This window comes from Clostridia bacterium (genome assembly GCA_035561135.1).
Lineage (GTDB): Bacteria > Acidobacteriota > Terriglobia > Terriglobales > Acidobacteriaceae > DATMYA01.
On record DATMYA010000079.1, the window covers coordinates 1 to 115,343 of the forward strand.

96 protein-coding genes and 1 CRISPR repeat array (1 of these 97 running past the window's edge) are annotated in these 115,343 nt (G+C 57.0%); of the genes, 27 read left to right on the forward strand and 69 right to left on the reverse strand.

The window, feature by feature from the left end:
* Nucleotides 1-278: DciA family protein (locus VN622_15845; protein ID HWR37333.1), on the reverse strand; the 278-nt coding region annotated here is incomplete at its 3' end.
* A gap of 399 nt (nucleotides 279-677) precedes the next feature.
* Nucleotides 678-2,039 (reverse strand): CCA tRNA nucleotidyltransferase, encoded by a 1,362-nt coding sequence (locus tag VN622_15850; GenBank protein HWR37334.1) that lies wholly within the window; start codon nucleotides 2,037-2,039, stop codon nucleotides 678-680.
* Nucleotides 2,040-2,149: 110 nt separating this feature from the next.
* On the opposite strand from VN622_15850, the gene tsaD reads away from it, so the two are divergent.
* A complete protein-coding gene (tsaD, locus tag VN622_15855) occupies nucleotides 2,150-3,301 on the forward strand; it encodes a tRNA (adenosine(37)-N6)-threonylcarbamoyltransferase complex transferase subunit TsaD (GenBank protein HWR37335.1) in 1,152 nt (383 codons plus the stop codon).
* Between the two features lie 138 nt (nucleotides 3,302-3,439).
* Here the strand turns inward: tsaD and VN622_15860 are convergent, their stop codons facing one another.
* The 4 genes from VN622_15860 to VN622_15875 all read right to left on the reverse strand — a co-directional run bounded on the left by VN622_15860 (nucleotide 3,440) and on the right by VN622_15875 (nucleotide 6,059).
* Nucleotides 3,440-3,817 carry a response regulator gene (locus VN622_15860; protein HWR37336.1) on the reverse strand — a complete coding sequence of 126 codons (378 nt, stop codon included), beginning with the start codon at nucleotides 3,815-3,817 and terminating at the stop codon, nucleotides 3,440-3,442.
* A 314-nt stretch (nucleotides 3,818-4,131) separates the two neighbouring features.
* Nucleotides 4,132-4,287 carry a hypothetical protein gene (locus VN622_15865; protein ID HWR37337.1) on the reverse strand — a complete coding sequence of 52 codons (156 nt, stop codon included), beginning with the start codon at nucleotides 4,285-4,287 and terminating at the stop codon, nucleotides 4,132-4,134.
* Between the two features lie 179 nt (nucleotides 4,288-4,466).
* Nucleotides 4,467-5,675 carry a hypothetical protein gene (locus VN622_15870; GenBank protein ID HWR37338.1) on the reverse strand — a complete coding sequence of 403 codons (1,209 nt, stop codon included), beginning with the start codon at nucleotides 5,673-5,675 and terminating at the stop codon, nucleotides 4,467-4,469.
* A gap of 69 nt (nucleotides 5,676-5,744) precedes the next feature.
* A complete protein-coding gene (locus VN622_15875; protein ID HWR37339.1) occupies nucleotides 5,745-6,059 on the reverse strand; it encodes a hypothetical protein in 315 nt (104 codons plus the stop codon).
* 264 nt (nucleotides 6,060-6,323) lie between these two features.
* Between VN622_15875 and VN622_15880 the strand changes: the two genes are divergently transcribed.
* The 8 genes from VN622_15880 to iscX all read left to right on the forward strand — a co-directional run bounded on the left by VN622_15880 (nucleotide 6,324) and on the right by iscX (nucleotide 12,574).
* Complete coding sequence (locus VN622_15880; protein HWR37340.1) at nucleotides 6,324-6,764, forward strand: Rrf2 family transcriptional regulator; 441 nt, start codon at nucleotides 6,324-6,326, stop codon at nucleotides 6,762-6,764.
* Nucleotides 6,765-6,819: 55 nt separating this feature from the next.
* Nucleotides 6,820-8,073: an IscS subfamily cysteine desulfurase gene (locus tag VN622_15885; protein ID HWR37341.1), complete on the forward strand. Its 1,254-nt coding sequence runs from the start codon at nucleotides 6,820-6,822 to the stop codon at nucleotides 8,071-8,073.
* A 72-nt stretch (nucleotides 8,074-8,145) separates the two neighbouring features.
* On the forward strand, nucleotides 8,146-8,547 hold the full coding sequence (gene iscU / locus VN622_15890; GenBank protein ID HWR37342.1) for a Fe-S cluster assembly scaffold IscU: 402 nt from the start codon (nucleotides 8,146-8,148) through the stop codon (nucleotides 8,545-8,547).
* Between the two features lie 74 nt (nucleotides 8,548-8,621).
* Nucleotides 8,622-8,996 carry an iron-sulfur cluster assembly accessory protein gene (locus tag VN622_15895; protein HWR37343.1) on the forward strand — a complete coding sequence of 125 codons (375 nt, stop codon included), beginning with the start codon at nucleotides 8,622-8,624 and terminating at the stop codon, nucleotides 8,994-8,996.
* Nucleotides 8,997-9,032: 36 nt separating this feature from the next.
* Nucleotides 9,033-9,791 carry a Fe-S protein assembly co-chaperone HscB gene (gene hscB / locus VN622_15900; GenBank protein HWR37344.1) on the forward strand — a complete coding sequence of 253 codons (759 nt, stop codon included), beginning with the start codon at nucleotides 9,033-9,035 and terminating at the stop codon, nucleotides 9,789-9,791.
* Nucleotides 9,792-9,880: 89 nt separating this feature from the next.
* Nucleotides 9,881-11,836 carry a Fe-S protein assembly chaperone HscA gene (gene hscA, locus VN622_15905; protein HWR37345.1) on the forward strand — a complete coding sequence of 652 codons (1,956 nt, stop codon included), beginning with the start codon at nucleotides 9,881-9,883 and terminating at the stop codon, nucleotides 11,834-11,836.
* 24 nt (nucleotides 11,837-11,860) lie between these two features.
* Complete coding sequence (locus tag VN622_15910) at nucleotides 11,861-12,277, forward strand: 2Fe-2S iron-sulfur cluster-binding protein (GenBank protein HWR37346.1); 417 nt, start codon at nucleotides 11,861-11,863, stop codon at nucleotides 12,275-12,277.
* Between the two features lie 78 nt (nucleotides 12,278-12,355).
* Nucleotides 12,356-12,574, forward strand: coding sequence for a Fe-S cluster assembly protein IscX (gene iscX / locus VN622_15915; GenBank protein ID HWR37347.1), 219 nt, complete (start codon nucleotides 12,356-12,358; stop codon nucleotides 12,572-12,574).
* Nucleotides 12,575-12,909: 335 nt separating this feature from the next.
* Nucleotides 12,910-16,042: direct repeats of the CRISPR family, unit length 32 nt; unit sequence GTTTCAATCCACGCACCCGCGTGGGGTGCGAC.
* Between the two features lie 176 nt (nucleotides 16,043-16,218).
* Here iscX and cas2 read toward each other — a convergent pair.
* The 7 genes from cas2 to VN622_15950 form a co-directional block, all read right to left on the reverse strand.
* Nucleotides 16,219-16,509, reverse strand: coding sequence for a CRISPR-associated endonuclease Cas2 (cas2, locus tag VN622_15920; GenBank protein HWR37348.1), 291 nt, complete (start codon nucleotides 16,507-16,509; stop codon nucleotides 16,219-16,221).
* A 3-nt stretch (nucleotides 16,510-16,512) separates the two neighbouring features.
* The gene (gene cas1c, locus VN622_15925; protein HWR37349.1) at nucleotides 16,513-17,547 is read right to left on the reverse strand and encodes a type I-C CRISPR-associated endonuclease Cas1c; all 1,035 of its coding nucleotides are present in this window, start codon (nucleotides 17,545-17,547) and stop codon (nucleotides 16,513-16,515) included.
* Nucleotides 17,548-17,553: 6 nt separating this feature from the next.
* Nucleotides 17,554-18,174: a CRISPR-associated protein Cas4 gene (gene cas4, locus VN622_15930; protein HWR37350.1), complete on the reverse strand. Its 621-nt coding sequence runs from the start codon at nucleotides 18,172-18,174 to the stop codon at nucleotides 17,554-17,556.
* Nucleotides 18,175-18,288: 114 nt separating this feature from the next.
* Nucleotides 18,289-19,191 carry a type I-C CRISPR-associated protein Cas7/Csd2 gene (gene cas7c, locus VN622_15935; protein HWR37351.1) on the reverse strand — a complete coding sequence of 301 codons (903 nt, stop codon included), beginning with the start codon at nucleotides 19,189-19,191 and terminating at the stop codon, nucleotides 18,289-18,291.
* A complete protein-coding gene (gene cas8c, locus VN622_15940) occupies nucleotides 19,188-20,984 on the reverse strand; it encodes a type I-C CRISPR-associated protein Cas8c/Csd1 (protein ID HWR37352.1) in 1,797 nt (598 codons plus the stop codon). The genes cas7c and cas8c overlap by 4 nt, the downstream gene beginning before the upstream one ends.
* On the reverse strand, nucleotides 20,981-21,643 hold the full coding sequence (gene cas5c, locus VN622_15945; GenBank protein ID HWR37353.1) for a type I-C CRISPR-associated protein Cas5c: 663 nt from the start codon (nucleotides 21,641-21,643) through the stop codon (nucleotides 20,981-20,983). Before cas5c ends, cas8c begins: the two co-directional genes overlap by 4 nt.
* Nucleotides 21,644-21,650: 7 nt before the next feature.
* On the reverse strand, nucleotides 21,651-23,954 hold the full coding sequence (locus VN622_15950) for a CRISPR-associated endonuclease Cas3'' (GenBank protein HWR37354.1): 2,304 nt from the start codon (nucleotides 23,952-23,954) through the stop codon (nucleotides 21,651-21,653).
* 189 nt (nucleotides 23,955-24,143) lie between these two features.
* Here VN622_15950 and VN622_15955 point away from each other — a divergent pair, with 189 nt between their 5' ends.
* Together VN622_15955 and VN622_15960 are read left to right on the forward strand one after the other, a co-directional pair.
* Nucleotides 24,144-26,444, forward strand: coding sequence for a cbb3-type cytochrome c oxidase subunit I (locus tag VN622_15955; protein HWR37355.1), 2,301 nt, complete (start codon nucleotides 24,144-24,146; stop codon nucleotides 26,442-26,444).
* Entirely contained in the window at nucleotides 26,441-26,956 is a 516-nt protein-coding gene (locus VN622_15960) for a hypothetical protein (protein HWR37356.1), read from the forward strand. Before VN622_15955 ends, VN622_15960 begins: the two co-directional genes overlap by 4 nt.
* Before the next feature lie 228 nt (nucleotides 26,957-27,184).
* On the opposite strand, the gene galT is transcribed toward VN622_15960, so the two are convergent.
* The 3 genes from galT to VN622_15975 all read right to left on the reverse strand — a co-directional run bounded on the left by galT (nucleotide 27,185) and on the right by VN622_15975 (nucleotide 30,514).
* Entirely contained in the window at nucleotides 27,185-28,234 is a 1,050-nt protein-coding gene (gene galT / locus VN622_15965; protein HWR37357.1) for a galactose-1-phosphate uridylyltransferase, read from the reverse strand.
* 273 nt (nucleotides 28,235-28,507) lie between these two features.
* Nucleotides 28,508-28,963: a YraN family protein gene (locus VN622_15970; GenBank protein ID HWR37358.1), complete on the reverse strand. Its 456-nt coding sequence runs from the start codon at nucleotides 28,961-28,963 to the stop codon at nucleotides 28,508-28,510.
* A 162-nt stretch (nucleotides 28,964-29,125) separates the two neighbouring features.
* Nucleotides 29,126-30,514: an acetyl ornithine aminotransferase family protein gene (locus tag VN622_15975; protein ID HWR37359.1), complete on the reverse strand. Its 1,389-nt coding sequence runs from the start codon at nucleotides 30,512-30,514 to the stop codon at nucleotides 29,126-29,128.
* 606 nt (nucleotides 30,515-31,120) lie between these two features.
* Between VN622_15975 and cysS the strand changes: the two genes are divergently transcribed.
* Nucleotides 31,121-32,608, forward strand: coding sequence for a cysteine--tRNA ligase (cysS, locus tag VN622_15980; GenBank protein HWR37360.1), 1,488 nt, complete (start codon nucleotides 31,121-31,123; stop codon nucleotides 32,606-32,608).
* Nucleotides 32,609-32,779: 171 nt separating this feature from the next.
* Here cysS and VN622_15985 read toward each other — a convergent pair whose 3' ends face one another.
* The 7 genes from VN622_15985 to VN622_16015 form a co-directional block, all read right to left on the reverse strand.
* Entirely contained in the window at nucleotides 32,780-33,175 is a 396-nt protein-coding gene (locus tag VN622_15985) for a GNAT family N-acetyltransferase (protein HWR37361.1), read from the reverse strand.
* Between the two features lie 105 nt (nucleotides 33,176-33,280).
* A complete protein-coding gene (gene arsM, locus VN622_15990) occupies nucleotides 33,281-34,099 on the reverse strand; it encodes an arsenite methyltransferase (GenBank protein ID HWR37362.1) in 819 nt (272 codons plus the stop codon).
* A gap of 12 nt (nucleotides 34,100-34,111) precedes the next feature.
* Nucleotides 34,112-34,657 (reverse strand): MarR family transcriptional regulator, encoded by a 546-nt coding sequence (locus tag VN622_15995; GenBank protein ID HWR37363.1) that lies wholly within the window; start codon nucleotides 34,655-34,657, stop codon nucleotides 34,112-34,114.
* A 153-nt stretch (nucleotides 34,658-34,810) separates the two neighbouring features.
* On the reverse strand, nucleotides 34,811-35,773 hold the full coding sequence (locus VN622_16000) for an EamA family transporter (GenBank protein ID HWR37364.1): 963 nt from the start codon (nucleotides 35,771-35,773) through the stop codon (nucleotides 34,811-34,813).
* Nucleotides 35,774-35,885: 112 nt separating this feature from the next.
* Entirely contained in the window at nucleotides 35,886-36,452 is a 567-nt protein-coding gene (locus VN622_16005) for a CDP-alcohol phosphatidyltransferase family protein (GenBank protein ID HWR37365.1), read from the reverse strand.
* On the reverse strand, nucleotides 36,449-36,838 hold the full coding sequence (locus VN622_16010; GenBank protein HWR37366.1) for a hypothetical protein: 390 nt from the start codon (nucleotides 36,836-36,838) through the stop codon (nucleotides 36,449-36,451). Before VN622_16010 ends, VN622_16005 begins: the two co-directional genes overlap by 4 nt.
* Before the next feature lie 50 nt (nucleotides 36,839-36,888).
* Nucleotides 36,889-39,366 carry a site-specific DNA-methyltransferase gene (locus VN622_16015; protein HWR37367.1) on the reverse strand — a complete coding sequence of 826 codons (2,478 nt, stop codon included), beginning with the start codon at nucleotides 39,364-39,366 and terminating at the stop codon, nucleotides 36,889-36,891.
* Nucleotides 39,367-39,518: 152 nt separating this feature from the next.
* Between VN622_16015 and VN622_16020 the strand changes: the two genes are divergently transcribed.
* Complete coding sequence (locus tag VN622_16020; GenBank protein HWR37368.1) at nucleotides 39,519-40,034, forward strand: hypothetical protein; 516 nt, start codon at nucleotides 39,519-39,521, stop codon at nucleotides 40,032-40,034.
* 69 nt (nucleotides 40,035-40,103) lie between these two features.
* Here the strand turns inward: VN622_16020 and VN622_16025 are convergent, their stop codons facing one another.
* The 13 genes from VN622_16025 to VN622_16085 all read right to left on the reverse strand — a co-directional run bounded on the left by VN622_16025 (nucleotide 40,104) and on the right by VN622_16085 (nucleotide 54,955).
* On the reverse strand, nucleotides 40,104-41,882 hold the full coding sequence (locus VN622_16025) for a family 43 glycosylhydrolase (GenBank protein HWR37369.1): 1,779 nt from the start codon (nucleotides 41,880-41,882) through the stop codon (nucleotides 40,104-40,106).
* Between the two features lie 435 nt (nucleotides 41,883-42,317).
* Nucleotides 42,318-42,911, reverse strand: coding sequence for an energy transducer TonB (locus VN622_16030; protein HWR37370.1), 594 nt, complete (start codon nucleotides 42,909-42,911; stop codon nucleotides 42,318-42,320).
* Between the two features lie 130 nt (nucleotides 42,912-43,041).
* Nucleotides 43,042-43,302: a hypothetical protein gene (locus VN622_16035; protein HWR37371.1), complete on the reverse strand. Its 261-nt coding sequence runs from the start codon at nucleotides 43,300-43,302 to the stop codon at nucleotides 43,042-43,044.
* Between the two features lie 9 nt (nucleotides 43,303-43,311).
* A complete protein-coding gene (locus VN622_16040; GenBank protein ID HWR37372.1) occupies nucleotides 43,312-45,111 on the reverse strand; it encodes a sodium:solute symporter family protein in 1,800 nt (599 codons plus the stop codon).
* A 284-nt stretch (nucleotides 45,112-45,395) separates the two neighbouring features.
* Nucleotides 45,396-46,106 carry a zinc ribbon domain-containing protein gene (locus tag VN622_16045; GenBank protein ID HWR37373.1) on the reverse strand — a complete coding sequence of 237 codons (711 nt, stop codon included), beginning with the start codon at nucleotides 46,104-46,106 and terminating at the stop codon, nucleotides 45,396-45,398.
* A 45-nt stretch (nucleotides 46,107-46,151) separates the two neighbouring features.
* On the reverse strand, nucleotides 46,152-46,754 hold the full coding sequence (locus tag VN622_16050; protein ID HWR37374.1) for a zinc ribbon domain-containing protein: 603 nt from the start codon (nucleotides 46,752-46,754) through the stop codon (nucleotides 46,152-46,154).
* A gap of 95 nt (nucleotides 46,755-46,849) precedes the next feature.
* Nucleotides 46,850-47,227, reverse strand: a complete 378-nt coding sequence (locus VN622_16055) for a DUF4870 domain-containing protein (GenBank protein ID HWR37375.1) — start codon at nucleotides 47,225-47,227, stop codon at nucleotides 46,850-46,852.
* Between the two features lie 252 nt (nucleotides 47,228-47,479).
* Nucleotides 47,480-48,175 (reverse strand): zinc ribbon domain-containing protein, encoded by a 696-nt coding sequence (locus tag VN622_16060; GenBank protein ID HWR37376.1) that lies wholly within the window; start codon nucleotides 48,173-48,175, stop codon nucleotides 47,480-47,482.
* Nucleotides 48,176-48,375: 200 nt separating this feature from the next.
* Nucleotides 48,376-49,083 (reverse strand): CsgG/HfaB family protein, encoded by a 708-nt coding sequence (locus VN622_16065; protein HWR37377.1) that lies wholly within the window; start codon nucleotides 49,081-49,083, stop codon nucleotides 48,376-48,378.
* A 27-nt stretch (nucleotides 49,084-49,110) separates the two neighbouring features.
* A complete protein-coding gene (locus tag VN622_16070) occupies nucleotides 49,111-51,198 on the reverse strand; it encodes a hypothetical protein (GenBank protein ID HWR37378.1) in 2,088 nt (695 codons plus the stop codon).
* 219 nt (nucleotides 51,199-51,417) lie between these two features.
* Nucleotides 51,418-52,497: a hypothetical protein gene (locus VN622_16075; protein ID HWR37379.1), complete on the reverse strand. Its 1,080-nt coding sequence runs from the start codon at nucleotides 52,495-52,497 to the stop codon at nucleotides 51,418-51,420.
* Nucleotides 52,498-52,653: 156 nt separating this feature from the next.
* Complete coding sequence (locus VN622_16080) at nucleotides 52,654-54,351, reverse strand: 30S ribosomal protein S1 (GenBank protein ID HWR37380.1); 1,698 nt, start codon at nucleotides 54,349-54,351, stop codon at nucleotides 52,654-52,656.
* A gap of 157 nt (nucleotides 54,352-54,508) precedes the next feature.
* A complete protein-coding gene (locus VN622_16085) occupies nucleotides 54,509-54,955 on the reverse strand; it encodes a hypothetical protein (protein HWR37381.1) in 447 nt (148 codons plus the stop codon).
* A gap of 381 nt (nucleotides 54,956-55,336) precedes the next feature.
* Between VN622_16085 and nikR the strand changes: the two genes are divergently transcribed.
* From nikR to VN622_16105, 4 genes are all read left to right on the forward strand, one after another.
* On the forward strand, nucleotides 55,337-55,750 hold the full coding sequence (nikR, locus tag VN622_16090) for a nickel-responsive transcriptional regulator NikR (GenBank protein ID HWR37382.1): 414 nt from the start codon (nucleotides 55,337-55,339) through the stop codon (nucleotides 55,748-55,750).
* A 61-nt stretch (nucleotides 55,751-55,811) separates the two neighbouring features.
* Nucleotides 55,812-56,852, forward strand: coding sequence for a cobalt transporter CbiM (gene cbiM, locus VN622_16095; GenBank protein ID HWR37383.1), 1,041 nt, complete (start codon nucleotides 55,812-55,814; stop codon nucleotides 56,850-56,852).
* A gap of 14 nt (nucleotides 56,853-56,866) precedes the next feature.
* Nucleotides 56,867-57,661 (forward strand): cobalt ECF transporter T component CbiQ, encoded by a 795-nt coding sequence (gene cbiQ, locus VN622_16100; GenBank protein ID HWR37384.1) that lies wholly within the window; start codon nucleotides 56,867-56,869, stop codon nucleotides 57,659-57,661.
* A gap of 3 nt (nucleotides 57,662-57,664) precedes the next feature.
* A complete protein-coding gene (locus tag VN622_16105; GenBank protein ID HWR37385.1) occupies nucleotides 57,665-58,471 on the forward strand; it encodes an ABC transporter ATP-binding protein in 807 nt (268 codons plus the stop codon).
* Between the two features lie 123 nt (nucleotides 58,472-58,594).
* Here VN622_16105 and VN622_16110 read toward each other — a convergent pair whose 3' ends face one another.
* From VN622_16110 to VN622_16175, 14 genes are all read right to left on the reverse strand, one after another.
* Nucleotides 58,595-59,314 (reverse strand): hypothetical protein, encoded by a 720-nt coding sequence (locus VN622_16110; protein HWR37386.1) that lies wholly within the window; start codon nucleotides 59,312-59,314, stop codon nucleotides 58,595-58,597.
* 203 nt (nucleotides 59,315-59,517) lie between these two features.
* Nucleotides 59,518-61,677 carry a S46 family peptidase gene (locus VN622_16115; GenBank protein ID HWR37387.1) on the reverse strand — a complete coding sequence of 720 codons (2,160 nt, stop codon included), beginning with the start codon at nucleotides 61,675-61,677 and terminating at the stop codon, nucleotides 59,518-59,520.
* Between the two features lie 70 nt (nucleotides 61,678-61,747).
* Nucleotides 61,748-65,011, reverse strand: a complete 3,264-nt coding sequence (locus VN622_16120) for a carboxypeptidase regulatory-like domain-containing protein (GenBank protein HWR37388.1) — start codon at nucleotides 65,009-65,011, stop codon at nucleotides 61,748-61,750.
* Between the two features lie 59 nt (nucleotides 65,012-65,070).
* Entirely contained in the window at nucleotides 65,071-66,516 is a 1,446-nt protein-coding gene (locus VN622_16125) for a hypothetical protein (GenBank protein HWR37389.1), read from the reverse strand.
* Nucleotides 66,517-66,961: 445 nt separating this feature from the next.
* On the reverse strand, nucleotides 66,962-67,450 hold the full coding sequence (locus tag VN622_16130; GenBank protein HWR37390.1) for an RNA polymerase sigma factor: 489 nt from the start codon (nucleotides 67,448-67,450) through the stop codon (nucleotides 66,962-66,964).
* A gap of 415 nt (nucleotides 67,451-67,865) precedes the next feature.
* Nucleotides 67,866-68,873: a YncE family protein gene (locus tag VN622_16135; GenBank protein ID HWR37391.1), complete on the reverse strand. Its 1,008-nt coding sequence runs from the start codon at nucleotides 68,871-68,873 to the stop codon at nucleotides 67,866-67,868.
* A 2-nt stretch (nucleotides 68,874-68,875) separates the two neighbouring features.
* On the reverse strand, nucleotides 68,876-72,019 hold the full coding sequence (locus VN622_16140; protein HWR37392.1) for an efflux RND transporter permease subunit: 3,144 nt from the start codon (nucleotides 72,017-72,019) through the stop codon (nucleotides 68,876-68,878).
* A gap of 3 nt (nucleotides 72,020-72,022) precedes the next feature.
* Nucleotides 72,023-73,297: an efflux RND transporter periplasmic adaptor subunit gene (locus VN622_16145; protein ID HWR37393.1), complete on the reverse strand. Its 1,275-nt coding sequence runs from the start codon at nucleotides 73,295-73,297 to the stop codon at nucleotides 72,023-72,025.
* Between the two features lie 2 nt (nucleotides 73,298-73,299).
* Nucleotides 73,300-74,625, reverse strand: a complete 1,326-nt coding sequence (locus VN622_16150) for a TolC family protein (GenBank protein HWR37394.1) — start codon at nucleotides 74,623-74,625, stop codon at nucleotides 73,300-73,302.
* Nucleotides 74,626-74,683: 58 nt separating this feature from the next.
* Nucleotides 74,684-76,102: an ATP-binding protein gene (locus tag VN622_16155; protein ID HWR37395.1), complete on the reverse strand. Its 1,419-nt coding sequence runs from the start codon at nucleotides 76,100-76,102 to the stop codon at nucleotides 74,684-74,686.
* Nucleotide 76,103: 1 nt separating this feature from the next.
* On the reverse strand, nucleotides 76,104-76,772 hold the full coding sequence (locus VN622_16160) for a response regulator transcription factor (GenBank protein ID HWR37396.1): 669 nt from the start codon (nucleotides 76,770-76,772) through the stop codon (nucleotides 76,104-76,106).
* A gap of 185 nt (nucleotides 76,773-76,957) precedes the next feature.
* Complete coding sequence (locus VN622_16165) at nucleotides 76,958-78,535, reverse strand: hypothetical protein (GenBank protein ID HWR37397.1); 1,578 nt, start codon at nucleotides 78,533-78,535, stop codon at nucleotides 76,958-76,960.
* An 89-nt stretch (nucleotides 78,536-78,624) separates the two neighbouring features.
* Complete coding sequence (locus VN622_16170) at nucleotides 78,625-80,280, reverse strand: glycosyl hydrolase family 28 protein (GenBank protein HWR37398.1); 1,656 nt, start codon at nucleotides 80,278-80,280, stop codon at nucleotides 78,625-78,627.
* A 247-nt stretch (nucleotides 80,281-80,527) separates the two neighbouring features.
* The gene (locus tag VN622_16175; protein HWR37399.1) at nucleotides 80,528-82,030 is read right to left on the reverse strand and encodes a glycoside hydrolase family 27 protein; all 1,503 of its coding nucleotides are present in this window, start codon (nucleotides 82,028-82,030) and stop codon (nucleotides 80,528-80,530) included.
* A 159-nt stretch (nucleotides 82,031-82,189) separates the two neighbouring features.
* Between VN622_16175 and VN622_16180 the strand changes: the two genes are divergently transcribed.
* Nucleotides 82,190-83,596, forward strand: coding sequence for a hypothetical protein (locus VN622_16180; GenBank protein HWR37400.1), 1,407 nt, complete (start codon nucleotides 82,190-82,192; stop codon nucleotides 83,594-83,596).
* A gap of 116 nt (nucleotides 83,597-83,712) precedes the next feature.
* Here VN622_16180 and VN622_16185 read toward each other — a convergent pair whose 3' ends face one another.
* From VN622_16185 to VN622_16235, 11 genes are all read right to left on the reverse strand, one after another.
* Nucleotides 83,713-86,862, reverse strand: a complete 3,150-nt coding sequence (locus VN622_16185) for a DUF4982 domain-containing protein (GenBank protein ID HWR37401.1) — start codon at nucleotides 86,860-86,862, stop codon at nucleotides 83,713-83,715.
* Between the two features lie 354 nt (nucleotides 86,863-87,216).
* Nucleotides 87,217-88,299 (reverse strand): class II aldolase/adducin family protein, encoded by a 1,083-nt coding sequence (locus VN622_16190; GenBank protein ID HWR37402.1) that lies wholly within the window; start codon nucleotides 88,297-88,299, stop codon nucleotides 87,217-87,219.
* Nucleotides 88,296-88,619, reverse strand: a complete 324-nt coding sequence (locus tag VN622_16195; protein ID HWR37403.1) for a EutN/CcmL family microcompartment protein — start codon at nucleotides 88,617-88,619, stop codon at nucleotides 88,296-88,298. The genes VN622_16190 and VN622_16195 overlap by 4 nt, the downstream gene beginning before the upstream one ends.
* On the reverse strand, nucleotides 88,616-88,906 hold the full coding sequence (locus VN622_16200) for a EutN/CcmL family microcompartment protein (GenBank protein ID HWR37404.1): 291 nt from the start codon (nucleotides 88,904-88,906) through the stop codon (nucleotides 88,616-88,618). The genes VN622_16195 and VN622_16200 overlap by 4 nt, the downstream gene beginning before the upstream one ends.
* Before the next feature lie 2 nt (nucleotides 88,907-88,908).
* The gene (locus VN622_16205; protein ID HWR37405.1) at nucleotides 88,909-90,342 is read right to left on the reverse strand and encodes an aldehyde dehydrogenase family protein; all 1,434 of its coding nucleotides are present in this window, start codon (nucleotides 90,340-90,342) and stop codon (nucleotides 88,909-88,911) included.
* Nucleotides 90,343-90,639 carry a EutN/CcmL family microcompartment protein gene (locus tag VN622_16210; protein ID HWR37406.1) on the reverse strand — a complete coding sequence of 99 codons (297 nt, stop codon included), beginning with the start codon at nucleotides 90,637-90,639 and terminating at the stop codon, nucleotides 90,343-90,345. It abuts the gene before it with no gap.
* Nucleotides 90,640-90,686: 47 nt separating this feature from the next.
* The gene (locus VN622_16215; protein ID HWR37407.1) at nucleotides 90,687-90,959 is read right to left on the reverse strand and encodes a BMC domain-containing protein; all 273 of its coding nucleotides are present in this window, start codon (nucleotides 90,957-90,959) and stop codon (nucleotides 90,687-90,689) included.
* A 21-nt stretch (nucleotides 90,960-90,980) separates the two neighbouring features.
* A complete protein-coding gene (locus VN622_16220; GenBank protein HWR37408.1) occupies nucleotides 90,981-91,250 on the reverse strand; it encodes a BMC domain-containing protein in 270 nt (89 codons plus the stop codon).
* Nucleotides 91,251-91,267: 17 nt separating this feature from the next.
* Complete coding sequence (locus VN622_16225) at nucleotides 91,268-91,573, reverse strand: BMC domain-containing protein (GenBank protein HWR37409.1); 306 nt, start codon at nucleotides 91,571-91,573, stop codon at nucleotides 91,268-91,270.
* 12 nt (nucleotides 91,574-91,585) lie between these two features.
* Nucleotides 91,586-92,290, reverse strand: a complete 705-nt coding sequence (gene pduL, locus VN622_16230) for a phosphate propanoyltransferase (GenBank protein HWR37410.1) — start codon at nucleotides 92,288-92,290, stop codon at nucleotides 91,586-91,588.
* The gene (locus VN622_16235) at nucleotides 92,287-93,471 is read right to left on the reverse strand and encodes an acetate/propionate family kinase (GenBank protein HWR37411.1); all 1,185 of its coding nucleotides are present in this window, start codon (nucleotides 93,469-93,471) and stop codon (nucleotides 92,287-92,289) included. Before VN622_16235 ends, pduL begins: the two co-directional genes overlap by 4 nt.
* A gap of 108 nt (nucleotides 93,472-93,579) precedes the next feature.
* On the opposite strand from VN622_16235, the gene VN622_16240 reads away from it, so the two are divergent.
* Both VN622_16240 and VN622_16245 read left to right on the forward strand, forming a co-directional pair.
* Complete coding sequence (locus VN622_16240; GenBank protein HWR37412.1) at nucleotides 93,580-94,953, forward strand: 4Fe-4S dicluster domain-containing protein; 1,374 nt, start codon at nucleotides 93,580-93,582, stop codon at nucleotides 94,951-94,953.
* 15 nt (nucleotides 94,954-94,968) lie between these two features.
* The gene (locus VN622_16245; protein HWR37413.1) at nucleotides 94,969-95,529 is read left to right on the forward strand and encodes a BMC domain-containing protein; all 561 of its coding nucleotides are present in this window, start codon (nucleotides 94,969-94,971) and stop codon (nucleotides 95,527-95,529) included.
* Nucleotides 95,530-95,587: 58 nt separating this feature from the next.
* Here the strand turns inward: VN622_16245 and VN622_16250 are convergent, their stop codons facing one another.
* Nucleotides 95,588-96,604: a LacI family DNA-binding transcriptional regulator gene (locus VN622_16250; protein ID HWR37414.1), complete on the reverse strand. Its 1,017-nt coding sequence runs from the start codon at nucleotides 96,602-96,604 to the stop codon at nucleotides 95,588-95,590.
* Nucleotides 96,605-96,879: 275 nt separating this feature from the next.
* Here VN622_16250 and VN622_16255 point away from each other — a divergent pair, with 275 nt between their 5' ends.
* From VN622_16255 to VN622_16270, 4 genes are all read left to right on the forward strand, one after another.
* Nucleotides 96,880-98,376 (forward strand): rhamnulokinase family protein, encoded by a 1,497-nt coding sequence (locus VN622_16255; GenBank protein ID HWR37415.1) that lies wholly within the window; start codon nucleotides 96,880-96,882, stop codon nucleotides 98,374-98,376.
* A gap of 66 nt (nucleotides 98,377-98,442) precedes the next feature.
* Nucleotides 98,443-100,086, forward strand: coding sequence for a fucose isomerase (locus tag VN622_16260; GenBank protein ID HWR37416.1), 1,644 nt, complete (start codon nucleotides 98,443-98,445; stop codon nucleotides 100,084-100,086).
* Between the two features lie 108 nt (nucleotides 100,087-100,194).
* Nucleotides 100,195-101,532: an L-fucose:H+ symporter permease gene (gene fucP, locus VN622_16265; GenBank protein HWR37417.1), complete on the forward strand. Its 1,338-nt coding sequence runs from the start codon at nucleotides 100,195-100,197 to the stop codon at nucleotides 101,530-101,532.
* 51 nt (nucleotides 101,533-101,583) lie between these two features.
* Nucleotides 101,584-102,087, forward strand: a complete 504-nt coding sequence (locus VN622_16270; GenBank protein ID HWR37418.1) for an RbsD/FucU domain-containing protein — start codon at nucleotides 101,584-101,586, stop codon at nucleotides 102,085-102,087.
* A gap of 114 nt (nucleotides 102,088-102,201) precedes the next feature.
* On the opposite strand, the gene VN622_16275 is transcribed toward VN622_16270, so the two are convergent.
* Complete coding sequence (locus VN622_16275; protein ID HWR37419.1) at nucleotides 102,202-103,431, reverse strand: alginate lyase family protein; 1,230 nt, start codon at nucleotides 103,429-103,431, stop codon at nucleotides 102,202-102,204.
* 457 nt (nucleotides 103,432-103,888) lie between these two features.
* On the opposite strand from VN622_16275, the gene VN622_16280 reads away from it, so the two are divergent.
* From VN622_16280 to VN622_16290, 3 genes are all read left to right on the forward strand, one after another.
* Nucleotides 103,889-105,709, forward strand: coding sequence for a glycoside hydrolase family 97 N-terminal domain-containing protein (locus tag VN622_16280; protein HWR37420.1), 1,821 nt, complete (start codon nucleotides 103,889-103,891; stop codon nucleotides 105,707-105,709).
* Nucleotides 105,710-105,780: 71 nt separating this feature from the next.
* On the forward strand, nucleotides 105,781-108,330 hold the full coding sequence (locus VN622_16285) for a DUF4861 family protein (GenBank protein HWR37421.1): 2,550 nt from the start codon (nucleotides 105,781-105,783) through the stop codon (nucleotides 108,328-108,330).
* Between the two features lie 10 nt (nucleotides 108,331-108,340).
* Nucleotides 108,341-109,579: an alginate lyase family protein gene (locus tag VN622_16290; protein HWR37422.1), complete on the forward strand. Its 1,239-nt coding sequence runs from the start codon at nucleotides 108,341-108,343 to the stop codon at nucleotides 109,577-109,579.
* 89 nt (nucleotides 109,580-109,668) lie between these two features.
* Here the strand turns inward: VN622_16290 and VN622_16295 are convergent, their stop codons facing one another.
* From VN622_16295 to VN622_16320, 6 genes are all read right to left on the reverse strand, one after another.
* Entirely contained in the window at nucleotides 109,669-110,751 is a 1,083-nt protein-coding gene (locus VN622_16295; GenBank protein ID HWR37423.1) for a sugar kinase, read from the reverse strand.
* A 111-nt stretch (nucleotides 110,752-110,862) separates the two neighbouring features.
* The gene (locus VN622_16300) at nucleotides 110,863-111,561 is read right to left on the reverse strand and encodes a bifunctional 4-hydroxy-2-oxoglutarate aldolase/2-dehydro-3-deoxy-phosphogluconate aldolase (GenBank protein HWR37424.1); all 699 of its coding nucleotides are present in this window, start codon (nucleotides 111,559-111,561) and stop codon (nucleotides 110,863-110,865) included.
* A 53-nt stretch (nucleotides 111,562-111,614) separates the two neighbouring features.
* A complete protein-coding gene (gene kduD, locus VN622_16305; protein ID HWR37425.1) occupies nucleotides 111,615-112,373 on the reverse strand; it encodes a 2-dehydro-3-deoxy-D-gluconate 5-dehydrogenase KduD in 759 nt (252 codons plus the stop codon).
* A gap of 127 nt (nucleotides 112,374-112,500) precedes the next feature.
* Nucleotides 112,501-113,331 carry a 5-deoxy-glucuronate isomerase gene (locus tag VN622_16310; protein HWR37426.1) on the reverse strand — a complete coding sequence of 277 codons (831 nt, stop codon included), beginning with the start codon at nucleotides 113,329-113,331 and terminating at the stop codon, nucleotides 112,501-112,503.
* 145 nt (nucleotides 113,332-113,476) lie between these two features.
* Nucleotides 113,477-114,580, reverse strand: a complete 1,104-nt coding sequence (locus VN622_16315) for a sugar kinase (GenBank protein HWR37427.1) — start codon at nucleotides 114,578-114,580, stop codon at nucleotides 113,477-113,479.
* A gap of 54 nt (nucleotides 114,581-114,634) precedes the next feature.
* A protein-coding gene (locus VN622_16320) for an MFS transporter (protein ID HWR37428.1) crosses the window boundary here: on the reverse strand, nucleotides 114,635-115,343 show its 3' portion. 599 nt of this gene lie beyond the right edge of the window; the window shows 709 of its 1,308 coding nt (coding positions 600-1,308); its start codon lies beyond the right edge, outside the window; the stop codon is at nucleotides 114,635-114,637.

A 115,343-nucleotide genomic window follows, 5' to 3' on the forward strand; every position in this document is an offset into this window, starting at 1 on the left:
GGGTTGTCCCTGCGTGCGGCCCATCGAATTGCTTCCTCGGGCAGAAGAAACTCGATCCGCTGCACCGTCTGTCCGCTGTACTCAGTGAGCGCTGCGCGGTAATGTCCGGCCATGCCGAGCAACTGCGCACGCCACGCGGCATCTGGCACTTCGATTCTCAGGATGCCTTCGCGGAATTCCAGAACTTTCGTGCGGTCGGAGACCGCCTGGCCGCAGACGAATGTCCAAGCCGTCCCTGCCGCTTCTTCCGCAGGAAGACGTCTGATCGCGTCAGCCATGATTTTTTTGAGTGTGCCGCGAACTTGATCCATCCGATTCCGCCCGGCGTGATTCTAGCACCGCTGATTGGGGGCCTCGCCGCCAGGCAGCGATGTTCCCTTCGGCGGCTGAGCGCATAGGTGCGAATGCGATTACCAAAGGCATTTGACGCGGCATCGGCCCTCGCCTAAAACTCAAATTGCAAGTACTGGCGGATCAGGCGCAGATCGTTCGCTCTCCCCAATTCCTACCGCCAGGCGTGAGGCGAACGTGAACGATTCAAAGAACGACGAGGGCCCCGCACCTCCTGTAACCCGGAATGCAAAGTATCTCGACGTCTTGATTGTGTGTGTCGTGTTATTGATGGGGCTCGTTGCTTTTCTGCTCTTTTTGCCCGAAACAAAATAGGTGGTTCCAGTTTATGACGCAAGCGGATACTCGCTGCGGATGAACTGCATAGCTGTTTCCTTGTCGCGGAGGCGTCCCTCGAGTTGTCCGTCTTCCACGGCAGACAGGATTTCGCGAAAGCGCGGTCCTGGTTTATAACCTGCATGGATGAGGTCGTGCCCCGTGATGAGCGGCGCCGGCCTCATTTCTTCTTCCGGCATCGTCTCCACTTTCTCGCGGCAAAACTCGTACAGATCGAGCATACCGTGACTGCCGAGGCAATCGATGCGGTGCAACTCCAGATGTTCGGTGAACCTCGGCAGGCGGAGAAAACGCTTGAGCGTCGATTTCTTCATCTTCAAGACGTCAGCGAAGCGCAGATGATTGGCAACGAGAGCAGCGATCTGCTCGGTATCTTCGTTCGAAAAGCGCAGGCTTCGGCAGATCTCTTCTGCCATGCGCGTTCCGACCTCGACATGGCCATCAAAGCGGATGCGGTCAGGAGCGACGCGAAATGTTGGCGGCTTGCCAACATCGTGCAGCAGAGCACCCCAGGCGAGGGTGCGCGAGCACTCCGGATGCAGCATGCCGAGCAGCAGCAGCGTGTGTACCCAGACGTCGCCCTCGGGATGATACTGCGGCGGCTGCGCGACGCCTTTCATTCTTTCAACTTCCGGGAGCACCTCGCGCAGAAGGCCACTCTGGTCGAGAAATTCGAAGGCGAGCCTGGCACTGCCTTCCGTGAGCATTTTGGTGAGTTCATCGCGCACTCGCTCGCGGCTCACCTGTGCGATCTGCGGAGCGAACTCCTTGATGGCGGCGAAGGTTTCGGGATCGATGCTGTAGCTGAATCGCGCAGCAAAACGAACCGCTCGCAACATGCGTAACTTGTCTTCTGCGAAGCGGCGCTCGGGACTTCCGATCGTCCGCACGATTCCCGCTGCCAGGTCGTCGCGTCCCCCGACCCAGTCCAGTACCTTGTCTCCATTGAGCGGATCGAGCATCAATCCGTTGATTGTGAAATCGCGACGCTGCACGTCTTCCCGCGGATCTGACGTGTAGCGCACTTCGTCGGGGTGGCGCCCATCGCTATAAACGCCGTCGCTGCGGAAAGTAGCCACTTCGACACACTTGCCGGCAGCTTCGGCGGAGTCACAGTCCGCCTCACCCAGCGACTTAGGAGGAACGAGCACCACGCCAAACTGCGCGCCGACCGCGTAGGTCTCGGGAAAGATTCGCAACACCCGGTCAGGCGTAGCATCGGTTGAGACATCGTAATCGGCAGGCTCCCGGCCGAGCAGGAGGTCGCGGACGCATCCGCCTACAAGGTAGGCCTGGTGCCCGCGCTCGCGCAAGACCCGTACGATCTCGATTGCAGCCTCTTTCAATCTCATCGCAAAAGAGTGTAACGCCTTCCAAGCTTGTGGTTGCACCCTTGGATGCCGAGCCGGGGCCGCCGAACTTCGTCAGCCACTACTTCGACGCGGCGGTTTAACATGGATACATGCAACAGTCGTACATACTGGGTATCGAGAGCTCCTGTGACGAGACCTCGGCGGCCGTCGTACGCGGCGGAGAAGAACTGATTTCCAACGTCGTCGCCTCGCAGATCGCGACACATCAGCTTTATGGCGGCGTGGTGCCGGAACTGGCCTCACGCGAGCACCTGCGCAACATCGTACCTGTAGTTCGCGGCGCACTGAAACAAGCAGGCAGGGACTACGAGTCCATTGACGCCCTGGCAGTGACGCAAGGCCCTGGACTGGCCGGAGCATTGCTCGTCGGCGTCAGCTACGCCAAGGCGCTTGCCTTCGCCCTGGAAAAGCCGCTGATCGCCGTCAACCATCTGGAAGGCCACATCCACGCCGTGCTGCTGGAGCAGCGCCAGAATGGCAATCGTAATCTCGAGTTTCCCGTCCTGGCGCTGGTGGTAAGCGGCGGACATACGCATCTGTACATGGCCGAACAGCACGAACAGCTTTGGTCGTATCAGAACATAGGTCACACGCGCGATGACGCTGCGGGCGAGGCGTTCGACAAGGTCGCGAAGCTACTCGGACTCGGCTATCCCGGCGGCCCGCTAATCGATCGCCTGTCGCGCCACGGAGACCCGAAGGCAATCAAGTTTCCACCATCCCAGATGAAGCACCGCGACCGCAACGATCGAGCGCGGGGCATTGCCGAACCTGAGCGCCCGCAGTTCGACTTCTCATTCAGCGGGATAAAGACCGCAGTTTTGAGGTATGTAGAGACACACGACATGGAGCGGCTCATCACCGCACGACGGCACTTCCTGACGGCGACTCCGAAGGCGAAGCCCGAAGAACTATTGAACGTATGCGACAAGCAGACGCTAGACCTTATCGCATCATTCCAACGCGCTGTCGTCGACGACCTTGTTACAAAGACGCTGGCGGCGGTACGCGAATATGAGGTGCGCACGCTACTGGTGACGGGAGGCGTGGCAGCCAATAGCGAGCTTCGACAAACGTTTGAAACGCGCGGCATGAAGGAGGGTTTGGCCGTTTACTTTCCTTCGCGACCGCTCTCAACCGACAACGCTGCAATGATCGCCGCCGCCGCTTATCCGAAGTGGCTTGCGCACGACTTCGCCAGCCCGGAGATGTCGGCGGAAGCTTCCCTGCCCCTGCGGTAGGAGCACTCGGCCTGAAAAGCAAATGCGCTCCCAACCGGGAGCGCATTTGAGGAACTCTAAACACCATAATGAATGTGCTGCCTGAAAACTGAGCAGACCCTTCGGCGCGCGAAAGCGCGCGTTCACCTATCGGGGTGATCAGGCCGTGAGTGTGGTGGTGAACATACCCGCTATGGCGGCGTGCAACTGCTCCTGTATGTCGATGTCCTTGTAGATGACCAGATCGGCCCGCGATTCCGGTACTCCGTGGGAAGTGGTCTGCCGGGCGGCGAGAACAACAATTGGCGTGGCGTGCGTCTCCGGGCGGCTCTTCAATGCCGTGATCAGCTCACTGCCGCTCATCCTGGGCATGGAAAGATCCGTGATGATGATATCCGGACGGAGCTTTTCCAGAAGTTCCAGGGCTTCCACTCCATTGGTCGCCGATTCCACGGCGAAGCCACGTTCCTCGAGAAAACGGCACACTGCGTGGCGAATCAGCATCGAGTCATCAACGACCAGCGCCACACGTGACATTTGAACTCCTCAAGGTACGCTTCGGTTAACCAGCAGCTCAGCCCCCAGTAAGCGAACTACTTTGGATAGTTCCTCACGATAGCAAACAGATGTTTGGGCGACAACACGGTATTGACGCTTTGGTCATTACTCTGGTCACCATGCGAGCTGAAGCTGGACTCACCGCGCAAGATTCCGCGTAGACGCGTCACTCCGCTAGTCACGGCGGCAATACCACGCGGCAGGGTTGCAATCACAAAGTTCTGAAGACGCACGAACGCCCTGGCAGGGACAGAACGGCTCGCCCGCCATTCGCCGGACAATAGCCTGGCGGGTTAGGCCTCTTCAGCTGCTGAGGCGCTTTGCTCTATTGCCATGTCTTTGAATTCGCTGGATTCGAAGACCTCACGACATTCGACACATTCGACGAATTCGGAGTCTTCTTCTCGCGCCACGATCTGCACACGCGGATGCTGACACTTCTTTTCCATTGGTTTGCTCGGGAGTGAAGCGTTGGAGGATGCCGGCTGGATTGAACTCATAGACTTCGCCCCGTTCACTGGGGCTGAAATGTTTGGGTATTTTAAAACGTCGTCAAAACTTGTCAAGCGCCAACAAGCGCTGCTGATTGATTAATGGATATCCAAGCAGCGTGTCGCCAGCACCGGAATTATGGACGTGCTTTCTTCGATCCGAGTTGCACCGGGACGGCCTCGGGCGAGTCCATCGTGTGCGCGGGCGAAGGCATGGGATAAATGCCGTCCAGTCGGGCTTCAGATATGCCGATGCGAATGATGTCAGCAGGGGCAACACGAGCCAGTCCGAGAGTGGCGGATTTGACAGCCTGCTCAAATGTCGCACGGCCGGTCAACGAGGTCTCCAGAAACAGATACTTGTCAGCGCGCTTGGCCACGCGCACTCCGACGTAGGCGTGTCCCGGCACAAGCACCACGACGGGATCCATGCCAAGATTCTCGAAGAGAGACGCGTACATCACCGCGCCGTCAATGCAATTGGCGGAGACCTGGTGAAGCGACTCTCCGGGCATGCGCACGCGCTCGCTCACGTCCTGATGGCCACCGAAGGTCAGCGAACTCTTCACGTACGAAATGCCCTTCTGCTGTAACGCACGGTAGATCGCCCGTGCCTGCGTATAAGTGGAACGCTCCTGCGCTGCCACGCTCCGTGAAGCCTCGTATCCGGGAAGACGGCGCTTCGGCGTCATCTCCTTAGCAGCGCTGAGCACCTGCTCCACCTTTGGGTCGTGCGGCGTGACCCAGGAAGCTATGAAAGACGCGTACTTGAAGTCGCGTCCCCAATACATGTCCCCCGCAGAACGCAGGCGCACGGGTACCGTCTCAGAAGAGAGCGGTTTTCCAGCCATGTCCGTCACAGACACCAGCGCGGTGGCCGCAACGATTTCCTTGTTGCGGTAGAGTCGCGGCAGAAAGCTGGGAGCGAAGAGATATGCGCGCGAGACGCCGGCGGCGAGTTCAACCAGTTGAATCTCCTGATCGCTCCAACCCGGTACCTGCACAGTAATGCGGGCCTTCAATAGTTTGTCGGTGGAATTTGTGACCCGAACCGAGACCGTGCCCCACTGCCGGTCGCGCGGCTTGCGCAACGAAGCATAGTTGGCGAAGACCGGAAATATCTCGCCATCGAGCCCTGCCGTGATTGTGAAAGTCGGCTCAGTCGAACGTTCTTTGATCGGAGCCGACGGTTCTGCTTTTCCGGTGCCAAGCTCCGGAGAGGCAAAGGCACCGCCAACGAGCAGCGTGGAGATGACCACAGCCGTTGCAACGAGCCTTTTACCGGCCCGGGCGAGATTCGCGCCATTCCTGTGTTCGGAAACCCCAGATGCACATAGCTTCAGCACAGGCTCAGGGTAATCGTGTGACAGCCAGGAAGGAATCCAGCAATGGCCTTAATTCCTGCAGCCTGGGTATTAGCCGCGCTTGCGCTGGTCCTGATCGTCGTCCATCAGATGCAGGCGGATCTCGCCCTTGTCTTCGGGTTCGACAGGCCGGTGCTCATTCCACCAATGGATGATGCCGGCCATCAACAAACCTATAACAACACTGATGCCCAGAAACCAGCGGATCGCCGCAACCCAGATCAGCAGCGCGAGAAGAATGACCCCACCGACAACGACTCCAGCGGTTCCCTTGTTCCACAAGCTGCCTTCCAGCCGTGTTTGTCGTCTCTCCACCATAGCCGGAATTGTAGGACGTTTTGCAGCACCAGACAGCGCTGTCGCCACAAACTTCCGGAGAAGGACAGCAGCTCGGGATAATCAACTCTCGTTAGTGAAGGGCAAATTCAACGATCTTTCCAATTCCAGAAACTCTAAATTTGCGACCAAAATAGCCGCATATTATAAATACCTTGTTTTCATATATTTGCTCCAATATACGACATCGGACTTAGAGGTTCCTGCGGTTGCTTTCTTTCTATGCTGCATCTATTATGAATGTGCGACCAAATAAGTCGTACATGTTTCGCTGTTCCGAACTCTGAATAGCCGATGTTAAAGCTCACAAAAAAAGCCGACTACGGACTAATCGCCATGAGGCACTTGGCGCAACATTCCGAACTCGGCGCGTGCAGCGCGAAAGACCTGGCGGAGATGTACGGCGTCCCGCAGGAGGCGCTCGCAAAGATTCTGCAAAAGCTTGTGAAGTCCGAGCTACTGGTCTCCCAGCACGGTACGAACGGCGGATACCTGCTGGCGCGCAATCCGCGCAGCATCAGCGCCTTCGAAGTTATCAAGGCCATTGAAGGGCCGCTCTTCATCACATCGTGCAATAGCGATCAAGGCGATTGCGAACACACCCAGCGCTGCACGATTCGGGAGCCGCTGCGCAAAGTGAGCCGAAGCATTGAAGAGGTTCTTACAAAGCTAACAGTCTGGGACATGACTGAGGGTTCGGAGCAGACGACCATTGAATTGGTCACGCTGCGGTAAGCAGGGATTGGTTTGAACGACGGTGCCTGCGGGCACGTCAGGAGAAAGCACCGATATGGCGAATGGCACCGACAACGGCAAGCACGATTTCAAGCTGCCGATCTACATGGATAACCACGCGACCACGCCGATGGACCCCCGCGTCCTCGAAGAGATGATGCCGTTCTTTACGGATAAGTTCGGCAACGCGGCGAGCCGCAACCATGAATACGGCTGGGTGGCCGAGCAGGCCGTGGAGCAAGGGCGCGAGCGCATTGCGAAGCTGATCGGCGCGACCTCGAAGGAGATCATCTTCACCTCGGGCGCGACCGAGAGCAACAACCTTGCCATCAAGGGCGTCGCCGAGATGTACAGGGACAAGGGCAACCACATAATCACCGAGGTAACCGAGCACAAGGCCGTGCTGGATACCTGCAAGCGGCTTGAGAAGAACGGCTATCGCGTGACGTATCTGCCTGTGCAGAAGGATGGCCGCATCGACCTGGAAGACCTGAAGCGTGCCTTGGATGACAAGACCATCCTTGTCACGATCATGACCGCCAATAACGAGATCGGCATCCTGCAGCCCATTGAAGAGATCGGCAAGATATGCAAAGAGCGCGGCGTGCTGTTCCACACCGACGCTGTGCAGGCAGTGGGCAAAGTGCCCTTCAACGTCATCCAGCAGAACGTCGACCTGGCTTCGATCAGCGGACACAAGATCTATGGACCGAAGGGCGTGGGCGCGCTTTACGTGCGCCGCAAGAACCCCCGCGTGCAACTGGTCGCACAGATTGATGGCGGCGGACATGAGCGCGGTATGCGTAGCGGCACGCTGAACGTTCCCGGCATCGCGGGGCTGGGCAAGGCTTGCGAGCTCGCGATGAACGAAATGCCTGAGGAAAGCGCTCGCATGATCAAGATGCGCGACAGCCTGAAGTACCAGATTTTTGCAGAACTCGATCAGGTCTACGTCAACGGCACGATGGAGCATCACCTACCCGGTAATTTGAACATCAGCTTTGCGTACGTCGAAGGCGAGTCGCTGCTGATGGGCATCAACGATATTGCGGTCTCCAGTGGATCAGCATGCACGTCGGCCACGCTGGAACCATCGTACGTGCTGAAGGCGCTCGGCACCGGCGACGACCTGGCACACAGCTCAATTCGCTTCGGCATGGGGCGCTTCAATACGCAAGCGGAAGTTGACTATGTGGCGCGCCGCGTCATCGATACCGTGAAACGCCTGCGCGAACTCTCGCCGCTCTACGAGATGGCGAAGGAAGGCGTTGACCTGGCGAAGGTTCAGTGGGCTGCGGAGAATCACTAACGCACAGAGTTGTGTTCTTGTTGGCAGTGGCGGCTTGAGCCGGACAGAGTTCAGATTTCAGGAGATGCGCGAATGGCATACAGCGATAAGGTTTTGGACCACTACACGAATCCTCGCAACGTGGGCTCGATGGATAAGGCGAGCGCCGAAGTTGGCACGGGACTGGTTGGCGCGCCCGAATGCGGCGATGTCATGAAGCTACAGATCAAGGTTAACCCTGTAACGAGCGTCATAGAAGACGCCAAGTTCAAGACCTTTGGCTGCGGCTCCGCAATCGCTTCCTCTTCGCTCGCGACCGAGTGGGTGAAAGGCAAGACCGTGGACGAAGCGCTGCAGATCAAGAACACGGACATCGTCCGTGAGCTGTCGCTTCCTCCTGTAAAGATCCACTGCTCCGTGCTTGCGGAAGATGCGATTCGTGCGGCGATCGGAGACTGGAAGAAGAAGCAGGGCTCGGAAGGCGCGGGCGCGTAATCGTTAGAGTTCGTAGTCCCATAACCCAGTTGTCGCTGTAAACAAGCGCGTAGCGCAGGGAATAGAATCGAACCATGGCAGAACTTCTACAACCCGGAATGCCGGCAGCACCTCCGGCGAAGGGCATTCTCATCACGGACAGGGCTCTGGAGCACATCCGCGCCGCAATGGCCAAGGAAGGCATCGCCCTCGACCAGGGCGGACTTCGTCTCGGCGTGCAGGGCGGAGGATGCTCGGGCCTGTCGTACAACATTCGCTTTGATACCCAACCCCGCGAACGTGATCGCATTTTCCAGTTTGGCGATTTGCGCGTCTTTGTCGATCCCAAGTCATTCATCTATCTGCACGGAATGACGCTGGACTGGCAGGAGACGCTGATGCAGCAGGGCTTCGCCTTCGTAAATCCGAACGCGCAGAAGTCGTGCGGTTGCGGCAGTTCGTTCTCCTAAACGAACAGACTGTAAACAGGTAAATAGAAGGAGATTATGAGCGACAGGATCGCCATCTCGGTCGAGGGAAACGGAGCGGATGCCACTGCGCAGTGCTGGTCCTGCGGAGCTATGCGCGCCGCCCATTTCTGCGATTCGTGCGGGCACGTACAGCCGCCGATACCGACTGACTTCTTCTCCTTCTTCGGCCTTCCTCGCAAGCTGAATATCGACTTGAACCAGCTTGAGCGTTCGTTTTATGCGCTGAGCCGCAAGCTGCATCCCGACATTTACGCCCGCTCGGCGGAAGATGAGCAGCACTGGAGTATGGAGAAGACTTCGCAACTCAACGATGCGTATCGCACGCTGCGCGATCCGATCTCGCGAACCGAGTACCTGTTGAAGCTCGAAGGCGTACGGATGGAAGAGCAGTCGAAGACTGCGACGGAGCTCGCCCGTATCGAAGGCGGCACAAAGAAACAGGTGCTTCCACCTGATCTTCTGGAAGAAGTATTTGAGCTGAACATGCAACTGGAAGAGGCGCGTACAAACAAAAAGATGGGCGAGGCCGACCCACAACTTGCAGTCGACTTGCAGCGAACGAAGAAGCATCTTGAAGAGAAATACAGTGCCCTGGATGTTGAACTTCACGGATACTGGAACCAGTGGGATGCGCTGGTCGCGGGGCAGGAGGCGGGGAAAAGCGTTTCCGCCGAAGAGCGCAAGCAGATACGTGACCGCATGGTCGATCTACTGAATCGGCGCAGCTACATACGCAACCTTGTTCGCGACGTCAGCGAAGTTCTCGAAAGTTGAATCTCATAATCGGGTGTTCGCCAAGCTGGACTGCTCGTAATTAAAGCTCCGCTACGTCTCAACCCGATTCGCAATCACGAAACTACCCGATGCCTACAGAACGCGTAATCGGAATCGATCTTGGTACGACCAACAGCCTGGTCGCCTATATGCAGGGTGAGCAGCACCCGTCCTTGTCTGAGCCGAACGCGCCTAGTGCCAACGGTTCCCTGTTCATTATTCCCGGTGAAGACGGCTCGAATCTCGTCCCGTCCATCGTTGCGCTTGATGCTGCCGCGCAGGTCACCGTCGGCAACGCGGCTCGCAAACATCTTATCGAGACTCCTGAACGGGCTGTGTATTCGGTGAAACGCCTGATGGGGCGCGGTCTTGAAGATGTGCACGAGGAGTTGAAACTCTTCCCTTTTCGTCTTGCTGAAGATATGGCTGCTGGAGAAGTGCTACGCATCCAGTTAGGCGACAGGGCGTATACGCCTCCGGAAATCTCAGCGTTCATCCTTCGCCAGCTCAAGCGCAATGCTGAGCGTTTCTTTGGCGCCCCGGTGAAGCAGGCGGTGATCACGGTGCCTGCCTATTTCAACGACGCGCAACGGCAGGCTACGAAGGATGCAGGACGCATCGCCGGCTTGGACGTGCTGCGTCTGGTGAATGAACCGACTGCTGCCGCGCTCGCCTACGGTCTCGACAAGAAGAAGGCGGGCCTGGTCGCCGTGTACGACTTCGGCGGCGGCACATTTGATATTTCAATTCTGAAGCTGCACGAAGGGATCTTCGAAGTTGTCGCGACGAACGGCGACACACACCTGGGCGGCGACGACATCGATAACCTGCTGATCGCGATTGCGCTCGACGACATCCACGGCGACATGGGGCTTGACCTGCGCCGGAATGGTGAGGCCGTGCAGCGCATCCGCAAGGCCGTAATCGAAGCGAAGATTGCTCTCTCTTCGAAAGAGCGAGCCACAATCGAAGCGGAGTTGCCAGGCGGGAAAATTTACCAGCGCGAGATTACGCGCGAGCAGTTTAATCAGCTTGCGCGTGCAATTGTGGAGCGCACAATCGGCCCCTGTCGGCAGGCGATGAAGGATGCAGGGCTTACGCCCGGACAAATCGACGAAGTGGTGCTGGTCGGCGGATCGACTCGCATTCTCCTGGTGCGTCAGTTAGTCCAGGATCTCTTCAATCGCGAGCCGCACAGCGACCTGAATCCCGATGAAGTGGTGGCGCTCGGCGCGGCGGTTCAGGCAAACATTCTCGCCGGCGGGTCGCAAGCAACGGAGGACATGCTGCTGCTGGACGTGACGCCGCTCTCGCTCGGCATCGAAGCGCTTGGCGGGGTTGTGGCGAAGATCATTCAACGCAATTCGACGATTCCGGCATCGGCGACAGAGCACTTCACCACCGGCGTTGAAGGACAGACCAGCGTTGCAATTCACGTCGTACAGGGCGAACGCGAGATGGCGAAGGATTGCCGTTCGCTGGCGCGCTTCGACCTGAAGGGCATTCCGCCGATGCCGGCCGGATTGCCACGAATTGAAGTACGGTTCCTGATCGACGCTAACGGCATTCTGCACGTCTCCGCGCGTGAACAGCGCAGCGGCAAGGAAGCCGAGATCCAGGTGCAGCCGAGCTACGGTCTCACCGACGAACAGGTCGAGAACATGATTCTTGAGTCGTTCGACTACGCCGAGCAGGACTTCGCACAACGACAGGTGATCGAAGCACGCAACGAAGCGGAAACGATACTTGCAGCGCTGGAGAAAGGCCGCGACAGTTCCGCTTGGCATGAGCTGACGGCTGAAGAGCGCACGAACATCGGCAGGTTCGAGGGCGGTCTTCGCGAGGTGATGAAGGGCGACGACTACCAGGCGATACGGAGCGCGATCGACGTGCTGAACCAGGGCACAATGCGATTGGCGGAGCTGATGATGGACAGCGCGGTTACGTCAGCACTGAAGGGCAAGACGATGGAGGCCGCGGATATGGGCGAAGGTCCGAGCGTCCCGCATCCGTTCGCGAAGGCAGAGATTGAGAACACGAAATAGCGGCACGAATCATTGTGAGGAATGATGCCTGACGAAAAAATACAGGGCGGCGGAACTACGGCGACAGCCGACGACGCAGGCGCGAACACGGTTCGCGTAACATTTTTGCCCGACAACAAGACGGCGGAATTCGAATACGGCAAACTCGACTACAAGGAACATGGCAAGCCGCAATCCATTCTCGATATCGCTTTGAACTGTGGGGTAAAACTCGACCACGCCTGCGGTGGAAACTGCGCATGCACGACTTGCCACGTGGTGGTGCGAAAAGGCAAAGAGCTGCTGAGCGACCTGGAGGATGACGAGGCTGACCGCCTCGACATGGCCGCCGACCTGCAGCTCGACTCGCGCCTCGGGTGCCAGGCGCAAATCATCAAGCCTGGCGAAGTCGTCGTCGAGATTCCCGCGTGGAATCGCAACTACGTTTCCGAAGAACACTGAGGTGCTGATTGCCGAAAAAGTGTTGTCTATTCATTTGAGATTTGCACCACTACGTACTGCTGCGGGGAGAAAGACTTAATGGCTGCCGAGTTACGCTGGGACGATACGGAAGATCTCGCGCTGATGCTGACCGACAAGTTCCCGGAACAGAATCCTCTCGAGGTGCGCTTCACGGACCTGCACCGCATGGTTACAGAGTTGCCCACATTCGTCGATGACCCAAAGGCCTCGAACGAGGGCAAACTCGAAGCCATCCAGATGGCGTGGTACGAAGAGTGGCAGGACAGGCAGGAATAGGTCTCCCTTTATTGCAGCTACTTAAATTTTCCCGAATCGCTTGCGAAACGGGTTCACGCCCGCTTGAGGAGCGTGAACCGTGATGCGAGACGACCCGGATGAAGCTGACTCATCTGACCTCAGGGATTCCACAGCAAACAATACTCACTCCGGTAGAGAGCCCAATCTACTTGTGTGTCCGTAATGCGGCGGATGTGGCTGGTTTAGGCAAGCGTTTCGCCAAATTGCAATGACGATCAGAATCCGATCGTTTCAATCCACGCACCCGCGCGCGAGGCGACACCCACGTGGGGTGCGACGCTGTTCCCCTGAATGTCCCCTTCAATGGCGAACTTGTTTCAATCCACGCACATGGGGTGCGACTATGCTTCTCAGCCTAATTTCCTCTCCCTAAGAGGGTTCAATCCACGCACCCGCGTGGGGTGCGACTGGGGATGTCGTAAGGGTCCGGCGCGGCCATCACGTTTCAATCCACGCACCCGCGTGGGATGCGACGGGAGTGATACCGCACAGCTGCGAGGCGAGGGAGTTTCAATCCACGCACCCGCGTGGGGTGCGACGCGCCACGGATGCTTCGTTCGCTGATAGACCTTGTTTCAATCCACGCACCCGCGTGGGGTGCGACTTTAACGCCGTATCCGTTCACTGGTGCCATTTTTGTTTCAATCCACGCACCCGCGTGGGGTGCGACTGCACGCATTGCGGACGCGTCGTCACGTTGACCGTTTCAATCCACGCACCCGCGTGGGGTGCGACAACCAACACGCAACGATTTACCGTCTGGAATGCGTTTCAATCCACGCACCCGCGTGGGGTGCGACGTTCCACGAGCCTACCGTGCTGGGGCCGAGGTAGAGTTTCAATCCACGCACCCGCGTGGGGTGCGACATGCGCCTGTCTGTGCGCAGCTTGTAATTGGAAATGTTTCAATCCACGCACCCGCGTGGGGTGCGACATCCCTAGCGTCCCCTTCGATGTCGAGCTTGTAGTTTCAATCCACGCACCCGCGTGGGGTGCGACAGCCGTTCAACGTCGGGCATCGTCAGTTCGTTGCGTTTCAATCCACGCACCCGCGTGGGGTGCGACCGCTGGTTGCGCTGTCTGCTCTACCTGGACAGGGGTTTCAATCCACGCACCCGCGTGGGGTGCGACGAGATGGAAGCCTATGTCGGCGTCCGTGGATCGGTTTCAATCCACGCACCCGCGTGGGGTGCGACATCCATGCCTGCTTGCAGTGTGGGGTACTTGATGTTTCAATCCACGCACCCGCGTGGGGTGCGACGCTTGCGCTTGTACCAGGAATCAGCCCCGCGCCGTTTCAATCCACGCACCCGCGTGGGGTGCGACGAGATGGCCCAGGCACCCACCGCGAGAACCGAGAAGTTTCAATCCACGCACCCGCGTGGGGTGCGACGCGCGTCCGCATTTTGTAATGATTGACGGATGGAGGTTTCAATCCACGCACCCGCGTGGGGTGCGACGACAGGCGCGGTTGCAGCAGGTGGCGCGCTGTCAGTTTCAATCCACGCACCCGCGTGGGGTGCGACCGGCCGACACGCCCGGTTCAGCGTTAGCCGGAATGTTTCAATCCACGCACCCGCGTGGGGTGCGACTCTTCCCCTGGCCCACCATTACCGGGAACCGTTGTTTCAATCCACGCACCCGCGTGGGGTGCGACGGCCTTCTTCATTTCCCGTAGTTCGCTTTCCGTGTTTCAATCCACGCACCCGCGTGGGGTGCGACGCGTCCAGGAGCAGAGCAGACCACATCGGAACCTGTTTCAATCCACGCACCCGCGTGGGGTGCGACCAGAATCACCGATGGGCAGGGTAATAAGCTGTGCGTTTCAATCCACGCACCCGCGTGGGGTGCGACAAGCCTGCTGCCACCACGACGCAGACGGGCGGGTTGTTTCAATCCACGCACCCGCGTGGGGTGCGACGCGCAGCCGGAGGATTAACCGTTGGTTCCGTGTAGTTTCAATCCACGCACCCGCGTGGGGTGCGACAACTAAAAACGGGACTTGTATGGGGTGTAGGTGGGTTTCAATCCACGCACCCGCGTGGGGTGCGACGGTCGTGGGAGATTCTAATTCCCACCATCCGCAAGGTTTCAATCCACGCACCCGCGTGGGGTGCGACCGTCGCCGTTGCCGTAGTCGCACGTTTGGTTGATGTTTCAATCCACGCACCCGCGTGGGGTGCGACGCCGCGAGATGGCGAAAGACAAGGGCGTGTTACAGTTTCAATCCACGCACCCGCGTGGGGTGCGACGCTTCAGTCGTCCGTACGACGCTTTGGTCTCGGGGTGTTTCAATCCACGCACCCGCGTGGGGTGCGACCGTCTCTGTACCCTTCAGCTTCTCAACGCCGTTCAGTTTCAATCCACGCACCCGCGTGGGGTGCGACCGCGCTCCAGGCGGAGAAGTCGCGCATCGCGCGGGGTTTCAATCCACGCACCCGCGTGGGGTGCGACCAGACAGCGCACATCAGACGCTTCCATCTATAGAGTTTCAATCCACGCACCCGCGTGGGGTGCGACGAGGAGATCTCCGGACGGCTCTCAAGGTTGGCCCATGTTTCAATCCACGCACCCGCGTGGGGTGCGACTCTGACTTGGATTGCGCATTGACGCTGTAAACAGGTTTCAATCCACGCACCCGCGTGGGGTGCGACGCCACGAAGCTGCCCAGCTTGCGCTCACCGCAACGTTTCAATCCACGCACCCGCGTGGGGTGCGACGACACGAGTGGCGACGCTCCACGCGCTCAGCTCGCGTTTCAATCCACGCACCCGCGTGGGGTGCGACCTTTTGTATGGGCCCATAGACCTCTCGGAATGTGTTTCAATCCACGCACCCGCGTGGGGTGCGACGGGTAGGGTGGATTCGCGCCTTCGCCTCCACAGGCGTTTCAATCCACGCACCCGCGTGGGGTGCGACGCAGACGAAGCCGCCCACGCGCACGGCGTAAGTTGTTTCAATCCACGCACCCGCGTGGGGTGCGACATGGTCGCGCCGGAATACGCGCTCCAGGCGGAGTTTCAATCCACGCACCCGCGTGGGGTGCGACCTCGCCAGCGGGCGCGCCGGAGCGTGGCGCTACGTTTCAATCCACGCACCCGCGTGGGGTGCGACGATTTTCCCGCGCTGGCCACAGTGGCAACTTCGGGTTTCAATCCACGCACCCGCGTGGGGTGCGACTTCCTGCGCATCGTAGAGCTGTTGCAGGCGCGACTGTTTCAATCCACGCACCCGCGTGGGGTGCGACGGGCTAGTACCATCGCTCGGCCGCGGGCTCGAGGCGTTTCAATCCACGCACCCGCGTGGGGTGCGACGTTGCACCTTGAGCGAGTAGGGCGTGAGCTTGCTCGGTTTCAATCCACGCACCCGCGTGGGGTGCGACCAGCTATCAACGCCACCTGGCGTCGAAGTACGCGTTTCAATCCACGCACCCGCGTGGGGTGCGACGGCGTAGCCAGTAAGGCTACGCTGTTCAATCATATCGCGGAATAATTGCGCGAACCCGCTCATTTTCGTCCTTGTGGGGGGACAAATGACTTGCCTGAGAGGAGTACGCTGTGTGTTTTCAGAGATATAGCACTTCGCGCACCTACCCGGGAAACATTGTGCGCTTGGGGTTCGCGTCAGATGAGGAGGGGGCCTTCGGGATCGTAGGAGGGTTTGATCCCAATGTGTTCGACGCGCCGCTGCCAATTGGCACCCAGGAAGTAAAACCGCAGGCTGTCTCGTTCGAGATCTGCTATTTCCAGCAACTCGGCATGGAATTTCGCCCATTGTGCAGGGTCAAGCAGGCACTCGAAAACGGAGTTTTGAACTCTTTGACCATGATTTTCGCAGTGTCGGGCCACGCGTCGCAGCCGACGTACTCCGTCTTTGGAGTCGGTTCGCACATCGTAGCTGACCAACACCAGCATTCGTTAGCCTCTCCACAAGAATGGCGGATACCCGTCGAGCCCGCCTCGAATGTGCCGTGCCAACAAGAGCGCCTGCGCATGCGGAACCAGTCCGAGCGGAATCCTCTCATCCAAAAATGGGTGCTCGATGTCTTCTTGCTTGCGCTTTTGCCATGCCATAATAACCTCTTTGCGGGTCGCCTCCGTCATCTGCACGCCCCCGGCCTGCTGCTGCTCGAAGCCCGATGCATTCAGTTGCCGGCGGTTTATGAGCGTAAGGACCAGCCGGTCCGCCAGTTGTGGACGCAACTCCTCCATCAAATCCAATGCCAGGCTAGGACGCCCCGGCCGGTCGGTATGCAGGAATCCTACGGCCGGATCTAGCCCCACCGCCTCAAGCGCCGACCGCACATCATGAGTCAGCAGCGCATACACAAAAGACAGGAGAGCGTTGACGTTGTCGAGCGGCGGGCGCCTACTTCGCCCTTTGAACTCGAACGCCCCAGGTTCGCCGCCGATCAATTCGTGGAAAACGCCGAAGTAGATTTGCGCCGCTTCGCCTTCACAACCGCGCGCCTGATCGATGTTTTTGGCACGGCACGCGCGCTCACCGGCGCGCCCGACTTGTTCTGCAGCCTCGCGCAGAATGCTCTGGCAAGATTCTCCTTTCGCCTCGCGCGCTCCGCGCAGCAACACATTGCGGCTGTTTGCGATTTTTGCGGCCACTATGGCGACTACAATCGGAAGCGAGGCCGCCTCGTCGTCTGCCACGCGGTATTGCTGCCGTCTCAGCAGCACGTTCCCCGACACGGGTCCCTGCACTCGCGCCAAGAATCTCCCGTGCTCGCTCATGAATGAGACACCTACCTGGTGCTCGGCGCACATCCCAAGCAATGGCGGGCTGCAGGACACCTGCCCGAAACAAACCAGGCCCTCCAAGGTGTGCACAGGAACCCGAAGACGCACCTCATTGTCGATCTTTACCGACACCGTCTCGCCGTCGCGATGCAGGTACGCTCCCTGGGTGTTCACGTACAAAGTGTTCAGCAGCTTTCGCATCTGTTTTCACTCCTCGCGCCATCGCCGTGCGGCAACATTCTCGAACCATCTCAGCGCACTGCGCTCTCCCGAGGTCGCATTCGGCAGGCACAAGGCAACCAGGGAACAGTTCCGGCAGTGGCGACCGGGCGTCGCTGCCGGAGTTACTCCCGCCGCATGCAGGGTGTGCATTTGTTCCGTCAGCATAGTCGTCCGTTCTCGCAGTGCATCGCTGAAGGCGACTTCCGTTCTGCGTCGCGGCTCGCCATAGAAGATTGCACCGGCGGGAACAGAAGTGCCCAGCATCTCTTCCAGGCATAGCGCTTGCGCGCACAACTGGACAATGTCGCAGTCGGTCGGCTTGGCCTTGCCTCGCTTGTACTCGACGGGAAATGGCGCGGGACGAAACTCGACCACATCCGCACGCCCCGTCAGCGCCAATATGCGTGATTCCAGCAGCAGCCCTCTTACGATGCGCACCCCTCCGCGGAGTTCCTCAGTTCCCGAATCTGCCTTCTCATGCATCAGTCGTCCCTCGGCCGTCAACCGGTTCTCCACCCACGCCTGCTCCACATGGATGAGTCCCCATTGACGAGGACAGAACGCCAGATGCTGAAGCGCCGAGATAGGCAACGGTTCGCGGGACATCCGAAAGACTCCGATTCAAATTAGCCGCCCGGCTCCGTCAGGATGGATGGGGGTGGAAGACCGCTACCCCCATCCTGGGTTCCTGTCTGGATGGAACCGGCAACGATTGCTGCCCTAAACTCCTGCAGTAAGACTGCGGCGATTCACCCACTCTTCCACAGTCACACCGGCCGGCAGATCACCTGTGATCTCGATAATGTAGTCTTCCGCAGAGCGAGGCGGACGGTTCTCGGCTTTCAATTCGGGCCGCAGCCGCGCCGTAACGCGGGAGAACAGTTCGTCGGCACGGGCGTTGCCGAGCTTGCTTTCGTGTTTGAACGCGATGCAGCGCACCGGCGACATCAGTCCGCGCGCGGCAGAACGATCAGTTTCAAACATGTTGCCGAGAGCGTCTTTGAGCAGTTGCAGATCGTCGTCAGTGAACTGTGTCTTTTCGGCTAGCGTTGCGTTGATGAACCCATGGCAGCGATAAAGCCCATAAGGCACGGTGAACTTGCGGCCCATCGTGCGCTCTTTTTCCAGATCCTTCTCGTTGGTAACCGCGCAGCGCGTAATCGAGAACTCCGCCGAAACGATTGGATCGATGCTGCGCGCGAATGTCAGTTGCAAGGGGCCTCGCACTTGCCCGCAGTTTATTTCGGTGGTCATGACGGCGCCGAAGGTGCGGATGTCGAAGAAGTTTTGACACATCCAATCCGTAAGTTCTTTTGCCTTTAGCACGTTTTTGGGAAGCTTCTTAGGTTCGGGCTTCAGGTTCGCATCCTTGTAGGCTTCCTCGTGCGTCGTGTTCAGCACGGATCGTTCTCGCACATAAATGCGGTGCCCCTTGTTCTCGCCATGTGTCACGGTAACGTAATTGCGAATCTTGCGCTTGAGACACACATCCGTCACGAGCCCCTGGTTCGTCTCCGGATCGATGCGTGGCAGGTTGCCGGCATCGGGGTCTCCATTTGGGTTTCCGTCGGTCACATCAAAGAAGTACACGAAGTCATAGCGATTCTGGATAGCTGTGCTCATGCGGAGGCTCCTTGTGTCTTATCTTTCTTGCTCGTATATAGGTCTTGACGCTGGTGAAAGTAGCCAATGACGAATTTGGCCTGCTCTTCGAGAGCCAGTTGCCGCGGGAAATTGCTGATCTTCCCGACCACTTCGCCCAACATGCGCTCGTAGTAAATCTTGTTGCCGGTTTCCAACTTAGCCATGTGATGCTGGCTAAGGCGGAACAGCCGTGGAAACACAACTGCTGGAGTGGTGCTTGCTGAGGAGAAGTAGCGGTCTTTGATCGTGGTGTTGAGTTCGCCGTCGGCACTGTCGGTTTGTATCTTTTCGAGCAGAGCGAAAAGCCTGCCGCAGCAATAGGCTGTATCGGAGTTATTCATGTCAAGTTTCATGGAAGCCTCTATCGGATTGCCCCGCAAGCGGGAATTCCTAACCAGACAAGCTTTAATTGAGGCAACACGCGCATAATGCACCGCGCCGTCGCTGCGGATGCGCCGCAACATGGTGGACAGGAGCGATTGAGGATACGCCGCGCCAGTTAGAACCGAACGCGCCAGATCGCCGGCAAGTTGCGGGGAGACGGAGTCGGTATCGAACTTTTTCAGCTTGCCCTTTGAATCGAACTCCGCGCGACCTGTGGCGGCAACAATGCGCCACAACGTCAATGGGCGATCGTCCTCGCGCCCGTCCTGCAACTGGATGTCTTGCAAATGCTTCCCCAATCGCTTTTCCAACTCGGCGACATCGGCCTCAACCCACAGACGTACGGACAGGCGCGAGGCGTTTGGTGAGAGTCCCAGGATAAAGAAATTGGTTCGGCTCTCCCGCTCGATGGCGAAATGCTCTGCCGCTCCGTCGCGCAGTTGTGTTAGGAAGTGTCGCGTTTGGCGCACTCGCTCCTGATTTTCGCTGGCTTCTCCTTCGGCGCTTGCAGGGGCGTCTGCAAATAACTCGCTCAAACAGTCCTCAACTATGGTCTGGTGGTCGGCCCAGAAGACCACGGTTGCATCTCCAAGCGAGATGCGGCGGTCCTTGCGTTCGAGAAGACGATTTAAAGCGGTGGCATATCTGAATACGGCATCTTTGCCGACCGGCGCGTTGTAGCTTTGCTGCTTACGGTAGGACCAATAAGCCGCCTTGTTAAAAGAAACAAGAGGGGCTCCTCCCTTTTCGCCTCCAATGATGTTCTTGATAGCTGGCTTATGCAGCCGAGCCAAGGGCACCTGCTTGCCAGTCACCAAACAAGTACCAATGGATTCTTCCGTCGCCCGATCGCCTTCATCATCTTCCATTTTGCGGGGTGGCATGATGAGCTCATGAACATACGCCATAGGCTCTACAATTCGAAATACCCCAAAGTTCTGGGCGACCTTCACGAGTAAACTTGAGTGCTCTTCCGCCATTTCAGGCATCCATCGTGACAAGAAAGCGCAAACTGAGTCGAACGCGGGGTGATCGATTTCCTGCCGTAACGACAAATGATGATCTCGAAATTCCAGAAAGGCCTTTCTCGCCCGCTCCTTCTTACTCTGCTCCGCAGCAAAGCCGAGCATGTAGTCCGCTCTGTCCCAGAGAAAACAGGGATTCAGGCCCTTTCCTGAAGGCTTGGCCTGGCCCGGCACGATCATCATGCGCGGCCGCAAAACCTTGCCCACCTGCTCCTGTAATGACTGAAACGAGTTCAGACGGCCGTCGGACTCCAGCACCACACAGAAGCTGATTTTTTGAGGGGAGAAACCGGGCGGCGGAAGCTGTTTGTCACCGGAAGCTGCGATCCGGTCATAGTGTTCCGACAATCTTTGCAAAATCATCGGCTCGCTCCTGCGAAGCTCGGCACCTCGATCACGCCGTCGCGCATGACAGCACGGAAGAAACGTGGCTGCTTGCCGTCTGCAAAATCGATGTCATGCAGCATCCAGCCAAGTTCGCGCTCTCCATGGAGGCTGGGGTGAATAGTTGGTGCAGCACTATCTTCCTCAATCAGCGCAAAATCCGCAGCAAATTCGCGGCAGCCAAAGTAAGGCCGCGTATAGCATCGCCCCTCTCGCGCACGACGGCGGAACTGGTCAATGTGCTTTGCGTCGTTGTCCGGCCCACTGCGAATTTCAAAATGAGCCTCAATGACATAACCCACGTCGCATAACAGTAACGAGGCGCGTTGCTGGCGTGTATCCCCGTCATCCACATACAAACCAAGTCGGCCCGAGCCCGCCTTCATTGCCTTCGCAACTGATGCTTCGCTGATTATTTGGCTCACTTCATTGCGGCGAACCGACGAGAAACGAATGGGTTTAAGCACGGTGATGCGATCTACCATCCAGCGAATCTCCGGCTTCCAGTAGATGGCTTCGACCACGCCGCGTGCGGCAGAGGGCGTCATGACGTCGTAGCTGACGCGCTCAACCTTCATTTCCGGCCGCGTGAACAGGGCCCAATCGCCCCAACAGTGCAGCTTGATTCCGTATGCCATAGCCCTCCTAAACGCTCCAGAGCGAGGGGTCAAGCCCGCACGCCTCCGGCGCCAATCCCTTTTCATCGGTGTATTCGGTGCAATTTAGCAGCAACCATACGCCGGACTCGTGTTCCTTAACTAACGAATTCTCTTGCATTACACGCAGCATCCGGCTGTGTACAGAAACAAGGTAGGGCTGCAGTTCGCGATGCGGCACATAGGGCACGTGACCGCAGGCCAGCTTGTCCCATAGTCGCCGTCCTTTACTGCGATAGGGCACGAGGATTGGCGTTTGGTTGTCGGGAATCATCTTGAACTGCTTCTCAATTTGGCGGAACTGAAATGCAAGGCGGTTGTTCACTTGATCAACCTTCATCTGCTGCATGACTTCATGCTTGTCCCACCGATCCTTTTGGGCCCAATAGAAGAGTCGGAAGTAGGCCTCGATGGCTTCCGGCGTAAGCGGGTCAGGATATTGCTGAATCAATTCCTTTCCCGCCTGTGCGGCGTCGAGTTGTAAGCCCGGCGGAGGCAGTTCTTCGGAATCGAATACATACGTGTGCCCCGTGGAAAGTAATCCCTCGCGATTGCAGCGGCCGGCAGCTTGTGCGATGGAGTCGAATCCGGCTGCGGCGCGATATACGGCAGGAAAATCCACGTCCACACCTGCCTCGATCAGTTGCGTGCTGACGACACGGCAGTGCTGTTTTTGCTTCAGCCGCAGACGAATCTGCCTGAGCACCGCTCGCCGGTGCCGTCCGCACATCCAGGTGCTCAGGTGAAAACAGGTCCCGGGCTCCGTCAGGGCGGCCACGCGGTCGTATAACCGGGCAGCATGGCGGCGCGTATTCACAATGCAAAGGGCCGAGTCTTCCTTTGCCAATCGCTCCGAAAGTTCTGAGTCCGGCAGGAATTTCTCATGATGCACCTCGACGCGCTTCAGTGCTGTGAACAGTAATCGGGCGTCGGGAATAATTGGCCGCACCCCCTTGATGCCTAAGTCGAAATCCTCGCGATGTTCAAGGGCGGGTTGGGTCGCCGTACAAAGAACGATCGAACACCCGTAATTTGATACCAGTTCTTTAAGCGCGGCTAATGCGGGCCGGAGCAGTTCAACTGGAAGGGTCTGCGCTTCGTCCAGGATGATCACGCTGTTTGCTAGCCGGTGTAGCTTACGGCATGGTGTCGTCGCAGCGGCGAAGAGGCTCTCCAATAACTGCACGTTGGTAGTGACAATAAGCGGCGCGTCCCAATTTTCTGTGCCGAATTGATTGGCGCGTGTATCGAGCGCCGGCTTGAGATTCGTGTGGTGCTCGACTAAGCCAGTTTCTGCTAATTCGCCCAGTGCCACCCGATAGTTATCAGCTGTTTGCTCGATGATGCTGGTGAATGGTATGGCAACCAACACTCGTCGCAAATTGTGACGATCAGCATGATGCAGCGCAAAGGCGAGCGATGAAAGTGTTTTTCCACCACCGGTTGGCACATTTAGCGAAAAGAAACCGGGTGGATGTTCGGAGGCAGTGCGGCACTGTTCCAAGACCTTGGCACGCTGTTGATTGACTTCGGTCGCTTCTGCTTGCTCCTGTTTCTGCTTGAGACTGGCATCGAGCTTTTCCTTCATTGCAAGCAGCGGAGGGCGGCTAATCTTCCGCGCCCCAGCCTTGTCGGGATCGCAAAAACTCTCAGTCGCTGTTCGGTCAGCATCGATCAAGCAAGAGAAGATCATCCGTGTAAAGAACGCAACCTGAAACGCACGATCCCCACTATTACTAGCAACCGACTTCAATGGAAGTAGAAGGTTTGATGGTAACTCTGGCTCTGATTCCAGCGTGCTGATTGCAGGAATGGTGTAGCGAGTCTGATCCATCCTGAATCTGAGGGTACCGCGCTGGTTCAGTTCTTCCGAGGAAGACTCGTCCGGCAGTCCTGCATGATGCCCGGCGATGCAGAAGGCGAGAATCTGCCCCCTAATGTTTCCGACAACCTGGCTTACATATCGCGCACCATAGGTGGAATGGTCCACGCGCCCGGGATGCATATCCACGGCTCCCGCATCCTCAGCTTTGGAGTCTGCTGCCGCGATATACCGTTGGAATGCATCGGATGACTTGCCAAGATCGTGGCAGCGTCCCAACAGATCGCCCCATGCACGGGCACCAAAGGCCTCCGCGAATATCGCCGCGCATGCAGCTGCTTTGTCGAGATGCCAGCTGAGTGGCTCCCACTCGCTACGAGGATGTCCTGAAAGTGTGTGGGCGTAAACGAGCGTGGTTTCATCCAGTCGCGATGGCGCCGTCTTCAGATCCTGCCTCACGGTCTGCTCCATTGTTGTTCTGATTCAGGAACACAGCATGTTCAGTATTGTTTAGGCTGTCAAACTGTTTTATGACACTGACGCACTGGAAGATGGTCGTCCATCTAGACAGCCTGGCGCTAGTTCCCAAAGTTCCGCTTATAGAAACACAGGTTACCTCTCGCGCTCCCCCAGGCATCGAATTGCCAAGGAGTACTGCACATGCAAGCCGAGGGTGGACAGCAGTTGATGGTTTCCCGCACTTGGGTACAAGCTGTAGCAATTGTCATTCTGTTCGGTTTCTTTGTGTTGGGATTCCTGGCATATCGGACTTACACGGGTGAGCCACCCATACCGGAGCGCATTGTTGATTCGCAGGGAGGAGGCGTGCTCTTCAATCGCGCCGACATCATGGCCGGACAAGCTGTGTTTTTGCAGAACGGTCTCATGGAGTACGGTTCTGTGTTTGGACACGGAGCTTACCTCGGTCCAGACTTCACAGCAGACTATCTTCACCGTGCCGCCCTCATTTCGATTGACCAGTACGGTGGCGCATCATCCGATAGGGCAAAGCTGCAGACCATCGCAGATTTCAAGACAAACACATTTGACGAAGCCACTGGCACGCTCGTTTTCACCTCAGCTCAGGCCCGTGCATTTGAAGAGTTAGAAAAGTATTACGGATCCTTTTTTGGTGAGCCAACGAGTAAATTCGGTCTGCGGCCTCAGGCCATTACCGATCCACAACAGATTCGTGAATTAACTGCATTCTTCGCATGGACGGCGTGGGCGTCCTCTGCTCTGCGGCCTGGTTTGTCGTATTCGTATACAAATAATTGGCCTCCCGAGCCGCTGGTCGATAATCATGCGACTGCGGACGCAATCGTCTGGAGTGTGCTTTCTCTTATCGCGTTGCTTGGTGGAATCGGGTTGTTATTGGCGGCGTTCGGGCGATGGAATTTCCTTGGTTGGCATGGCCGCGAACGGCAGACTGTCTCATTCCGTCCGCCTGATGTTGTTGCCTTAACTCCAGCCCAGAAATCGTGTGCATGGTTCTTCTTTGTGATGTCGCTCCTATTCCTCTTGCAAACTCTACTTGGAGGAGGAACTCAACACTACCGCGCCGACTTATCAAGTTTCTTCGGTGTTGACCTCGCACAACTTCTGCCGTTCAATGTGGCTCGAACCTGGCATCTGCAACTTGCAATATTCTGGGTGTCCACTTCATTCCTTGCGGCCGGGATCTTCCTAGTGCCGATGATCACCGGACACGAGCCCAAAGGACAACATGTTCTTTCATACGGACTTCTTGGCGCACTGGTGATTGTAGTGTTCGGAAGCCTGGCCGGCGAGTTCGCTGGCATCGAGGGTAAGATCCGAAACGGTTGGGCATGGTTCGGCAACCAGGGATTCGAGTACCTGGATCTTGGACGATTTTGGCAGGTGCTGCTTACGGTTGGGCTCTTCTTCTGGGTCGCAATCCTTTTTCGAGGCTTGCGCAGGAAGTTGCGCACTCAGCACGTGGGCAACATGCCATGGCTGTTCTTCTTTGCGGCGCTCGCTATCCCTGCGTTCTACGGCGTTGGATTACTTGCTCATCCCGCGTCCCATTTCACGACGACGGACTTCTGGCGTTTCTGGGTCGTCCACCTCTGGGTAGAGGATTTCCTGGAACTCTTCACGACCGTCATGGTCGCCTACATCTTTGTCCTGCTCGGTGTTGTCCACGAGCGAGTCGCGCTCACGATGGTGTACCTCGACATACTGCTCTATTCGGCGGGTGGAGTAATCGGAACGATGCACCATGTATATTTCTCCGGTGAGCCGTCAGTCCACATGGCGCTGGGCGCCTTCTTCTCAGCGGCTGAGGTTATTCCCCTGACTTTCCTGACGGTGGAAGCATGGAGCTTCCTCCAACTCGGAGCACAACAGGAAACGAAATCTCGAGCTCCGTTTCCGCACTATTGGGCGGTTATGTTCCTTGCCTCAGTTGGGTTCTGGAATTTTCTTGGCGCCGGCATCTTCGGATTCTTGATCAATCTCCCTATCGTCTCCTATTACGAGATTGGAACCGCGCTGACTGCAAACCACGGGCACGCAGCCATGATGGGTGTGTACGGTATGCTCGCCGTAGGACTCGCACTGTTCTGTCTGCGCTACATTATTCCTGAACGATATTGGTCCGATCGAAGCGCCAAGATCAGCTTCTGGTCACTAAACATCGGTTTGGCGTGGATGGTGTTCGCCACATTGTTCCCGCTCGGGGTACTTCAGCTCTACCACTCGGTAACATATGGCTACTTTGATGCGCGTAGTCTGAAGTTCATCAGCAATCCAACAAACGCCATGATCGAATGGCTGAGATTCCCTGGCGATGCTCTATTCATCATTGGGGGTACCTTGCCGATTCTGTATCTCTGCTGGCTAGGCATCCGGCATATGTCCTCTGATCTCGTCCTTGAGGAACCTACGGAGATTCTATTTACCGAAGTATTGGCCCCAGTGGACAGGCGGGAATCATGATGCATATAAGTGCCGAAATCATTCTGGCGCTCGGCTATGCTGGATTCCTCGTCGCGGTCGCCGCACTTCTGGAATTAATTGCCAGGCACGTCCATCGGCGTTCGGAACAGGCCACAACGGCGGGATTCACCTATCGTCGTGACCTGGATGTATGGGAATGCCCGGATGGGCGGAGCCTTCACCGCGAGGAGACGGACACACTACTACGAGTCAGTCGTTATCGAGCCGAAGCCCATCACTGCAATGCGTGCGTATTCAAGTTTCGCTGTACAGACTCAAGTTCAGGGCGTGTTATCGAGCAGCGGTCAGATTCGTGGCTGGATTCTGGGTTGTACAGATTCCACCGCGGGATCTCGCTGGCTTTGCTTGTACTCGCCGGAATGATCCTGTTTGTCGAGATGATCCGTAACCAGTACAAACTCCAAGAGGAAGTGCTGTTGGCGGTGTCCTTCATAAGCGTGGGGACGCTTGGGCTTCGACTCTTCCGGCGAACTTTTCGCTCTGCGATCTGACTCCAAAGAGATGCTGTAAATTCTGTGCGCAACTCCACATTTCCGCCAACCGTCACGGATGCCCTGGTGCGTCATCTGAATGGGAAGGTAAAAGTGATTGAGGAGCTCTTCCGTCCGCACCGACAAATACGAGAAAGCTCTCACTGCCTTGGCTTAACAAATACCTCCGCGATAACCCACCCGTAGCTTTCCTAAAGAGTATCGACTCGCAGTTCCTCACCAGAGAAGTTAACCGATTTTCACCTGCACTGGTTCCGGTTTGTACTGCGTTATGTCCGCTTCGCGGAGAAACTTCGCTGCTTCCTCCGGCGGCGTAGGGTTAATGTAGAAACCGGTTCCCCACTCAAAACCGGCGGTCTTGGTGAGCTTGGGCATGAACTCCATGTGCCAGTGGTAATGTTCGAGCGACGGGTCCTGTGACGGCGCACTGTGAATAACAAGGTTGTACGCGGGGTTGTCGAGAACCAAGTCAGCTTTCATCAATAGCTGCTTGAGCGCTTTCGCAAGATTCTCAAACACCTTCGAGGAAGAATTCTCAAATGCCGATTCGTGGCTCTTGGGCAGAATCCAGGTTTCAAATGGAAAGCGCGGCGCATAGGGGGCCAGGGTGACGAAGTCTTCGTTTTCGGCGACGACGCGCACCGGGTTCTCAAGTTCCTGGCGGATGATATCGCAGAATACGCAGCGTTCCTTGTAAATGAAGTACTGCTTCGCGCCCTCCAGTTCTTCGACGGCGTGCTTGGGCAGAATCGGCAGGGCAATTAACTGTCCGTGCGGATGCTCCAGCGATGCGCCCGCGGCTTCGCCGTGGTTCTCGAAGATGAGGATGTACTTGAAACGCTTGTCGCGCTTGAGGTCAACGATGCGATCGCGATATGCCCACAGCACGTCTTCCACGCGTTTAAGCGGCAGAGATGCAAGCGTGGCATTGTGATCTGGAGTTTCAATGATGACCTCATGAGCGCCCAGGCCATTCATCTTGTCGAACAAGCCTTCGGCCTGCCGATTGAGGGTACCTTCGATGCCAAGCGCAGGAAACTTGTTCGGCACCACGCGCACCGTCCAACCGGGCGTGTTCGGGGCTGAGCGATCGCCATTGTTGCTGGGGCGATAGGCAAGAATTTCGGGCGGCGTCTTGCTTTCATTGCCGTAGCAGAATGGACAAAACCCACCCCTGAAGCTGACGCGCTCGCGGACGAAGTCCGTTGGGCGCTTGGCACGGTCGGTTGAAATAATGACCCACCGGCCGACGATCGGGTCTTTACGAAGCTCAGGCAAGGATAACTCCCGTATGAAAGACTGTTACTTGCAATTTTAACGCCGCTCAGGCACAGGCAGAAACTCCGGCCCGTGAATACAAATAAATTCTGCGCGGTCGCCGCTCGTACATTTGCCTTCCTTATGGAACGATGTAGTCGAATCGGAACGATCCCTATCATCGGCACGGTGCTGGCAAAAGGGGTCCTTCGACTCGGCTGATGCCTCGCTCAGGAAGACAATCCACCTCATTGGGTGATTGCGTCCAGGAACTCGATTCGTGATCACCTGATCTCACTGCTTGAAGCTCCAGCCGAAGGCGTTCCTGATGAGTTGTATCTCCGGGTCGCAGTCCTCGCACAGATACACACTGACGACATCGAAGCGGCTGACGGTCTCACGAGGCATGCGGCGCATATAGAGGCGAGCCATACCAATCAACTCGTATTGCTTGTCGCGCGTCACGGCCATCTCGGCTGGCACAATCCCCTTCGAAGAGCGCGTTTTTACTTCGATGAAGCAGAGCTCGCCCTCCTCCCAGCCGATGAGGTCCAGTTCGCCGCGCGCATGTGGAGAGCGCCAGTTGCGCGCCACAATGGTGTATCCATGCTGGCGCAGCCAGAAGTAAGCAGCTTCTTCGCCGCGCTGTCCGACGATGAGGTGTTTCGGAAGCGTGTCAGATTCGCGCTTAGGCAGCGCGGCGGTGAGGCGATCAAGCATTCGGATAGCAAATTGCGTAACGCTTCGCATGATCGGGTCCTCTACTCGATTTGCGCGCCGCCAAAACGAAGAAGCCAGCCATCTCTGGCCGGCTTCTCTCTTCTCGGGGCGACCCTCTTCCATCCGATTTATGCAGGACAGCGGCCGTCTCGCGGCGCCGGTTAGCGCAAAAGCGAAATCCCCGGAGAACTGCTACGCGCCCATCTGTTTGCCGTTGGTCTTGGTCTTGTGAGGGCCTTCGGCGGCGATGGTGATGCACTCTTCGAGAATGTCGAGTGCGATGTCCGCCTGCTGTTCCGTCGCGATGAGCGGAGGCGACAGGCGCACGGTGTTCGGGCCGGCTCCCAGGATCAGCAAGCCGCGCTCGAATGCCAGGTCGACAACACGGTCGCGCTCTTCGCCAGCTGGCGTTTTTGCGACCTTGTCCGTCACCAGCTCGATGCCGATCATGAGGCCTCGTCCGCGAACATCGCCGACGAGCACCAACTTCTCAGGCCACGAACTGATGCGCTGCATGATGTGGCGTCCGACCTTCTCGGAGTTACTGACGGCTTCGCGCTCGAGCACGTCCATCGTGGCCAGTGCCGCGGCTATGCAGACAGGGTTTCCCCCAAACGTGGAGGCGTGTGACCCTGGTTGCCAGTCCATAACTTCCGCCTTGGTCACGAGCACGCTCAGCGGCATTCCGCTGGCAATACCCTTGGCGACGGTAATCATGTCCGGCTCGACGCCGGTATGCTCGACCGCCCACCACTTGCCGGTGCGTCCCATGCCGGACTGCACTTCATCGACGATCAGCATGATTCCGTGGCGATCGCAGATGGCGCGCAGTTCCTGCATGAATTCCGGCGGTGCAGGCAAATAGCCGCCCTCGCCCTGGAATGCTTCAACGACAATAGCGGCGCACTCCTCGGGCGGAACCTCCGTGCGGAAAACCCATTCTTCGATGTGGCGCGCGGTTTGGCGCGCATACTCAGCGGCGTCCGTACCTTCGGGACGGCGGTAAAGATTCGGGTACGGAACATGCACGACGCCCGGAACGAGCGGCGCAAAGCGGCGGCGTTGCTGCGCCTTGGAGCACGTCAGCGAAAGCGCGCCCATGGTGCGTCCATGGAATGCGCCGTAGAAGGCGATGATCCACTGACGCTTGGTGTGGTAGCGCGCAAGCTTCATTGCGGCTTCCACGGCTTCCGCGCCGGAGTTGCCGTAGTAGAACTTATGCGGCCCTTTCATCGGAGCGATCTTCGACAGGCGCTCCGCCAGCGTAACCATGTTCTCGTAATAGAAGTCGGTGCCCGACATGTGAATGAGTTCGCCGGCCTGCTTCTGAATGGCGGCAGTGACCTCCGGATGACAGTGGCCGGTCGATGTGACAGCGATGCCAGCCGAGAAGTCGAGGAACTCGTTTCCATCCACGTCTTCCACGATGAGCCCGCGTCCACGCTTGGCGACCATGGGATACGAGCGGGTGTAGGAAGGCGAGATGAGCCGCGCATCTTCTTGCAGAATGCGCTTCGCGTTGGGACCCGGCAGTGCGGTTTTGATGTTCGGTCCGGCCACGTTCATCGTGTTTATCGTCATTGGAATTTCCTCCATCGAAACAGGGGGCACATCTTTTACGGCCTGAACGGCTCGTGCCCGGTAACCCATGGCTCAGCCATGGTCGTTCGTCTCCCAAAGGGCAGACGCTCCGCAGGACGGATGCTCTAAAGATGTGAGCGCGTCCCGCATGGGTTGCGCAGCTCTGCCGGCGCAACGGGGCACAATAGATATACGTGTTAGTCGCCCGCGAAGAGGTTGGGGCGCGAGTTCAGGGGGGCCAAATGCGCTTCAGCCCTGGAGGAAGCGAAACGCGACCAGATTGCACGCACGGAGAGGCACACAAGCAAATGCTCGGGATGCGCAGCGTTACGGATTGGCGTGCGACGGTTCATCTGGACAGTTTCCACATTGATTATAGCGATCTTCCCGGCTCGGCGTAACCCCTCGAATAGCTATCGTTTTCAGCGACATATCAACCGCAAGGTCCTTCGACTCGCGCCTTTTGCGCTCCGCTCAGGTGACGCCTTCTTACGCGTGTGCCCGCTTACGTCTGACGTCTTGCGTCTGCCGTCTGCCCCTTGCCGGTTGACCGCGTTTCAGCACGGCCCATAGAATCGAAGTTTCTGCATAGGTCACCGAAAGATTATGGCGCTCGAGCTCTACAACACGCTTTCCGGGAAAGTCGAAACCTTCCAACCGCTGGACGACAACATGGTTCGCATGTACGCATGCGGTTTGACGGTGTACGACTACGGCCACATTGGAAACTTCCGCACGTTCATCGTTGTCGATACCTTGCGCCGCTTTCTGCGCCAGAGCGGATACGGTTTGAAGCACGTGATGAATATCACGGATGTGGACGACAAGATCATTCGCAACGCGGCTAAAGCCGGCGTCTCGGTGAACGAGTACACCAGCAAGTACGAAACAGCGTTTCTGGACGACATGGCGACGCTGAACCTCGAGATGCCGGAGATGATCGTGCGCGCCACCGATCACATCAATGACATGGCGCATTTCATCAAAGAACTCGAGGCGAAGGGTTTTGCGTATCGCACGGAAGAGGGTTCGTACTACTTCCGAATCGCGAAGTTCCCTGAGTACGGCAAGCTTTCGAAGAAAGACTTCGCGGGCATGACGGATGGCGCTCGCGTGGATGTGGACGAATACGACAAGGACAACGCCCGCGACTTCGCGCTGTGGAAGGCTCCGAAAGAGGGCGAAGCGAAGTGGGAGACGGAGATTGGACCGGGGCGTCCAGGGTGGCACATCGAGTGCTCCACGATGAGCATGAAATACCTTGGCGAGACGTTCGACATTCACCTGGGCGGCGAAGATCTTGTCTTCCCGCATCACGAGAACGAAATCGCGCAGAGCGAGGCGCTCACAGGCAAGCTATTCGCGCGCTTCTGGGTACATGGACGCTTCCTGCTGGTGGAAGGCGAGAAGATGTCGAAGTCGCTCGGCAACTTCTACACGCTCCGCGACCTGGTGCTGATGGGTCACAAGCCCTCGTCGATCCGCTTTCTGTTGGCGTCGGTCCCTTACCGCAAGCAATTGAACTTCACATTCGACGGACTGAAGCAGGCGGCGAACGCCGTGGAGCGTCTGCGCAATTTCAAGCTGCGGCTTGAGACTTCACATTGGCCGGAGGGCGACAACGAAGCGATTGCTGCCATGGCTGGCAAGGCCATAACCGACATGCGCGCCAGCATGGATGACGACCTGAATACGGCGCAGATGCTGGCGGCCATTTTCGACCTCGTGCGGGACGTTAATGCGGCAGCCGATGCGGGCCTGGTGCGTAAAGGGGACATTCCGTCGTTGTTGCAGGCGATGAAGGAGTTCGACGAGATTTTCGCGGTTCTCGATGACACGGATGCCGATAAGGTGCGGCTCGTGGTCGACTGGGCAAAGTCCGAAGGACTCGAAGACAAGGTCAGCGCCGAAACTGCGGAAATGGCAAAGTGCGCCGCGCTGAGCGATACGCAGGTAGAAGAGCTAGTGCAAAAACATTCGGCGGCGCGGAAAGCGAAGGACTTCGCAACGTCAGATTCCGTACGAGCGCAGCTGATGGAACAAGGCATCATCCTGGAGAACACAAAGGATGGTGTTAGGTGGCGCAGGAAGTAGTCTTACAAAGCCGCAGCAAGTTAACGCATCATCCTGAAGCTCGCCCGCTTTGACGCAGCCGAAGGATCTGCTTTACCTCGGCAGCGGCACAAAGGCAAATTCCTCGCTTGGATGGGGATGCCGCTTCTTTTTACGTGTACAAGGTTCGAATCTAATTGCCGTTAAGTCGCGTCAGTTCTCGCGCGGCCAGAACCATCCGTTCTCGATCTTCTGCCAGCCGATGTGCGCGTAATACTCTGCGGCGATTTTGGAAGCGCGCAGGACCCACTGTATTTCCGGATGCATGGCCGTTGCGAGCTTAAGAAGTTCGCGGCCAATACCGGCTTTCTGCATGTCCGCCGCTACTGCGAGATCGCAGACGTATCCATCGAATGCGCCGTCGGTCCAGCCGCGCAGAATCCCGACAAGACGTTCACCATCAAACGCGGTGAGCACGACGTTGGAGGTTGCGTACATGCGGGCGATGCGCGCGAGATCGTCCACGGGACGAAAAAGCGGCGAGGAGCGATAAAGGGCGGCGATAATCTGCGCTGGTGGACGCACGTCGTTGCGATAGACGATCGGCATGGACAGATTGTAGCTGGCACGGCGAAGGGCTGCTGAACTGCTGAGCGAGGCGAAAGCAGATGCTTCGCGTCGCTCAGCGTGCCTCGGTAAAGCCCACCGCGTTTGCTACTTGCGGCCGTGCAACTTTATGGACGCGAGTGCTTCGGCAGCTAGGCGGACGATTTCTTCCGTAGGCTGCTCGGTGTTGCAGGAACAGGCGCATCCGCAGCTCTGGAGCGTGCCTTCCGGCGCGAGCACCTTCACGAGTTCGGGGCCGTGCAGGATTTGCGGGAGGTTGAGATTGCGCAGTCCGGCGCCAAGCGCTGTTGCAAGGTATTCGCCCATGAGACTCGCGCCGGCGATGCAGCCCACGTAAGCGGAGACGCTGCGCGCAAGTGCCGGCGGCAATGGCTTCAGAACCACGATGTCGCTGACTGCGAACTGTCCGCCAGGTTTGAGGACGCGATGAATTTCGCGAAAGACTGCGGGCTTGTCGCTCGACAGGTTGATGACGCAGTTGCTGATGACGTAATCGACGGTACCGCTCTCGACTGGCAGGTCTTCGATAAAGCCCTTGCGGAACTCAACATTCGTTACGCCGCGCTTGGCCGCGTTTTCGCGCGCGAGTTTGAGCATGTCGTCCGTCATGTCCACGCCGATGACGCGGCCTGTGGGATTTACGCGTTCCAAAGCCAGGAAGGCATCAAAGCCCGCACCGGAGCCGAGATCGAGCACAGTCATGCCGGGCTTAACCTGCGTGAGCGCCAGCGGATTCCCGCAGCCGAGGCCCAGGTTGGCGTCGCCTGCAATCGCGAGCTCTTCTTCGGTGTAGCCAATGTTCCTGGCGACAGACTCCACGGCCATGCCGCAGGCCGACTGCTCACCACGGGCAATTGCCGCATAGTGTTCTTCAACCGCAACCGTCATCTTTTCGTCTTTCATCATTCCTCCTTGTGCCTAGAGTCGTGCACTGCGAGCACCTCTCGTGCGCTGAATATCAGCGAGATTTGTCCACGAGTTTGCTCTTCGGCGTCTTGCAGTCGGCGCATTAAAGCCGCAACAACCGCTTTTCTCCATGGCCGAAATGAGAGTCGTCAACGCCTGTAGAACGCTTCCGCGCTTCGCCGTTGGAATGGCCGACAGAATGAGCGAGGTGCGCTCGCGCATAAGCTCGTCAATGCTTATGCGCGTCTGCCGTCCGGCATCGGTGATACGCACCATGGCCGCACGGCCGTCTTCGCCAACACCTCGGACGCGCTGCACGAGGCCAAGCTTCTCAAGCCGCTCGATCACGCGTGTCATGGCGCTCGGACTGATTCCGGCACTGACGGCAAGATCGGTCAGGCGCGCTCCTTCACCTGCGATTAGGGTTCGGAGAATCGATGTTTGACGCGGCGTGAGTCCTTCGCAGCAAACTTCGTCCGGCCCGACTTGGCCGATAACGCGCGACAGCCGCTCAAGCTGGTTCCACCATTGATCGACGATGGCGTGTGTTTCGCTCATGCACCAACGATAAGCAATCTATTTGCATGTGTCAAGCAAATACTTGCACCGAGGCGGATGATTATGCCGATTTCATGGGTGCGACTTACGGCGCTGTCTCAAGGCGAGCTCCTTCAAGGAATCGGCCAGTACCCCGACTCTCGTCGGGGAGATCTACGCGTCGCTTTCAACTGCGGGGAGCTCAGGCTCTTCCACTGGTACTCGCTCGCGCGGCTTGAGCTTGGCTCCGGTAACGAGAACGACGCCAACAATGATAATCACCGAACCCAGGAGGATGTTGACTGTGATCCTTTCACCGAGCACAAGCCACCCTAGGAACACGGCCACGATGGGATTGATGTAGGCGTAGGTGGCAACCTTGGGGGTGGGCACGTTACGAAGGAGCCAGATGTAAGCAGTGAAACCAACCCAGGAACCGGCGACGACAAGATAGAGAATGGCACCCATGGAACGCGGCGCCCACGTAACGTGGTGGTGATCGCCTAGCGATACGGCGATTAAAAGATTCACTACGCCCGCGATGGTCATCTCCCACGCGCTCGAAGTGTACGGATCGGTCTGGGAGTGCCAGCGCTTGGAAAGCACGGAGCCCGTGGCCCAACTGAAGCTTGAGAAGAGCACGAGAGCGGCGCCGAAGAGTTCCCTGCCGCCGACGCGCATTCCCCGTGCAATATCAGGCCAGAGCAGTGCGATCACGCCGAGGACACCCAAGGCGATTCCGGCAAGCCCTCGCCGCGAAAGGTGGTCGCCGCGGCTGCTTAACGTCTCAAGAAGTATGAAATAGAGCGGCGTAATGGCGATCAGCAGCGCTGCTAGGCCCGAGGGAATGTAAGTCTCCGCCCATCCCAGTACCACGTTGCCGGTCGTGAGGAGCAGTACTCCGATGATGCCGAGGTGCAGAAACTCGCGACCAGAAAGCTTAATGCGGCGTCCGGAAAGAGCGCACCAGGCAAGCATGACGGAGCCGGAAATCAGGAATCGGAGGGCGCCCATCATCGCAGGTGGAATGTCTTCCACTGCAATGCGAATACCTAAATAGGTCGATCCCCATAGGACGTAGACCAGCCCGAAGGCGACGACAACCTGCACGCGGAATTTGCGTTGCGCTTCTGTCATTGGCACAAATGAATCATGAGATTAGTTGAACAACCAGAGTACCAGAGCGCGGGATGTGCAGGTAAGGCATGGATGCGGCATACGCCCCGGCATCGCAAAACCCATGATCGGGTCAGCGGGCGATTTTGTCCGGGGCGTGAAGGCGATGGCCGACGATGATGCTGTAGTGAATCCCGGAAACGAGCGTCAGGGCAAAGGTGGAGTAAAGCAGAATCTGTCGCGCGGCCTGTATCCAGAGCTCCGGCCGTATCTGCGCCAGCAAAACGAAAAACACCGCGCCAACTTGAGCGGTGGTATTGAGTTTTCCGAATATGCTGGGACGAAAGTCGCGAACGTTGGTTGTGGCATAGAGCACAGCCGCGACGACAAGGATAGAGATGTCGCGAAGAAAAACGAGCACAGTGTATTTCCACGGTATGTAGTGCGTGAACGACAGTACCAGGAAGAGCGAACTGAGCAGCAGTTTGTCCGCGAGTGGGTCGAGGTATTGGCCGAGAGTTGTCTTTTGCTCCAGCAGTCGCGCGAGCAAGCCATCGAGTCCGTCGCTCAGGGCGGCCAGAACGAAAAGGCCCAGCGCCCAGCCAAAGTTGCCATCCAGGACATTGATGATGACAAACGGCACGAAGAAGAGGCGCAGCAACGTGAGCTGGTTGGGCGCGGTCCAAAGCTGAGATTTCACTCGCGCACCTCGAGTGCAAGCACTTCAGAGGCGACGCGTCCCGTTCTGGTTTCGAAGCGCTCGGCGAGGGAGGGGGCTTCACCGGAGCGTGCGTCAACTTCGATGCGTTCCACTCGGTGCATGGGAAAAAAGACGGATGCTGCATCGGCCGGTTCGCCGTCGCGAAGCTGGGCTGCAAAATCGTCGAATGACTCAAGATTCACGCCGCGAAGGCTGACTCCGGCAGCAGTGAGACTAAGCAGTGCACCCCAGAATTTTTCGCGCGGAGACGACAGCGTGACGAGCACAAGCGCGCAGGGACGGAAGGGAGAAAGCGCACTTTCCTCCATCCCGCCCTCGGTTTCTGCCCTAATCAGCTTCGCAGTGCGATGCTCTCCCGGCGCCATATGGATGATTGTACGACAGGAGAGATGCCGTTACGAAAGAGTGGCGTTCGTTAAACCTGCTGAACGTCAAACATAAGTCGCTCAAACTCAGCGTGCAATTCACAAACGTCCGTCGCGGGAAATGTATGACGCAGGGTTTCGATATCTGCGTCGAGATTCGCGTACACGATTTCGAACGGTAGGTTGGGAGAGCTCACCATGTCATTTATAAGCGACTCAAGTTCGCTGGAGCTGGCTTCAATGCTTCGCCAGATCACTATTACGTGGCGACCGTCGCGAGACGTGCCCTCCACGAGGCGGGCGTCGTACGCGCTCCGGATGCTAGTGACGCGGAGCCCGAGGAGGTAGTTAAAGGTTTCGACCAAGTCGACCCGGACGCGGCCTGGCAAACTGGAAACAGCATCGGTTGTCCGCAGCGTGCAGGCGAATGGAGTCTTAAAGGCCTCTGGATTGAGCGATGCGAGACCATCAGAGCTTAGTGTGTATCGCAGCTCACCCCCCTGATTTGGTCGCTGCTGCAGCGCCGGGTGAGCGATGTTCTCCAGGGCGTCGTCGTACGACTCCAGCCGCAGATACTTGAACATCCCGCCGCCACCCCAGTTCGTATCGCGAGAGATGCCGTAAGGATCGCCGGAGAGGACTGCCTTGAGCCGCGGCAGGGTGTAGCGATGAAAGTGAGAGCCCGACTCGACGGCAATCCAGCGGCGTCCGAGTTTGTGGGCGGTTGCAGCCGTGGTGCCAGAGCCAACAAAATAGTCCAGCACGAGGTCGCCCGGAGCTGAGGACGAATTGACCATGCGAGCCACGAGTGCTTCATTCTTCTGCGTAAGCTGCTCGCTGCCAACTTTTTCGCGGGAGAAGCTGACGATCTGTATGGAGTTGAGCCGATCGAGTTCGCTGCAGTTCCAGGTGTCTTCGAGCGGGTAGCCGGCGGCTGGAGAAGGTGAGCCATTTCGACGCGTGTAGCCCTCGGGATAAGGGATGTAGGTTTTCACAAAAAACGGTTTTGGGGTCTTGGCAAATTGATAGATTGTGTCGTGATTGCGGATGTATCGATGGGCGCGCGTTTTGTAGCCGGAGAGCCATCCGATACGCCAGATGATCTCTGTGATGTAGACGAGCGACTGTTCCAGCATGAGCTTCAGACGCTCCTTCTCGTTGCCATCGATGTGAACGTAAAACGTTCCATCTGAGGCAAGCAGGCCCGTAGCAACCTCCGTGCGGTCACGCATCATCGTTAACCAGGCCGAGTGCTGGTAATCATCGTGGTAGGCGAAAACGGTGTCGCCGGTGTTGAATGGCGGGTCAATGTAAATGCAGCGGACAGACTCGTTGTAAGTGGTTTGCAGCAGTTTCAACGCATGGAAGTTGTCGGCGTGGATAAGCACGCCCTGTGTCGCCGCATCGAGGTCATCGAATGAAGAGAGAATCGCGTCGCGCTGATCGCGGATGAAATGTGCGGTGTCTACGACGAGATGCGGAAAGCGCTCTTGGAACTTGGAGTCCAGGTCTATTGGACCGAGGTCGGGATTTGCTGCGCGCCACTCGGCCACCTGTGCGGCGTTTGCGAAGATGATCGGCAGCACCGACGCGGGCAGACGGTCGAGAGTGATGCAGTAGTCGGCATCGAGGACAAACTTCTTTTTGAGCCAGAGTTTCTTCTTTGCTTCCTCGATAACGGTGAGCATGTCTATGACGCGGCTGCCGACGCAACGAACGGCCTTCGCTTGAGCCAGCGATGCCGGGCTCGCATGTTCGAGGTCCACGCCGAGTATCTGTTCGTGGGCGAACGAACTGAGTTCACGGCTGAGGAACGTGCGCAGATCCCGGTGCACAAATTGGTCGCGGCTGGTCTGGGTGGCGGCGAATCGCGCGAGGTGCGTCGCTAAGGGTGCGCCTCCACTTTGATCTGGACACGCCAGCGCCTGCGCCCACTCTGTTGCACTCGGGTGAGCGACGATGCGCTTCGCAAGTTGAGCGTGGTGATTTAGCGTAGAGCACGAGGGCGTATCGCGTTCGAAGCGGTGCTCCAGTCGAATGACCAGTTCACCGCTGACAGTTACCACAGGCTCTGAGAGTGCAAGGCGAAAGCGCAAGCTGGATGCGCGGCGGCGCCGGTCAGGCTTGTTCGACGCGCTCGCAGGCGAGAGCACGAGACGCACGCGGCGGTTATCCGGCAACAGGAAAGCGTAATTGCAGGGGCGAGTGCCAGCGCTGACGTGATACTGATCGGCATTGCGCCAGCGCATCGTGACGTCCTCTGTGGCGAAACTGCGGCCACCAGCAGGAGCGTCCGGCCTCAGCGATAAGGAGCCATCGGCGTCGTAATAGCGGGAAAAGAACTCCAGCAAATGCCGAAAGACTTCATTGGACGATTCACGCTGCGTCTGCAGGGTGGCGAGCAAAAGAGCGATCGCCTCTCGATTGGAACGGAGAATACGGTGTACGCCAGAGTCCAATTCCGGAACGTCGAGCGCGAACAACCGAACCAGGTACTCTCGGAGCCGAACGTGGGCATCACCAGGCATTGGATAGATGTTTTACACGAACTCTCGGCAAAACCAAAGCAAAGTCGGAAGGCGTCATCTGGGTCACCTTCCGGTCTCACCCGCGGGTCGCCGTGGTTGAATCGGATGGGGGGTTTGCGCTAGCATCCCCGCACGTTGGAATCTGGAGGGTGATGATGAAGCTAGTCAGGTTGATGATAGCGGCGGTAATGCTTGTAACTTGCGCGGCCGCGCAACAGATGAATTCCGTTGTCCAGCCGAGTCCCGAGTTCGAAAAGCTGAAGACGCTCGCGGGAGACTGGGAAGGCACTGCCATGGAAAGTGGGAAAGCGATCAAGGCGCTCACCAGCTTCAAAGTGGTCTCCGATGGTTCCGCGGTGATCAACCGTCTCGATCCCGACTCCCCAAACGAGATGATCACGATGTTCCACCCCGATGGGAAGGACCTTATGGCGACGCACTACTGCTCGGCGCACAATCAGCCACGGTTGCGCGCAGTGGCTAGCAACGACCCCAAGGCCATTCTCTTTGAGTTCAAAGATGCGACGAATCTCGCTAGTCCAAAGGATGGCCACATGGATCATCTGAAGATCCTGATGATTGATCCTGACCATCACATACAGGAGTGGACGTACGTGGAAAACGGCAAACAGGAGACCGGTCGCTTCGAATTCCATAGGAAGAAGTGATTGGAGTTGAGCCAGGAGTCTGGATGCAGTTTGAAGGGGCACACCTTCAGGCGAGCATCTTCCCTGGTCCTAGTTAGCAAGCGCGTACACGCGAACATAGTCGAAGTATGTGGAGAATCCGGCCCCGGCCATTGATACCAGTCCAATTTTTGTTCCGGAACCGAGCGTGTGCGTCCAAGTAGGCCCGCGTTCCCAATTCACGCCATCATGGCTGGAGTATGAAGTGTAGAGTTCCGAGCCATTTGGTTTCGAGCGTCTCACGATTCGCAGGTAAGTTGTGTCCGCCGGAGACGCGAGGAAAGCGCTTCCATACTTCGATGAACTGGGCTTGGAGCCAAGCTGTTTTGCAAATTCAATCTGTCGAGTTTGATTGATCGATGCTGTGACGAGCTTGATGTAATTGGCATCGTCCTTGAATATGAGGAGCCCGCCTTGTACGAAGTTGAATTGTCCCCAGGATGGCACATTGACTGAGAGCCTCGTTTCCACCATGTAATTACCTCTGGGCGTGGGCTCGGAAAGCACCGATGCATCGTGCTGTCCAACGTAGAGTTGCCCCGCCTGGGTATCAAAGCGAAAGAATCCCCCTGAGATGCCGAAGGTTCCATTGACTGGACGCCGTATCCAGGTCCATTGCGGGGAAAGAGCCGGGGCCACGAACTCGTCCGAGAAAGTCGTCAGCATGTTGCCGGCAACATCGACCGGAGACGCCGCGGCCGTGCGCAGGTTCGGTTGTTCAGGAACCGCGACGGGCGCGGTCTGAATCGCATCCGACGCGCCAGCGCCGTTACGCACCCGCGGCCATCCGTTCACCCACTCGATAGGATCGATCAGCAGTGGGCGACGTGTCCAACTGTCCGCGAAGTATGGCTTACCGCTATCGACCGCGTGATACACCATCCAGTCCTGGCCAGCGGCATCGGTCGCAACGGCGTTATGTCCCGGACCGATCCAGCGATTCCCTTCCATCGCGATGACGGGTGTGCCACCTACGCGAGAGTCCAGCATCGAGTTGCCATCCTTGTCGATGTAAGGTCCGAGCGGCTTAAGAGAGCGGGCCGCGAACACGCCGTACCCGCTCATTAAGCCATCGCAACAACCTCCCGCCGATACCATGAGATAGAAATAGCCGTCGCGCTTGATTACATACGGCGCTTCATAGCGATCCGCCGTGGTGATCTGTATCTGCGAGGAACGATCGGAAGTCAGGCCGTCTGCGGAGAGCAGGCGCGCGGAGATGCCACCATTGAAGCTGCCGTAGAAAATGTAGCGCTGACCGCCATCCTGAACGATACCGGAATCGATGGTTGCGCGCAGCGTACCCGCGCAGCACGGTGCTGGACCGGGTTCGACGACTGGAGTGGAAGCGGCGGACCAGGGTCCGACGGGAGTGTCGCTGGTGGCCACGAAAATGGCACTGCCGCCCATAACAGTGTTCGAGGCCGAGTAGTAGAGGTAATACTTGCCGTTGAAGAACTGGATATCCGGTGCCCAGAGGCCCGCTCCCGGAGCAACCCACGGCGGCAGGCGGTCGAATACATCTCCCACGTAAGTCCAATTGACGAGATCTAAAGACTTCGAGATGGGCAGGAGATGCACACGCGCGTGATCTGCGAAGCGTTCGTTGGTGCAATACAGATACCAGTAATCATCGTCCGGTTCCTGTCCGTGAATGATGGAAGGATCAGGGCAGCTTTCCGCACGGCTCCCATCGAACAACACAATGGGCAGAGGATTCATGTACTGACCCGCCGTCGCTTGTACGGTCGAGAATCTGGACTCTGCCGGCACACCTCCGCCACAGGCGAGCAACGGGAGCAGGAGCAATAGCGCGAGTGCTGAACGCATCACGCCAAAGCGTATGTTGCTGGAGCGCTCAGTTTGCCCTGTAAAACTACCAATCCAGGCAGAAAAATGTACTTAGGACAGAGCGGGCACTCTACTAATGGAGGCTTAGAGGATTACGGGAATCAACTTTCGCTCGTTTCGTGAAGGTCATTGCCGGCGCATTAGCGCTCAGCGATGGTCTTCGCGTCTTCGATGAACGTGAGAACCAAGACGAACACGCACCCTATCAGGCCTATACCGAAAAGAATGCACAAAAACTCGACACCCATTGTGGCTAACGCATGAACCGGGTGGGGCATCAACGCCTCCTCTTTGTTCAATTCCATTGAACGATGAGGTGGCTAAAGCCTGTCTAAAGATTACGTAAAGAGTTTATAAAGATGGTCAGCCGGAAACGGGCTCTCCTTCACCGCAGGAACCAGTATTCGGCGTGCATCAACTGGGGAAGTGATAATGCACATCCTGCTTCGAGGCCACGGCAACTCCATCTACGGTAGCCGGAGTGAAGTGCCAGCGTCGTAGCGTCTCAACAATCGTGTCTTCCAAACCGAACCCCACAGTCTGCAGCACAATGGTTTCTACGACGTGGCCTTGCTCGTCGATGGTGACCTCCACGATGACGTCACCACGAATCCACTCGGGGAGCTTGGCCCGCACGATTGGGGGATCGGGAGCGATGACCGGAAGCGCGACCCTCACGTCGTGAGCAATCGCGTACCCGCTCGACAATGACCCGAGCATAAAACCTGGCATTCCGGGCTTGAGCCCGCTCTCCGGCACAGCGGCGCGCGGTTTTGAATCAGCAGACTTGCGCCTCTGAGCACGCCGCAGAGCCAGGGGCTCGCTGCTTGCGACCTCCTCGGAACCCGGGAAGCTGATGACACTAGCGCCGGGAGCAACCAGCACGACGGTGTTTTGCCCGCCGCCTCCGTCTCCGCGAAGCGAAGGCAAGTGCTTCAGTATCACGGGATTCGGACGGTATAGGAGTGCTCCGATTACGATCAGATGAAGGCACATCGATACGATCATCGCCGTTCGGGACATCCTGCGCGGTTTGGCACTCACTTCAGCAAGCATTGAGTATCAGACGCCATACACCGCCAAACGTGATCCAAGGTAGCAGGATAGCGGCGGCATCGTCCGCTTCCCCGCTCATCCTCTATTTTCCGCCGGTCGCTTTCCTGGCAACGGGAACGCCGGATTGATCTGCGCTTCGCGAGCGCATCTTTGCGCTGCCTCGCACGCTCAGAGCCAGCATGACTGCGCCGAACACCAGTAGTACCAGGCCCCAAACAAGATTGATATTTACACCCAGAGACCGGGCATATATTGCGCGATCGCTGAATAGGCCATAAACCGCAAGCATCACACCAAACACCGAGAACATGAGACCGATCGGCATCCGAAGATCTAAGCCCATTGCCGCCTCCTACCAGAAGATTATGTTCAACACTAAAGCGACACCCAGGACAATGGCGCCCAATCCGAGCGGGCGAGCATACCAGGGTAGATGCTCCTCTGGTGCCGGCTTTTCCGTTAGCGAGTAGACAAGCCCGACAAGTTCCTTCTCTTCCCGCGGGCGCGTGACGGCGCTGATGAGGATTGTCACCGCGAAACAAATGCACCAGGCCCAGATAGCAGTCCAGAAATTCTGAGCCATTTCGCTGGGATAGGTGTGTACCATGCCGAGCCATCCGCCCTTGATTCCAGCCGTGGCTCCAGCGGGCAGAGTAAGCCCATGGTGCAACGCAGCGGCAGTAGTTCCGGACAGCAGACCGAAAAAGGCTCCGTGGCCGGTTGTGCGTTTCGAGAACATGCCCAGCAGGAATGTAGCGAACAACGGAGCATTCACGAACGCGAACACAAGTTGCAGAAAGTCCATGATGTTATTGAACCGCGTAGCGGCATAAGCTGCCGCAATAGATAGCGCGATTCCGAAGATGGTGGCCATGCGCCCCATCCAGAGGTAATGCTCATCCGTCGCCTTCTTATTTATGTATGACTGGTAAATGTCGTAAGTCCAAACCGTGTTGAAAGCAGTGACGTTGCCCGCCATGCCCGACATGAAGCTTGCCAGCAGCGCTGTGAGCCCCAGGCCCAGAAGACCGGTTGGGAAGTAGTGCAGCAACATATTCGGGATTGCGAGATCGTAATCGAGAATCGGCTTGCCCTGGGCATCCAACATCGGGGCGCCGGTGCGTTCATCAACCTTCGCAGGAATCAGGCCTTTTCCCTCCTGATTCAGAACCTGCACCTGCCCGGTACTGGCGTTCACCGTCTGCGTCGATGGGTTCGGGAGGGCGATGGCGATCATGCCAGGCAAAATAACGAGAACGGGGAAAACCATCTTCGGGATTGCTGCAATAAGCGGCGTGCGCCGGGCGGCGCTCATGGAATCAGCAGCCATGGCGCGTTGAACGACGAGGAAATCCGTGCACCAGTAGCCGAACGACAACACGAACCCCAATCCCATCATGAGCCCGAAAACTTCTACGCCGAGAGGATTGGTCTGCGCGCTGCCCATTCCCTGCCAGGAGTGAGTGAACGCAGACGGAAGCTGCTGCTTCAGTCCAGTCCAGCCGCCAACGTTCTTGAGGCCAAGGAAAACCAGGGGCAGGAACCCGGCGACAATCAGGAAGAATTGCAGGACCTCATTGTAAATTGCGCTTGTGAGGCCACCGAGGAAGATGTAAGCCAAAACGATCAGCGCCGACAGCACGATGCTCACGTGAAACGTCCACGAGGTTGGAACGCCGAGCCAGGCGAATGGACCATCGAAGATGTGCAATATCTGGATTAACTTCGCCATGGCGTACATGGAGATGCCGGACGAAAACACGGTCATAGTCGCGAAGGAGATCGCGTTGAACCCGCGCGTCTTCTCGTCGAAACGCAAGCGCAGGTACTCAGGCACGGAGCGAGCGCGTGAGCCGTAGTAGAACGGCATCATGAATAGGCCAACGAAGACCATCGCTGGAATCGCGCCAATCCAGTAAAAGTGGCTGGTTGCGATTCCGTACTTTGCACCGGAGGCGGCCATGCCAATGACTTCCTGCGCTCCCAGGTTGGCGGAAAGAAACGCCAGGCCACAGATCCAGGCCGGAATGGAACGACCAGCCATGAAGAAGTCTGTGCTGGTCTTCATATAGCGCTTCAAGGCGACACCAATGCCAAGTACGAAGGCGAAGTAAACCACCATAATCAGCCAGTCGATGGTTGTGAGATTCACGTTTAGGCCTCTCAATAGAACTTTGGACAATCCCGAAACATTGTTAGCGGGGTTGAGTGTAAACGCTTACATGGAGCGTGTAAATGAAATCACACCGACCAGAGGGAACAAAATGTAAGCGCAGCAGGAATCACCTGCGGGCGAGCAGGCAGAGGCCCTTCCATAAGAAGACTGGCTGGAAGAACCGACACCAAGCCGGTGTGAATCGTGGAGTTACGCTTTAGCTTCGGAACAAAAAAGGCCTCGGTTTCGACCGAAGCCTTTTGTGATCCTCTGCGCAGCAGTTACATTTTCGTTCCGCACTGACTGCAGAATTTTGGAGCAGTCTCGTATTCCATCCCGCATCCGGAACACTTCGGCTTCGCAGCCTTTGCCGGCGTGCCGCACTCGGGGCAGAACTTCGCGCCTTCGTTGAAGCTTGCGGAACAGTTGGAGCACTTCTTCTTTGGTGTCACCGGAGTACCGCACTCTAAGCAGAACTTGCCGGTAGCCCGCGCCCCACATTTCGGACACGTTGCGGTGACTTCGCCCGAAAGGTCCAGTTCCTTGGTGAAGTCCACCTTGCGGACGCCTTCCTGGATTTGCTCGATGGTGGCTTGAACCTGTGCTGCGGCGAGTTCAGCCTGTATGTCTGGAGCGCAATCCGAGCACATTCCCCGCTGCCGGTTCCAGCAGTTATCCGGGCACACCCACTTCCCGCAGCGCTTACATTGATGGAACTGGCTTTTGATCTCCTCGACGGCCTTCTTCATGGCTTCGTCGTGAGCCTTGCCGCCTATTGCCCTCTGAATCTCGTAGGAACCGGAACCGGCCGAACTGAGCGCGCCGCCGAAGATGTTGCCGGCAGCCCGCAGCAGGCTTCCCGCCGCCCCGATCGCCGATGCCTGAAAGGTGCTCATATACCCGTTACGGCAGCGGTCGCAATAGAACTTGAATTGATAGCCATTCTCGGTCGAGAGGTCTTCGTGATTTTCGGTGAATTGGATGAAAGCCATTTCGTACTCCGTAGCGCGAACAAATGATTACGATCTTGCAGCAAGTCACGCGTTCTTCGTGCCGCACTCAGAACAGAACTTTGTGCCGGGCTGAAGCTTGCAGCCACAGGACGTGCATAGTTTTTCGCGAACGACCGGCTGGCCGCATTCGGTGCAAAACTTCGCGTTGACCTGCAGCACGGCTCCGCACCCACATTTGATTTCCTGGCCCACGACATTCGTTGCCGCAATTGCCGGGGCTCCCGGCATCGCACCTATTGAGGGCTGGTTACCGTTCAGCACATCTCCAAGCCCCTTGAAAATGCCGCCTAGTCCCTCTGTGGCGAATTTGCGTTGCCACATCTCCTCTTCCATTTTCTTGGCCTGCTTCGCGCGCTCGCGCTCCGCTTGGCGCTGCTCGTAGGATGGATCCAGCATGTCTACTTTGATCTCGGCAATCCTGCGCTTCAGTTCATCGTCGGCGTACTGTGCCTCGTCCCGAATCTCAGTCAGAACGGTGATCACATCCTCATCCCTGGTACTGCGCAGGTTAGCGTTCAATGACGTCAGTATCTCTGCGAACTGTTTATGAACCGACTCCAGCGTCGGCAGATCTTTGGATTGCTCGGCCTGTTCGCGCAGTTTTTCAATGTCTTCCCGTCGCGCCATGGGTACTCCTGTCCCTTAAAGTCTGGTACTGATTCGCTAGAACTGGTTTACTAAAAGAAAAGCAGGGCTCTGGAGCCCTGCTCTCAAAAGCAATATTAGCTGACCTTGGATTGCCTCTCGGCCAGGTCGCCGATCACCGGTAGTTTGAATACCTGCCCTTGGTAAGCCTTCAGCAGCAGGAAAACCCAGAGTACGGTGCCCGCCAATCCCAACAACGGGAACAAGAAGAACATGACGTACCCGACGTACGGAATCGCACCGAGGAACATCAATACAAACCAAACCGCCATCCAGGCTATCGAGAAGAAGATGCACTGGAAGGAGTGGAAGCGAACGAATGGCCTTTTGTTATACGGCTCCATGACCAGGAAAATGATCGCTGGAATCACGGTGATGTATGCGAGCAGACCGGCTACATTGTCCGCCATTGCTTCCGTCGTTGGCGTCGCCGCAGGGGCTGGTGCTGCCGCCATACCTCCACCCACCGCCTGACCCGCGCGTGAACCGCACGAAGGACAGAATCCAGCGTTATCTTGCAACTGGGAACCACAGCTTGCACAGAATTGAGGCATGTTAATCGTCTCCCGTGAGATCAAAAACTGCACTGCAATACAAAGATTTCCTCACACTTCGAGCAATATCATCTGCATTCTCGTTGCTCTAACGGTTGTTCTAGCGATGCAGGAGGAGCCCCGACAGAGAGGTAGGACCCTCATTCAGGAGCCTTACTCCTCTGCGCTCGACGACGAAGATGATCCGTCGGCTGTAGTTTTTCCGAGGCGGATTATGGTTTTGCCATCGCTACTTTCGAGTGCGATCGTAATCAATCCGTCCGGCGTTCCCACCATCATGGAGAAGTTGTTTTCGTCGCTTCCCGCAAATGCCGCTTTCGGATAGCTGTTCTTGTAGAATTGCGCGACCTTGTCCATGGGATCGCTGGTCTCGAATTCCGCGCCACCGAAGCTTACGTTTCCAAAGGTGCCCGCACTGGCTCCTTCCAACGCCTTGGCGCCCGGATAAATTGCAATACCGAGATTTTCTGCAACCTTCCCCGCATTGGTCTCAGAGCTGATCTTGCCAAATGGCGTATCGACGGAGGTCACGTTTCCTGCCGCATCGACACCAATGGCTTTCTTGACCTTGTAAGCCATGTAGCCGGTTATGGCAGCAGAGACAATGCCAAGCCCGACAAGAATAACAACAACGATAATGACGATTTTGACTACGGGGCTACTACTCTTCGTAACGACGGGTTGTACTGCCGGAGGCGCAACTGTTGGCTGAGCAGCGGCGACAGGTGTAGCCGCAGCTTGCGTCGAAGGATTAGCAGCTTTTTGGCCGACTTCTGTCTTTGTTCCACAACCTGTACAAAACTGAGACGTGGGTTCGATCTTGGTTCCGCAACTCGTACAGAAGGACATGGGCGCACCTTTTATTTATAGGCGTAGTGATCCACGCAGAATAGAATGCAGATTCTGAGCGACGGCAGTATACCATCCGGATATAGCACAAAAGTCCTACGATTCGAGGTCGTAGTTACCGAAGTGAGTTACCGAAGTGCGGTATGAGTTCTGAGTTCCCCGGAAAGCGCAAAGCAGAACTTCCGCATCCCCGAACTCTGCTACTCGCTCTCACTTTCTTCTTGTTTCTCCTCTGGATTGCTATCGGTCTGCTGCTGCAAGCGGACCATCTTCGGTTCGGCGGCGGCTACTTTCTTAACGACTTCAATAACTGCCTTCTGCAATGCCTTGCCTAACGGTGAATTCGCTTCCGAACCACTGCTGCTCAGGCTGCCGAGCGTAGTCTGCGCATCAGCTCCTACCTTCGTATCACTCGCATTGCCTGTTGTGCGGAAGCTATCGATCTTTTTCCCCGTTTCGACATTGAACAGGTCCACTTGTATGGTGACTTTCGCCCTCGACTGCTGTGCCCGTCCACCTACGCTTTGGCCGAACAACGTCACTCCGTCCAACCCCTTCTCCGACTGTTCTTGTTCCGCCTCCAGCACCGTGCCGATCAGCACGACATCCAAGTTCTTCGCTCGCGCTATCTCTACAGCCTTCTGCGGATCAAGGTCGTCGGCAGTCATTCCTTCTTGCAGCTTCAGCACTCTGCCCATCAGCTTCGTCGAGTGCACCAGTTCCGCCTGGACGGCGCGTCCGATCGCTGTGCCGGTCTCTTCGCTGCCTGTGCCTGTTGCATCAACAAATGGCAGTACGCCAACCTTGTATTGATATTTCAGGTTGGAGAGCGACTGGTTCTCTTGTGCGGCAACCATCCCCGCAGCGAGTACAACTATCGCGAATACTGCTAGGAGTCTTTCTCTCATATTCGTTCCCTTCCTCCGCGCCTGTGATTATTTCGGCATCGGCTCCGTGACTCTATGTGCGTGAATGAAATACTCGTATTCGTGCCACACTTTGACCTTGTTTCGGTTCTGACCGGATTTGTGCAGCGTTGCAAATGGCAGTTTGGAGTACGTGTCCTTGGCTGTCGTGACTTCGTGTGGGACTTTGTACTTCTTGCCTTCCTTGTCGGTCTTGGTGGTGTAGGTCACCTTGCGCTCCAGAATGCGCAACGGTCCCTCGCGCCTTACGTTTAACCCGGCGCCATCCACTTCGAACGGACTCCATGCCGGAAATTTCTTACGCTCGGTCTTGTAGTTGACTGTGTACTCCACCGTCAGGTCCTTGTCGCCGTCGTACACGTCTCCGTCCATCTCGATGAACATCTTGTCGCCGACGACCCGCCCCTTGAGCTTGAAGCTGCGTGATTCTGCGCCATTCTGCAGGCCTTTGTAGTCGTACTGCACCTGGGTCACTCCGGGAAGGTTCATGATCATCCCCATCGGATTACCGCCGGTGGCCATCGTCGCCGCTGCCGATCCCGCCATTCCCGCAGCATCGGCGGCGTCCATGCCGCCGACGCGCGTCCCGGCTCGCAATGTGGAGCCGCCCTCGCACGCGCCCTTCTGCTCCTTCTCCTTCTTGAAGAACTCATCGAACTTGTTCTTCGTCTGCATCAACATGCTGCTCTTCAGCTTCGCATTGGTTCCGCCCTCTATGTAGCTGAAGAGCGCGTCAGCCTTCTGGCTCCAGAACTCCTCGTCCATGTCGCCAACCTTGTCTTTTATCTTCTCCGTTGCCTTATTGAACCAGTCCGGAGCCTCGGCGACTTCACCTATGCCCTTGCTCATTTTCGCGATCGGCCCTTCCAGCAGCTCATCGCAAGTGAGCGCACCAGCGAGTTTCACGGGGATTCCGCGAGTACACCGGTCCTCCCATACGGCCTGTGCCAGATTCGTGACCTCGTAGTTCTTTGCGACCTTCGCGTCCATGTAGGCTCGGTAACCCGCCATCTTGCGATGAGTCTCATCCATCTGGAACGCCTTCCAGCGATCCAGATTCACGGCCAGATTGCTTTCTTCGACCATGCTCGCGGCGCTGAAGTAATCGCTCGCGCGCTTGGCGATATTCGCGCCTGCCTCCATGTAGTCCGGCAGTTGCGCCATCATGTTAATCGCCTGGTTCACCTGCGTTGCCACTGCATGTACGCCGCACAGATTCGGGTCCAGATCGTAGGTCACCATGCCGCGTCCGGCGATGTTTCCGGCCTTGTCGACTGTGAAGTTCATGCGTGCCAGATGCTTGACCATGAGCGTCATGATGTTCTTGTTCGACGTCACTCCGCCGAGTTGCGAACTCTTGAACCTGACCTCCCACCCCCATCCCATGGCAACCCAGTCGCCGACGTAAGGTGAGATCTTCGGGTCCCGCTCGGACGGCGGAATCTTCCCGGACTTTCCTCCACCCTTTCCGTCACCACCCGCGGGGCCACCACGCTTTCCTCCGCTTCCGGGATCATCGCTGCCACCAGAGCCCGACCCGCCCCGCCCACCTTGCCCGGTACCGGTTCCGGAGCCCGATCCGCCCTGTCCACCTTTGCCATTACCAGAATTGCCTCCGGATCCCTTGCCGCTTCCGGAGTTGCCATTGCCCACACCTGTGCCGCCATTGCCATTGCTACCGCTACCGGAATCGCCGAGCGATCCGGTGGCGCTTCCCGATGCATCTGCCGTCGTTGTCTGCGCCTTCCATGTTGACGTGCCGATGGTCTCGGAGAACACTTTGAAGGGCAACGTCAGTCGCCCATTTGTAAGCGTGAATGGCCTGTTTTTGGCAGACTTGCCAATACTCGGTAGCGAGATTGTGATCAGATTGCCGGTGACGCTGTACGTACCGTTGTCAATCAGGTTTGTGCCGGAGCCCACGGCGGCAAAGTGGACGCCGCTCGTGAATGAGATGGTTACGCGCACACCGACGTCCGCGGTGCCGCCATCGGAATCTCGTAAGAATGTATATGTGCCGCTCGGCGCATCTTGCGCAAACGCCAGAGCGGAAGAGACAACAAGGACTGCAACAGCCAGAGAATGCCACCAGCGCATCCGTTGCTCCTAGGGAATGGCGGGCCAGTATAGCCCATCGTCGCGCCTTGACCAGCGCGCCTTTCAAGGAAATCCGATCGCGACCGAGTCGCAAGCAGTAAGAAGCACACTCCAGTTCGGGATAGACCCGGTACCGGAACTACCCGCCTTGTCCTCAGGGTCGCTGCAAGAGAAAAGGCTTCGGTGTTCGAAGCCTTTTCAACGAGCCCGAACCTTCACCTATTTTGCTTTGACTTGCTTGTAACCAGCTGGAACCTCGAACTGCGAACCGTCGATGGCGGCGGAAGAGAAGCCGGACATCTCCGTGTTCGCCTCAATCAGCACTAGCGACTCGGGTTGCGCATCCGGCTTGCCGCTCGATGGCTGCTGTGCGGCGGGCTCAGCTGCTTCCTTTTTCTTCTTGCGACCGAAGCCGCCCAAGCCGCCCAGACCTCCAAGCTTGCCGGCGATGCTTGAGGCCACGCTGTCCTTTGCAACTTCGCCGACGTCGGGCGTTGGCTGCTCCTTCGCTTGTGGCAGTGGCGCCTCGGAGGCGGGCGGCAATGGCTTGCCATCCGTGCTGGTGCCCATGCGCATTACCTGGAGCACCGGCACGCCCTTCAGTTTCGACATTTCCTTCGTCATCTCCGCGAGGCCCTGCGAAGAGTTCGGCTGCATCGACGCCAACATCGCGCCGAATCCGCCCTTCGACATCGTGCCAAGCTTCACGGCCATGCGCGTCCCGAACTCACGTACCTCGGCGTAACCCGGCATTTCCGGAGCCAGCCACATGTCGGAGGTAATCGCCATGCTCCCTTTCTCACTCGTGTTCTTGTCCTGGGCTTCCATGATCATGGTCAGGATCGCTTCCGTCGTATTGAGGCCGGACACCTGCCGCTTCTTCCCAGTATTCCGAACGTTCACTTTGAAGGAGAGCTGCGCTGAGTCGTCATCCGATTGCCCACGCTGCTTCTTCGCATCCTTCGCGGCGGCCTCTATCTGCTGCTTCATCTGTTGGAAGGTCATCACCGAGTATTGTTTTTTGGCGGAATCAATAACTGTGATCGTTTCCTTATCCAAATCGATGATCTCAATCTCGTTTGGGCCGATTCGCGCCATGCGGTTGCCTTTTACCAGCACCATGGTTTTCATCGGTTCATTCAACTGGCGAGCTTGTTTGCTGAATGCTCCGGCAACCTTCATCATGTTCACGATTGAGCCGCCGGTGATCTTCGTCGTTTCGGCGTATTGAAAGTCGGCAAACAGAGAAACAGGGACAACAAGGCACAACGCGACTACTGTCAGGACACGGGATATCACAACCACCTCCGGCAGGGCATCACGACAATTTGATTTCGCTTAGAAACCGATAATCATTTTATATAAATCCAAAACCTTGGCTAACACAGCATGACACCGCTTCGTTAATCGGTTCCCTCTTCGGGAAAACGAACGATTCGGCTGGGCAATCCTTACCTAGCTCTTTAACGCCAACTCCAGCTCGATCTGCTTCGCAGGCAAATCCAGATTCGTAATCCGGAAGCTGCGAATTTGACCGGCCCGGACAGGTTCGGGTTTCGAGCTGTTGCCAGCGAAAGCGCCGCCTTTCCAGCGCGCGTTCAGCATAGAAGTCAGCGATGACAGATCCAGCTTCGCCTTGGACTGTGTCTCTTGCTTCTCACGCTCTTGCGCTGGAATTCGGCAAATACCCTGTATGCCTTCGCCGAGTTCCACGCTTGCGTGTTCTCCGGACACCTCGATCACGCGGCCCGTGACGATGTCGCCTACCTTGTGTTCGGCGATGTATTCATCGAGGCTGGTGGGGATCAACTGCTTCATGCTCAACCCCAATTGCCGCTTTTCTCTGTCGAGTGCGAGCACCTGCGCCCTGACGGTCTGCCCAACCTTCAGCACTTCCTGCGGATGATTGATACGCTTCTCGGCGCTGATCTCACTGACGTGAACCATGCCCTCGACACCTTCTGCAAGCTGCACAAACGCTCCGAAGTTCATGATCTTTGTGACAGGCCCTTCGACAACCGCGCCGACCGCAAAGCGCTGAGCGGCATCGGCCCATGGATCTCCGAGCGCCTGCTTGAGGCCGAGCGAGATGCGGCGTTCGCCCATGCTCACTGCGAGAATCACGGCTTCTACGGTTTCGCCGGGCTTGACGATGTCGCTGGCGATCCTTACCTTCTTGGCCCACGACATCTCGGAAACGTGGATCAAGCCTTCAATGCCGGGCTCCAATTCTACGAATGCTCCGAACTCGGCAACGCGCGTAACGACGCCGCGAACGCGATCGCCTGTTTTGTACTTTCCGGCAATCGCATCCCAGGGATGCGGCTGAAGCTGCTTCATGCTGAGCGAAATGCGCTTCTTGTCGGAATCAATTTTGAGTACCCTGGTTTCGATCTGCTGCCCGACCGAGAGCACGTCGCCAGGTTTGTTGACGCGGCTCCAAGCGATCTCGCCGACGTGCAGCAGGCCGTCCACTCCCCCAAGATCGACGAAGGCTCCATAATCAGCGAGGCTGCGGACTTCACCGCAAACGGTGTCGCCTTCCTTGATCTCCGAGTAGCGGCGCTCCTTGACCACGCGCTCTTCATCTTCGGCAACCACGCGGCGGTCGACGACAACGTCTTCCTCGGCCACGTCGAGTTTGATGATGCGGCAGCGGATCTCCTGCTCGACCAACTTCCCCATCTCGGAGGCGTCGCGCGCACCACTGCGCGAGGCCGGCATGAACGCTCGTACTCCCACGTCCACGCTCAGACCGCCTTTGACCACGCCCGTCACGGTGCCCACGATTGTCGATTTCTCTGCGAAGGCCTGCTCAAGAGACGACCAATCGGTTGGCCGGGCAATCTTGAAACGTGAAAGCTCGTAGTAGCCTTCCGGCCCGCGGCCCTTGACGGTGACAGGCAACTTGTCGCCGGGCTTCACGGTTTCGCCCGCGCTCTGGAAATCGGCCAGCGGAAGAGTGCCTTCAGTCTTGAAACCAATGTCGAGAAATACCGATTCGGCGGAGATGGCGATAACGGTACCTTCGATTTGTTTGCCATCAGCTTCCGGCTTACTCGAATGGCTCTGCTCGTACTGGGAAAGAATGTCTTCGAATGACTCGTTGGATTCGGAGGAAGGCTGGGATTCTGGAAAGTTCGGGTCAGACATGACAGGTAACAGTCTCAAGTGTGGAGTAACAGCTAAGATAACACTCCTTATGTGCGGAGTGTTCACAAATGCGGAGCGCTGCTCCCCGGCTCCCAATCTTGAAGATGGCGCGAAGCGGCCGCAACGGCGGCCGCAATTTGCTCTACTACAAATGTACCTACTTAGGGTTAGGTGCGCCAGTCTGTCCCGACTGCGGCGGTTGAGATGTCTGGCGACGCTTCATGCCCTTCTGTCCTGACATCATTCCCCCGCGATGCATTCCTCCGTCTTTCATCATCATGTCCATGTGCGACTGCATTCGAGTGGTGAATTGTTCCCACATCTCCGCATTGTCGAGCAGCGCGGCTTTGGTATTTGGGTCCTGAACCTTCTCCGCGTCCGCTCGCATCTTTTCGACTCGGGACTTCATCTGCTGCATCTCGGCTTGCATCTGCTGCATGTGGGCGCTCTTCCCGGTCATTCCGTGAGCCCCCTGGGCAGCTCCCATCTTCATGCCTGTCGACGTGCCCGCCGATTGCCCGCTGGGTTGTGGAGACTGATTGCTCTGTGCAAACATGATGCCGCACGCAAGCAACAATGCGCTGAGTACGATCCGCACTTTCATAGTTCTCTTCCTCGGTCACCTTATTGGCTGGTTCCCGCTTCGAGCAGCCTAATCTCTGAGACGGTTGTAGTGCTCAAGGTGTTGGCTCTGCCCCAGAACGGGTATGGGCGGAAACAACGATTCCCGGCAGACCGGTTTCTGCCAAGCGCATGATCGGAGAGGATCACGAGTGGGCTTGGCAGGGCTGCGTGAGCGCTCACACGCGACTTCGGAGTATTCGAGACGATCGAACGCATCACCGGTCAAAAACAACGCCTTCGTTCGAATGCTACAATGTAACACGAATACCAAAATCGTGTTACTCCTCGGACTCCTACAGGAGTCACTGGTCGCCTCAATATCGAGCAATTCGCAAACAAGGTACATCCGGAGTGACGAAGCATGGCGGAACTAGTTAGGACAGGAGTCTCCATCGAGCAGGATCTCCTCGAAGAGTTCGACCGGCTCATTGACAAGCGAGGCTATAGCAATCGCTCGGAGGCCCTCAGGGACCTCGTTCGCGAGGCGCTTGTTGCAGAACAAGTGAGCGACAATCTTCCGGTCGTGGCTACGCTCTCGATGATCTACGACCACAACAGACCCGACCTTGCCAGAAAGATCACGGACGCGCAGCACCACCACCATGGCAACATCCTGGCGACGACCCACGTTCACCTCGACGAACGGAACTGCCTGGAAGTGGTTCTCATGAAAGGACGTGCTGGCGAGATCAAACATATTGCGGACCACATGCTCGCCCTGCGAGGCGTTAAGCATGGCAAACTCGTTCTGACCTCTACTGGGAAAGGTCTGTAGCAGCGTGTCAGAGCATGAAACACTGTTGGGTTCCGCAGGGGAATCAGGAGTTCGTTGAAGTATGCATATACCCGATGGCTATCTGAGTCCGTCCACCTGCGCGACGCTCTATATATGTGCAAGCGGCGGATGGTACGCGGCATTAAGTCGCATCAAACGTGTGTTCTTTAGCCGGGCAATCCCCCTGATTTCAGTCTTCGCTGCATTTTCATTCGTTCTCATGATGTTCAACTTGCCCCTTCCAGGCGGGACCACCGGGCACGCGGTCGGTGTTGCAGTAGCGACAATCGTACTTGGGCCATCTGGCTCTATTCTCGCAATCTCAATCGCGCTGGCAATCCAAGCTTTGTTCTTTGGTGACGGTGGAATCACAACCTTAGGCGCTAACTGTTTCAACATTGCAATCGTAGGGTCACTGGTCGCGCATTTGTCTTACAAGTTGCTGGCTGTCTCCGCGGAAGACAACTCAAAACGACGAATAGTAGCGGCTGCGATTGCAGGCTATCTTTCGATTAACGCAGCAGCTTTGCTCACCGCAATCGAGTTTGGTATCCAGCCGCACTTGTTCCATGACGCCATCGGTACTCCTCTGTACGCTCCGTACCCACTTCGCATCGCGGTACCGGCCATGATGCTGGGCCATCTGACATTGGCCGGTCTTGCTGAAGCAGTCATTACCAGTGGCATGGTGGCTTATCTTCAGAAGTCGAATCCTGGGCTCCTTCTTAACCGAGGAATTACTCGTACCAATTCAGCCTCGTCGACCCGAACGCGCAGCCTTGCGCCACTATGGATCTCGACCGCGCTCCTGATGGTGCTTACTCCAATCGGCATTCTGGCGACAGGAACTGCCTGGGGAGAATGGTCGCCAGAAGAGCTGGCTCACCACGCTGCATTACCTCAAGGCACTCCGTCAGGACTCCAGCGGCTCTCTTCTTACTGGACGGCGCCGTTTCCGGACTACGCGCCCGCTTTCGTCAAGAGCGAATCCTTCGGATACGTGTTGTCAGCCATGTTCGGCGTCGGCCTCTTATTTGCTGTCTATCTGCTTTTCTCAGCTCGAACGCGTCGCGGCAACCAAAGCTTAGGGTCGGACGAATGAGCCGTCATCCTGCTATGGAAACGACCTTACGGAGCTTCAGCCGCGCATTATCGCGTGCCCTCGTTTCAGAAGAGGTGGCTCGCAGTGCCGGCCTGCTGCAGGCGCTGGATCCCCGGGCGCGATTGGCGGGAATGTTGGCCCTGGTCGTGGCAGTAGCTTCTGCCCGTCGCATCGCAATCGTAGCTGCACTTTTCCTGATTGCCAGTGCTCTCGCGCTTTTGTCCCGGGTGCCGATGAAGACACTTGTTCTTCGCGTCTGGGTAGTTGTTCTCGGGTTTACAGGATTAATTGCCCTGCCAGCATTGTTCACCACACCCGGTAATGTCGTGATGCGCGTGGCATTTCTGTCGATCACCGCACAGGGGCTGCAAACCGCAGGACTGCTGGTCCTTCGAGTCGAGACGGCGGTAACGCTGACCACAACCCTTGTACTCTGCACACCCTGGACGCACATCCTGAAGGCCTTGCGATGCTTGCGGGTGCCGACCGAGATCATAGCAATGCTGGCGATGACTCATCGTTATGTCTTTCTGTTCATTGAAGTCGCCCAGCAGATGTTCGAATCCAGGCAGAGCCGAATCCTCGGTCCGCTGCCTGGCGTCGAACAACGTCGATTGGCGGCAAGGACTGCGGGAGTGCTAATGAGTAAGAGCATTGATTTAAGTAACGAAGTGTTCCTCGCAATGCAGTCCCGTGGGTTTCGAGGTGAAGTGCATTTGCTGCACGACTTTGAGTTTCGGTTCAGGGACGCGATGGCGATTACAGCCTTCGCCGCTTTGGCCATCGTGGCAATATGGCTGGGAAGGTAGCCAATGGAGCCGCTGTTCACTCTCGCTGCGGTAAGCTTCGACTACGATGGGATACCCGCGCTCCGCTCGTTGTCACTGACTGTTAGGCAGGGCGAGCGAATCGCCCTGGTAGGAGCAAATGGGTCGGGTAAGTCAACACTGCTGCGAGTGCTGGACGGGCTTTATCTGCCGGCATCCGGCACAGTGCTGTTCCAGAAAGAGATTCTGACACAAAACAAATTCAATGATCCTGAGTTCACGGCCCGATTCCGCCGCGCTGTCGCATTCGTCTTTCAAAACCCCGATGTGCAATTGTTTAATCCGACCGTGTTCGATGAGATTGCATTCGGCCCTCTCCAGCTAGGACTTTCAACGGAGAAAGTGCTGCAGGCCGTGAATGAGACCCTCTCCACGATGAGCCTCGAATCTTTGAGGGAGCGACCGCCCTACCGCCTGTCAGGCGGAGAGAAGAAGAAGGTCGCGCTCGCATCCGTGTTGGTGATGAATCCGGAGGTTCTGCTGCTCGACGAGCCAACAGCCGCTCTTGATCCGCGAAGTCAAAGCCTCGTCGTCGATCTGATTCAAGGATGGAAGAGCACGGCGAAAACCGTAATCACCGCAACCCATCAACTAGAATTGCTCGAGGAAATTGCCGACATTGTCTATGTGATGGATTCCGGAACGATCATTGCTTCGGGCACGCCCGCCAGCATCCTCGCAAACGGCGAACTTCTTTTGAAAGCGAATCTTGTCCACGAACATCGACACAAGCACGGAACAACCATGCACTCACATCCTCATCTACATGGCCATTCGCATCACAATTTGTAAGTTCGACTTTGAGCGGCAGATCGTCTCAAATAAGAACGCCACTCCACGTCTGCCGCACTGGGCAAACATGGAATGGCGAACCGCCTTCCCTCTTGCGCAAACTCTGCGCAATGTAGTTAGCGTTTACTCAAAGATTGCTTCAACTGCTTGGTAGTTGGAGTGCATCGTCTCGACAGCCCGGCCAACTGTCTTCTTGTCCGGCTTTGCGAGAGTCGCGATCAGCGCGTCAATCGAACCATCGAGTTTAACCCGCGAAGCATCGAATTCGGCTTGCTTCTTGCTAACGCGCTTAGGCAGGCTAGCCTTGTTCAGGGGGCCCATCTTTTCCTTCAGCGCAGCAACCGAAGCCTTGATCTTGTCCAGTTTGTACTCCGGGTATTCGTAGTGATAGAGCATGTAGAGTACGGTGTGGAATTCGTCGAGTTCTTTCAGGGGGGGCCGAACAACCCGCACCAGAGCTTCATACTGCTTGTGCAGATCTTCCGCTGCATTGAGTAGCCTGCTGTCGCTGCTGCCCTTGGCTGCGGCTTGGTACTCTGCTGCTATGGTCTTAAATTTCGCTACGTTCTCCTGCCAAGTTTTTTCCTTTTCGCGCAGGATACCTGGAAGCTTGGATTTGGCGATTTTCTCGACGCCCTTTTCCACGTCGGGGACCATCTTCTTTAGCATGGCGATATCCTTGTTCGGCCACGCTTGATGCCAAATAGGTGCGATAACATCGTGGAACTCACTCAGGGCCGGTACGTTGGCAGCAACCTCGGAGGTCACTTCCGTTGAAAACCCACAAACCGAAGCCAACAACACGATGCAACTGATGGCTGCGGTACGCCAAAATCGATTCATAAATCTCCTTTATTCCATTTCAGGTTTGCTGCGTTAAAAATTTGGGAGCCAGTTCTGCTCTACCTGTAACTCGCTTCCCATTCCCTATTTGCTCAACCGGTTGGGCAACTTCTGCGAGTTACAGGTATGAACACCAACTTTCAGAATTCGACGCTCTTTTGCAATAATTATTCGCGCCCTCTAACTGACGGCTTGCGTCGCTTTCATTTCTTGCTTGACTGCGGTTTCGAGGCTTCGTCGAGTAGTTCGTCTGCGAGCGCAGTCGCGCTGTACACGTTTCGCAGCGCTTCCATAATGCCACGCGAGTCGACGCTTACTGAACGGTTCAGCGTCTCGTCGAAGTGGAAAGTGCCCGGCAGCGACTGGATGTTGCCGTCGAAGATTAACCCCACGATTTCCGCATTCTTGTTAATCAATGGGCTTCCGGAATTGCCGCCCAGGACGTCATTCGTTGATACCAGGTTGAGCGGCACTTTCAAGTTCACTTTGCTTTTTGCCTTTAACCAGCTTTCCGGCAAGAAGTAAGGGTCCTTGTTTTCGTGCTTCGCTGCGTAATCATAGGCTTGGCCGAGGGTGGTGAACGGCGCGAGTTTGGTGCCCTTCGGCACGGTTCCGCGTCCATCCTCCACATAGCCCTTTACCGCGCCATACGAGAGACGCAGTGTAGAGTTCGCGTCGGGAGAAGACTTGGTCCCTTCCACGGCGAAGCGCGCCTGCGCCAGTTTTATTTTCGCCGCATCTGCGGCACGAGCCAGCGGCGCGACTTTCTTATTCCATTCATCCTTTATGCGAAACGCTTCCGTTTCCTGCAAGCGCACTGCAAGAATGAGTGGATCGGTGCTCTTCTCGACAGCCTCTTTGCCGCCTTCATAAAGCCGTCTGCGGAATTCGGCATCGCCCACTTGCGTGTTCTCAATCCACTCCTTGGCGGCTTCTGCGGGGGTCTTCCCATTCAGTAGCTTGGCAACGATGGGATCGTCCTTCAGATACTTGACCATCTCCGCCAGCGAGGTGGTCAGCATTCTGATATCTGAAGCTTTGTCAATCTTGGAAGAGCCAAAGAGGCGCTTCTGCATGGACTCGGGGGCATATACAGGGTCACGTTCAGCCTCAGGCATGGCCCTATCGATCGGCGTAAGCACCAGTAGGCGGGCAAGGGAGGGCAGCATACCCGGCATGACGCCGGCCATACTTCCCGGTCTCCTCGATGCGGCTGGCGGCTGTGGATCAGGGAAGAATTGCCGCTTCAAGTAGAGGTTCCCTTCCCTCTGCGCGTTGTAGTAATCGGCGACATCCTTCCATGGATCACCGAATTGCGCCTTCAGTTTCGGATCGGACAGGATCGCGTCGCGCAACCGCTTCTCCTGCTCCGCCTTCGTGGCCATCAACCTTTTGTCGAGCAGGCCGGAGTAGTGGCCCTTAGCTGCCTTGAGGCCGTTCTGGCCAGCAAAAAGAGCCTCTTCTACCTGTCGCTGCGCTTCAGCGGATGCTGCACCACGTTGCAGGAGTCCCTCAACGATACGCGTGCGACGCTCGACTTGCCGGGGGTAATCGAGGTCGCGCATGAATTCGAGCTGCGCCATGGTGTTGAGCCGCGCTGACATTCCGGGATGACCGGATGTAAAGACCAAGTCGTTTGTCTTCACACCTTTTTTTGACCAGGAGAGATGGTTCTCCGTGTGGAGGGGTTTACCTCCTTCATAAATCCGGAAGAAAGTGACGTCTAAGGCGTATCGCGGGTACTCGAAGTTATCCGGGTCGCCGCCAAGAAACGCCATGGCATATTCGGGCGCGAACACCAGGCGCACGTCTTCATAAGTCTTGTACTTATAAAGAAAGTGCGTAGCTCCGGAGTAGAACGGAACCGCCTGACAGGTGAGCTTGGTGGTGGTGCTGCATTCTTTGGTCAGCTTCGACTCGAGCGCCTTCTGAGTTTTGGCCGCCTGAGCCGGAGACATGTCCGGAGTGACGGCAGCTTTCAGCTTCGGCGTAATGTCCTCGATGTCTTGTAGCACGCTGACCGACATATTGGGACACTTGATCTCATCTGCCTTGGCGGACGCGTAGAAACCGTTCTTAATGTAATCCTTATTAGCTGTAGAGACGTCATGAATGCAGCTGGCGCCAACGTGATGATTGGTCAAAACCAGGCCATCCGGCGACACGAACGAACCGGAGGCGCCACTGAACTTCACTGACGAAAGCCGCACATGGTCGAGCCACTGTTGAGTCGGTTCGAACCCATAACGTGTCTTGATCTTATCCTTGGGAACTGCATTGAATGGCCAAAAGCCATCGTCGGCGACGGCAAGCCCTGCCGTCGCGACGATGACCACACACAGTAGAAGGTATGATTTCTTCATCTTATTATGAGTCATTTCTCGTTTTCGCAAGTTCCACCAGCAATGCCGAGGTCGTTGCGCTGGTCTTAGCTTAGAAAGTGATTCTCAACGAAAGTTGCAGCGACCGATTTCCGCCCATCTGGAACAGCTCATTCAGGACGCCGCGACTCTTGTTCAAGGTCTCCTTCGGTACTCCCAGCTGTGTATCTCCGGGAGCAAAGCCAAAGTCATAGTCGCCGAACACAGGATGGTTGAACACGTTGAACGCATCTACCTTGAACTGCAGCTTGAACTTCTCAGTCAGATTGAACTTCCGCCCGACCGACATATTCACTTGCCAGATCCCGGGTAGCCGTAATTCATTGCGACCCAAGGTTCCCTGCCGTGTGAAGAATGGCGTCTTACCGTTCGCACCGCCAAGTACAAAAGGCGGTAGAGCAAAAGCATCGGGGTTCAGACGCTGGCCTCCCGGGACGCTTGCATCGTCTATCCATTGGGGCATGCCCGCAACAACATCGGGACGAATTTCCAATGTGGTTCCGTCCAGCCGATACAAAGTGCCGGCGCTCAGATCGAAAGGAGCACCAGTTTGGGCGTACACGGTGGAATCAACGGACCAGCCGTTCGCCAAACTTTTCACGATCAAACCGAGTGGTTCAGGAAGTGCTCCAGTTCTCAACTTCGGTATTTCGTATGTGACGGCTGTGGAGAAGTTGTGCCGCACGTCGAAGTCGGCATTGCCTCGCGTCATACTGCCATTGCTGGCTTCGTCCGAAACAGTATCAAGGGCGTGTGACCAGGTATAGCTCGCCATCATCTGGAGGCCATTCGCTAGACGGCGTTGATATTGTGCCTGTAGCGAGTTGTAATCCGACGTCGATGCATTCGTCGTGTACATAATCATCCAATAATTCGGATTAGGCCGCGGTCCAAGATTGTTATTGAGCAGGTTATTCAAACGGTGCGTAGTCAGCATGTCGCGCCCTGCCGAGGCTACGTAGGAGAGAGTAAATGTCTGATTATTGCCTAACGACTGCTGAAGCGCCACATTCCATTGCAGCGTATACGGCAGCTTAAGGTCCGGGTTCGTCGCGAAGACATTCGATGCTATCGTTGCCGGGTAAGGCTGGGTCGGCAAAGCCGGAGCCGCCGCCTGTGCAGCCGAGACCGGATACGGTAGGTTTTTCGTATTCAACGATACATTGAATGGATACAGACTAAAACCATTCAACGACTGCCCGCTCCCCAGATCGTAAAAGACGCCGAAACCGCCGCGCAGCACGGTTTCCCGTCCGCTGGCCTGATTCAACTGGTAAGCGACTCCCACCCGTGGCGCAAAGGCAGTATAGAAAGTTTTATAGAAAGGCGCATCAGGCGGCGCCAAGGTTGCAGTTGAAGTATCGAATCCTGATTCCAGGTTGCCGGTGATGCCGGACAGAATGAGTGGCTTTATCCCATTCGCATCGCTGGGCGGCGGGTTCAGCTCCCAACGTACTCCATAATCCACGGTTAGACGCCGCGAAGCTCTCCAGGTGTCAGCTAGATATAAGGAGAGATTGTCAAAGCGTGGGCGAACTGCTTGCTTCTGAGTGACATTGAGGGAGTACAGTCTTGGTACCCAGCCAGCAACCCCTGTATTCACCATTAGGTCCTGGCTGTTAACGGAAGCCATTGAGTAGTACTCTGTGGGGCCGTATGTTGGAGAGAGACGCCGATAGTCAACGCCGAACTTGAGGTGGTGACCGCCCATAGCATATGACAGGTTATCCACAATGTTTATCTGTCGATTGTATGAGTCATTGAAATCACCCGCCTGAAGAACGGACGTACTGCCACCGGGTATATTAATAGTGAATGTACCAAGCCGGGTGCCAGTTCCGGTATTACCGTTTAGAAGGATCGACGGATCTATAGGAACTGCTCCGCCGAAATCGTCCATGGTGCGGTTGTATTGGCCTCGGCTCCTGGTGTAGTTCATCCTGAGCTCGTTGCTCAGATTGCAGGTCAAGGCGGACGTTGCGCCTAAGGTTAAAGTACGATTCGAAGCTACGTCGCCCGTCAAAACCATCATCTGACGCTCCAAATTATCGGAGGGCGTCTCTGCGTACCGCCCGAATAGCGTCAGCTTTTCGTTGAACGTATGGTCGATTCGAAGGCTGAATGCATCCATGCTGCTCGGGTTAGAGTAGGCCGCCAGGAACGGAGCCCAACCTGTAGGCTTTCCATTTAGGACTTTTTCTGGTCCGGTCGGAAGAGGCCATGCATTCAGGAGTGTCTGAAATGCCGGCGCTGCCTGCTCCCGTAATCTCAATGACGGGACATAACTATTTTCCGTTTCGGGCAAACGCAGACGCAGGCCTTCGTAAGAGAAGAAGAAGAAGGTCCTGTCCTTCACAATAGGGCCGCCGAGAGTTCCGCCGAAGTCGTTCATACGAAGTGGCGGCTTTAAATCCTTATGGAAGTAGTTGCGGGCATCAAGGACATCGTTCCGAAGGTAGTTAAACAAGCTGCCATGAAACGTGTTGGTGCCAGAGCGGGTAACCAGTTGAACTTGTCCACCCGGTTGCCGTCCAAATTCGGCCGAGTAGGTTGAGGTCTGGATTTTGAACTCTTCCATGGCATCAACCGAAACCATTGTGGCCGTCGTGCCCAGGGCGCTCATCCCTGGAGTTGCTCCCGACAGTTGCTGTCCGAGAGAGTTCGAGCCCCCGCCCCCGGCAGTGGCAATGAATCCAGCGTTGGCGCTGACACCATCAACATAGAAGGAGTTGGTGTTGCTCCTCTGTCCATTCACGCTGAACTGGCCGACGCTACCGCCAGCCGCTGTTGTCTGGACAACGCCCGGCGTAAGCATAACGAGCGATTGGAAGGTGCGTCCGTTCAGCGGAAGGTTGTCGACGAACTGGCGGTCGATAACGCTTGCGACGGTTCCATCCGAAGTATTGACTGTGATTGCGCTGGCACTAACCGTGACAGACTCGGCCGCTGCGCCTACCCTTAGCTTGATCTGGAGATCGCGGCGATCATTGGCGTTGAGCGTAATGTCCGGGATATCCACAAGCGCAAATCCTTCACGGAAGGCCTGCAGCTTGTAGTTGCCAGGTTCCAGTTGGGGCAGGATGAAACAGCCCTCTTTGTTCGTAGTGATCTGACGGCGAACGTTTGTGTTGATATTCGTCAAAGCAATCTTGACGTCCGGAATTGCTGCGCCTGTTTGGTCGACTACAGTACCTGTGATCGTTGCGGCGGTGCTCTGACCATAGCTCGCCGGGGTGAAGATTAATGTGGCAATAACCAACAGAACAACTATGGTCAGGCCCGAAGCTGAATAATATTGCGGACTTCTAGTATTCATCGCAGACTGCCCCCCTTTGTAATTGGGTCTGCAACAACAATTCCATGTGACTTCTGTACTCATGGTTGAACTTCATTCAGTATGTTTTCTGTAAGTTGTTCCACCAGTTTCAGCGACTCCCATACTTGAGGAGATCTCAATCGTGCGGAGGCCCCCTCTGAGGACGAACTCAAAGCCTGCCAGATCACACTGTCAGCATCGGCGGCAAGCTTCGAAATCAGGAAGACCTCATCCCTGAGATCCGTTGGCAGTGGTGGTTCGGAATTACTGGAGGTAGGATTAAAGAAAATCGGCATGAAGCTTTCTCTCACAGCTCGGATTTCGCGCTGCGTTCGTTCGGCATGCCTCCTCACGAGCGCTTGCCATTGCCGGCGTGATGTCGGCCTCATAGAGTTGAATTCCGGCACGGAAAGCGATTCAACGATTTGTCGTAGCGCAAGGGCTTCGAGTTGAGCTTCGGCGAGGTGGTTATACGCGTCGTAGGAGAACCGATGAACTTCGTCTTCAAGTTGCTTCCCTGACCACCGACCGGTTTGAGCCAGGTAATGGCGGATATCCGGGTTACCATTCTGCGCGTCAGCCGTGACCTCCACCTCTTGCACGTGAAGCCTCGTAGATGGAGCCCTAAGCTGTTGCTCTTCAGCTTCTGCTGCAGAGCGAATGGCCAGTCGCACTGCCGGACTTGGAGCCAGCGGAGCGAGCGCGCTTACTACTTCTTGCTTGCGCTCCTCCGTATCCACCACACCTTCCACCAGCAGTGTCCCTGGTATCTCCTGGCTAATTGTGAGTTGGTTCCCTACCAGGGCATTTACTTGGTCAAGACGTTCCAGCACACTGACTTCAAGCTCTGCAGTGCTGTGCGCGAGCGATGGCTCCAGACGAGCAAGCTTGGTAGGCGCCGATGACGGAACCAGGCCAGAATCGACATCGAAGACATTCGCTGCCACGTTGTCCACCGACTTCCGCTCAAACTCAGCTTCCACGAAGTGGTAAACCTCTGACTTGCCGCCCTGCTCGACTTGTAATGTCTGCTCAATCGCGTGTAGGTCTGAACGCCGGAGAGTCAAACTTGCATACTGCAAATTGCCGGGCCGGCTATTTTCGAATTCGAGAACGTAGACTCCGGGTTTCTCCTCGACGGTAACGTTTTCGAGGTGACCGGCTGCATGGGCAAATGTTTCCGCTGAAGGCGCAAATCGCCAAATGGCATCGTCGGTCAAGCTCAACTGCGGAGTTGATGGTGTTGAACGCAGTTTTGCGTTTTGATAAACAGCATGCGATCCGTCAGAGTTGGTCCATTCTCCGGCAACAAGAGCGCCGTTGGCTCCGTAAACGCGGTGGGCCACTTTTTTGCTGCCGGCTTGCCAAATATCAATTCTCCGGCGCGCTATCAAATCGCCGGTTGCAGCCACGCGCTGTTCCATATTGACGACGCGGTGCAGAACCTTGCCCGGCTGCTCAATGGCCGCACGCTCATCGAGGCTAGCGTTTCTCAGCAGGGCCATAGCCGAAACTGGCTGCGGGGGAGGCACCAGGAGTGCGGCTGCAATCAGAACAACGGTAAGCAAACCGGCAGCGATGGCGTGTTTGCGAATCGTCAGCCATTGCGCAGCGACTTCGAAGGGATCAAGAAGTCGACGAAGTTTCTGCAACGGAGAGTCATGTGAGGTGGTGGACTGGAGCTGCCTCTCAAGCTGGTTCAGTTTGAGTTCAAAACCGCTCCAGTCCTGCGGTGGCGGCTGGAGTTCTTCGGAATACGCAGATTGCTGAAAGTCGAAGTAAGCGGCAATAGCGTCTTGGAACTTGGCACAATCTCGCCGGCATTCCCAGCAAAGGTCCAGATGCGTCTGGACGCTGCGCACCTCAGTCGGCGCAAGCAGGCCGTCCAGAAAGCGGACTAGGACCTCGGGGGAGGGATGCTGGCTGTCAGCAGATGCGGTATAGCTTCGGCTAAACATTTAGCTTTGCCTTTACCTTTCCTAGTCCGCGGTGAACATGTGCCGCAACAGCCTCGATACTCAAGGCCATCACTTCTCCCACCTGACGGTAGGACAACCCTTTTGCCCTTAAATAAAGCACCTGTTGCTCCTGATCGCTCAGGCGCTTGAGGACGCTGCAGACCAATTCGTACCGTTCCTTTTGCAGAAGATTTTGCTCGGGCGTGGGAGAAGGGTCACGCCGAAATTCAAGCACCTTGTCCCAGGTTGGCGGATCGATTGCTGCTATGAATCGTCCTGTCCGCTTTTTGTCCAGCGCCAGGTTACGAGCAACGTGGAATAGCCAAACACGAGCGTTATCGATGGACTTGCGCTTGTGCAACTGCTGGTATAGGCGAAGAAAACATTCCTGGGTTAGTTCTTCTGCTTCAGCGGGATTCCCGAGAATTAGGAGCAAGTATTGATAAACACGCCCACGCAGTGTTTGAAACAAATCGGACACAGTGTTCCTGATATCGTCCACAGGGTCCAAATTTGCCGCGACCGGCCACGATGGGGCCAGCGTACCATCTTCGTTAACTATGTCGGCGTGGGGTTGCAACACTGATACTCATCCAGTCTTCGATGGGCACGCTACTAACGGCTGCTCTGCCTTCATCTTAAAGACGAATGAGTCCGGAAGTTCATACAATTTTTTTGTAGTGCACCTGTGGTCGCGTTAAATGGGGCGAATCGAGAGCGTGGGCTGCGGATTCTTCACCTGCGCCAAGGAGCCAACTCCAAAATGTCGATTGCGTCTTCAAGATTGCGTCCCACTTCTCGCACGCGTTGGAGACTTCGCAAATGCAGCGAACTCAAAATCCTGTCGACCAAAATCGGTCGGCCCTGCGCTTTCTCAGAGGGTACTGGCTTAGAAACTACTTCGCCGGTGCGTACACAAAGACCGTAAATGTTTCCGGCTTTATGCTCGGGCGCTTTTGTCCTTCTGCCTGCGGACCGAAATCGGCGGTCGCTAAATAGATTTTGTGAGACTTGGGATCGAGCGCCATCGTCCGGGCGCCACGTGCAGTCGGAACGTTTCCCGCGACTTCGTACTTTCCATCCTGCGTCTGGCGGACAATCGTCAGTGTTCCTTCACCATTAGACGCGAACGCTAGCTTCAGGACCGGATCGAATGCCGCAGCGTCCGTTCCATCGCCGATCGGAAGTGCAGCGATCTGCTTCCTGCTTTTTACATCGACGACAACCATCTGCTTGTTTCCACAAACAGCAAAGAGGTGACCAAGCGTTGGGTCGAGTGCGAGTCCCGAAGGCTCGTCGCACCCGGTCAGTTTCCAGCGCTGCGCGGCCTTCCAAGTCTTCGTATCAACTGATGCGATCTCGCCTGTGTCCTCAACATTGATGTACACGCGGCCCGCATCAGCGGCGGCGAACTCCAACTTCCCTCCGAGAGGAACGGTGGCGATTACTTTTAACGTTGCAGGATCTATCGCCATCAAGTCTTTGCTGCGGCCATTCATTACGATGATGTGTTTCGAATTGGGGTCGTAGATGATGGCGTCGGGGTTCTCGCCAACCTTGATCTCGGCTTGCGGCTTGAGCGTTAGGGAATCGAACACCGTAACCGTTCCGGCGCGGCCGTTGGTACTGAAGCCCAGATGCTTCTCCGGAACCAGTGCGACGCCATGTGCGCCGGATGCGGGAATCTCGCCAACCTTTTTCCCTGCTCCCAGATCGATCGCTTCGATGTTGTTGCTGTGGGCAATGAAGAGCCGGTTGCCGGCTGGGTCTAGCGTCAGGTAGTCCCAGCCACCTTCGCCGCCAATCGTCCACTTGGCAACTTGTTCATAGAGCGGCTTGGAATCTTGCGCCGCAAGGGAGAGTGCGGAAAGCGAGAGCACGAGGAGTGCGAACAGTTTTCTCATTTTCATTTCCCTTCTGGGTGGCTGAGATAGTAGTGAACTGTTGGCGTGATGATGAGCGAAAGCACCATGGAGATGGCGATCCCGCCAATTACGGCAATCGCTAGCGGTTGCAGCATTTGCGAGCCTGCACCGAGGGCGAGAGCGAGCGGAAGCATACCGGCAGCTGCCGCCATTGCCGTCATCACGATCGGGCGAAGGCGACGGCGGCCGGCAAGGATCATCGCTTCACGCGGAGCCATGCCATCACGTCGAAACTTCTGATCGGCATCGAGCAGGAGGATACCGTTCTTGGCGACGATGCCGATGACCATGATCAGCCCCATGAAAGATGCGATGTTGAATGTCGTGCGCGTGACGAGCAACGCAAGGAACACGCCTGCCGTAGACAGTAGCGCCGAGGAGAGGATTGCGATTGGAGCTGCGAATGTCCGGAACTCAAACAGCAATACGATAAACACGAGCACGACCGCGAGTAGCAGGACGAGCATGAGGTCGCGAAACGACTTCTGCTGTTCCTCGTACTTGCCCCCATATTGAATGCGAATCGATGGCGGCACTTTCAGGTCAGTGACAGTCTTCTGCACCGCTGCGATGGCGCTGCCCAAGTCTCGGCCCTCGAGACGCGCCGTAACCGAAACGGCGCGCTGCAGATTCTCCCTGCGGATCTCCGTCTGCCCTGGAAGTTCTGCAACAGTTGCTAGCGAACCCAGTGTTGCGGTACGTCCACTGGCGCTGACGAGCAGCGTGTTCTTCAACGCATCCAGCGATGAACGGTTTGCGTCTGGGAAGCGGACGCGGATGGTGTAGGCGCGATCATTGGCGATAACTGGCGTGGCTGCGGGTTCGCCCTCCAGCAGCGCAGTGGCGTCTGTGGCAACCTCTTCGGGGGTGAAGCCGGCGCGAGAAGCGATAAGCGGATCGACGGTGAAGGTGGTCGCAGGCCCACTGATCGTATTTTCGATCCCGTTGCGCAGATCCACCACTCCGGGGACCTTGCTGACGGCGTCGCCAACCTTTGGCGCCCACTCGAGTAACTGTGCTCCATCGTTAGAAAACATCTTGATAAACACGTCCTCGGGTTCGTTGGAAAGATCCCCAATCATGTCCTGTAGAACTTCCACGAACTCCACGTCGATCCTCGGCTCTTCTCGGGCAATCCTGGCGCGCAGTTCAGAAACGATCTCCTCGGTATCGCGGTTGCGATCGAGCTTCAGCTTCACCGCAATGTCGCCACGATTCACCTCTGTCACGGCCGCCAGACCCAACTCAAGTCCGGTGCGTCGAGATGCTCCCTGAACCTCGGGTATATCCCGGATCATCTGCTCGATGTGGCCAACAACGCGATTCGTCTCGGCCAACGAGGTGCCCGCTGGCGTGAGATAGTCGACGATGAACCCGCCCTCATCCATTGGAGGCAGAAGGTCCGTACCGAGCGCCTTGTAGCCAAAGAAGGAGGCAACGATAAGCACACCGGCAAAGAGCGCCATCCAGCGAGGGCGTTCCAACGTGAATCGCAGCGATCTTTCGTAGAAATCGAGCATCCGGCGGTAATTGCGTGACAAGGACGCTTCTTCTGCAGATTCGATCTGCGCTTTGGTTAGCAGCCGGGTAGATGAATTCGCGGCTCGTCGCCCGATGAAGTACTGGCTGAGCGTTGGCGTCCAGGTAAGCGCCAGCACGAGGGACGTGAGCAGCGAGACTGACACCGTGATTGCCAATGCCCGGAAGAACAATCCTGTAACGCCGGTGATCGCAATGAGCGGCAAGAAGACGACGATCGGCGTAATCGTCGAGCCTACCAAGGGAACACTGATTTCGGACAGCGCGCTGCGAATAGCCTCGAGACGGCCCTGCCCGGCGTCTCGGTGAAGAGCGACATTTTCCACGACAACGATGGCGTCATCGATGACGAGCCCTACCGCCGCTGCGAGTCCGCCAAGCGTCATCAGATTGAAGCTCTGACCCAGGAGTTTCAACGCGATGAAGGTAATGAGCACCGTGACGGGGATGACCATCCCCGCAACGATCGAAGTTCCCCAGTCCCGCAGGAAAAGCACCATGATGAGCGAGGCCAGCACGATCCCGATGAGAATGGCATCGCGAACGCTCTTGATGGATTCCGTGACAATTTCTGACTGATCGTAGAAGGGCTGAAGCTGGATACCGCGCGGCAAAGACTGTCGAATTCGTTCGATTTCGGCGTGTACGGCATTCGCCACATCCACAGTATTGCTGTCGGGCTGCCGTATCACGTTGAGCAGCACGGCAGGTTTTCCGTTCGCCGTGACGGCCGTGTAGAGCGGTTTGATACTGCGCTCGACTGATGCGACATCTCCGATTCGCACCGGCACGCCAGCGGGCGTTACCTTGACCACAACTTTGGCGAGCTGTTCAGGATCGCGCACCTGGCCGTTGATCAACGTCAGGTAAAGCTGGTGGTTTTGTTCGATCAGGCCAGGCGAGTCGATCAGGTTCGTCCGTCGCACCGCATCCAGCAAATCACTAACAGTGATACTGGCAGCCAGTAGCTTCGCCGGACTGGGTGTAATGTGAAATTCCGGCTGCTGGCCTCCTTGCACAACCACGCTTGCCACTCCGTTCAGGCGGTTGAGACGCGGCTTCAGGTCGTAGTTGGCAGTCTCCCAGAGTTGCGTTTGCGGAACACTATCGGATGTCAGGCTATAGCCGAGAATCGGAAAGCTGGCGAAGGTCAATCGATGAGTCTGGATCGTTGCCGTTGCCGGAAGCTCGGCACGAACACCTGCAAGTGCGGCGTCAACGTGCTGCAACGTTTCGACCATGTCGGTTCGCCAATCGAAGAACAGGTCTATTTCAGCATCGCCCCTACTCGTGATGGATCGGACAGACTGGAGGCCCGGGACGCTGTTGACGGATTCCTCGATGGGGCGCGTGATCGTTACCATCATTTGGTCGATCGGCATCACGCCGTTATCAACACCGATCACCACGCGCGGGAAATCAGTCTGGGGGAATACGGAGATCGGGATTGTGAAGGCCACGTAGCTTCCGGCCACGGCGAGCACTACGGTGAGGAAGATGATCGATTTCGCGAACCGCGTGTACCAGTAGCGCTCGTCGCCCGGGCTGGAAGCGCGAATGCGATGCAGGAGATCGGGTATCGACATCGCTCAGTCCTTCTCGCCTGCAGGGGTGCCAATGTTTGCTTGTTGCCCGGTCGCCTCGGACTTTACCTGTGTGTTATCAGGAAGCCCATAAGCGCCGGTCGTCACCACGGTCTCTCCGGCATTGAGCCCCTTGACGATTTGCAGGATCTCACCACTTCGCACACCGGCTTCGACTTCGGTCTGATGTGCCCGACTGTCTTTTCCGACCACCATGACCGTCATCGTTCCTTCCGGAGTCTTGAGCAGCGCGGAAGCTGGGATAGTGATTGCGTTCTCGATGGTTCGTGCTTTGATGCGCACCTGTACGGTCGATCCCGGACGAAGAGCGCTTGCCTTGTTTGCGGCCTCAATCCAGACCTCCACGGTCGTACTCCCGGGATCGAGGGCCGGGCTCACGACCGTGACCTTCGCGGGAGTTTCTCCAGCGGAGGTCGAGATTGTCGCGGCGTCGCCGGGCCTCAACATGGCGACCTGGTCCTGTGGAATGTGTGCGCGCGCGATTACCGTTGAAGTGTCCATAAGGGTCAGGAGCGCCGTACCTTGCGCAGGCATCTCGCCGTTGTAGTTTGGGCGGTCAGTAACAACTCCGTCGATGGGACTGCGTATTTCCGTGTAGCTCAGTTGCGCCGCAGCGCCCTGGTACTTGCCTTGTGCGGAAGCCAGTTGGCCCGCCGCCGACTTCGCAGCCTGCTGCTTGCCTACTGCATGCATGGAAGCGAGGTGCTGTTCCGCCACTTCTGACTGCGCCCGTGCCTGAACAAGCGCGACGCCAGCCTGGTCAATATCCTTGCGCGGCAATGCTCCCTGTTTGAAGAGTTCCTGACGACTGTCGTAAAGCTTTTGTTGCGCGCTGTACGATTCGCGAGCGGCCCTTGCGTCCAGCTCCGCTTTGTTGAGGTCTTCCGGGAGCGTTGCGCGTGTGGTGGTTTCAAAGGCTGCCTGCGCCTGCTCGAGGGCGCCTTTATTTTCCGTCACCGCAGCAGCGATATCGCGGTTCTCGAGTATCGCAAGAAGCTGCCCTTTGCGGACGCGCGTACCACGCGTCACGAAGTATCGCCTCACAGGTGAAGCCACTTTCGGCGTGATAGCCGCTTGGCTTTTCGGGTAAAGCACAGCCTCTGTAGTGACCACCTGCTCAAGCGACGTCTTCTGCGCGACCGCGGTCTGAACGGTGACGACCGGCTCCTTTTCAGTTTCCTTCTTGCCGCAACCGAAGAGCGCGGCGGCCGCCGCGATACACAGAACCAGAATTGCAGGTCCGGCAATCTTTATGCGCATGGTTAGAAGCTCCCCGTAAGAGTTTGCAGACTTGCGATTGCCACACGGTATCGAACAGATCCATCGTCGTAATTGTTGCGGGCCTGCACGAGCATGTTCTGCGCATCGACTGATTCCAGCGCTGTTGCTTCGCCATCCCGGTACCGCAACCTCGTGAGGCGAAGGCTTTCCTCGGCAAGCTCGGCGGACTGCCGCAACAGATCGATTTGCGAGCGTGCCGTTTGTGCCTCGTCATAGAACTGCTGGAGGTTGGCCAGGGCCTGACGTTGTGCCGCACTCAGTTCCACTCGCGCCTGGTCGTGGCGCAACTGCGCCTGTCGAACCTTGCTCTGTGTCACTCCCCAATTGAAAATCGGCAGTTCCAGGGTTGCCGATATTTGATAGCCGAGGTTCCGGACACCGTCGGGAGCGCGGGTTGCGTATTGGTTCGCATCAATGCCGTAGAAGTAATTGAGAGACAGCGACGGGAGATGTCCGCCAATTGCCGCATTGACTTCTTGCTGCGACGCTCTCAGTGCGGCTACGGCAGCCGTCAGATCCGGATTGTTGTGCGATGCCAGGTTCTGCACGTGTGCAAATTCCGGGAGCGTGGGCAATTGCCGCAAGTCATCCACTAACTGGTACTCGCGCAGAAAGTTGGGAAAAATAAGAACTGCGAGTTCGAGCCGCGCCTTTTGCTCTGCGAGCCGGGCTTCCTGCACATCGCGTTCGCGTTCGTTGGACTGGAGCTGCGCCTTGATCACGTCAGAGTGCGCCACCTCACCTCCGCGTTCGAGTTGTTGACTGAGGTTGACGAAGCGCCGTGCTTCCTCCGACGCAAGCTGCGCGTTATGCACCTTGCGCGCTGCCACGACAACGACGTAGAAGTCTTTCACCACGGTTGTGACCAGTCCGCGGATGGCAACTTCCGCTTTAGCCCGGGCCAAGGCCTCCATCGAACGCGCGCGGCGGAAGTCCGCAACAGACGAGAAACTCAGCCCCTCGTGGACCAATCCCTGGCTGACATATTCACGGACTGAGTTCGCTCCCACGAAAGCACCGGTGGGAGTGCCGTTGGGCTGCGTGTAAATGGCTCCGGTCGTGAACGACGCATTGGGCAACATTGCCGCCTGCGCTTGCACACGTTCTTCTCGCGCCAGCCTCGATTCAGTCAAGGCCGCTCGAAATTGTGGCGCGTTCGCTTTTGCGAGGCGGATAGCATCGTCGAGCGTAAGGCTTATGGGGGATTGCGTGGGCGGGGAACCGGAGCTGGCACTTACTACGCCGTTCTGCGGCCAAGCCCACCAGGAGAGGGAGATTACGATTACAAGCGCAACATTTCGATGCACAAGGACCTCGTACAGAAAGCCTTAAGCATTGCAGGTGTTGGCTGAAGCGAAGCTGAATTCAGGACTGAATAGGGAGACGCACACACATCCTGGTGCCGTTTCCGTCACCACTTTCGGCACTGATCGTTCCGCCGTACGCATCGACCATCGCTTTGACAATGGCCAAGCCCAGACCGTAGCCGCCGGTCTCTCGCGAACGAGATGCGTCGGCCCGATGAAAACGATTGAAGATGTTCTGCAGGTCTGAAGTTGGAATTCCCGAACCGCAGTCTCGGATCTCGACTTGCGCGTACTGGCCATCAATGGATATGCACGCGATCACCGCGGAATCCGTTGGGCTATAACGGACCGCATTCTCCAGCAGGTTATTCCAGATCATCTCCAGGTCTTCGGGATCCGCGTGAAGCCTGGGTGAACCTTGCGACTTCACCTCGATGCGAACTGACCTATTGTCAGCGACAGCACGTAATCGTCCCGCACTCTCTTCGCAAGTCATTGCGACGTCGACCAGCGGCAGATCATGTCTCCGATTGCTCGTCTGTACTTCTTCCGCCCTGGCCAGGCGCAGCATGGAGTGGGTGAGTGTCTCAAGGCGTGCGACATCCTCGAGTGCGATCTCCACCTGGGCGCGATATTCGTCCGCTGTCCGTGGCCGCTGAATTAGCAATTGCAGCGTGGACTTGAGAACTGCGATTGGGGTCTTCAATTCGTGCGCCGCGTTCGCCACGAATTCTCGCTGTGACGTGAATGCCTGCTGAAGGCCGGCCAGCATTCCGTCCATCGCCTCAGTCAGAGGCAGCAGTTCTTCCGTCGACCGCGCCTGTTGTGAGGCATCCAGCTTCCAGGTCTCAGCGCTCACTCGTCCCGCACTGGCGGTTAGCGCAGCCAGCGGCGACAGTCCCCTTCGCACTGCCCAGACCGTTACCGCCGTCGAGATCGCCAGTAGCGCAAGGCTGCCGAAACACGTTAGCAGCGCTATGGTCCAGACACGCTCAAGCATGTCTTCCGTAGAAGCTGCATACGTAACCGTGATCGTCGCGGTCGTCGTCGTATCCGGCCCTTCACGATCCAGCACCGGAGTGTTGTTCAGGCGTATTACGCGGTATGGATCGTCGCCATGCCGCAGATTCCAGTAGCTACGCTCGCTGGGTGCTGTTCCCGGAAAATCGGCAGGCAAGTTTGGCGAAGCTGCAATCCGCTCTCCGCCTGCCCCTACAATCTCGAAAAGGTCGGGATGCTCGCCATCGAGCGGGGGAGGCACTTGGCTCGCATCAAACATGAGCCGAGGCCTTGCATCTTCCGAGAACCGGACAAGCGCTGCGACACTCATCGCGCGTCCTTGCAGGGCAGCGTCAAAAGATTTACGGAGTTGCCGCCATGTAAGGAATGAAGCAAGCGTTACGACGGCAATCGTCAGCACCAACTGCGTCAGCAGTACTGAGACGATCAAGCGCCGCGTAATGGAAAGCTTCACCATGCTATTCCTTCAATAAATATCCCTGTCCACGCGAAGTCTGAATCAACTCACCGTTCTTGTCTTCCAGTTTCCGGCGGAGACCGGAAATATAAACTTCAATAACGTTGCTAAAGCGTTCCCAATTGAAATCATAAAGGTGCTCCAGCAATTCGGTCTTGGAGACGATCGCCCCTTTGCGATGCGCGAGGTATTCGAGCACCCGGTATTCCATGGCTGAGAGAGTAATCGGCTTGCCTCGCCGTGACACCCGTCGAGCTACCGTATCGATTGTGACATCCTGAGCACGAAGCATTGCGGTGCACTGTCCCTTACCTCGCCGGATCAGCGCTTTGGCACGGGCGATCAACTCCCCGAGATCAAATGGCTTCGAAACGTAGTCGTCAGCGCCGGCGTTAAGCAACTCGATCACCGACTCGCGATCGTCTCGTGCAGTAAGGATAAGAACAGGCGTGGTGTTGCCCGCCAAGCGCAAACGGCGTAGCACTGCTTTGCCGTCGAGGCGCGGTAGCATGAGGTCGAGAACCACCAAATCGTATGGGTTTGACCCCGCCATGTAGGCGCCTTCTTCGCCGTCGTATGCACAATCAACTGCGTAGCCGGCACTTTCGCGCAGGCTGCATGCAATGTTGTCGGCGAGCCGTTTCTCGTCCTCGATTACAAGCACTCGCATGTCACAAGTGTATGCCACCCCAATAGGGCGGTCGCGAACCTACTTCGGCATCGGCGTTGGCTTCGATTGTCGCACCTACTTTGAAGGTACTGATGGCAGATTTCCGGAGAGCAGTTAGGTTTCCGGCCGCAAACGAAAACCCCATCTCGCGGGTTAGGAGATGGGGTCTTCATTAAACCTGTTGGTCAGTATCCGATGTTCTTGAGCGCCTGTGATCCAAGGCGCCGTAACAATTGTTCGAGATAAAGACTATTGGGTTGAACTGGCTTGCCGGGCGACTCGACAATCCCCTGAGGAAGCGTCTCCGTTTGTTTAGGAGATCCAAAGGTCGGCATAGGAATTTTTCTCTCCTCGCCTCTGTTGCCAATGGACCAGTTCATGGAGCCGGGTGGCTGTTGGATGACGAATGATTGCGCCTTATTGTTCCATGCCACGCTCCAGCCGATAGACCATCCATGGCCCGACCCCATCTCTCCGCGATTCTGTAGGTCGATGCCGCCATCTGGAAGGTTGCAGCTGTCGATAAGCAGACCGGTGGCCCAGCGCTGATGGGGTTGAATCCGGCCATTGCCGTGAAATGTGCAGTTCAGAATAACGTTCGGCCCTTGAACCTTGGCCTGAGTTGCAAAGTAAAAGGTGGCATCGCCTTTTCCTGAGCAGCGATTGAAAAGAACTTGCGACCCTGAGACGGCGAAGTCGGCAGGTTTGGCGCCACCCACGATAGCGACGTTCTGAATTACACTGACGCGCTCAACCGTGACGCGCTTCGTCCCCTCTCCTACCGATACTCCATTCGTGGTATCGACGACTTCGATGTCACGCAGCCATGAGTCAACAGCCCCCCTCATTGTGATCGCACTGTACTGCGGCTGGTTAAGACTGATCTTCTGAGGTGGAGCAATGAGGCGCAGGTTTTCGATTCCTACCTGGGAAATCAGCCCGGAACGTATGACCTTGACGACCTTCGTTCCTTCGACCCCGAGATACTCCGAGTCAAAAGAGTCGGTAAGCGGCACGTCAACATATACCGTATTGCCGGAAATGCGATTGATAACACGTTCCGTCCTGATGTCGCCAGAGACCCAGGTTTGCTTTTTGCCGTTCCGCTTCAAGTCGTGCATTCCCATAAAGCGAATCCACGCATCTGTAACAGGGCGGATGATCTGGATCGCGTCACCTGCACCGAACGCGCTTGGATCCTTGACGCGGAACGAGCTAGAGCCCGCGGGCACGTAATCATCAACAATCGGAACGGGCGACCCGACCGTCTGGACATCATTTGCTCCACGAGCGCTGAGCCCTAGATGTGGCGGCCCGGTGAGTTCCAGGATAGTGCTCATGGAACCCGACCCTCGCAACACCACACCGCTGTGCTGCAAGACAATGGTTTTGCTGCAATGAAAAACTCCAGGCGCCAGCAACAGTGCTCCTCGAGCGCCGTTTACCAGGTCCATCTTGCCAATTTCGTCCAGCGCTTCCTGAATGGACGCGGTGTCGTCTGCCCCGGACGGGATCAATGTCTTCTTTACTGGCACATCTGGAATTGCGACTCCGCCACCCATGTAGCCGGCGTGAGAAAAGTCAGGAATTCTGTCGCCCTTGGGCAGTTCTTTGTAGATCATCTGTCCTTTGCCCTTGGAGCGAACCCAAATGCTGTCGTCCGCAAAGGCAGTTTCCGGGAGCAACAACATGGGAATGGAAGCCGCTAGTAGGGCAAGTGCGAAGATTCGCGTAGACACCGCTATCTTCGAGGCGTTGGGCATGACTATTCTCCCGAGTTGTGGGGCGGGCATTGGCACACACTGCAACAGCGACGCAGCAATCGTACAAGCCCGCCCGGGAACCGCTGCTTTTATGCGCGCACTTTCACCGAGGCCGGTGCCGCCCCCCGGCTGAACGCTACCGGGGACGCAGCCTTCGACAAGTCTCCGCCCTCGACCGTGATTGCCTCGTTACGGCTGCCTTCCAACTGGAGCATTACCGCAGCAGGAGTGAGGACGCGCGAGGCCGTCATCAACACATCCCGCGAGTCGATAAAGCGCAGCAGCGACTCGGCCATGACATTTCCCTGGGCACTCAGTCCGTTGACCGAGGCGTCTTCGACCTTGTCAAAAATGACCGCCGGCCTGAGGTCCGGTGTGGCAACTTCGAACCGAACATTGTGGAGCGTAAGCCCGCGCACGTTCCGGGCATACATGCCATAGGCTGGCAAAACCCCGAGTTCGAAGTATTCGCCAGCAAGTTTCGGAACCTCCCGTACCGACGCATCCGCCGCCGTTCCGCCCCCTTCATAAGTGATGTGAACGTCGTTGAAAGAAATGTTCTGGAGGAATTCGTCGCCGACGCCATTGAGCACGACACATGACTTGTATTCGCCGGGCCGAAATACGTTCGGGAAAGGCAGGTCGTCATACTGCCTGCCGGAAACAACTGTTGCGCGAATATTATGGAAGGTGATGTTGCGAACGACGCCAGGTGCGGCGGGCAAGTTCTGATTTCGGCGGCCGTAACTGGAGTCGAGTCCAATGGATATCGGGCCAGTCACATTCGTCATGACCAAGTTCGAGAATGCGACGTTCTCGATCCGGGAGCGACTCCCGCATCGCATCTTAATCGGACAGCCAAAAGTATCGTAGATAACGCAGTTGGAGACAGTGATATTCTCCGCCTCGCCTCCGCCGAACCGAAAAACAGACCATCGAGTGCTGAACGTGCAGTTCGTCACGGTTACAAACTTGTTGCTGCCGAAAAGGGCGCAGGCGTCGTCCTGACAGGCAACATTGCAATTTGCGATTTGCACATGTTGGCTGCTGACGATGTGGAAGCCATCATTGTTCTTGTTGACGCGATTGTAGATTCGGACGCCGTCCAGGTGAACATACTTGCATTCGAGAATGCGCGTGCAGTGATACGCGCTCGCAGTGAGGAAGACGTCTCGAATCAGAAGGTTGTTGCAGCGGTAGAAGATCATCAGATGTGGGCGGTGGAAATAGCCTTCTGACGACTTCTGTCCCGGACCGGTGTTATCTCCCTTGCCCGTATAAAACTTTCCACCGTTGCCATCGATGGTCCCCCGTCCCTCGATGGTGCAGTTCTCAGCACCAACCGCATAAATCATTACGACATTGCCGTTGCCGCGCGGCACGCCATCTCCGGCCCGGTAATCTTCTATCCTGGGACTTCCGAGGAGCCTGCCTTGGGCAGCGAGGTGGAGGGTTACGTTGCTTTTCAGCTCCAACGTACCTACCACGAAGTCACCTGCGGGAATGACGACGGTACCACCTTTATCCTTATTACAGGTGTCGATCGCGGCCTGGACCGCCGCCGTATCGAGAGTGTGGCCGTCGCCTTTGGCTCCGAACGAGCGGACATCGTAAATGCGCGCGCCCTCGCTCAACCGATTATCGTGCGTTTCTGCTGCTGTTGCGGTCGTATGAAAAAGGCTGGTGCCGAGAGAAGCCGCAATGGCCGGTGCCGCAACCCGTCCCAGCAGTTGACGTCTGGACAAACCTTGATCGTTGTCGCCCATTGTTGAACCCTTTCATGTTCTTACGGCTAGCCGCCAGGTTTGTGGACAGGCACTCGATCCGCACCTGTGGCCTGACTGCGGTCGGTTTCAAGAACGGTTCGAATTTGGGATGTGGGATGAAAGCAAAGAACCCATGCACTTCTCAGAGCATGGGTCCCTCGCATAGAGCATGTCTCACGATTTCCGGGCAAATCGTTACCAGCCGGAAGTTGGACCAAGAGACTGCTTACTTCACGCGCCACATGACAACGCCATGACTCGGCACTGATGCGACCAGAGAATCCTTGTCGAAGGTCACATCCTTGTGCAGCCACAGGTCGCGTCCCTTGGCGGGCTTTTTCAACTTCAGATCTGCCCAATTCACCTTTACGTCGGCATTGGCAGCTCCGCGATTGAAGACCGCGATCGCCTTTTCTCCACCGTGCAGTTCGCGAAGCCAGATTTCCTGGTCTCCCGATTGCCAGATGCGTTGCCCTTGTTTACCGAGCTTGTCCTGGTTTACGGCAATGACATCGCGATTGGTCAGGATAGCGAGCGTGGACGGCGACATGCTTCGCAAGTCATTACCGGCGAGCAGCGGCGACGCGAGAATCGACCACAGGCTCATGTGCGTCTCGTACTCGGTGTCGGTCATTTGACCATTGCCGATTTCGAGCATATCGGGATCATTCCAGTGCCCAGGTGCTGCATATGGTGCCAGCTCGTTCTGCCTGAACCCAATCCTGGTCATCGATTCCCATGTGTCCTTGATATCACCGGTAGTACGCCACAGGTTCCCACCAACCTCGGGCCCCCACTTCCAGACGTCGGCGCGTCCGTATTGGCAAAGGCTGTAAACAATCGGACGTCCGGTCGCGAGCAGCGCGTCGCCCATCTTTTGATATACGGCCTGCATCTCGTCGTCGGTGTACAGGTTCCGGGCGCTGCACCAGTCGTACTTGAGATAGTCGATGCCCCACTCGGCGTAGGTCTTTGCATCCTGCTCTTCGTGGCCGTAGCTGCCCTCGTAGCCGGCGCAAGTGTTCGGACCAGGTGACGAATAGATGCCAATCTTCAGGCCCTTGCTATGGACATAGTCCGCGAGAGCCTTCATGTCGGGGAACTTTTTGTTCGTCTGGATTTTGCCGTTTGCATCGCGTTCGGCTTCCCAGGTGTCGTCGATGTTGATGTAGGTGTACCCGGCATCTTTCATTCCGCTGCTAACCATTGCGTCGGCTATTGCACGGACAGTAGCGTCGTCCACCCGGCCAGCGAACTTGTTCCAACTGTTCCATCCCATTGGAGGCGTTTTTGCCAATCCATTGGAACGCACCTTGTGGAGGGCGGGGAGAGGAACGCGCGCAGGATACGCCCCTTCACCTGCGGGAACCCGACGAGCGATCATCGTTGTCAACGGAGCATCTGGACGGCGGCGGTTGGAAACCTGCAATTCTTCGCCGACGAGCTTAACCTGGTATTGAACAGTTCGCTCGTTCTTGCCATCCATCATGCTGCCGATCAGAGTGAAGCCATCCGGGCCCTCAGTGCTGTCTTTGATCTTGTAGTAAAACTGCGATGCACGAACGGTTCCAGTAATCCGGGAACCGTCTTGCTTGAGGTTGAAGTAAGTCTTACGGTTGGTACCATCCGAACTCGGATTGGAAACAGCCCAGTTACCTGTCAGATCTGCCGCGGAACACACGGCAGCCACTAAGAGGAGAGGAAGAAACCGCAGCAATCGCTTGTTCATAAGTGGCGACATCATAGTAGACGGCGGTGAGAGTAGCAATACTAAAACGTTAGCGGTACAGTAAGCGCTAAAGACAACGTTTTTCTTGACCTTGCAACTCTCCCAAGGGAAGATGGGCACCGCAAAGAGTGACTATTCGACATTGACAGGAAAAGCATAATGAGAAAGTTTTTCGTGTTGTTAGGATTGGTTGCAGTCTTCGCTCTCCCGGCCAGGCTGATGGCGCAACAAAAGGTGACGGTCGTCATCGATCCAGACTCAGCAGGAATCCGAGTTCCGGACGACTTTGTTGGGCTGAGCTTTGAGAGTGCGGCAATCTTGCCCGACTCCAAGGGGCAATATCCGTATTTTCGTTCCGATAATCGTTCGCTTATTCAGTTGTTCAAGAGTTTAGGTATCAAGAACCTGCGCATCGGCGGGAACACGTCCGACCGGCCCAGTGTGAAAGTACCGTCTGAGGCGGACATTAATGCGCTTTTCGGATTTGCCCGGTTGGCTGGCACCAAGGTCATCTATTCACTGCGGATGCGCGAGTCCAATCCACCCGATGTTGTCCGAACCGCGAAATTCCTGATGGATCGGTATAAGGCTGAGACTCATTGCCTGACGGTTGGCAATGAGCCGAACGTCTATAAGAAGGAATACCCGGCCTATCGCGACGATCTCAAAAAATTCATGGATGCGATCAATGCGGTGGCCCCGGACGCGCGGTTCTGCGGTCCGGCAACGACTCCGGGCGCGGGCGGCTGGGCTGCGAACTTCGCAGCGGACTTCGGCCCGTCGGGAAAAATCCTCGAGGTGACACAGCATTCCTACCCCGGAGGCAGCGGCCGAAAAGTAATTGACGCCGATGCGGGCCGAAAACAGATGCTTTCGGCCGAGTTTACAAAAGAGTACGAAAAACTGTACCGGGCCTTTGTGCCCGCCGCGCAGAAAAACGAGCTTCCGTACCGAATCGAAGAGACCAACAACTTTTTCAGCGGCGGAACGAAGGACGTAAGCAATACGTTCGCGTCCGCGCTGTGGGCCCTTGACTACCTGTACTGGTGGGCCGAACACGACGCTGCCGGAATCAACTTCCATACCGGTGACAACGTCGCTGCCGGAGAGGAGCAAGCCCCATGCTGGTATGCGGCCTTCTGGAGCACCCCGAACGGCTACGATATTCATCCTCTGAGCTATGCGCTAAAGGCGTTTGATGTTGGCAGTCATGGACGGCTTTTGCGTCCGCGAATTTCTCCTGAAGCCCGAAATCTTTCGGTACACGCGGTACTCGGCGCCGACAAAGCGATTTACATCACTTTGATCAATAAGGGAATAGACGAATCTTCTGCTGTCGATGTGAGTATCGATGCAGGAAGAGTGCTCCATCAACCGGCCGTCATGTTCCTCAGCGTTCCCAAATCGAACATCGCTGCAACCAGCGGAATCACGCTGGGAGATGAATCGATTTCATCCGATGGGAACTGGACCGGAAAATGGCGACCGCTGAAGGGCAACGCAAAGCGCCTGACGGTCGAACTGCCGCCCGCGTCCGTAGCGATTGTGAGAGTTCAACCGCGGTGATCGGTCACGTGGGTTAGGTTTCCAGAGCACAAGAAAAATTTAAATGGCGGAGCCGATATCCTGGCTCCGCCATTTGTTGGTTGCTGCTGCTGGTCTTCTGACCGCTTTATTGGAATCTACTGTCCTGGCTTCGCTGAGTTGATGAACACCAGGTACATGTTGGCTTGTTTCACGCTGTTGTTCTCCGAGTTTGCTCCGAGAGTGAGACTTCCCTCGTCAGCCATCCCTCTCTCGAACACTTGCATTGACTGTCCATTCATGTTGATGCTCAGTTTTGTAGGCCGGAACTGACTGGTCAACCAAGCGGGGCGCGAGAGACGGTCGTCGTGGGCAATGGAAACAACAGTGCCCCGGCTGACGGCAAGCTGCATTAGATCGACTGCGCTATAAAGGCTGTCGCGATTGGCCGCTTTGACCCAGTCGGCACCGGCCAACTCGGCAGGAAGTTGGGTGAAAGGCGAGTCGCCATCCACATAGGCGTTCTTGCCATCTTGCGCACCGGTCTCTAGGTAGACAATATAGTTAGATGGACCGGAGTAGTTGAACGCCTTGGTGAAGCGGCCGAGCATCGGCGCCGGCTTCGCCGAGGGCTGCGCTTTGGCATCCCTGACGGTGCTTGCTTCGATGGTGCGCACCGGCTGTTCTCTTGGCAGCACGACTCCCTGCACGGACGGTTGAGCTGGCGTGAAGCCGTTTGTTGCTGCAAACGCTTGGGACTCGACGACCCTGCTGGCGGCCTTGAGCGCTTCCGCCTTTGCGCGCACCGTGATCTTCCCGGGCATGCGCGAGGCGCGAACGGCGACGCGGTTAATGCCTGCTTCCAGATCGAGGAACAGGTTATTAATCGAGTTGATCTTGCCGCTGTTATATCCTCCGCGCCAAGTGCCCGGACCTGCGACTTCGAAATCCACTCGGCCCTGGAAGGTCGGATTGCGCTTGCCGTGCGCATCTACCGCCTCAACGTCGATCAGTACAACGTCGGAGCCATCCGCGCGCAGACCGCCGGGACCGGTGATCGGCGTCAGCTTCAGCGCGACCGCAGGGCCCGCAGTGTGCTTGGTCTGGCTTGCGATTGGTTTGCCGCCGGTTGACGCAACGGCTTTGATTTCTCCATTTTCCCAACTCACATCGGGGAACGCGAAAAGATAGCGGTCGGAGCGGTTGCCATGGCCGAGTGACTTCCCGTTCACGAAGAGTTCGACGTCCTCGGCATTGGAGGCGACGTAAACCGTTTTCTTCGTGCCGGCAGGATAGGTCCAGTGGCCAATGATGTGGACTTGCGGATCGCTGCGGAACATCGCCGCACAAACGTAATAGGCTTCCTTCGGCAAGCGAACGCCATCCACTTCCCCGCTTGCGCGTGCCACTTCAACCCCAACGCGGCCGCCGCTCGTCGAATCCGAGAATATCCAGTTAGCTCCGCCACTATGGTTGGCGGCACCCAGCTTCTTTACGAACTGCGCCACCTGGTTGACCGCAAATTCTTCAGACGTGAGCTGATACGTTTGCCCAATGGCCTCGGGATATCCGAAATTTGGCGGTGAGGCCTGGTCCCAGACGCGACGCGGGGATTCCTCACGGTCGTACTCACCCTCCACCACGGGCAGACCCGCGATTTCTCGTCCGCCTTCAGTGCCGACCTGAATGTCCATGAACTCCGCCGTAACCATATCCGGGCGGCGGTGCGCATAAGCGCGCCCGCCATGTGGATCGTAGAGATCCATGTACCCGCGCAGCTCCCGAGCGTGTTCGCGCGTGACCTTCTGATTCCCGCCCTCCCAGACGAGAATCGAGGGATTGTTTCGGAAGTAAATAATGAGGTCACGGAAAGCAGAGGCACGCAGCTTCCATGCAGCGCCGACAGTATCCGATTCACCATCGACACCGGGTTGGTCGACCACAATTCCAAGCTTGTCGCTCGCAGCAATGAGTCCGGGGCCGCCGGCAGTGTGGCCCCAGCGTACGAAATTGCCACCGGCCTCTTTCATCATCTGAAGCGTATAGAAGTGCAGCCAGTCGGGGAGCGCAGCGCCCAACCCAGGCCATTCATCTGTCGGCTTCTGACCCCAGCCTCGGAGTTTCAGCGGCTGTCCATTGATAAAGAAACCGGTGCCCGTATCCCACTGTACGGTACGGATGCCGAAGGGAATCTCATTGGAGTCAATCGTGACTCCATTGACCCGCAACGCACACACAACGCGATAAAGGTGCGGATAATCTGGCTCCCAGAGCCGGGGGGTGGGTATGGTGCCGGAGACCTTAAACTGGGCATTCGCTCCAGCCGGCATGCCCTGAGTTTGCTGAAGTACAAGCACCGGCTTGCCTGCGGCATCGAAAATCTCGGTGCGCAGTTCAACCTTCTGTGCCGCGGGCCGCTCGTTAATCGCGGGCACTTCGACAGTCACCTGCGCCGATTTGCTCGTGATCTGTGCGGCGTAAACGTACGGGCCACCAGTCTTCAGGAAGCTGTAAAGGGGAAGCTCAATATGTAGCGGGTCCGTAACATACAATCGCACGTTCCGATAGATACCGCCGTGCGCGGGATGCCAGTGCGGGTTGTTCCATGGAATCTGGTCCGCCGCAAGCTGGTCCATATCATCAGGAATGCTTTGGTTTACTTTGGCTGAAAGCTGGGCCAGATTTGGGTTGGGAGTTGAAGGAACGCCGGCGGTTGCACTCTTAAGAGCGGCAGCAGTTCGCTTGTTGATCGGATCTTTAGCGAACCGGTTATCACACATCAGCGCCAGAACGTTCGCATCATTGCCAAACTTCAGGTATGGCGTAAGGTCAAACCCGAAGGGCGTGAAGCCGCTCTTGCTGACGCCGAGTAGCTTGCCATTGAGATACACCTCCGCAATTTGGCGAACTCCTTCAAACTCAATGAATACTTTCTTTCCCTGAAAGGACTGGGGAAGCTTGAAGGACTTCCGGTACCAGGTGCGTCCGCCCCACTGGTTTTGCTCCCCACTGTGCCCCGGGATCGACCAGTCGTCAAACGTATCCGTATCGTTGTAAGTGTGCGGCGCAGAAACGGTGGTCCAGGTACGATCGTCGAAATCAGCATTGGCGGCGCCGGACGGATCGGACTTTGTGAACTTCCAGTCAGGATTGAAATTAAGCGTGAGCCGTTTTTCCAAGCGTGACTCAGCGCGAACGGACGCTGATTCTCTCTGCTGGTTGACATTCGCCGCAGGAGCAACCTGCCCAGTAACAAAGTACGAAGCGATTACTACAATTGCAACCCCAGTTTGAAGGGACAATCGCATAAGCTGCTACTCCTGGCGCGTCTTCGGGGGCGCACCCATTGATATTGATATTGATATGGAGCGGGCGGTAATCTTTCCGCCAAGTCGCTCGTTCTGCCTTCCGGGTGTCCGTCTAACGGCGGAGCAGGACTGCGCCACCGTGTACGCGCTTCAGCACTCTTTGCCGTTGTAGCGCTTCGAGATCCCGACGGATGCTTGACGCCGATGCGGCCAGTTCCCGGCAAAGTGTAGGGATATCCAGGAACTCTTGTGTCTTCAGCATTTGGCGGACTTTGAGTTGTCGTTCAGCGGCTTTCAATCACGGCTCCTGAGTGGCGCTGATATACCACCGAACCGAAGTGCGACTCACCTTTGTTATTTCTCGTCAAGCGCGGCCATAACAGCATCTGTGATTGACTTCACCATCGCTTCCACGTCGAGCTCTGTTGCGGTGGCTTGCGGAACGGAACACCCGCTGGACACAACTGCCACTTTCCTCGGCATCTCCAGATCCGATAGCTGACACTCTTTCATTCCCCCAGTATCAAAGCGCGCATCGGGCAATCCCAGTCGCCTCTTGATCGAGAGGAGTTCGCAGGTCTTTGCCTCGGGGATGTAAGTCAGCGGTGCGCCAATCTGGGAGGCAACCATCAATGTCCAGCAGTACGTGTCAACCACTTCCGCGTACCACTCGGCGTGCGTAACCGTGTCAGCCCAACAGACGATGCCATGATTCGCCAATAGGACGGTGTTGTGATGCTTCACAAATGGCAGCACCGTTTGAGCAAACGCAGGAGTACCCGGAGTTTCATAGGGGGCGATTGCCACGGTGCCCACAAAGACCTCGTACTCCGGCACCACGCGTGTAGGCGGCACGGTCCCTGTGATGGCATAGGCCGTCGCATGAGGCGGGTGACAGTGAACGACGGACTTGGCCTCAGGAACGGCCTTGTAGATTTCGAGATGCAGAAAAATTTCACTCGTGCGCGGGCGCGTGCCGCCGATCTGATTGCCGTCAAGATCGACCATGCACAGATCCTCGGGCGTTAGGTCGCCCTTGCTCATCAGCGTCGGCGTACAGATGACCGCATTCGGACCGATTCGGTAAGAGATATTGCCGCCGTTGCCGTCGACATACTGGCGCGCCCAGAGCTTCTTCCCCACGGCACAGATTTCAGTCTTGATTTTCTCCGCCTCAGCCGAGTGAAAGAGCTTCGCATCGGGCATGGGCAACTTGTGGGCAATGGAGTCGCTCGATGACGGAACGCGTGCACCAACTTGAGCGCTGTGTCCGTTGCCGGTTCGAAGGGCAATATCATGCTGTTGGAGAAAGTCGCGTGCCGAGGGCGTAATCACGCAGCGCTCCGCAACCAACAACTCCGTCGCTCCGGCGGTCCTCACCTTTTCAACGTCGCGCAGCGCAAGCACTTTTTGGCCGGTCAAATCGATTGTTTTCATTTTGCTTTTCTCAAATCCTGTACTGATATTTTCGGCGGACGGTAATCGATGGATTGCACGATAAGCGTGCAGTACGCATCAACGGGCACACGATCCGGCCAATACGGGTTCGCTGCTTCGCGGCCTTCCGTGAACGCGACAATCTGTCCCTCCGCCGCGCCGAGTTGATCTGCAACGATTATGGCCTTGCCTCCGCCTAATCCATTGCGAGCCGCCAGATTCTCCGCTGTGACTGGTTCCACGATGGCCAGCCTGACACCCCGCAGAGACGGGACAGAAATGTTCAATACGACATGGCCGCGAACGATTCCTATCCTCATACCCCACTCCCGGCTGCCGCTTCGCAGACATACACCTGATCCGTAATTGCAACGACCACCATGCGCGCCGGCGTGGTATCGCCCATCATCTCGCGCGCAATGTCGCCATCGGTTGAGACCAGCACAGTCGAGCCTTGCCCTGCACCGAGCCAATCAAGCACAACCAGTGGCTCACCGGTCGCAACTCCGTCGCCTCCAAGCCGCTGTGCGATGAGCAGACGGTAGCCGCGCAACGATTCGTGTTTTGCTGTCGAAACCACCGTGCCGTCAATGCGAGCCAGGAACATGGTCAGATTATCCGCAGCGCGTGCCCGATCGTGATTTGCCGCTCCCTCGTAAAAGTAAGCGGAGTAGTAATGCCTTCCCCGGTTGGCGTCGCAATGCTGAAGCTGAGATAACCGGGGCCATCTGATCCCAGCGCCGCTGGCGATGGGGCGTTGTGTACAAAAAGCGTCGTGTTCACGGCGCGCGCCATCCGCGTAACGTTTTCAACGTTGCGAGAGTGCATGATCGCGGTGTGCCGGTAGCCATGCTCGGCTTTTACGGATGCCGCTATGGCCGCATCAATATCGCGAACGCGGACGACGGGGATGAAAGGCATCATCTGCTCTTCCTGAACAAACGGATGCTCCTCATCGGTTTCACCGAATAGCAACTGTGTTCCCGCAGGCACTCTGACACCAGCAGCGGCAGCAAGGACATCAACGTCCTTCCCGACAAACTCCTTCTTCACGTGTGCCCGTCCACAACCCTTGCCATTGCCTTCGAAGGTGAACGCCGCGCGCGAGAGCCTTTCGATGCCGGCCATGTCGAGCTCGAATGCTCCGGCACGCCGCATCGCGGAGATGAACGCGTCGGCTACCGATGCCACCACGAAGATTTCTTTTTCGCCAATGCAGAGGAGATTGTTATCGAAGGATGCGCCATCGATGATTGCCCGGGCAGCGGCATCGAGATCCGCCGTTTCGTCCACAACTACGGGAGGATTGCCAGGGCCCGCGGCTATGACGCGTTTGCCGAATTTGCTAGCCGCCTTGACCACAACTGGACCGCCTGTAACGCACAGGAGCGCAACGCGCGGGTGCTGAAATAGCTGCTCGGCAGCTTCTATGCCGGGCTCGCGAACCGTGGCGATAACGTTAGCCACGCCGATTTCCCGCTCAATCTCGCGATTGAATATCTGCAACGCGTATTGCGCCACTTTGCTGGCGGACGGGTGGGGCGCAAAAACTGCTGTATTCCCGGCAGCGATTACGTTGATGGCATTGCTCGCCATCGTAGGCACAGAGTGCGTGACCGGCAGCACCATGCCAACGACACCCCACGGAGCGCGCTCGATAATGCATAGACCCGAGCGATCGCTCCGGGCGTCGCTGCGCATGGCCTCCACTCCGAGGACGTAGCGGATGTTCTTGAGCTTCTGGATCTTGTGATCCAGACGCCCGACCTTGCTTTCCTCAAGCTCGATGCGAGCGAGTTCTTCAGCACGGTCCGCGCAGATTCGGCGAATAACCGAGATGATACGGTTCCGATCTTCGAGACTCATCAAGGCAACGCGCTTTTGGGCCGCGAATGCAGCATTCACGGCCTCATCTACCGTTGCGAAAACGCCGTCACGCGGATTCGGCGCTTGCGCAGGTGCTGCGGATGGTTGCAGCTGGCCGCGCATCCGCGTCACAACCTCTCGTGCGATCTCCGCGATCATCTGTTCCTGGTTCAGCATTTACGGCTTCTCCACCTTTGCGCCATCAACTTCGACGGAGTCGACGATGCCGACAATCACGGCATCCACCGGAGCTTCCTTCGTAGCTGGAGTAAGACGGGCCGAACTACCCTGAGTAAACAAGACGCATTCACCGGGGCCGGCCCCGACGCTATCGACGGCCACGACCGAGCTTCCCGAGGCCTGAAGCTTGTGATCCTTTGTAATGTAAGGCTGGATCAGCAGCAGCTTCATGCCCTGGAATTTCGCGTTCTTCTGCGTGGAAACTACGTTTCCTATGACCTTCGCAATAAACATGAGAGCACCTCGTGATTACTCCGAGTGCGTTTTCGCGCGTTCTGAAATTACTTCGGCAACACGGACGTCAGGTCGCCATGCGGACGGGCTATCACATGCACGCTCTGCACTTCGCCAATGGCGCGTGCCGCAGCCGCACCTGCGTCCACCGCAGCGCGAACCGATCCCACATCGCCGGAAACAAACACCGAGCACAGACCGCTGCCGACATGGTTCCAGCCTACGAACCGCACGCTGGCCGCCTTGAGCATCGCGTCGGTGGCCTTCACAAGCGCAACCAGACCCTTCGTTTCAATCATTCCAATTGCCATATTGGCCATTGCTAGTCTCCTGAAGATTCGCTACTTAAGCATGCCTTCGATGAGAGCATCGTGCGGACGCGGAATTACGTGAGACGAAACGAGTTCGCCGATTGCTTTCACTGCCGCTGATCCGGCATCAACTGCGGCGCGCACACTACCGACGTCACCACGTACGATTGCGGTCACATAACCACCGCCGATCTGAACCGTCTTGACCAACTCGACGTTGGCAGCTTTACACATTGCATCCGTGGCTTCGACAAGTCCGACGAGGCCCCTGGTTTCGATAAGGCCGATTGCTTCGCTCATGTGGTGCTCCTCTGCGCCTACGACGCGCTCGCGGCTTTCTTACTGGACTTCTTTTCCTGTTGGACAAATGAGGGCAACTCATCGTGTGGCCGGGAGATGACCTGCACACTCACGACCTCGCCGATCCGGGATGCTGCTTCAGCTGCGGCATCGGTTGCTGCCTTGACGGCCGCCACATCACCTTCAACGAAAGCAGTCACCAGACCCGAGCCGACGGACTGCCATCCTGAAAAAGTGACATTGGCCGATTTGAGCATTGCGTCGGTCGCCTCAATCAGCGCAACCAGACCCTTTGTCTCGATCATTCCAAGTGCCTGTTTCATCGGGTTCCTCTCCTAAGCGAACAATTCAATTTCTCTGGCCAGGTGCAAGCCGCAAGCATTCGCCTCATCGGTGTCCATGTGAACATTGAGCTTCGACGAGGAATCGATACGGACATGCACGTTTTGGAAGGTGACGCCCGCCGCGCCGCCAACGCGCAACTTCATCAAGTCACCTTGTCTTACCTTGTAATACGCTGCTTCGTTTTCATTCATGTGGACATGAATCGCTGCCCGGATCACACCTTCGGCCAACTCGATCACTCCGCGCGGCCCCATGATGACCGCGCCAGGGGTTCCCGCAATGTCGCCGGAAAGGCGAATCGGCACGTCATCAAACCCGAGGCTGATCGCGTCTGTGAAGGCAAGCTCCACCTGGGACTGCTTGCGCATGGGGCCAAGAATCCGCAGGTTGGAGATCAGCCGGCTACGAGGACCGATCAGTGTTACCGTTTCTTTTGCCGCGAAATTTCCCTCTTGAAAGAGAGGGCGGTCAAATGTCAGCTCGTAACCCGGACCGAAGAGAGCGTCCAGATGTTCCCGGCAGATGTGCATATGGCGGGCGGAAGCATGCACGGTCAACGGCGCAACCTGCGACGCAGCGGCAGAAAGATCGTGTTGCCGCAGGTAGTCCATTGTGACCTGGCGAACAATCTGCTCGACCAACGGCCGGCTCAGCCGATTGGCGCCTGCATCCGAATCTGAATTCTCGATCATCATGACTCTAGCGCGGCGCCGGCAAGTTCAGTTTCCAGCTCGATTCTGCTCTTTCCAATAACTTCTACAGTTGCCCTGGCCACCACGATTTCCTCATCCGCCGGCAAGACCAGGACTTTCGCCGCCGAATCGCCCAACGAAATAGTCCCCTGCCGTTGAACCGTCCGGTTCCACTCCTCGTCGAGCTGGACACCGAACGAGGACATTCCCCTGCAAATGGAACTGCGTATTTCGGAGCTGTTCTCGCCGATTCCACCGGAGAATGTGAGCACATCCAAACCGCCGAGTTCGAGCATGAATGCGCCGATGTAATGGCGCACAGCGCGCACGAACACGTCGAGCGCTAGTTTTGCCCGCTTGTTTCCGGAATCGGCGGCACTGGAGAGGTCGCGAACATCACCGCTGGCGCCACTGATTCCCGCCAGGCCTGAACGGCTGCCCAGCAGCGAAGCCGTTTCATCCGGCCCCAGGCCCAGCTTCCGCATCATGAACAGTACGGCGAAGATGTCTACGTCTCCGACACGATTGCTCTGCGGCAAACCCGATTGTGGAGAGGTTCCGAAGCTGGTATCGATCGCGACCCCGTTGCGGATGGCGGCTACGCTCGAGCTGCCGCCCAGATGGCAAGAGATGTGTCGCAGATCGGTGCGGCCTAGAATCGCCTGGGCACGCTCGCTCGCAGCCCGATGGCTGGCACCGTGGAACCCATACCGCTTAATACCAAACTGCTCCCGCCACTCATAAGGCACGGCATAGGTCGTGGTGGCTTCGTCCAGTCCGTTGTAAAAGGCGGTTTCAAACAGCGCTACCAGCGGCACGCCCGGTAACTGCTCCTGAAAGGCTCGCATTGCGGCTAAATATGGTGGATTGTGCGCCGGGGCCAAGAAGGCGAACTCTTCCATGGCGGCCAGGACTTCGCTGTCCACCCGTCGCGCCCCGCTGATTGGACCGGCGTGAACAGCCTTGAAGGCAACTGCACTCAACCCAGACAGTCTGGCCAGGATTTTTCCCTCGCCGCAGATCTCGTCGATGCAGCGGCGGATGGCCGCCGGATAATCCGGGCAAAGGCCGCTTGATTCCCCGATACGCTCGAAACATCCGGTCGCCAGGACCGACTCGTTCCGCATGTCGAAGACACGGTACTTGAACGAGGTGCTACCAATGTTGGCGATCAGAATGTTCATAAAATCATCAAAGTTTGTTGACTGATGATGAACGATAAATTACAGTTTTGGACAGAGTCAACCTGAATCTTTCAAAATGTTCCACTTTGTCTGAAAGGTGAACTGGCGATGGCGTCCAATCCAAACACGGCATCTCCGGGCGCTGGCCGGAGTGGCGCTGCCTTGCCACTACCCACCTCCGACCGCCTGGAAGAACTGGGAATCGTCGGCGCCGGAGGCGGTGGATTCCCCGCTTCAGCCAAGTTCAAGACGCGGGTTCCGCTGGTCATTGTGAATGCGGCCGAATGCGAGCCGCTCTTGCACAAAGACAAGGAACTGCTTCTGCATCATGGCGATGCCATGTTTCGCGGACTGCAAATCGCCATGCAAAGGGTGGGGGCGACTGAAGGCGTCGTCGGCATAAAAGAGAAATACGCCGAAATCATTGACCTGATCGCGGACCGGACGCCACCGGCAGTGCGAGTGAAAGCGCTTCCGGACGTGTACCCCGCTGGAGATGAATTCATCCTCGTGCATGAGGTTACGGGCCGGGTGATACCGCCCGGCGGCCTTCCCAAGGATGTTGGCGCGGTGGTTTCTAACGTCGAGACGCTCGTCAATATAGGAATCGACCGGCCGGTAACGCACAAATATCTGACCGTTGCCGGTGCTGTCCACACGCCGGTAACGTTGCGAGTACCGATCGGGATGGCCATCGGCGAGGTGATTGCGGCCGCGGGCGGAGCCAACGTCGACCATTTCGGCGTACTGGTTGGCGGCGTGATGATGGCGCGACTGGCAAAGGGTCTTGAGGAACCCGTAACCAAAACAACCGGGGGCATCGTCGTTCTCCCGTTTTCGCACAGGCTGATTCAGCAGCGCGTAGCGAGTTGGTCGCATGTGCAGCGGACCGGGAGGTCGGCATGCGATCAGTGCCGGTTCTGCACGGATCTTTGCCCTCGCAACCTGCTTGGCCACCCCATCCAGCCGCATCGCGCCATGCAGGCGCTTGGATTTGCCAGCTCAACGGAGCCTATGATTGCCGGTACCCTGTACTGCTCCGAATGTAACCTCTGCAGCCTGTACTCCTGCCCGGAGCAACTCGATCCTAAGAATGTCTGTACACAGGCCAAGCCGATTGCTCGAGAGAGAGGCCTGGTTTTCACCGGCTCGCCAAGTGACATACAGCCTCATCCACTGGCTGCATTCCGGCGGGTACCCACGCACCGGCTCATGGCGAGGTTGGGGCTGACTGGGTTCAAGAATGTGGGGCCGTTGGACAATCGAACGATATCGCCTCTACGAGTGACGATCCCGCTGCGGCAAAGTGCGGGAACTGCCGCCGACCCGGTGGTCAGAGTGGGAGATCGCGTTCGAATCGGCGACCTCCTGGCAGCACCGCCAGTTGGACAACTTGGAGCCAGGATTCACGCCAGCATCGACGGCGTGGTGCGGGAAATCACCTCCGCAGTGGTAGTCCAGGCGTATGACGCCAAGCATTAAATAAGGAGTGGCGAATTGGCTGAGATTGATTCTGTCGGGCTGGTGGAGGTCTCAAGCGTTGCTGCCGGCTACATGATTGAAGATGCGATGCTGAAAGCCGCTTCGGTGCAGCTGCTTCTTGCTCGCACGATTTGTTCCGGCAAGTTTCTCATCGTGGTGTCAGGAGACGTCGCTTCCGTCAGCGCGTCGATCGAAGCGGGCGCGTCGGTAGCAGGAGCATCTCTTATAGAGAAGCGGCAGATAGCTCGCGTACATCCTTCGGTGTTCCCTGCTATTTCTATGAGCGTGGAATTGGACGCGGGCCAGATTCGATCGCTTGGCGTAATTGAAACTTTTTCTGCTTCCTGCGTGGTCGAGGTCGCCGATGCAGCAGCGAAGTCCGCCAACGTCACACTGTTGCGCGTACACCTCGCCATGGCCATGGGCGGCAAGGGATTTGTGCTGCTTACTGGAGATGTTTCGAGCGTTGAGGCGGCGGTAGCGGCGGGCTCGCGTGTTGCAGCCGAAGAAGGCATGCTGGTGGGCAAATGCGTTATCGCAGCGCCAGATAAGGCGTTGCTACGCGATTTCGCCTAGAATTCGCAGCACACGCGCAACCCGCGCTGGTTCCTATGGCCAGATTCAGCAACACCGCCTAGCGCCTTTTGCGCATACTGGATTCGCGGACGACCAGGCGTGGCGGGAATAATATGCACTTGGGGGCCCTCGCCTTCTTGGTTTCCATGCACTCCAAAAGGATTTCTGCCGCAGTTTCGCCGATACCTGTACTGTTCTGGTTGATCGTTGAGAGCGGCACCTTTAACAAGTCCGAATAGTGGACGTCGCCGGCGCCGATCACCGCAATATCCCGGGGCACATTGAATCCCGCCTCCAGAATCGCCTTGATGGCTCCTATGGCGACTGCATCGTTGTAGCAAACCACTCCGTCGGGCCGGCGCTTCAACTTCATCAACTTCTGCATTGCACCGTATCCGGTACTGTCCTCGTGTGCGCCGCTGACAACGTTCTCGGGTAAAACGCGCAAACCGTGCTTGGCCAGAGTGCGACGGTATCCCTGCAATCTACCTCTCCCGTTCGTGTTCATGGGGCCACTTATATGGGCTATATTGCGGCATCCTTCTTCAATCAAATGCTCGGTAGCCATTGCGCCGATTTCCTCGTCCTTCACACCAACGAAGTTGGCTTTCAAATCGCGAATAGGGCGGTCGATGCACACGTAAGGTGTCTTGCGGGAATTCAGCAGCGCGGCCTCCGCAGGATTGCCTTTGGCTGCGGCTGCCGATGCGATGATCAGGCCATCGACGCTGCGCGCCATCAAAAGCTTGAGCTGGCGAAGTTCCGCCTCAGCGTTCTCTCCGGAGTTTGAAATCAGGATCTGATAACCAAGCGGCTCAAGTTTCCGCCCGATGCCTTTGGCTACCTCGGCGAAAAACGAGTGCATCATGTCGGGAATGATGAGACCTATCAGGTATGTCCGACGGCTGGCGAGGCTGCGTGCTATCAGGTTGGGCTCGTACTGAAGCTCCCGTGCACGTTGCCTGATGCGGCGACGTGTCGCCTCAGAAACGTCGAGGTGATTGCGAAGCGCTTTGGAAACGGTCATCAACGATACGCCTAATTCTTCGGCGATATCTTTCATTCGAACTGCCAATCCATCCTCCCGGATTGCCGCAGCGTTGCGCAGGGCCGCACTCTGCTGGCTATGAAAGCGTTGATGCTTTCTTTCTGCGTGTCATTGTATCTCCCAAACTCCGGTTCGCCATCTCTTTCATTCGGAGGGCCGCGCCACGGGGACTCGCAGATTCGTTTGCCTTATTGTAACCCAAACAGGCTACTTTAACGCTAAAATCTGTTGACACTCCACCATCCGTCAGAGTACCTTCACTCCCGCGGTTGATCGAGTTGCAATCACAGGGCAGGGACGCGATGGAGTCAACGATCAATTTCGTTGCGGTCGATCTCGGTGCATCAAGCGGCAGACTTGTAGTTGGGCGATGGAATGGCACATCTTTTGTTCTAGAGGAACTGCACCGGTTCGCCAATGCAGGCGTCAAAACGCGCGGCAATCTCCATTGGGATGTGTTGCGTCTGTGGTCCGAAATCAAATTGGGCCTAGCCAAGTACGCTGCGAAATACGAGACTCGTTCGGCCGGGATCAGCGTGGATACCTGGGGCGTGGACTTTGCGCTCCTGGATCATGCAGGGCGCTTGCTCGATAATCCTCATCATTATCGCGACCCGAGGACGGAAGGAATGCCCGGGCGGGCATTTACTCGAGTCCCGCGCGCAGAGGTCTTCCGCCAGACCGGAATACAGTCACTCCAGATAAACACCGTATTCCAGTTGCTCAGCATGGCGCTTTCCGAAGACGCGCGCCTGGCTGCTGCTAATCACTTATTGATGATGCCAGACCTTTTCCATTACTGGCTGTCGGGCGAGAAAGCGAACGAGTACACGATCTCGTCAACGACCCAGATGTTGGACTGCCGGCGACGCGACTGGGCGCGCGGCATGATCGCTGACCTGGACATTCCATCGCATTTTCTGGGGCCGATCGTCACCCCCGGCACAACCTTGGAGCGAGTCTGTCCGGACGTTCTACGTGAGTGTGGCTTCAACAGTCCGTTTCCCGTGATTGCCGGCGCGAGCCACGATACGGCCAGCGCCGTGGCCGCTGTCCCATTTCTGAGTGAGGACAGCGCATTCATCAGTAGCGGCACATGGAGCCTGATGGGCGTTGAGGTGAAACAACCCATCACATCCGAACATGCCCTGTCCCTGGACTTCACCAACGAGGGGGGAGTTGGGGGGACGATTCGCCTTCTCAAGAACATCACAGGGTTGTGGCTGCTGCAGGAATGCCTGCAGCAGTGGCAGCGAGAAGGCCGCGAATACGCCTGGGAGCAAGTCCTGGCAATCGCCAGAAAGGCCAGACCGCTGCGCAGCATTGTCGATCCGGACTCCGGCGACTTTCTCTCTCCCGAGGACATGCCGAAGGCAATCCGAAATTATTGTTCCAGGACCGATCAGCCGATTCCCCAAAACGACGGAGAACTTGCCCGCTGTTGCATGGAGAGTCTCGCTCTCAAGTATCGATCGGTTCTCCAGGCGCTCAATTCACTTACCGGACGCAAACTGGAAGCCATTCGCATTGTTGGCGGGGGCAGTCGCAACGAACTGCTTTGCCAATTCACGGCTGACGCCTGCGAGCTCCCTGTGTATGCGGGTCCGGTCGAGGCCTCCTCGCTGGGCAACGTCATGATGCAAGCGGTCGCAACAGGGCATCTGGACAGCGTTGCGACAGGGCGAGAGCGGATCGCCGCTTCCTGTGAGCTTGTGACTTATGAACCAGGCTGCTCGGGAGATTGGAACGAGGCGTACACGAGATTTGAAAGTCTTGGAAAGCTTCGAGAATTTATTTAAGGAAGTCAGTTGAAGAGATGTTTGTCCGCTGAGCTAGTTCGGTCAGCAGGTGAGGAGAGTCAATCAATGTCGCCCTATTCCGTTCCTGAATTCACGCTTCCGAAGCCAGCCGCCGCCGGGGAAATACTCCTTATTGCCAGTGGCGATCTGCGGGAGTCAGCCAACACAGTTTGCTGGCCTGCACAGGCCGAAGCTGAGAGAAAAATTGTGGCTGCATTTGCAGCCGAGGGGGTCACGGTGCGTCGGGCCCATCCATACCGAGAGGACCTGGGCCACGGTTTCATCCGAAACCAGCGGATGGGTATGGACGTGTTCATGAACATCGATCCGAATGCCCCGCTGATCGTAGCCGAGTCAGTGTGGCAGTACAGCGGAAACATTCTGGCCGGGTTGCGAAGTCATAAAGGGCCGATTCTGACGATTGCAAACTGGTCGGGCCAATGGCCTGGGCTGGTGGGCATGTTGAATCTGAATGGCTGCTTGTACAAGGCGGGCGTGAAGTTCAGCACCATCTGGAGCAAGGACTTTGACGATGACTTCTTCAAAAAAGGCATTCGTCAGTGGTTGAAGGAAGGCTGCATCACGCACGACGTCAGCCATGTCCGCAAGCTCGATCCCTCTACCCTGCCGGCGACTGAACGCGAACTCGGAAAGCGTCTTGCGGAGTTCCTTCGCTTCCGCAAAGCGATCATGGGTATCTTCGATGAGGGCTGTATGGGAATGTACAACGCCATCATTGAAGATGAACTGCTGAATCCCCTGGGCGTTTACAAAGAACGCTTGAACCAGTCCGCACTCTTCGCCGCTATGCGCGACGTCCCCGACGAAGAAGCAACGGCTGTTCGCAAATGGCTGGACAAGCGCGGCATGAAGTTCGTTACCGGTCCGAATCCCGAAACCGACCTGACTGACGCACAGTTGCACGAACAATTCAAAATGTACATTGCAGCGATGCGCATCGCCGATGAATTCGGATGCGACACAATCGGCATTCAATATCAGCAGGGTTTGAAGGACCTGGTGCCGGCCTCCGACCTTGTCGAAGGGTTACTGAACAACGTCGAAAGACCTCCGGTTAAGGCAAGCGGCAATGGGCGCGAACTCTACCCCGGACAACCGTTGCCGCATTACAACGAAGTGGACGAGTGCGCGGGTCTCGATGCGCTGGTCACGAATCGCGTATGGACAGCCATGGGACTTGACCCTGCAACCACTCTTCACGATGTGCGTTGGGGCGAACAGTATCACGGCGGCGGCATCGATGAATTCGTTTGGGTATTCCTGATTTCCGGTGCGGTGCCAGCTTCGCATTTGAAAGGCGGATACGAAGGCGCATCCAGCGAACGCCAGGCATCAATGTACTTCCGTCTCGGCGGCGGGACACTTAAGGGAATCAGCAAGCCCGGCGCCGTCGTCTGGAGCCGCGTGTTCGTTGAAGATGGCAAGCTCCACGCCGATATTGGACGCGCAACTGCCGTAGATCTACCCCTCGAGGAGACGCAACGGCGTTGGGACGCGACCACATCTCAGTGGCCGATCATGCACGCCGTCTTGCACGGCGTCACGCGTGACCAGTTCATGGCACGCCATCGCGCCAACCACATCAACGTTGCCTACGCGCCGTCGGACGAAATTGCCGACAAGGCGCTCGCAGCAAAGGCCGCGATGATGGCTGAGTTGGGCATCGACGTAAACATTTGCGGCAAATAGCTCTAAGCTACGCTCGGGGGGAACAAAGGCGTTATGCAATACGTTCCCCCGGCGGAGCGGTTCCACCTGAATTCATCCAATCGAATCTGGTCCTGAACGGAAGCGCACATGAGCCTCGGTGTAGATGTGAATGCAGGCTTCGAAGCCGTACCCGGCAGCAAGACGCGAAGTTCCCACAAACTGTTTTCCCGCGAGAATGCACTGGCCTTCTTCCTCGTCACAGGGTTGTTTTTCCTGTGGGGCATTCCCAACAACCTCAACGACGTACTCATCCGGCAGTTCATGAAATCGTTCGAAATCACCCGGTTCAAGGCGGGCCTGGTGCAATCGGCTTTTTACACTGGATATTTCCTGTTCTCGATGCCGGCCGCTCTCGTCATGCGAAGGTTCGGCTATAAGACAGGGCTCGTGACCGGCCTTCTCCTCTACGTCGCTGGCACTTTCCTGTTCTGGCCCGCCGCAGTTATCGCGAACTACTACCTCTTCCTCCTTGCGCTATTTGTGATCGCCAGTGGCCTGGGCTTTTTGGAGACTGGCGCTAACCCGTTCATCGCGCAACTAGGTGACCCTGAGAGCTCGGAAAGAAGGCTCAATTTTTCGCAGGCATTCAATCCACTGGGCTCGATTGCCGGAGTGCTGATCGGTACGGCATTCATATTCTCTGGGGTTGAACACAGCAGCCAGGACATTGCGGCCCTTAAGCTTGCTGGGACCTACGAGACCTACATGCGGCAGGAAACGATGCGCGTAATCATGCCATACCTGGTACTGGGCATCGTGGTGCTCTTCTGGACATTTTTGATTATCAGGACAAAGCTCCCGGAACATGCCGTTGAAGCACCGTCCACACATGAGGCTCGTAAAGGCAAGTTCGCTGACGTGTTCAAGTATCCCCACTTCACCAAGGCTGTCTTTACGCAGTTCTGCTACGTGGGAGCGCAGGTTGGCACCTGGAGCTACTTCATTCAATACGTTCAGGACTACACGCATCAACCGGAGAAGGTTGCCGGATATTTCCTGACGGGTACGCTAGCGGCATTCGCATTAGGCCGGTTTGCTTCCACATATCTGATGAATTTCATCGCGCCACGAATATTGATGGGTGTGTTTGGAATTATCAACATTGTGCTGGTGGGTATCGGCATTTTGCTCCCCGGATGGGTAGGGCTCTGGTCGATTTTCTTGACCAGCTTCTTCATGTCCCTGATGTTCCCGACGATTTTCGCGCTTGGCCTCAAGGACCTTGGGCCTAATACGAAGCTCGGCGGCTCCATGATCGTGATGGCGATCATTGGAGGAGCGGTGTTCACGCCGGTGATGGGCCTGGTATTCGAAGCGAGCAAGAGCATGGCGGTAGCGATGTGCGTTCCACTGGCCTGCTATGTCGTCGTTACTTATTACGCTTTCATCGGCGCGAAGGTGCGTGTGCCTGTGCAGCCCGCCTAGGAACGGGTTCAGGCGTCGCACCAACGGTATTCATATCTATGGAGGTTGAAATTGCAGTCACGTTCGGTCACCCACGCACCTCAAGCACCTGGGTGGAAACAAACTCTTGAGGACCGTTTACCTCTTTACGGGCATCGGAACTGGATCGTCATTGCAGATTCTGCATACCCGGAGCAGGCGCGGGCAGGAATAGAAACAATAACGTCGCATGCCGGTCAGATTGAAGTTGTGGAGGGAGTTCTGGCCGCGCTCGCATCATCGAAGCACGTTAAGCCGATCGTCTACACCGATCACGAACTTGCGTTCGTTAACGAAGAGGATGCGCCGGGCATCGGCGCCTATCGTGATCGCCTGTCGGAAGTCCTGGGCAGAAGTGAGGTCAAAGTTCTTGCACACGAGCAGATCATTCAGAAACTTGATGAAGCCGCCAAGAGCTTTCGCGTTCTGATCATCAAGACAGATATGACCATTCCCTATACGTCTGTGTTCCTGGAGCTCGATTGCGCCTACTGGGGCGGGGACGCAGAGGCGGCACTGCGCAAAGCAATGCGTTAGGAGTGGCTTCTCCTGACCGGCTCCCTCCCCCCAAAGACAGCTACCGCTTACCAATCAGCAATTGGTAAGCGGTAGCTGTTGTCATTCTGTCCGGAAAGACGGCTTGCCCGATGCCTAGACCTGCGCCCGGTAACCTGGCTTGAACCACAGTACAGGTTGGCGGACCGGGTAGTTGCGCACGATTTCTTCGAGCGTGGGATCGGGATTCAGAGTGCGCCAAAGTTCAACGTACTCCGGCCGGGCCAGCGCGATCCCGCCGAACAGCAGGCTCGAGTGCCGCACCGGCCAGTCATCCCAATACATGACGTCGTGCGCAAAGGGCCACGCGTTCTTGTTTTTCAGGTAGGGGAACATGAACGCCATTGCCTTCTTCATTCCCCTGCCATCCGGCAGATCGAAGCTCCACAGGTTGTCGTCAGGCCGGCTGAGTATCTGGCACACGCTTGCCATTGCATCCAGGTTGAAAAGACAATAACCGTACGGTTTCGTGCGCCTCAATTCCTGCGGGAAGCTTCCATCAGCGGCAATCTGGTTTGGCACAATAACGGTCTTGAAGCGATTCCGGCAGTATCCGATAAGCTCATCGTTGCCAGTCAATCGCGCAAACTCGGCAACCTGCATGAGCCAGCAGGTACCGTGGTTGTTCTTCGCGTCCCGTTCTTCCTGACCATTGCGAGAAGACGTCATCCACTTCAGATACTCGGCAAACCACTCCTTCACGCCGTCGAGCTCAGTTTTTGCAAGCGACCGCGAACCGGCAAGAACCGCGATTGCGCGCGCTACTTCGACCAGATGCAGCGTGTCGATGATGCCAATTCCTCGTCCTGTCGTCCTCCCATGAATAGCTTGGGCGTACTTTAAATTCGGGTTCATGGATGTTGCTGACGCGAGAAACCAGGCACGCAGGTGGCGCACTGCATGAGCCGAATACCGTTCGTCCTTAGTCAGCAACCATGCGGCCGTCAACGCCGGGACGCGGACGCTCAACTGCATTAGGGCGTGGCGATGAGCAACAAAATTGTCCGGGTTTGTCATGCCGTCACGCTGGATGTATGGGCCGCCGGGATTCTCCGGATCGGGCCACCAATAGTCGCCTTCGGAAAAGTAGTCGTGCTTTCCCCCGGCACTTCGAGGACTGCTGTAGGCGGTGATAGTGATCGGGGGCTCAGTCAAGTAGCGGGTTGCTGCCTTCAGTACCCTGCCACGATCGATCTCGCTGATGTCGAGAACACCCTCTCCTTGCTTGACCCCAAATTTCGCGAAAGCCGACTCGGTGCTCAGGGAGATGGCGACAGCGGTTGCTGCGGCGCAGAATTCTCTGCGCGAAATGAGGCTCTTTGTCATAAGTGTGCTCTACCGTCCTAACCAGCTGACTCAGCGCGCCACTGCTTGAACTCCAAGCATATTTTTACGTTCGTGCGCTGGCAGTAATTTCGGCCACTGCCTTGCTCTCCAAAGAAGTATTGGCCGTTTCGCTCGGATAGACTACTCCCGGTTTTTACGATTTCCCAGACAAAACTTTAGCGGTACAATTGCGGGAATTTTGTGGGACATGATTGGTTATTGGCTGAGGTCCCACAGCGGAAGCGCACTCGCTTTCCGTAGCGACAGCTCGGCTAATGCCCGAAAGCATACCTGGATCGCAGCAGTTTGAGCTGTTGTTCGCATTACTAGTTTGCAAATGAAAAAGATGTAACTCAACCAGCGCGAGGACATAATGAGCCGTTTCCGTTTCGTATTATTCTGCGCAGTTATTTGTTCGATTCTTGGTGGTACAAGTCTCGCAGCATCGGACTGGCGGTTGAAAAGTCCAAACGGAGCGCTGCAGATATCCGTTCAGAACAACAAGAACGGTAAGCTAACCTATGAAGTTCGGCGTCAGGGCAGGCCGGTAATCGCAAGCTCCGCCATGGGAATCGTGGTGGATGGAGTGGATCTGGCGGAGGGTGCCGAGATCGGCCGCGTCGAACGCTACCGGATCAATGAGACTTATCCCTGGAATGGCGCGCACTCTAAAGCCGTCAACAACTGCAATGGCGCACGGATTTCCATGCAGCCAGAGCAGGGTAAAAAGCCTTTCACGCTGGATGTGCGTGTCTTCAACGATGGCGTGGCGTTCCGTTACATCGTTGCAGGAAGCGATCGACCGCAAGTGCCCGATGAAGCGACTTCGTTCCGCATCCCGGCTGGCAGTACCGTCTGGTATCACGGGATTCGCGGCCACTACGAAGGTGTCTACGCCAGGAAGGCAATCAGTGAATTATCCGCAGGCGAGTGGGCCGCATCGCCGCTGACGTTCGAACTTCCAAACGGTGGCGGCTACGGCTCGATCACAGAAGGCGCGCTTACCAACTACGCCGGCATGGGACTGCAGACGGACGGCCAGCTTGGGTTTGCAGCACGACTCGCCCACGCTCAGCCCGCGTCATATCCGTTCACGCTGCGGTACGGCGAAGAAGAGGCTAAGCGTTTGTCGCAACCCGCAGCCATCGCGGGAGTCATTCAGACACCGTGGCGGGTGATCACGGCGGTGGCGGATTTGAACGCGTTAGTCAATTCCGACATTCTGGCAAACGTCTCTGAACCGCCAGGTCCGAAGTTTTTCCCCAAGGGGATCGCGACCGAATGGGTGAAACCCGGCCGTGCAGTCTGGAGATACCTCGATGGAGGAGAGAACACCATCGAGGAACTGAAGAATTTCTCGCGATTGGCCGGAGAGCTGGGATTCGAATACCACGTAGTAGAAGGCGTGTGGCGCAGGTGGACCGACGAGGAATTGCGCGACTTCGTCGAATACTCGAACAAGCACAACGTCCGGGTGATCGTGTGGGTATTCAGTAAGAACCTGCGTGATCCTGATCAGCGCCGCAGCCTGTTTTCAAAACTCCACTCAATGGGGGTTGCCGGGCTCAAAATCGATTTCTTCGATCACGAAGCCAAGGAAATGATGGACCTATACGACGCTTGCCTGCGAGACGCGGCGGAGTTCCAGCTTGTGCTCGAGTTGCACGGCTGCAATAAACCGACGGGCGAGAACCGCACGTGGCCGAACGAATTGACAAAGGAAGGCGTTTACGGGCTTGAGCACCGCAGCATGGCGTCATGGGGAGAGCACAACGCTACTCTGCCGTTCACGCGCCTTACGGCAGGACCGGCGGACTATACGCCGATGATTTTCGGTGAGCGCCGAAAGGAGACCTCTTGGCCTCACCAGATCGCCAGTGCTGCCCTGCTGTCCTCACCTTTGACGATCATAGCCGCGAATCCGAAGAACATTCTGGAGAACCCAGCTGTCGAGTTGATCAAGGCCATTCCAAGCACCTGGGATGAAACCATCGTGCTGCCCGTTTCACGAATCGGCGAAGTGGCCGCCTTCGCCAGGCGAAAGGGCGACCGCTGGTTCATAGCTATCATGAACGGCCCTAAGGCAAGAACGGTCAAGGTCGATCTCAGGTTCTTAGGCGGCGGCAACTATAAAGCAACGCTGGTGCGCGACAAAATGGATGACCCCTCCGCCGAAAAGATTGACTCCACAACGGTCACGCGTAAGGATTCACTCGAAATCGAGCTTCGCGCCGGGGGCGGATTCATCGGCGCCTTCTCGACAAAAGCCGGTAGCTAGAGCTCTTCGTTCACACGCAATTGGGAGATGCAGAGCACAAATAACAACGGTGGGACAGAAAGGTAAACATAATGCGTAGGGTACTTCTTATTGCGACGTTATTGCTGCTGACGGGCAGCGCTTTGGCAAAACCGCATTTGAAAGGCATTAAGATTGCGGTCACCAATCCCACCGCTCAGGTTCGTAATGCCGAGCCGGTCGTTGTGCCTATCGCTGACCTGCGGAAAATTGCTCCCGACATTCGCGCAGGGCAACTGATCGTCACCGCCACAAGCGCCGCTACGGAAGCTGAAGATGCAGAAGTGCTGCAAGCGGATGAACTGCCGTCACAGGTGGATGACCTTGACGGCGACAATAAGGCCGACGAACTGGCATTCCAGATCGATCTGCAACCTCATCAGACTCGCATTGTTACGGTGACGTATGGCGACCCTGAGCGCATTTTCCGGCTGCGGCACGAGTACAAGCCGCGCACAGACGCTCTGTTCGCCACCAAAATCGAAGGCCTCGGGTGGGAGTCGGAACGCAACGCCTGGCGCATCTACTTTGATCCCCGCAACGCAATCGACCTCTATGGCAAGCGGCGTCCATCATTATTACTAAAAATGTTTGCCACGCCGGAATACGACTACCATTCCGAATCCCCCGACGGCCGCGACCTTTACAAGATCGGCGAAGCAGTGGGCATCGGCGCTGTTGGCGCATGGGTAGATGGCAAGCTGGTGAAGGTATCGGACGTAAGCTCACGCAAGTGGCGGATCATCTCCGCCGGCCCTGTCCGCGCGATGGTTGAGTTAACGTACGAGGGCTGGAACGTCGGCGGACGCAAGGTCACATTGCGGTCGCGAATAACACAATGGGCTGGAGACCGGGGCTTCACGCACACCATCACTTCAAACAGCGCAGGCAACGTTAAATTCGTGACAGGCCTGCCGATTAAGCCGAAAGCGGCTGCCGTCAAGTCAGAGTCTGGAGCCGGCGCCATGTGGCTGGCCACCTATGGAGAACAGGCTGTCCTCCCCGGCGCAACGGCGACGGAAGAGACGCCGGGACAGCAACTTGGGCTCGGCATTGTAACTACGGCGCGCGGTGCAAACTTCGCGAGTGATAAGGCGAACCACCTGCTGATTGTGCAGCTGGAGAATGGCACGGCGAGTTGGTACACGACAGCGGCATGGGACCAGGAAGAGACGAATAACCGGCTGAACTTCGGAGATTCGACCGACAGGCGCGAGCGCGATTCCAAGGTTGTGCCTCAGACGGCAATCGCTAGCCGCGAGGGATTCCTGAGCATCCTCAAACAGCAGGCAGAACGGATGCAGCGGCCCGTTGCCGTCACTGTCCTTTCAAGCACCGCGAAGCCACAGCCTGCGCCCTCCGACACACTGAACCCTGCCGCATCACGCACCTACAAGGAGGCCGTAGAACTGCTGCGTGCCGAAATCGATCGTACTGCCGCGCATTGGGAGCCGATTGCGGCCTCGACGCCTGAATTCGGCAAAAACAAAGGGTTGGGGTTCTTCAACGACGGAAACAATCTCACTGGCGAGTGGATGCAACGCAATGGCTTTTTCTGGACTGGCAGCTTCTGGACCGGCCAGCTCTGGAAGATGTACGAACACACCAAGGACGCAAAATACCGTCGCTGGGCCGAGCTTTGGACTTCCAAACTTGCGGGCCAGGAATCTGAGCAGAACCATGATGTGGGTTTTCTTTATTACTACTCAACGGTAGCGGGCTACCAGCAGACTGGCAACGCTGGCCTTCGCAGCAGTGGTTTGCGAGCCGCTGAACGGCTTGAGAAGTTATACAACCCCCAGACACAGATGATCGCTGCCTGGAATCCGGATGGCGACGATTCGATCATTGACACGATGATGAACCTGCAGATCCTGTGGTGGGCTGCACGAGAGAGCGATGCTAAATGGCGCGACATTGGCCTGAAGCATGCGCTCCGCTCTGCCGAATGGCTGATTCGTCCTGATGGTTCGGCCATTCAGTCGGTTCATTACAATCCGGGCGACAACCGGCAAGTGCTTCACTTGCATGGCTCGGGAGCGGACGCGCCGCTTAAGTTTCCTAACAGCACCGCTCCTGGCGAAGTGCTGTTCACTCACACGCATCAGGGCTTCGCGGCTGATACAGCATGGTCCCGCGGAACGGCATGGGCGCTGTACGGCTTTGCAACCGCAGCATCCGAGACGAAGGATTCGCGACTTCTTGCTACAGCCGAGAAGGTTGCGGCGTTTGTGCTGGAGAACCTGCCCGAGGATGGCGTCCCCTGGTACGACTACCACGACGAGGGCGTCCGCTTCCGCAATCGCGACACTTCCGCCGCTGCCCTCAACGCAGGCGGGTTGCTGCGGCTCTCCCAGATAACGACCGACCCGCAGCGTGCTCGCATGTATCGGCAAGAAAGCGAGCGCATCACGCAATCGCTCATCGATCGGTATCTCACTCCCGTTGCCAAAGACGACCGAACGCCCCCTGGGGTGTTGCGTCACGGCAGTGGCACTCGCCCCCAGGATGGCATGCTGATATACGGCCAGTACTACCTGCTGGAGACGCTGCTAGCCCTTGAACAAACCAAGACTTCCGGAGGGCCCGTTGGAGCAAAGTAGGCAAGCCCACATGATGAAGAGGATGACCGTAGCGGTAATCACGGTGGCGCTGGCGTTGACAGCAACTGCGTTCGCCGAGAGGCGTAACGGCCCGCACGCCACCTCTACAGAAGCTCCGCGAGTGTTTCTGCTCAACGGAGCACGTTTGCAAACATTGCGAAGTCACATTGCGTCACTCAATGTGAGCGAACCAGCTCTGGAAGGGCTTCGCAGAGATGCTGAAGAGGCGTTGAAGTTATCGCCGGCTTCTGTCATGCAGAAGTCGGCTGTCCCACCTAGCGGCGACAGGCACGACTACATGAGTCTGGCGCCATACTGGTGGCGCAATCCAGACACTGCCGACGGGCTACCTTACGTCCGGCGCGACGGTGAGAGGAATCCAGAAAGCGCACAGGTGCCAGATCACCGCAATTTCGGACGTCTTACTACGTCTACTCATGATCTGGCGTTGGCCTATTACCTGTTCGGCAATGAGGCCTATGCCACGAAAGCCAGCGCGCTGCTCAGGACGTGGTTTCTCGATCCCGCCACTCGCATGAATCCAAACCTTAACTATGGTCAGGCGGTTCGTGGGCACAACGACGGGCGAGGCGCAGGACTCATCGAGACTCGCAGCATCGCCGAAATGATCGATGCTGTCGGTCTGCTGGCGGGATCGAAAGCATGGACGCCGGAAGACCAGAGCGGGATAAAGGATTGGGTCGCGAAGTTCCTCTCGTGGATGCAGAACAGCCCTGTCGGAAAACAGGAGGCAGGCGCAAAAAACAACCATGGCACGTATTACGACGTACAGATCGTCTCAATGGCGCTTTTCGTCGGTGATACGGAGCTTGCGAAGCGAATCGTGACCGAAGCCTCTGAGAAGCGGGTGGCCTTCCAGATCGAACCCGATGGGCGGCAGCCTCTCGAACTGGCACGCACCAGATCGTTCAGTTACAGCATGATGAACCTTGGCGGGTTGTTCAAACTGGCTCGACTGGGAGAGAACGTAGGTGTGGATTTATGGACTTTGCGGACGAAAGATGATCGCAGTATTCGCAAAGCGCTGGATTACCTTGTCCCATTTGCAGTCGGCCAGAGCAAGTGGACCGACAAACAAATCACTGCCATCCGGCCTGCTGATATCGCGCCGCTGCTTGTCATCGCGGCCGACAAGTACGACTCTCCTCGATACAAGGAACTTGCCGTGAAACTAGACGCTGATATAACCGGGAGCCTGGATTCGCTTCTCATTGGCGCCCACGAGTAAGTCAGGCACAAATGGAAACGGTGCAACTCAGACTACCTGAGTTGCACCGTACCAGAAACGTATATTCGAACTTCGCTCCACTACATCCTTTACCGCTGAATCCGCGCCGAACCTCCGCGAGCGAACGCTCTCACCTGATCAATCGTAGCCATCGTTGTATCTCCGGGGAAGGTTGTCAGTAGAGCTCCGTGTGCCCATCCCAGGTTGATCGCCTGTTCAGGTGACTCGCCAGCGAGAAGTCCGTAGATAAAGCCTGACGCAAATCCATCTCCACCGCCGACGCGATCATAAACGTCCAGCTTGCAGGTGGGCGCCTTTACCGACTCTCCATTGACCCAAGCCACGGCGCTCCAGCTATGGCTATTTGTCGAATGGACCTCCCGCAGCGTGGTCGCAACGACTTTGATGTTTGGATAGCGATCCACAACTTGCCCAATCATCGAGAAGAATGCGGACGAGTCCAGTTTCGACTGGCCAGCGACTTCCGGACCAGCGAAACCGAGTCCCTTCTGCAAGTCCTCCTCATTGCCGACCAGGACGTCAACGTTCTCGACAATGGCTCCGAGCACTTGCTTTGCGCGTTCGGAACCGCCGACCGTGCTCCAAAGCTTCTCGCGATAGTTCAGGTCGAAGGAGCACACGGCACCCGCCGCCCGTGCCGCCCTCATGGCTTCGATCACCAGTTCCGCTGTAGTTTCCGACAGCGACGCGAAGATGCCGCCGCTGTGGAACCAGCGAACTCCCTGGGAAAAGATCGCCTTCCAGTCGAAGTCGCCCGGCTTGAGTTGCGCCGCCGCCTCATTACTGCGGTTGTAGAAGACAACCGGCGGACGCACGCCATGGCCCCTGTCGCTGTAAACGGTCGCCATGTTCGGACCGCGAGTGCCGTCATGTTTGAAGTGGCGATAGATTGGACGTACGCCCATGGCTCGAACGCGCTCTGCGATGAGGTCCCCGATCGGATAAGAAACCATTGCCGTCGCTACGCTCGTATTCAGGCCGAAGCAATCGGCGAGATTAGCCGCTACGTTAAACTCGCCTCCGCTTACGTGGATGGCGCACTGTGTCGCTTTGCGGAACGGAATGACACCGGGATCCAGCCGGTGTACCAGGGCACCAAGTGAAAGAAAGTCCAGCGCTCCCTTTTCAGCGATATCGAATCCAAGATTCATACGTTAATTCTCCGAAGATTTTTCTCAATCTTTACTAGGACCTGGCGCAACAAGCAAAGACGCTGCGCGGTCCTATTGTGCGCGCTGCCCTGCAAGGGACACGCCCGCGCTTCAGGCTGTCGTGCTAGTCGTGCTAGTTGCAGTCCCTGTGTCACATTGCATCTGGGCGCGCGCCTCGCTCACAACTTTTACGAACTTGCGTGCATTTTCGGTGATGACATCGGGTCGCCCGGCCTCTAGCGCACCGGCATCGACCAGTTCCCCGCCTACTCCCAGAGCGGCAGCGCCCGCTTGAATGAACTCAGCAGCGGTGTTTAAGTTCACACCGCCCGTGGGTACGAGCGGTACCTGCGGTAGCGGCCCTCGGAGCGCCTTGATGTATCTTGCCCCGCCCACCTGACCACAAGGAAACACCTTCACCAAGTCAGCCCCGGCTTTCCAGGCAGTAATCACCTCGGTCGGAGTCAAGCATCCCGCCATGATCAGCGTATCGCTGGAAACCGCGAACTGAACCGTCTCCAAGTCGAGTCCCGGGCTGACTAGAAACTGCGCCCCAGCCTCTACGCACTCTCGCGCCATCGCCGCGTCGAGCACTGTTCCAGCGCCTACTAGAACGCGTGATCCTATCGTGTCCGCGAGTTCGCGGATGACGCCAACCGCGCCAGGTACCGTCATGGTGATCTCGACAATAGGGATGCCGCCGCGACAAATCGCTTCGACGGCGGACATCGCCTGGCCGGCGGAACGCGCACGCACAACGGGCACAATCCCAACTTGAGCGATGATTTCACGCGCTGTTTGCTTATTCATCTCTTGTTCTCTTCCGCACACCTGGGTGCTGACGACGTCCAGCAGAGCATCGCTTAGCGGGCTAACCACCCGCCATCGACGACCAGCACGTGGCCATTCACATAGTCACTGGCAGCGGAGCTGAGAAACACCGCCGCTCCCATGAGGTCACACGGCTCGCCCCAGCGTCCGGCGGGAATGCGTTCGGTTAGCTGTCGAGACCGCTCTTTGTCAGCGCGCAGTGGGGCGGTGTTGTCAGTGGCCATGTAGCCGGGCGCGATGGCGTTGACGTGCAGGCCCTTCGGAGCCCATTCGTTTGCAAGCGCCTTCGTGATTCCCGCTACGCCAGACTTCGCCGCCGTATAGGAGGGCACGAAAACGCCGCCCTGAAACGAGAGCAGCGATGCGATGTTTACAATCTTGCCCTTGCCCTGCTTCAGCATGTGCTGGCCTGCCAGCTTCGACAGGCGGAAGACAGACGACAAATTCACGGCGATGACCTGGTCCCAGTAATCGTCGGGAAACTCGGCTGCTGGTGCACGCTTGATCGTGCCCGCATTGTTGACGAGGATATCGATGGAACCGAGTTCCAAAACAGTGCGCTCCACGAGTTCTTCGCACACCTTCTTATCGGAGACGTCTCCCGCCACGAATAGGGATTTGCGGCCGAGCGCGCGGATTCTGTCGCAGATATCATTGGGCTCGGGCGAGAGGCCATGGCACACTACGTTCGCGCCTGCCTCCGCCAACCCCATTGCAATGCCGGCGCCCAGACCCTGCTGAGAGCCGGTGACGAGCGCATTCTTACCCGCAAGAGAGAATGAATCGAGAATCATGATCGTTTGTTACTCCTGGCACTCCGCACACTTGCGCGAGTGCGCCAAATACATTGCTGTACCGGGTTCGAGTTAAAGAAAAACCCCCAGGGTTTTGGCCCGTCTGAGCGGCCAGCATAGAAATCTATTTGCTTTGACCCTTCTCCAACCCCGAACCGCCTTTGTCAAAACCCGGCTGCACTGTTACTACGCCAAACTTTCGATCTTCCACTTCTCTATGTGCTGCCATGGCCCACAAGAAACCAATGCGATGACCCGGGACAGATACGTTGGGGTGATATCCGCTGGGCATAGTTACCGCGTCGCCCTCGCGAACGACCGTGAGAAACTCGGGATACTCGGTATCGTCGTAGACCAACTGGATTCCGAACGCGGGCGCAGGCATGTTGAAGTACACGTACATTTCTTCCAGCATGGCTGTGTGCTCATGCGGAGGCCAACTGGTCCAGTTGCCCGGTTCAGACCAGGTGAAACCCACGACAAGGCGGCCAGCCTGAATGTTCTTCGCGAGACTCATATGAAGATGCCGAGAGGCTTGGGTGCCTTCGCCAGCACTGAAGACTAGCCCTGGATCCTTGGATATCTCAGCAAACCGAACAATCTGCAACGGGTACTGGTGCTGCACATCGGCCGAGAATTCCGCAATGTCCACCGTGCTGGAGGTCGAGACCTGTATGGAAGAGTTCCGCGGAATATAGATCGAATCAAACTTGCGAAGCTTGGTGGATTCATCACCGATACAAACGTCCGCCTCACCCTGCAACACGACGAAGCCGGTTTCGCGATCCAAGTTGGAGAAGGAAACAGTGGAAACGGATTCGTTCAGGATAATGCGCCCGTAGGCCAGGTGGCGATTTGTGCTGTTTTCGGGAGTGACCGAGATCAGTCGGCCGACGTGCGCGTTGGTGTGCCGGAACACCATCTTTTCAACAACTTTTTGCACTTGAGTAGTCATAATTCTCCGAGAGGGAGCGGTTCGCCCGTCGTGCGGCGGACAACACGCATTACGCACCTCTCAATCCTCATCGAGCTGTCGCCAAAGGAAGCCAGGTCCTGCGTTGCCGGTTGCGGGCCGGCGATACAAGCATATTTACACCGCTCTACCGTGCGACCCTTGCGCTACAACCCTTCATAACTCTTTGAACTTCGGAAAGCGTAGCCATCGTTGTGTCACCCGGTGTGGTCATAGCCAAAGCACCGTGCGCGGCACCGCACTCAACTGCCCATTGCGGCTCCCGTCCTGTAAGAAATCCGTAAATCAAGCCTGACGCGAATGAGTCACCACCGCCTATGCGGTCGTAAATTTCCAGTCCTTCACGATTGGTGGCGTGATAAGCGGAGCCTTCGAAGTAGCAAACAGCGCCCCAGTCGTTTCGGGTCGCACTTTTGACATTGCGCAGCGTGGTGGCGACTACCTTGATGGAAGGGAATGTGCTCACAACACGCTCGATCATGTGGCCGTAATTCTTGGCGTCCAACTGGGATAAGTTGTCATCCATCCCCGGCACCTCAAATCCCAGTGCAGCCGTAAAGTCTTCTTCGTTGCCAAGCATGACGTCAACGTAGGAAGCCAGTTCCCGGTTGACTTGCTGTGCACGCGCCTGTCCCCCGATAGACTTCCACAATGACTCGCGATAGTTGAGGTCGTAAGAAATCGTCACGCCGTGACGCTTCGCGGCTTCCATTGCCTCTTTCGCGACCATCGGAGTCGAATCGGAAAGCGCGGCGAATATTCCGCCCGTGTGAAACCAGCGCGCACCTTCGACTCCGAAGATGTGATCCCAGTCGATGTCTCCAGGCTTCAGTTGCGAAACTGCAGTATGGCCGCGGTCCGAACAACCCAGGGCCGCACGAATACCATACCCGCGTTCTGTGAAATTCAAACCATTGCGAACGCTACGGCCGACACCGTCGCATGGAACCCACTTTACGTGGGACTGATCGACGCCGCCTTGGTAGAGCAGATCCTGGATGAGCCTTCCTACTGCGTTATCCGCCAACGCCGTGACTATCGCCGTATCCATGCAAAAGCAGCGCTTCAGGCCTCGAGCGACGTTATACTCGCCGCCGCCTTCCCACGCGGCGAACGACCGTGTCGTATGGACACGCGCGTCTCCGGGATCGAGGCGGAGCATCACCTCACCCAGACTCACCAAGTCCCACTTGCATCTCGCTTTGGCTTTGATCTCCAATACTTCGTCCATTCCGAGCCGGGCAGGGGCGCTGCGTTGGCACCCCTGTCACCTACTATCCGCTGCCTACTCGAGGGCAGCAGGTTCAAGCTTCGGCACAATCAACTGCATCACCGCTAAAGCGACCAAGTATGCCGAACCCGCGATGATGAATACGCTGAAATAAGAACCGGTCCACTGCAGTACGTAGCCAACTACCTTGGCGATCACCATCCCGCCAACTGCACCCGCCATGCCGCCGATGCCAACGACAGATCCAACCGCTCCTCGTGGAAACATGTCCGAGGCAACGGTAAATATGTTCGCCGACCACCCCTGGTGTGCAGCCGCAGCCAGGCTAACCAGCCCCACTGCGACCCATAGGTTCGAAGCTCGCGAAGCGGCCACGATCGGCACCACGGCCAGGGCACAAACCAGCATCGCGGTCTTCCGCGCCGCGTTGACTGTCCAACCGCGACGAAGCAAGTGCGACGAAAGCCAGCCACCGAAAATACTGCCAAGAGTAGCCGAGTTGTAAATCACCAGCAGTGGCAGAATCATGCCCGTAAGGTTCACGCCATGGTTTCTGTGCAGGAAGTCCGGCACCCAAAACAGGTACAACCACCAGATCGGGTCGGTGAGGAACTTGCCAATCGCGAACGCCCAAGTCTGCCGCAAGCCAATAAGCTTGGACCAGCGGATGGGGACAACACTCTCGGCCGGGTCGCTGCGAATGTGTGCCAACTCCGCCGCGGACACGCGCTTGTGCTGCTCTGGAGGGCGGTAGAGTACAAGC

Bases quoted from the DNA above. Each gene is read 5' to 3' on its own strand.
- VN622_16080 (HWR37380.1), bottom strand. From the start codon at position 54,351: ATGTCTGACCCGAACTTTCCAGAATCCCAGCCTTCCTCCGAATCCAAC.
- VN622_16110 (HWR37386.1), bottom strand. From the start codon at position 59,314: ATGAATCGATTTTGGCGTACCGCAGCCATCAGTTGCATCGTGTTGTTG.
- VN622_16010 (HWR37366.1), bottom strand. From the start codon at position 36,838: ATGGCGCCGGGAGAGCATCGCACTGCGAAGCTGATTAGGGCAGAAACC.
- hscB (HWR37344.1), top strand. From the start codon at position 9,033: ATGAGCGACAGGATCGCCATCTCGGTCGAGGGAAACGGAGCGGATGCC.
- tsaD (HWR37335.1), top strand. From the start codon at position 2,150: ATGCAACAGTCGTACATACTGGGTATCGAGAGCTCCTGTGACGAGACC.
- VN622_16210 (HWR37406.1), bottom strand. From the start codon at position 90,639: ATGTTTATTGCGAAGGTCATAGGAAACGTAGTTTCCACGCAGAAGAAC.
- VN622_15885 (HWR37341.1), top strand. From the start codon at position 6,820: ATGGCGAATGGCACCGACAACGGCAAGCACGATTTCAAGCTGCCGATC.
- VN622_16190 (HWR37402.1), bottom strand. From the start codon at position 88,299: ATGAAAACAATCGATTTGACCGGCCAAAAAGTGCTTGCGCTGCGCGAC.
- VN622_16120 (HWR37388.1), bottom strand. From the start codon at position 65,011: ATGAATACTAGAAGTCCGCAATATTATTCAGCTTCGGGCCTGACCATA.
- cbiQ (HWR37384.1), top strand. From the start codon at position 56,867: ATGGAAACGACCTTACGGAGCTTCAGCCGCGCATTATCGCGTGCCCTC.
- VN622_15985 (HWR37361.1), bottom strand. From the start codon at position 33,175: ATGCCGATCGTCTATCGCAACGACGTGCGTCCACCAGCGCAGATTATC.
- VN622_16165 (HWR37397.1), bottom strand. From the start codon at position 78,535: ATGCCCAACGCCTCGAAGATAGCGGTGTCTACGCGAATCTTCGCACTT.
- VN622_16180 (HWR37400.1), top strand. From the start codon at position 82,190: ATGAGAAAGTTTTTCGTGTTGTTAGGATTGGTTGCAGTCTTCGCTCTC.
- VN622_16055 (HWR37375.1), bottom strand. From the start codon at position 47,227: ATGGCGGCAGCACCAGCCCCTGCGGCGACGCCAACGACGGAAGCAATG.
- iscX (HWR37347.1), top strand. From the start codon at position 12,356: ATGGCTGCCGAGTTACGCTGGGACGATACGGAAGATCTCGCGCTGATG.
- VN622_16285 (HWR37421.1), top strand. From the start codon at position 105,781: ATGCGTAGGGTACTTCTTATTGCGACGTTATTGCTGCTGACGGGCAGC.
- VN622_16050 (HWR37374.1), bottom strand. From the start codon at position 46,754: ATGGCGCGACGGGAAGACATTGAAAAACTGCGCGAACAGGCCGAGCAA.
- VN622_16060 (HWR37376.1), bottom strand. From the start codon at position 48,175: ATGTCCTTCTGTACGAGTTGCGGAACCAAGATCGAACCCACGTCTCAG.
- VN622_16315 (HWR37427.1), bottom strand. From the start codon at position 114,580: ATGGACGAAGTATTGGAGATCAAAGCCAAAGCGAGATGCAAGTGGGAC.
- VN622_16175 (HWR37399.1), bottom strand. From the start codon at position 82,030: ATGAACAAGCGATTGCTGCGGTTTCTTCCTCTCCTCTTAGTGGCTGCC.
- arsM (HWR37362.1), bottom strand. From the start codon at position 34,099: ATGATGAAAGACGAAAAGATGACGGTTGCGGTTGAAGAACACTATGCG.
- cas7c (HWR37351.1), bottom strand. From the start codon at position 19,191: ATGAGCACAGCTATCCAGAATCGCTATGACTTCGTGTACTTCTTTGAT.
- VN622_16125 (HWR37389.1), bottom strand. From the start codon at position 66,516: ATGGCCCTGCTGAGAAACGCTAGCCTCGATGAGCGTGCGGCCATTGAG.
- VN622_16065 (HWR37377.1), bottom strand. From the start codon at position 49,083: ATGAGAGAAAGACTCCTAGCAGTATTCGCGATAGTTGTACTCGCTGCG.
- VN622_16255 (HWR37415.1), top strand. From the start codon at position 96,880: ATGGAGTCAACGATCAATTTCGTTGCGGTCGATCTCGGTGCATCAAGC.
- VN622_16025 (HWR37369.1), bottom strand. From the start codon at position 41,882: ATGCGTTCAGCACTCGCGCTATTGCTCCTGCTCCCGTTGCTCGCCTGT.
- VN622_16200 (HWR37404.1), bottom strand. From the start codon at position 88,906: ATGTTCCTGGCTCGCATTGACGGCACGGTGGTTTCGACAGCAAAACAC.
- cbiM (HWR37383.1), top strand. From the start codon at position 55,812: ATGCATATACCCGATGGCTATCTGAGTCCGTCCACCTGCGCGACGCTC.
- VN622_16035 (HWR37371.1), bottom strand. From the start codon at position 43,302: ATGGGCTTAGATCTTCGGATGCCGATCGGTCTCATGTTCTCGGTGTTT.
- hscA (HWR37345.1), top strand. From the start codon at position 9,881: ATGCCTACAGAACGCGTAATCGGAATCGATCTTGGTACGACCAACAGC.
- VN622_16225 (HWR37409.1), bottom strand. From the start codon at position 91,573: ATGAAACAGGCACTTGGAATGATCGAGACAAAGGGTCTGGTTGCGCTG.
- VN622_16275 (HWR37419.1), bottom strand. From the start codon at position 103,431: ATGACAAAGAGCCTCATTTCGCGCAGAGAATTCTGCGCCGCAGCAACC.
- VN622_16155 (HWR37395.1), bottom strand. From the start codon at position 76,102: ATGGTGAAGCTTTCCATTACGCGGCGCTTGATCGTCTCAGTACTGCTG.
- VN622_16015 (HWR37367.1), bottom strand. From the start codon at position 39,366: ATGCCTGGTGATGCCCACGTTCGGCTCCGAGAGTACCTGGTTCGGTTG.
- cas1c (HWR37349.1), bottom strand. From the start codon at position 17,547: ATGCGAAAGCTGCTGAACACTTTGTACGTGAACACCCAGGGAGCGTAC.
- cas5c (HWR37353.1), bottom strand. From the start codon at position 21,643: ATGGCATACGGAATCAAGCTGCACTGTTGGGGCGATTGGGCCCTGTTC.
- iscU (HWR37342.1), top strand. From the start codon at position 8,146: ATGGCATACAGCGATAAGGTTTTGGACCACTACACGAATCCTCGCAAC.
- VN622_15850 (HWR37334.1), bottom strand. From the start codon at position 2,039: ATGAGATTGAAAGAGGCTGCAATCGAGATCGTACGGGTCTTGCGCGAG.
- VN622_16205 (HWR37405.1), bottom strand. From the start codon at position 90,342: ATGCTGAACCAGGAACAGATGATCGCGGAGATCGCACGAGAGGTTGTG.
- VN622_16070 (HWR37378.1), bottom strand. From the start codon at position 51,198: ATGCGCTGGTGGCATTCTCTGGCTGTTGCAGTCCTTGTTGTCTCTTCC.
- VN622_16160 (HWR37396.1), bottom strand. From the start codon at position 76,772: ATGCGAGTGCTTGTAATCGAGGACGAGAAACGGCTCGCCGACAACATT.
- VN622_16105 (HWR37385.1), top strand. From the start codon at position 57,665: ATGGAGCCGCTGTTCACTCTCGCTGCGGTAAGCTTCGACTACGATGGG.
- VN622_16235 (HWR37411.1), bottom strand. From the start codon at position 93,471: ATGAACATTCTGATCGCCAACATTGGTAGCACCTCGTTCAAGTACCGT.
- VN622_16240 (HWR37412.1), top strand. From the start codon at position 93,580: ATGGCGTCCAATCCAAACACGGCATCTCCGGGCGCTGGCCGGAGTGGC.
- VN622_15995 (HWR37363.1), bottom strand. From the start codon at position 34,657: ATGAGCGAAACACACGCCATCGTCGATCAATGGTGGAACCAGCTTGAG.
- VN622_16220 (HWR37408.1), bottom strand. From the start codon at position 91,250: ATGAGCGAAGCAATCGGCCTTATCGAAACCAGGGGCCTCGTCGGACTT.
- VN622_16300 (HWR37424.1), bottom strand. From the start codon at position 111,561: ATGAATAAGCAAACAGCGCGTGAAATCATCGCTCAAGTTGGGATTGTG.
- VN622_16195 (HWR37403.1), bottom strand. From the start codon at position 88,619: ATGAGGATAGGAATCGTTCGCGGCCATGTCGTATTGAACATTTCTGTC.
- VN622_15950 (HWR37354.1), bottom strand. From the start codon at position 23,954: ATGGAGCAGACCGTGAGGCAGGATCTGAAGACGGCGCCATCGCGACTG.
- VN622_16140 (HWR37392.1), bottom strand. From the start codon at position 72,019: ATGTCGATACCCGATCTCCTGCATCGCATTCGCGCTTCCAGCCCGGGC.
- VN622_15895 (HWR37343.1), top strand. From the start codon at position 8,622: ATGGCAGAACTTCTACAACCCGGAATGCCGGCAGCACCTCCGGCGAAG.
- cas8c (HWR37352.1), bottom strand. From the start codon at position 20,984: ATGATTTTGCAAAGATTGTCGGAACACTATGACCGGATCGCAGCTTCC.
- fucP (HWR37417.1), top strand. From the start codon at position 100,195: ATGAGCCTCGGTGTAGATGTGAATGCAGGCTTCGAAGCCGTACCCGGC.
- VN622_16000 (HWR37364.1), bottom strand. From the start codon at position 35,773: ATGACAGAAGCGCAACGCAAATTCCGCGTGCAGGTTGTCGTCGCCTTC.
- VN622_15970 (HWR37358.1), bottom strand. From the start codon at position 28,963: ATGCGAAGCGTTACGCAATTTGCTATCCGAATGCTTGATCGCCTCACC.
- VN622_16260 (HWR37416.1), top strand. From the start codon at position 98,443: ATGTCGCCCTATTCCGTTCCTGAATTCACGCTTCCGAAGCCAGCCGCC.
- VN622_16295 (HWR37423.1), bottom strand. From the start codon at position 110,751: ATGAATCTTGGATTCGATATCGCTGAAAAGGGAGCGCTGGACTTTCTT.
- VN622_15880 (HWR37340.1), top strand. From the start codon at position 6,324: ATGTTAAAGCTCACAAAAAAAGCCGACTACGGACTAATCGCCATGAGG.
- cysS (HWR37360.1), top strand. From the start codon at position 31,121: ATGGCGCTCGAGCTCTACAACACGCTTTCCGGGAAAGTCGAAACCTTC.
- VN622_16045 (HWR37373.1), bottom strand. From the start codon at position 46,106: ATGGCTTTCATCCAATTCACCGAAAATCACGAAGACCTCTCGACCGAG.
- VN622_16030 (HWR37370.1), bottom strand. From the start codon at position 42,911: ATGATCGTATCGATGTGCCTTCATCTGATCGTAATCGGAGCACTCCTA.
- nikR (HWR37382.1), top strand. From the start codon at position 55,337: ATGGCGGAACTAGTTAGGACAGGAGTCTCCATCGAGCAGGATCTCCTC.
- VN622_15865 (HWR37337.1), bottom strand. From the start codon at position 4,287: ATGGAAAAGAAGTGTCAGCATCCGCGTGTGCAGATCGTGGCGCGAGAA.
- VN622_15955 (HWR37355.1), top strand. From the start codon at position 24,144: ATGCAAGCCGAGGGTGGACAGCAGTTGATGGTTTCCCGCACTTGGGTA.
- VN622_16020 (HWR37368.1), top strand. From the start codon at position 39,519: ATGATGAAGCTAGTCAGGTTGATGATAGCGGCGGTAATGCTTGTAACT.
- VN622_16115 (HWR37387.1), bottom strand. From the start codon at position 61,677: ATGAAGAAATCATACCTTCTACTGTGTGTGGTCATCGTCGCGACGGCA.
- VN622_16215 (HWR37407.1), bottom strand. From the start codon at position 90,959: ATGGCCAATATGGCAATTGGAATGATTGAAACGAAGGGTCTGGTTGCG.
- VN622_15960 (HWR37356.1), top strand. From the start codon at position 26,441: ATGATGCATATAAGTGCCGAAATCATTCTGGCGCTCGGCTATGCTGGA.
- VN622_15910 (HWR37346.1), top strand. From the start codon at position 11,861: ATGCCTGACGAAAAAATACAGGGCGGCGGAACTACGGCGACAGCCGAC.
- VN622_16310 (HWR37426.1), bottom strand. From the start codon at position 113,331: ATGACTACTCAAGTGCAAAAAGTTGTTGAAAAGATGGTGTTCCGGCAC.
- VN622_15975 (HWR37359.1), bottom strand. From the start codon at position 30,514: ATGACGATAAACACGATGAACGTGGCCGGACCGAACATCAAAACCGCA.
- pduL (HWR37410.1), bottom strand. From the start codon at position 92,290: ATGATGATCGAGAATTCAGATTCGGATGCAGGCGCCAATCGGCTGAGC.
- VN622_16135 (HWR37391.1), bottom strand. From the start codon at position 68,873: ATGAGAAAACTGTTCGCACTCCTCGTGCTCTCGCTTTCCGCACTCTCC.
- cas4 (HWR37350.1), bottom strand. From the start codon at position 18,174: ATGTCCCGCGAACCGTTGCCTATCTCGGCGCTTCAGCATCTGGCGTTC.
- VN622_16185 (HWR37401.1), bottom strand. From the start codon at position 86,862: ATGCGATTGTCCCTTCAAACTGGGGTTGCAATTGTAGTAATCGCTTCG.
- VN622_16145 (HWR37393.1), bottom strand. From the start codon at position 73,297: ATGCGCATAAAGATTGCCGGACCTGCAATTCTGGTTCTGTGTATCGCG.
- VN622_15860 (HWR37336.1), bottom strand. From the start codon at position 3,817: ATGTCACGTGTGGCGCTGGTCGTTGATGACTCGATGCTGATTCGCCAC.
- VN622_16085 (HWR37381.1), bottom strand. From the start codon at position 54,955: ATGAAAGTGCGGATCGTACTCAGCGCATTGTTGCTTGCGTGCGGCATC.
- cas2 (HWR37348.1), bottom strand. From the start codon at position 16,509: ATGCTGGTGTTGGTCAGCTACGATGTGCGAACCGACTCCAAAGACGGA.
- VN622_16290 (HWR37422.1), top strand. From the start codon at position 108,341: ATGATGAAGAGGATGACCGTAGCGGTAATCACGGTGGCGCTGGCGTTG.